This is a genomic window from Aequorivita capsosiphonis DSM 23843 (assembly GCF_000429125.1).
Lineage (GTDB): Bacteria > Bacteroidota > Bacteroidia > Flavobacteriales > Flavobacteriaceae > Aequorivita > Aequorivita capsosiphonis.
In genome coordinates this window covers 172858-288200 of record NZ_AUBG01000001.1, presented here as the reverse complement: position 1 = coordinate 288200, position 115343 = coordinate 172858, and the positions used below count along the sequence as shown (strand labels likewise).

104 protein-coding genes and 1 riboswitch (2 of these 105 only partly in view) are annotated in these 115343 nt (G+C 36.9%); of the genes, 55 read left to right on the top strand and 49 right to left on the bottom strand.

Going from position 1 to position 115343, the window contains the following annotated elements; all coding sequences use genetic code 11:
* A protein-coding gene (locus G440_RS0101500) for a helix-turn-helix domain-containing protein (RefSeq protein ID WP_026449673.1) crosses the window boundary here: on the bottom strand, positions 1-159 show its 5' portion. It extends 861 nt beyond the left edge of the window; only the first 159 of its 1020 coding nucleotides appear in the window; its start codon is at positions 157-159; the stop codon falls past the left edge of the window.
* Positions 160-406: 247 nt separating this feature from the next.
* Between G440_RS0101500 and G440_RS21145 the strand changes: the two genes are divergently transcribed.
* Positions 407-553 carry a hypothetical protein gene (locus G440_RS21145; RefSeq protein WP_157417808.1) on the top strand — a complete coding sequence of 49 codons (147 nt, stop codon included), beginning with the start codon at positions 407-409 and terminating at the stop codon, positions 551-553.
* Between the two features lie 478 nt (positions 554-1031).
* Here the strand turns inward: G440_RS21145 and G440_RS0101485 are convergent, their stop codons facing one another.
* From G440_RS0101485 to G440_RS0101445, 9 genes are all read right to left on the bottom strand, one after another.
* The gene (locus G440_RS0101485; protein WP_026449671.1) at positions 1032-1784 is read right to left on the bottom strand and encodes a DUF6503 family protein; all 753 of its coding nucleotides are present in this window, start codon (positions 1782-1784) and stop codon (positions 1032-1034) included.
* 157 nt (positions 1785-1941) lie between these two features.
* On the bottom strand, positions 1942-3846 hold the full coding sequence (gene acs, locus G440_RS0101480) for an acetate--CoA ligase (protein ID WP_026449670.1): 1905 nt from the start codon (positions 3844-3846) through the stop codon (positions 1942-1944).
* Between the two features lie 140 nt (positions 3847-3986).
* Positions 3987-4445, bottom strand: a complete 459-nt coding sequence (locus G440_RS19240; protein ID WP_245574811.1) for a flavin reductase — start codon at positions 4443-4445, stop codon at positions 3987-3989.
* 175 nt (positions 4446-4620) lie between these two features.
* Positions 4621-4905 (bottom strand): TIGR03643 family protein, encoded by a 285-nt coding sequence (locus G440_RS0101470; RefSeq protein WP_026449669.1) that lies wholly within the window; start codon positions 4903-4905, stop codon positions 4621-4623.
* 2 nt (positions 4906-4907) lie between these two features.
* Positions 4908-5312 carry a DUF2452 domain-containing protein gene (locus G440_RS0101465; RefSeq protein ID WP_026449668.1) on the bottom strand — a complete coding sequence of 135 codons (405 nt, stop codon included), beginning with the start codon at positions 5310-5312 and terminating at the stop codon, positions 4908-4910.
* 14 nt (positions 5313-5326) lie between these two features.
* Entirely contained in the window at positions 5327-5491 is a 165-nt protein-coding gene (locus tag G440_RS21140) for a Lacal_2735 family protein (RefSeq protein ID WP_034258756.1), read from the bottom strand.
* 220 nt (positions 5492-5711) lie between these two features.
* Positions 5712-7055 (bottom strand): MBL fold metallo-hydrolase, encoded by a 1344-nt coding sequence (locus G440_RS0101455; protein ID WP_026449667.1) that lies wholly within the window; start codon positions 7053-7055, stop codon positions 5712-5714.
* A gap of 79 nt (positions 7056-7134) precedes the next feature.
* Positions 7135-7797, bottom strand: a complete 663-nt coding sequence (locus G440_RS0101450; RefSeq protein ID WP_026449666.1) for a peroxiredoxin — start codon at positions 7795-7797, stop codon at positions 7135-7137.
* A gap of 128 nt (positions 7798-7925) precedes the next feature.
* On the bottom strand, positions 7926-8195 hold the full coding sequence (locus tag G440_RS0101445; RefSeq protein WP_026449665.1) for a heavy-metal-associated domain-containing protein: 270 nt from the start codon (positions 8193-8195) through the stop codon (positions 7926-7928).
* Between the two features lie 296 nt (positions 8196-8491).
* Between G440_RS0101445 and G440_RS0101440 the strand changes: the two genes are divergently transcribed.
* The 12 genes from G440_RS0101440 to G440_RS0101385 all read left to right on the top strand — a co-directional run bounded on the left by G440_RS0101440 (position 8492) and on the right by G440_RS0101385 (position 19625).
* On the top strand, positions 8492-9397 hold the full coding sequence (locus tag G440_RS0101440) for a cation diffusion facilitator family transporter (protein WP_026449664.1): 906 nt from the start codon (positions 8492-8494) through the stop codon (positions 9395-9397).
* Between the two features lie 283 nt (positions 9398-9680).
* Positions 9681-10664: a helix-turn-helix domain-containing protein gene (locus tag G440_RS20515; RefSeq protein WP_051285069.1), complete on the top strand. Its 984-nt coding sequence runs from the start codon at positions 9681-9683 to the stop codon at positions 10662-10664.
* Between the two features lie 102 nt (positions 10665-10766).
* Positions 10767-11189, top strand: coding sequence for a hypothetical protein (locus G440_RS0101430; RefSeq protein WP_026449663.1), 423 nt, complete (start codon positions 10767-10769; stop codon positions 11187-11189).
* Positions 11190-11700: 511 nt separating this feature from the next.
* Positions 11701-12627 carry a cytochrome c oxidase subunit II gene (gene coxB, locus G440_RS0101425; RefSeq protein WP_026449662.1) on the top strand — a complete coding sequence of 309 codons (927 nt, stop codon included), beginning with the start codon at positions 11701-11703 and terminating at the stop codon, positions 12625-12627.
* A complete protein-coding gene (ctaD, locus tag G440_RS0101420; protein WP_026449661.1) occupies positions 12624-14279 on the top strand; it encodes a cytochrome c oxidase subunit I in 1656 nt (551 codons plus the stop codon). The genes coxB and ctaD overlap by 4 nt, the downstream gene beginning before the upstream one ends.
* A 36-nt stretch (positions 14280-14315) precedes the next feature.
* The gene (locus tag G440_RS0101415) at positions 14316-14867 is read left to right on the top strand and encodes a cytochrome c oxidase subunit 3 (protein WP_034258754.1); all 552 of its coding nucleotides are present in this window, start codon (positions 14316-14318) and stop codon (positions 14865-14867) included.
* Positions 14864-15757, top strand: a complete 894-nt coding sequence (locus G440_RS0101410; protein ID WP_026449659.1) for a cytochrome c oxidase assembly protein — start codon at positions 14864-14866, stop codon at positions 15755-15757. The genes G440_RS0101415 and G440_RS0101410 overlap by 4 nt, the downstream gene beginning before the upstream one ends.
* The gene (locus tag G440_RS0101405; protein WP_026449658.1) at positions 15735-15953 is read left to right on the top strand and encodes a hypothetical protein; all 219 of its coding nucleotides are present in this window, start codon (positions 15735-15737) and stop codon (positions 15951-15953) included. Before G440_RS0101410 ends, G440_RS0101405 begins: the two co-directional genes overlap by 23 nt.
* A gap of 46 nt (positions 15954-15999) precedes the next feature.
* Entirely contained in the window at positions 16000-16467 is a 468-nt protein-coding gene (locus tag G440_RS0101400; RefSeq protein ID WP_211228186.1) for a QcrA and Rieske domain-containing protein, read from the top strand.
* A complete protein-coding gene (locus tag G440_RS0101395; protein WP_026449656.1) occupies positions 16464-17900 on the top strand; it encodes a cytochrome b N-terminal domain-containing protein in 1437 nt (478 codons plus the stop codon). The genes G440_RS0101400 and G440_RS0101395 overlap by 4 nt, the downstream gene beginning before the upstream one ends.
* Positions 17887-18252 (top strand): protease inhibitor I42 family protein, encoded by a 366-nt coding sequence (locus G440_RS0101390; RefSeq protein ID WP_026449655.1) that lies wholly within the window; start codon positions 17887-17889, stop codon positions 18250-18252. The genes G440_RS0101395 and G440_RS0101390 overlap by 14 nt, the downstream gene beginning before the upstream one ends.
* Positions 18253-18533: 281 nt before the next feature.
* Positions 18534-19625: a tellurite resistance/C4-dicarboxylate transporter family protein gene (locus tag G440_RS0101385; RefSeq protein WP_051285067.1), complete on the top strand. Its 1092-nt coding sequence runs from the start codon at positions 18534-18536 to the stop codon at positions 19623-19625.
* A gap of 373 nt (positions 19626-19998) precedes the next feature.
* Here the strand turns inward: G440_RS0101385 and G440_RS0101380 are convergent, their stop codons facing one another.
* The 4 genes from G440_RS0101380 to G440_RS0101365 form a co-directional block, all read right to left on the bottom strand.
* On the bottom strand, positions 19999-21276 hold the full coding sequence (locus G440_RS0101380) for a cation:proton antiporter (protein WP_026449653.1): 1278 nt from the start codon (positions 21274-21276) through the stop codon (positions 19999-20001).
* A gap of 112 nt (positions 21277-21388) precedes the next feature.
* Positions 21389-22597: a cyclopropane fatty acyl phospholipid synthase gene (gene cfa, locus G440_RS19225; protein ID WP_281170732.1), complete on the bottom strand. Its 1209-nt coding sequence runs from the start codon at positions 22595-22597 to the stop codon at positions 21389-21391.
* Positions 22598-22653: 56 nt separating this feature from the next.
* Positions 22654-22839 (bottom strand): hypothetical protein, encoded by a 186-nt coding sequence (locus G440_RS0101370; protein ID WP_026449652.1) that lies wholly within the window; start codon positions 22837-22839, stop codon positions 22654-22656.
* A gap of 82 nt (positions 22840-22921) precedes the next feature.
* Complete coding sequence (locus G440_RS0101365; protein ID WP_034258751.1) at positions 22922-23272, bottom strand: nuclear transport factor 2 family protein; 351 nt, start codon at positions 23270-23272, stop codon at positions 22922-22924.
* Positions 23273-24026: 754 nt separating this feature from the next.
* Between G440_RS0101365 and G440_RS0101350 the strand changes: the two genes are divergently transcribed.
* The gene (locus G440_RS0101350; protein WP_026449650.1) at positions 24027-25487 is read left to right on the top strand and encodes a glycoside hydrolase family 130 protein; all 1461 of its coding nucleotides are present in this window, start codon (positions 24027-24029) and stop codon (positions 25485-25487) included.
* A gap of 136 nt (positions 25488-25623) precedes the next feature.
* Here the strand turns inward: G440_RS0101350 and G440_RS19220 are convergent, their stop codons facing one another.
* From G440_RS19220 to G440_RS0101315, 7 genes are all read right to left on the bottom strand, one after another.
* Complete coding sequence (locus tag G440_RS19220) at positions 25624-27915, bottom strand: glycosyltransferase family 4 protein (RefSeq protein WP_051285065.1); 2292 nt, start codon at positions 27913-27915, stop codon at positions 25624-25626.
* 368 nt (positions 27916-28283) lie between these two features.
* Positions 28284-29459 carry a glycoside hydrolase 100 family protein gene (locus G440_RS0101340; RefSeq protein ID WP_026449649.1) on the bottom strand — a complete coding sequence of 392 codons (1176 nt, stop codon included), beginning with the start codon at positions 29457-29459 and terminating at the stop codon, positions 28284-28286.
* 19 nt (positions 29460-29478) lie between these two features.
* Positions 29479-30285, bottom strand: a complete 807-nt coding sequence (gene nagB, locus G440_RS0101335) for a glucosamine-6-phosphate deaminase (protein ID WP_026449648.1) — start codon at positions 30283-30285, stop codon at positions 29479-29481.
* Between the two features lie 178 nt (positions 30286-30463).
* Positions 30464-31606, bottom strand: a complete 1143-nt coding sequence (locus G440_RS0101330) for a glycosyltransferase family 4 protein (protein ID WP_026449647.1) — start codon at positions 31604-31606, stop codon at positions 30464-30466.
* Between the two features lie 9 nt (positions 31607-31615).
* Entirely contained in the window at positions 31616-32293 is a 678-nt protein-coding gene (locus tag G440_RS0101325; RefSeq protein ID WP_245574810.1) for a PIG-L deacetylase family protein, read from the bottom strand.
* A gap of 12 nt (positions 32294-32305) precedes the next feature.
* Positions 32306-32644, bottom strand: coding sequence for a cupin domain-containing protein (locus G440_RS0101320; protein ID WP_026449645.1), 339 nt, complete (start codon positions 32642-32644; stop codon positions 32306-32308).
* A 330-nt stretch (positions 32645-32974) separates the two neighbouring features.
* Positions 32975-33535, bottom strand: coding sequence for a helix-turn-helix domain-containing protein (locus tag G440_RS0101315; RefSeq protein ID WP_051285063.1), 561 nt, complete (start codon positions 33533-33535; stop codon positions 32975-32977).
* Between the two features lie 498 nt (positions 33536-34033).
* On the opposite strand from G440_RS0101315, the gene rpe reads away from it, so the two are divergent.
* The 12 genes from rpe (at position 34034) to pgi (ending at position 48160) form a co-directional block, all read left to right on the top strand.
* A complete protein-coding gene (gene rpe, locus G440_RS0101310) occupies positions 34034-34684 on the top strand; it encodes a ribulose-phosphate 3-epimerase (protein ID WP_026449643.1) in 651 nt (216 codons plus the stop codon).
* Between the two features lie 255 nt (positions 34685-34939).
* Complete coding sequence (locus G440_RS0101305; protein WP_026449642.1) at positions 34940-35959, top strand: class I fructose-bisphosphate aldolase; 1020 nt, start codon at positions 34940-34942, stop codon at positions 35957-35959.
* Between the two features lie 112 nt (positions 35960-36071).
* Positions 36072-36443, top strand: a complete 372-nt coding sequence (locus G440_RS0101300) for a hypothetical protein (RefSeq protein WP_211228185.1) — start codon at positions 36072-36074, stop codon at positions 36441-36443.
* Positions 36444-36707: 264 nt separating this feature from the next.
* Positions 36708-38006, top strand: a complete 1299-nt coding sequence (locus G440_RS0101295) for an NAD(P)/FAD-dependent oxidoreductase (RefSeq protein WP_026449640.1) — start codon at positions 36708-36710, stop codon at positions 38004-38006.
* A gap of 115 nt (positions 38007-38121) precedes the next feature.
* Entirely contained in the window at positions 38122-40131 is a 2010-nt protein-coding gene (gene tkt / locus G440_RS0101290; protein ID WP_026449639.1) for a transketolase, read from the top strand.
* 82 nt (positions 40132-40213) lie between these two features.
* Positions 40214-40687: an RpiB/LacA/LacB family sugar-phosphate isomerase gene (locus tag G440_RS0101285; RefSeq protein WP_026449638.1), complete on the top strand. Its 474-nt coding sequence runs from the start codon at positions 40214-40216 to the stop codon at positions 40685-40687.
* Positions 40688-40876: 189 nt separating this feature from the next.
* Positions 40877-41968 (top strand): transaldolase, encoded by a 1092-nt coding sequence (tal, locus tag G440_RS0101280; RefSeq protein WP_034258748.1) that lies wholly within the window; start codon positions 40877-40879, stop codon positions 41966-41968.
* Between the two features lie 4 nt (positions 41969-41972).
* On the top strand, positions 41973-42596 hold the full coding sequence (locus G440_RS0101275; RefSeq protein WP_026449636.1) for an HAD family hydrolase: 624 nt from the start codon (positions 41973-41975) through the stop codon (positions 42594-42596).
* 7 nt (positions 42597-42603) lie between these two features.
* Complete coding sequence (gndA, locus tag G440_RS0101270; RefSeq protein WP_026449635.1) at positions 42604-44028, top strand: NADP-dependent phosphogluconate dehydrogenase; 1425 nt, start codon at positions 42604-42606, stop codon at positions 44026-44028.
* 45 nt (positions 44029-44073) lie between these two features.
* Positions 44074-45597, top strand: coding sequence for a glucose-6-phosphate dehydrogenase (zwf, locus tag G440_RS0101265; protein ID WP_034258745.1), 1524 nt, complete (start codon positions 44074-44076; stop codon positions 45595-45597).
* Positions 45598-45599: 2 nt separating this feature from the next.
* Positions 45600-46322 (top strand): 6-phosphogluconolactonase, encoded by a 723-nt coding sequence (gene pgl, locus G440_RS0101260; RefSeq protein ID WP_026449633.1) that lies wholly within the window; start codon positions 45600-45602, stop codon positions 46320-46322.
* A gap of 185 nt (positions 46323-46507) precedes the next feature.
* A complete protein-coding gene (gene pgi, locus G440_RS0101255) occupies positions 46508-48160 on the top strand; it encodes a glucose-6-phosphate isomerase (RefSeq protein ID WP_026449632.1) in 1653 nt (550 codons plus the stop codon).
* A 182-nt stretch (positions 48161-48342) separates the two neighbouring features.
* On the opposite strand, the gene G440_RS0101250 is transcribed toward pgi, so the two are convergent.
* The 4 genes from G440_RS0101250 to G440_RS0101235 form a co-directional block, all read right to left on the bottom strand.
* On the bottom strand, positions 48343-49389 hold the full coding sequence (locus G440_RS0101250) for a glycoside hydrolase family 130 protein (RefSeq protein WP_211228184.1): 1047 nt from the start codon (positions 49387-49389) through the stop codon (positions 48343-48345).
* A 166-nt stretch (positions 49390-49555) separates the two neighbouring features.
* On the bottom strand, positions 49556-50302 hold the full coding sequence (locus G440_RS0101245; protein ID WP_026449630.1) for an HAD-IIB family hydrolase: 747 nt from the start codon (positions 50300-50302) through the stop codon (positions 49556-49558).
* 4 nt (positions 50303-50306) lie between these two features.
* Positions 50307-51302 carry a type I phosphomannose isomerase catalytic subunit gene (locus G440_RS0101240; RefSeq protein ID WP_026449629.1) on the bottom strand — a complete coding sequence of 332 codons (996 nt, stop codon included), beginning with the start codon at positions 51300-51302 and terminating at the stop codon, positions 50307-50309.
* A 331-nt stretch (positions 51303-51633) separates the two neighbouring features.
* Positions 51634-52059, bottom strand: a complete 426-nt coding sequence (locus tag G440_RS0101235; protein WP_026449628.1) for an Lrp/AsnC family transcriptional regulator — start codon at positions 52057-52059, stop codon at positions 51634-51636.
* A gap of 128 nt (positions 52060-52187) precedes the next feature.
* On the opposite strand from G440_RS0101235, the gene G440_RS0101230 reads away from it, so the two are divergent.
* The 3 genes from G440_RS0101230 to G440_RS19215 all read left to right on the top strand — a co-directional run bounded on the left by G440_RS0101230 (position 52188) and on the right by G440_RS19215 (position 53730).
* Positions 52188-52904, top strand: coding sequence for a sulfite exporter TauE/SafE family protein (locus G440_RS0101230; RefSeq protein WP_026449627.1), 717 nt, complete (start codon positions 52188-52190; stop codon positions 52902-52904).
* Positions 52905-53092: 188 nt separating this feature from the next.
* Entirely contained in the window at positions 53093-53368 is a 276-nt protein-coding gene (locus G440_RS0101225; RefSeq protein ID WP_026449626.1) for a hypothetical protein, read from the top strand.
* Between the two features lie 74 nt (positions 53369-53442).
* Entirely contained in the window at positions 53443-53730 is a 288-nt protein-coding gene (locus G440_RS19215) for a hypothetical protein (RefSeq protein ID WP_157417805.1), read from the top strand.
* 50 nt (positions 53731-53780) lie between these two features.
* Here the strand turns inward: G440_RS19215 and G440_RS0101215 are convergent, their stop codons facing one another.
* Positions 53781-54413: a 7-cyano-7-deazaguanine/7-aminomethyl-7-deazaguanine transporter gene (locus tag G440_RS0101215; protein WP_034258743.1), complete on the bottom strand. Its 633-nt coding sequence runs from the start codon at positions 54411-54413 to the stop codon at positions 53781-53783.
* 4 nt (positions 54414-54417) lie between these two features.
* Positions 54418-54462, bottom strand: a riboswitch (PreQ1 riboswitch).
* A 129-nt stretch (positions 54463-54591) separates the two neighbouring features.
* The gene (locus G440_RS0101210; protein ID WP_026449624.1) at positions 54592-54843 is read right to left on the bottom strand and encodes a hypothetical protein; all 252 of its coding nucleotides are present in this window, start codon (positions 54841-54843) and stop codon (positions 54592-54594) included.
* 263 nt (positions 54844-55106) lie between these two features.
* Between G440_RS0101210 and G440_RS0101200 the strand changes: the two genes are divergently transcribed.
* The gene (locus G440_RS0101200) at positions 55107-56546 is read left to right on the top strand and encodes a pyridoxal phosphate-dependent decarboxylase family protein (protein WP_026449623.1); all 1440 of its coding nucleotides are present in this window, start codon (positions 55107-55109) and stop codon (positions 56544-56546) included.
* A 196-nt stretch (positions 56547-56742) separates the two neighbouring features.
* A complete protein-coding gene (locus G440_RS0101195) occupies positions 56743-58512 on the top strand; it encodes an aminopeptidase P family protein (protein ID WP_026449622.1) in 1770 nt (589 codons plus the stop codon).
* A gap of 67 nt (positions 58513-58579) precedes the next feature.
* Here G440_RS0101195 and G440_RS0101190 read toward each other — a convergent pair whose 3' ends face one another.
* The 3 genes from G440_RS0101190 to G440_RS21440 all read right to left on the bottom strand — a co-directional run bounded on the left by G440_RS0101190 (position 58580) and on the right by G440_RS21440 (position 60836).
* Positions 58580-59026 carry a MotA/TolQ/ExbB proton channel family protein gene (locus G440_RS0101190; RefSeq protein ID WP_026449621.1) on the bottom strand — a complete coding sequence of 149 codons (447 nt, stop codon included), beginning with the start codon at positions 59024-59026 and terminating at the stop codon, positions 58580-58582.
* Positions 59027-59154: 128 nt separating this feature from the next.
* Positions 59155-60420, bottom strand: coding sequence for a serine hydrolase domain-containing protein (locus tag G440_RS0101185; RefSeq protein ID WP_026449620.1), 1266 nt, complete (start codon positions 60418-60420; stop codon positions 59155-59157).
* A gap of 254 nt (positions 60421-60674) precedes the next feature.
* Positions 60675-60836, bottom strand: coding sequence for a hypothetical protein (locus G440_RS21440; protein WP_245574809.1), 162 nt, complete (start codon positions 60834-60836; stop codon positions 60675-60677).
* Positions 60837-61017: 181 nt separating this feature from the next.
* On the opposite strand from G440_RS21440, the gene G440_RS0101180 reads away from it, so the two are divergent.
* From G440_RS0101180 to G440_RS0101160, 5 genes are all read left to right on the top strand, one after another.
* On the top strand, positions 61018-61734 hold the full coding sequence (locus tag G440_RS0101180; RefSeq protein WP_245574808.1) for a sensor histidine kinase: 717 nt from the start codon (positions 61018-61020) through the stop codon (positions 61732-61734).
* Positions 61724-62437 carry a LytR/AlgR family response regulator transcription factor gene (locus G440_RS0101175; protein WP_026449618.1) on the top strand — a complete coding sequence of 238 codons (714 nt, stop codon included), beginning with the start codon at positions 61724-61726 and terminating at the stop codon, positions 62435-62437. Before G440_RS0101180 ends, G440_RS0101175 begins: the two co-directional genes overlap by 11 nt.
* Positions 62438-62708: 271 nt before the next feature.
* Positions 62709-63314, top strand: a complete 606-nt coding sequence (pnuC, locus tag G440_RS0101170; protein ID WP_026449617.1) for a nicotinamide riboside transporter PnuC — start codon at positions 62709-62711, stop codon at positions 63312-63314.
* Positions 63292-64293 carry an acyl-CoA dehydrogenase family protein gene (locus G440_RS0101165; protein ID WP_026449616.1) on the top strand — a complete coding sequence of 334 codons (1002 nt, stop codon included), beginning with the start codon at positions 63292-63294 and terminating at the stop codon, positions 64291-64293. Before pnuC ends, G440_RS0101165 begins: the two co-directional genes overlap by 23 nt.
* A 169-nt stretch (positions 64294-64462) precedes the next feature.
* Positions 64463-64975, top strand: coding sequence for a plastocyanin/azurin family copper-binding protein (locus tag G440_RS0101160; RefSeq protein WP_026449615.1), 513 nt, complete (start codon positions 64463-64465; stop codon positions 64973-64975).
* 124 nt (positions 64976-65099) lie between these two features.
* On the opposite strand, the gene G440_RS0101155 is transcribed toward G440_RS0101160, so the two are convergent.
* The gene (locus G440_RS0101155) at positions 65100-67052 is read right to left on the bottom strand and encodes a cytochrome c/FTR1 family iron permease (RefSeq protein ID WP_034258738.1); all 1953 of its coding nucleotides are present in this window, start codon (positions 67050-67052) and stop codon (positions 65100-65102) included.
* Positions 67053-67411: 359 nt separating this feature from the next.
* Between G440_RS0101155 and G440_RS0101150 the strand changes: the two genes are divergently transcribed.
* The 3 genes from G440_RS0101150 (at position 67412) to G440_RS0101140 (ending at position 69570) form a co-directional block, all read left to right on the top strand.
* Positions 67412-67831 carry an antitoxin Xre/MbcA/ParS toxin-binding domain-containing protein gene (locus tag G440_RS0101150; RefSeq protein WP_034258735.1) on the top strand — a complete coding sequence of 140 codons (420 nt, stop codon included), beginning with the start codon at positions 67412-67414 and terminating at the stop codon, positions 67829-67831.
* Between the two features lie 2 nt (positions 67832-67833).
* Complete coding sequence (locus G440_RS0101145) at positions 67834-68289, top strand: RES family NAD+ phosphorylase (protein WP_026449612.1); 456 nt, start codon at positions 67834-67836, stop codon at positions 68287-68289.
* Between the two features lie 450 nt (positions 68290-68739).
* On the top strand, positions 68740-69570 hold the full coding sequence (locus G440_RS0101140; protein WP_051285088.1) for an RluA family pseudouridine synthase: 831 nt from the start codon (positions 68740-68742) through the stop codon (positions 69568-69570).
* A gap of 1 nt (position 69571) precedes the next feature.
* Here G440_RS0101140 and G440_RS0101135 read toward each other — a convergent pair whose 3' ends face one another.
* The 3 genes from G440_RS0101135 to G440_RS0101125 form a co-directional block, all read right to left on the bottom strand.
* Entirely contained in the window at positions 69572-70249 is a 678-nt protein-coding gene (locus G440_RS0101135) for a class I SAM-dependent methyltransferase (RefSeq protein WP_026449610.1), read from the bottom strand.
* 105 nt (positions 70250-70354) lie between these two features.
* Entirely contained in the window at positions 70355-71698 is a 1344-nt protein-coding gene (locus tag G440_RS0101130) for a sensor histidine kinase (RefSeq protein WP_026449609.1), read from the bottom strand.
* A complete protein-coding gene (locus G440_RS0101125; protein ID WP_026449608.1) occupies positions 71688-73031 on the bottom strand; it encodes a sigma-54-dependent transcriptional regulator in 1344 nt (447 codons plus the stop codon). The genes G440_RS0101130 and G440_RS0101125 overlap by 11 nt, the downstream gene beginning before the upstream one ends.
* Before the next feature lie 206 nt (positions 73032-73237).
* Here G440_RS0101125 and G440_RS0101120 point away from each other — a divergent pair, with 206 nt between their 5' ends.
* The 8 genes from G440_RS0101120 (at position 73238) to G440_RS0101085 (ending at position 88717) form a co-directional block, all read left to right on the top strand.
* On the top strand, positions 73238-74491 hold the full coding sequence (locus tag G440_RS0101120; protein WP_026449607.1) for an efflux RND transporter periplasmic adaptor subunit: 1254 nt from the start codon (positions 73238-73240) through the stop codon (positions 74489-74491).
* Positions 74492-74749: 258 nt separating this feature from the next.
* The gene (locus G440_RS0101115) at positions 74750-75442 is read left to right on the top strand and encodes an ABC transporter ATP-binding protein (protein WP_026449606.1); all 693 of its coding nucleotides are present in this window, start codon (positions 74750-74752) and stop codon (positions 75440-75442) included.
* 54 nt (positions 75443-75496) lie between these two features.
* Complete coding sequence (locus G440_RS0101110; RefSeq protein WP_026449605.1) at positions 75497-77857, top strand: ABC transporter permease; 2361 nt, start codon at positions 75497-75499, stop codon at positions 77855-77857.
* Positions 77858-77956: 99 nt separating this feature from the next.
* Positions 77957-80338 carry an ABC transporter permease gene (locus G440_RS0101105; RefSeq protein WP_026449604.1) on the top strand — a complete coding sequence of 794 codons (2382 nt, stop codon included), beginning with the start codon at positions 77957-77959 and terminating at the stop codon, positions 80336-80338.
* 57 nt (positions 80339-80395) lie between these two features.
* Complete coding sequence (locus G440_RS0101100) at positions 80396-82795, top strand: ABC transporter permease (RefSeq protein ID WP_026449603.1); 2400 nt, start codon at positions 80396-80398, stop codon at positions 82793-82795.
* Positions 82796-82896: 101 nt separating this feature from the next.
* A complete protein-coding gene (locus tag G440_RS0101095; RefSeq protein ID WP_026449602.1) occupies positions 82897-85275 on the top strand; it encodes an ABC transporter permease in 2379 nt (792 codons plus the stop codon).
* 67 nt (positions 85276-85342) lie between these two features.
* The gene (locus G440_RS0101090) at positions 85343-87763 is read left to right on the top strand and encodes an ABC transporter permease (RefSeq protein ID WP_026449601.1); all 2421 of its coding nucleotides are present in this window, start codon (positions 85343-85345) and stop codon (positions 87761-87763) included.
* 189 nt (positions 87764-87952) lie between these two features.
* A complete protein-coding gene (locus tag G440_RS0101085) occupies positions 87953-88717 on the top strand; it encodes a head GIN domain-containing protein (protein WP_026449600.1) in 765 nt (254 codons plus the stop codon).
* Between the two features lie 10 nt (positions 88718-88727).
* Here G440_RS0101085 and G440_RS0101080 read toward each other — a convergent pair whose 3' ends face one another.
* Complete coding sequence (locus tag G440_RS0101080) at positions 88728-89135, bottom strand: putative toxin-antitoxin system toxin component, PIN family (RefSeq protein WP_026449599.1); 408 nt, start codon at positions 89133-89135, stop codon at positions 88728-88730.
* Positions 89128-89358, bottom strand: a complete 231-nt coding sequence (locus G440_RS0101075; protein ID WP_026449598.1) for a hypothetical protein — start codon at positions 89356-89358, stop codon at positions 89128-89130. Before G440_RS0101075 ends, G440_RS0101080 begins: the two co-directional genes overlap by 8 nt.
* A 123-nt stretch (positions 89359-89481) precedes the next feature.
* On the opposite strand from G440_RS0101075, the gene G440_RS0101070 reads away from it, so the two are divergent.
* Entirely contained in the window at positions 89482-90150 is a 669-nt protein-coding gene (locus G440_RS0101070) for an ABC transporter ATP-binding protein (protein WP_026449597.1), read from the top strand.
* A 263-nt stretch (positions 90151-90413) separates the two neighbouring features.
* On the opposite strand, the gene G440_RS0101060 is transcribed toward G440_RS0101070, so the two are convergent.
* On the bottom strand, positions 90414-91889 hold the full coding sequence (locus G440_RS0101060; protein WP_026449595.1) for an aminotransferase-like domain-containing protein: 1476 nt from the start codon (positions 91887-91889) through the stop codon (positions 90414-90416).
* A gap of 88 nt (positions 91890-91977) precedes the next feature.
* Between G440_RS0101060 and G440_RS0101055 the strand changes: the two genes are divergently transcribed.
* The 3 genes from G440_RS0101055 to G440_RS0101045 all read left to right on the top strand — a co-directional run bounded on the left by G440_RS0101055 (position 91978) and on the right by G440_RS0101045 (position 97433).
* Positions 91978-93861 (top strand): TonB-dependent receptor plug domain-containing protein, encoded by a 1884-nt coding sequence (locus G440_RS0101055; protein ID WP_026449594.1) that lies wholly within the window; start codon positions 91978-91980, stop codon positions 93859-93861.
* A 130-nt stretch (positions 93862-93991) separates the two neighbouring features.
* Positions 93992-96085 (top strand): phosphate acetyltransferase, encoded by a 2094-nt coding sequence (pta, locus tag G440_RS0101050; RefSeq protein ID WP_026449593.1) that lies wholly within the window; start codon positions 93992-93994, stop codon positions 96083-96085.
* 163 nt (positions 96086-96248) lie between these two features.
* On the top strand, positions 96249-97433 hold the full coding sequence (locus G440_RS0101045; RefSeq protein ID WP_026449592.1) for an acetate/propionate family kinase: 1185 nt from the start codon (positions 96249-96251) through the stop codon (positions 97431-97433).
* Between the two features lie 243 nt (positions 97434-97676).
* Here G440_RS0101045 and G440_RS21670 read toward each other — a convergent pair whose 3' ends face one another.
* The 3 genes from G440_RS21670 to G440_RS0101030 form a co-directional block, all read right to left on the bottom strand.
* On the bottom strand, positions 97677-97781 hold the full coding sequence (locus tag G440_RS21670) for a DUF5053 domain-containing protein (RefSeq protein WP_425393612.1): 105 nt from the start codon (positions 97779-97781) through the stop codon (positions 97677-97679).
* Positions 97782-98122: 341 nt separating this feature from the next.
* A complete protein-coding gene (locus G440_RS0101035) occupies positions 98123-100450 on the bottom strand; it encodes a TonB-dependent receptor family protein (RefSeq protein ID WP_026449591.1) in 2328 nt (775 codons plus the stop codon).
* A 212-nt stretch (positions 100451-100662) separates the two neighbouring features.
* On the bottom strand, positions 100663-101946 hold the full coding sequence (locus G440_RS0101030; protein WP_026449590.1) for a PQQ-dependent sugar dehydrogenase: 1284 nt from the start codon (positions 101944-101946) through the stop codon (positions 100663-100665).
* A 270-nt stretch (positions 101947-102216) separates the two neighbouring features.
* On the opposite strand from G440_RS0101030, the gene G440_RS0101025 reads away from it, so the two are divergent.
* Complete coding sequence (locus G440_RS0101025) at positions 102217-103503, top strand: PQQ-dependent sugar dehydrogenase (protein WP_026449589.1); 1287 nt, start codon at positions 102217-102219, stop codon at positions 103501-103503.
* A 114-nt stretch (positions 103504-103617) separates the two neighbouring features.
* Entirely contained in the window at positions 103618-104118 is a 501-nt protein-coding gene (locus G440_RS0101020; protein ID WP_026449588.1) for a pyridoxamine 5'-phosphate oxidase family protein, read from the top strand.
* A 192-nt stretch (positions 104119-104310) separates the two neighbouring features.
* Here G440_RS0101020 and G440_RS0101015 read toward each other — a convergent pair whose 3' ends face one another.
* Positions 104311-104991, bottom strand: a complete 681-nt coding sequence (locus G440_RS0101015; protein ID WP_026449587.1) for a hypothetical protein — start codon at positions 104989-104991, stop codon at positions 104311-104313.
* A gap of 304 nt (positions 104992-105295) precedes the next feature.
* Entirely contained in the window at positions 105296-107842 is a 2547-nt protein-coding gene (gene uvrA, locus G440_RS0101010; RefSeq protein WP_026449586.1) for an excinuclease ABC subunit UvrA, read from the bottom strand.
* A 336-nt stretch (positions 107843-108178) separates the two neighbouring features.
* Here uvrA and G440_RS0101000 point away from each other — a divergent pair, with 336 nt between their 5' ends.
* A complete protein-coding gene (locus G440_RS0101000) occupies positions 108179-108652 on the top strand; it encodes a c-type cytochrome (protein ID WP_034258733.1) in 474 nt (157 codons plus the stop codon).
* 247 nt (positions 108653-108899) lie between these two features.
* Here G440_RS0101000 and G440_RS21385 read toward each other — a convergent pair whose 3' ends face one another.
* Genes G440_RS21385 through G440_RS20510 form a run of 3 tightly spaced genes read right to left on the bottom strand, consistent with a single transcriptional unit; the run spans position 108900 to position 110645 of the window.
* A complete protein-coding gene (locus G440_RS21385; protein WP_211228183.1) occupies positions 108900-109067 on the bottom strand; it encodes a LytTR family transcriptional regulator DNA-binding domain-containing protein in 168 nt (55 codons plus the stop codon).
* A gap of 1 nt (position 109068) precedes the next feature.
* A complete protein-coding gene (locus tag G440_RS19210; protein WP_211228182.1) occupies positions 109069-109596 on the bottom strand; it encodes a LytR/AlgR family response regulator transcription factor in 528 nt (175 codons plus the stop codon).
* Positions 109593-110645: a sensor histidine kinase gene (locus tag G440_RS20510; protein WP_051285059.1), complete on the bottom strand. Its 1053-nt coding sequence runs from the start codon at positions 110643-110645 to the stop codon at positions 109593-109595. Before G440_RS20510 ends, G440_RS19210 begins: the two co-directional genes overlap by 4 nt.
* Positions 110646-110858: 213 nt before the next feature.
* Here G440_RS20510 and G440_RS0100985 point away from each other — a divergent pair, with 213 nt between their 5' ends.
* The gene (locus G440_RS0100985; RefSeq protein ID WP_026449584.1) at positions 110859-112112 is read left to right on the top strand and encodes a tRNA wybutosine-synthesizing protein 4 beta-propeller domain-containing protein; all 1254 of its coding nucleotides are present in this window, start codon (positions 110859-110861) and stop codon (positions 112110-112112) included.
* Between the two features lie 462 nt (positions 112113-112574).
* On the opposite strand, the gene G440_RS0100980 is transcribed toward G440_RS0100985, so the two are convergent.
* The 4 genes from G440_RS0100980 to G440_RS0100965 all read right to left on the bottom strand — a co-directional run.
* A complete protein-coding gene (locus tag G440_RS0100980; RefSeq protein ID WP_026449583.1) occupies positions 112575-113099 on the bottom strand; it encodes a DUF6557 family protein in 525 nt (174 codons plus the stop codon).
* A gap of 323 nt (positions 113100-113422) precedes the next feature.
* Positions 113423-113863, bottom strand: a complete 441-nt coding sequence (locus G440_RS0100975) for a hypothetical protein (RefSeq protein ID WP_026449582.1) — start codon at positions 113861-113863, stop codon at positions 113423-113425.
* A 353-nt stretch (positions 113864-114216) separates the two neighbouring features.
* Positions 114217-115032 (bottom strand): 5' nucleotidase, NT5C type, encoded by an 816-nt coding sequence (locus G440_RS21435; RefSeq protein WP_245574807.1) that lies wholly within the window; start codon positions 115030-115032, stop codon positions 114217-114219.
* Between the two features lie 148 nt (positions 115033-115180).
* Positions 115181-115343, bottom strand: partial view of a hypothetical protein gene (locus tag G440_RS0100965; protein ID WP_026449580.1) — the 3' portion only. The gene runs 122 nt beyond the window's last position; only the last 163 of its 285 coding nucleotides appear in the window; the start codon falls outside the window, past its right edge; the stop codon is at positions 115181-115183.

Below are 115343 nucleotides of genomic sequence, written 5' to 3'. Positions count from 1 at the left end.
ACCTTCAAAATTAATTCCACGGATACTGCCTTTACCAACGGAGGGTGGTAGTTCTAAAAGATATTCTCCACAATTTTCAGTATATGTTATATTGAAAAGCTTAGCAATATCTCGAATCACATCTTTTAATGGAAGCGAATTAACTTCTATAGAGTTCATTGGACGGTTTTTTTAAATTACATCTGTGAAATTACTGATAATGGGATGAAGTTTGTTTAATTAGTTCAGTTTTTTGAGTTGTAACATTTACTATGGATTATCAATAATGCGACGAATTACGAAAATTTAAAGTTTAAGTATTTGTAAACAAGTCTAATAGCGTTAGATTTTGTTTGTTATGGGATAGAATATTATTATTTATTATACTAAATTTAACGAAGTAAATAATACTAATAAAAAAAACGCTATGAGTACTTCAGACAAAAACAAACCAGGGAATAAAAAGGATCAGCAGACAAGTAAAACAGGACAAAATCCTAAACAAGACCCTAAAAAGGATCCAAATTACGATCCAAAGAAAGATTCTAGCATGAATCCGAAAGCTACTAAATAATAGTAGAATCCTCACTAATGATCAGTTAGTTGATTGTTATTAAAGTGAAAGACCTATAGAGTTTCATTTCTATAGGTCTTTTTCAGTTTAGATTACCGAATTAATCTAAATAGTGTCTCGGTTTCTTGCGGCGTTCAATAAAAAAAGAGACCACTAGAAGGGCAGCCAAAACGTAAAAAATTATTTTGGCGGGTTCAATTGGACCGAATCCCAATCCTAAAAAACCCAGGATAGCGGTCACTACTGATAGGAATAGAAAAATAAATGTCCAAACCATAATGAAGAAATTGAGGGGTTTATAAAAAGCTCACGATCAGGACAATAAATGTAATGAAAAGTTAAAATTTTAACTAATCTAATACACATAATTTTTAACCCGTTTCCATCAGTATTTTAAATATTGAAAGATGGCTTTAGGTTTTAACATTCTTCCTAAAAAAAATGAATCTCAACACATTTCATCATATATTTGATGTTATTATTCCGCAGTTACGGAATTAACAGAAATATGCTCCGTTTTAATATCTGAAAGAAGTTCAAGTTTGCCTTCAGTAAACAAATCTCCCAATGTCTTTAGATCGACATTCCTCCACGGTTCTGCTTTATAGTTTTTATAATCTACAAATCGTATACCATCGATTGTTCTTGAGTTATAGGCTTCTCTAAAACGTATTCCTCCTTTTCCTGTGTAGAATTTATAAGCGAAATAATCGACTGTAAAATCCCCGTGATTTATCCAATACATATAGATGTCGTCGTAATCTGTTCCGCCTCCTTCTTGCTTAAAAGTGACCTTTATTTCGTAATATTTCTTTTCCTTTATAGTTGTTTCTCCAACCAACTCTTTTATAACTGCGGCAGAATTTAATCCATACGGCAATTGGACAAAGTAATGAACAGAGTTCACTGAATTCGCATATTTTGAAGCTGTAGAATCTGGTAAGTCAACTTTGTTTTCATTTAGTAGCTGTTGAAAACCGGTATTGGTCACCATATCCGTTTTTGTGCCCAAGGAATCGGAAGAACTGCGGGTTAGTTCAAATTTTCCATTTTGTCTCTTGCTGCTGTACTCTGTGTCTCGAAAAGTGAATTTAATTTTCGCATTTTCATATTTTTGCCCGCCGGCATTTTCAATTGTCTTGTCAATAATTTCCTGTGCGGTAAGTTGTTTTTCCTCCTCTTTGCAGGAATTAAACAGTACAAAAAGGATAATCAGTGGGAGATATTTCATAGAATTTTATTTTTTTCAAAGATACCAATGGTTGTTGAATAAGATAGCAAGCATTCCAATTAGTGACTGAAATATTTTCAGGCAAGAATCAGAAAAATCTGGTATTTAGAAGATATCAGTTTCTTTATTAAATAATTGTCAAACTTTATTTTCTGTTTTACAATGCTTCATCCATTATCTCTTGTACTATTTCAGGATTTAAAAGTGTAGAGATATCCCCTAGATTACTCGTTTCTTTTTCAGCGATTTTTCTCAGGATTCGGCGCATTATTTTCCCACTTCGTGTTTTGGGAAGACCAGTGGTAAACTGAATTTTATCCAGCTTCGCAATCGGCCCAATATGTTCTGTAATAATCTGATTAATTTCCTTGCGTAGATTATCGTGTAAACGACCTTCGCCTTTCTCCTTTAAAATCACGAAGCCATAGAGTGCATTTCCTTTTACGTTGTGCGGAAATCCTACGATTGCACTTTCTGAAACTGCCGGATGTTCGTTAACAGCGTCTTCAATGGGCGCGGTTCCTAAATTATGTCCAGAAACAATTATTACATCATCAACTCGGCCTGTAATTCGGTAATAGCCCGTGCTATCCCGAAGTGCGCCATCGCCGCAGAAATAATAGTTTTCAAAGGTTGAAAAATAGGTTTCCTTATAGCGTTGGTGGTTATTCCAAATGGTTCGCGCCATTCCGGGCCACGGAAACTTAATGCAAAGTCTACCGTTTACTGAATTTCCTTTTAACTCCTTGCCATTTTCATCCATTAACGCGGGTTGAACTCCTGGTAATGGTAGTGTGGCATATGTGGGAATGGTTGGCGTAGAATAGGGAATGGGTGAAATCATAATTCCACCGGTTTCTGTTTGCCACCACGTATCTACAATCGGACATTGTTTCTTGCCAATATTATCGTTATACCAATGCCAAGCCTCTTCGTTAATGGGTTCCCCAACGCTGCCTAAAATCTTCAGGGATGAAAGATCGTGGCTTTCCGAAAAATTCTGTTCTTTGGCTAAAGCACGTATGGCAGTAGGTGCCGTGTAAAATTGATTCACTTTATGTTTTTCGATGATTTCCCAAAAGCGACCAAAATCTGGATAAGAGGGAACCCCCTCAAATAGAACTGTGGTAGCGCCATTTGCCAAGGGACCGTACACAATATAGCTATGTCCCGTAACCCAACCAATATCCGCAGTACACCAAAACACATCATTTTCACGATACTGGAATACGTTTTTAAACGTATGTGCGGTAAAAACCATATACCCGGCAATGGTATGAACCATTCCTTTTGGTTTTCCTGTGGAGCCGGAAGTGTACAATATAAATAGCGGATCTTCGGCATCCATAATTTCGGGCTCACATTCATTGCTAGCAGCATCCAATAAAGGTTGTAGCCACTTATCCCGGTTTTCTACCATCTTTATTTCAGAATTAATCCTTTTTGCTACCAAGACCGTTTTTACACCTTCACAATTTTCCAAGGCTTCATCAACAATTCCTTTTAAATCTATTGTTTTATTTCCGCGGAAGGAACCGTCGCTGGTGATTACCAATTTACAATCAGAATCATTAATGCGCATGGAAAGGGCAGAGGCCGAAAACCCAGCAAAAACTACAGAATGAATAGCGCCAATTCGGGCGCATGCAAGCAATGAAACAGCCAACTCTGGAATCATTGGTAAATAAATACAAACGCGATCACCTTTTTGAACTCCGTGGTTTTGTAAAACATTTGCAAACCTACAAACCCGATCGTGCAGTTGGCGATAGCTAATATGTTCTGCCATTTCCGTAGGATCATTGGGTTCAAAAATAATCGCGGTTTTATCGGCGTGTGTATATAAATGCCGATCGATACAGTTTTCTGTTATATTTAACTGCGCTCCTTTATACCAAGCGAATTCAGCTTCTGAAAAATCATATTCCAATACTTTATCCCATCGTTTTCGCCATATAAAATTCTCTTCGGCTATCTCTTCCCAAAAACCTTCAGGATCGCGAACCGATTTACGATATACTTGAAAATATTCTTCTAAATTTTTTATGTGATAATTGCTCATAATAGTGGGATTTGAATGGGTAAGTAGGAATTTACTTCTTTAGATTCTGAAATCTACTCAAATATCAAGATTATTGGGCATATTTCAACAGATTTGAGCTGAAAATATAAATGAAAAGATTTCAACTGAAATATACGGTTCTATTTAAACTCAGGAACTTCGGGTAATCTAACAAAGGGATGTTGTTCTAATTTGGTGAGGGAATAATAAGTGTTTAATCCTGAAATTCCCACTGCATTTGTTTCTTGCAGATCAATATCTTCATCTAATGAATGCATTTTAGGAAGTACTAATTCCACTATTTCACCTATCACCAAAAATGTATCATTTAGAGCGATATCTATTTTTTCCCTAAAGCAAAGCCCCATTTTGAATTTTCTCTCTTTTACAAAAGGTGCTTTAAAGTCATCCAAATATTCTTCGGTAAGATCACATCGATTAAATTCAGAAATGTCTTTTCTAAATTTTCCAGAAGTATAATGTGCATTTTTTATAAATTCGGGATGAATGTGATTTATGGTATAATAACCAGTTTCTGATATATTGGTAAAAGTGTGGCCTACGTCTTCTGTTTTTGGACGCGAGATAAAGCCTACCAACGCGATTACTTCCCAAATGAATCACACTGCTGAAAATAGCAAGATTGGTTTTACCTTCTATGTCTATGGTGCCAATGAGATTGGCCGGTTTTACTCCAGTAACTGAATTTATTATTTTCAATCGGGTAATCCGATCTAAATTTTCAATATCCTTTTTTCTGAAATGCATAGGGAATTACCTTTTACTAATTTTATTTCCCGATATCGCTTTTTGTCTATAGCATTTAAAACGGGTGATTTCGGAGCTTCGCTTTTTTAGATGCTTTTTACTAACGTTGCTGTTTACGCGTTTTCTCCAAAGTTTGAAGCTGCTTTCTTTTAAATTGCCGCGCATTATTTTAATAACTTCTTTTTCAGGAAACCCAAATTGAAAATCAATGGCTTCAAAAGGAGTTCGGTCTTCCCAGGCCATTTCGATGATGCGGCCTAGTTGTCTTTCGGTCAATTCTTTTTCGGTCATTTTTAATTTATTTTCTCCCAAGTTTGACCTACATTTAAATAGAAACTGCCAAGAAAATTAAATTTGCAAGTCTCTGGCTCGATTAAAGAAAGAAAGGATTCTCCAGTTTCTCTTTTATAAAGATGATAAACCTGTCCGATTATTGGTTCAAAACTAAAGCGTGAATTGAAGATAAGCTGATTATATTCAAATTCAGCAATCATTTTTTCATATTCTGATTTTAACTCTGAATACTTAGTTTTTATCTTATGATTTACTTTATTAATACTTCTGTTTTTCCAGGCCGTTGTAACGGTAGCGGTAATAACTGGTGCTCCTAACGAAGTTGCATAGGGTTTTAGGGCAGCGTCATATTTTTGTTTTTCAATATTAAAAGCTACTTGATCTGGCTTTTTATCTTCTTTCATTTGCCTCAATTGATTTAATCAAGTTTTTCAATTTGCTTTAAAACTTCTGAAGCTTCAAAAGCTTTTTGATCGCTCATTTTTCTATTAGTGGTTGAAAGCGTATATGCTTCCTTAAGAAGCTTTTCATACTGCGTTTGTAATTTTTCCTTTTCCGATTTCTTCTTGAATATACTGAACATTGGGCTAGATTTTATTTTGTTGAAAAATACAAAATGTTTAATAAATTTGCTTATTTCTTAAACAAAAGTAAGGTTAAACAATAGCTAAACGCTAAATGGTTTTAATTTACGATTGAAAATATTAGCTAAAACCATAAAAAAAGCCCTTGATTTTCTGTTCAAGGGCTTTAATTTTTAACCTGCTAACTATCGCTGGCAAGCAATTTTATAATTGATCTAACTAAACTTTAAAATCATTCACTTTTTCACTTAAATCAAAAACCTTGATATCATCCATCAAATTATCGACAATACTACTTCCAGAAGCACTTCTATACCCTCCTGCGCAGTGAACAAGTATAGGTCTATCTGTTGGGATTGCTTCTTCAGAATCTCTCAATTCGTTAAGAGGAATATTTATCGCGTTTTCAAAAAACTTACCTTGGGCAACTTCACCTCGGTTTCTGATGTCGATAATGGTGTAGGCTTCGTTATTCTTTTTGAAATCTTCAAGATCAAACTTATCTGAATTAACAAAAGTCTTGTTTGAAAGTGTGACTACAGCTTCAATTTGGGTTTCGTAACCTATTTTAGCAATACGATCAAGAATTTCATCTTTATCGTTTATAGAATTTAAGACTAAATAGAACTTCTCATTAGGTTTAACAATAGCGCCGAGCCAAGTTTCTAACTTGTCACCTTCACTGCGAGCCATGATATTTATACTGCCTAAAAGATGGTTCTTTTTAAAATCTGCCTCATCTCTAACATCTATTATCAAAGCGTTTTCAGGAAGTTTGTCAATTCCAATTTTAAGAGAAACATCACCGATGTTCTTTTCGAAATTGTCTGCGCCACTTTTATTCATATCTACGTCAAATCCAAAATAGGAAGGGATAAATGGTTGGTCGCTTAAAATGTAATCAACGAATTGTTCTTCGGTTTGTTTTTTAAATGCCCAATTCCCAACGCGTTCATTTCCTAAAGTGCTAGAAGAATCTGTGCTCATGTTTTTACCACATAACGAACCTGCTCCGTGAGCTGGGTATAATATAGTATCATCCGGTAAATGATTAAATTTATTTTGAATAGTGTCGAACATACTTTTAGCGAGTTTTTCACGAGTAGCTCTCATGTTTCCAGCTTTTTCACGTAAATCTGGGCGTCCAACGTCGCCAATAAATAAAGTATCTCCCGAGAACATGACGTGATTTTCCTTGTCATCTTTTGCAATTATTGTAATCCCGTCTGGAGAATGCCCCGGCGTGTTGATTGCAGTAAAAATTGTTTTCCCCAATTTTAGCGTATCGCCATCATCAAAGGTTTGATGCGGATAATTTGCGCCTACCAATTTACTGACATAGATTGTTGCCCCGGTTTCTTGGTGTATTTGTAAGTGACTGCTCACAAAATCGGCATGTGGGTGAGTTTCAAATACAGCTACAATTTTTGCATTGTTTTCTTCGGCATATTTATAGTACGGCATAGGATTTCTGGCCGGATCTACCAAAGCCATTTCGCCTTCACTAATAATAGCATAAGAGTAATGCGCTAGTGGTTTATCTTGAAATTGTTTTATTGTCATTGTTTAAAGGGTTTTATCTGATTGAAAACTAATTAGATCAGCCTTGAATTTTACAAACGCAAGGCTGATCTAAGATAAATTAAATATTTTTCATAGCTAAATACCAATCTACTTTTTTCAGTGAATCATCCGCTAATCGGTTGTTAAGTTCGTCTAAGGTTTTTGGTGGGCCAACAATTACTTTATCTCCTTTTTTCCAATCTAATGGCATGGCAACTTTGTGTTCGTCAGAAATCTGAAGTGCTTCCAAAGCACGTAAAATCTCATCCATATTTCTACCTACGTTTAATGGATAATACATAATCAAACGTATTTTCTTGCTAGGATCTATAAAGAAGACGGCACGTACAGCAGCCGTTTCACTTTCATTGGGTTGTAGCATTCCATAAAGCTTTGCTACTTTCATGTCTATGTCTGCAATAATAGGGAAATCAAAGTAAACACCTGTGTTTTCCCTTACATTTTGAACCCATCCCAAATGTGCGTGAATACTGTCAATACTCAAGCCTAAAAGTTCTGTATTTAAAGCATCAAACTCGCCTTTTCGCTTTGCAAATCCGCTTAGTTCAGTGGTGCAAACTGGGGTGAAATCTGCAGGATGCGAAAACATAACTACCCATTTATCTTTGGCGAAGTCTGAAAATTTTATTTTTCCTTTTGTTGTATTTGCCTCAAAGTCTGGAGCCTTATCACCAATTCTTGGCATTGCGTTCACTTGTGGTATTTCTTGATTTGTTTCCATAATAATTAGTTTTTACCGTTGTAGTTTAAAAATTGAATAAAATTAAGCTTTACATAAATTCTAAACAGTGATATAAATCATCTATTGAGGATGATTCATGTTTATTTATGAGAATGTAATCCAATAATCTATTTTGAAAGTTTCCCGGTAGCGCAGCTTACGAAAGATTTTGCCTGTGAAGTGAGCGAATTTGAATCTTCTATGCATGGATAGCCTAAACTTTTCAATTTTTCTTTCACTTTTAAAGAATTATTTGGGGTTAAAGATTGAAAAGATACGGCGCTCTCAGACACATCGACTTTTACCTCAGAAATATTTTGAATGGACGATAGGTTATTAGTAATAGTATTTGCGCAACCTCTGCACTTTAGGTTATGTATTATAAATATAGTTTTCATCGCTTTATAAAATTTGGTTTTTCAAAAATACAAGCTCCATTAGCGATATGCTGTAACATAAGTTACACATCCATTCTATTCGAGTAAATTTTTCAATTCCTTTTAAGTTAGACTTTTTACGGGTTTTCTTAATTTGACTACTTTTATAAAGCTTGCGAGCTATTTTTTTATCTTTATAGAACATTCGATTTCCGATTGAATGATTAATTTTCGTAAACACCGTTCTGAAACTTAAAAGGCTAGGCTTTTATTTTATTCAGAATGATTTTAAGAATATTTGAAATGCCGAAACTAAAATGAAACATAAATCGAACATAGCTATATACGGCGCCATTACGGCGAATGTTCTGATTGCTATCAGTAAATTTATAGCGGCTTTTTTTACAGGGAGTTCCGCTATGTTTGCAGAAGGAATCCATTCCATTGTAGATACTGGGAATGGATTTTTGTTACTTTTTGGAATTAAAAAGGGAAAACGCGCTTCCGATAAAACCCATGTTTTCGGTTATGGAATGGAAACTTATTTCTGGAGTTTTATTGTGAGTCTTCTTATTTTTGCTTTTGGTGGAGGTTTCGCCATTTATGAAGGGGTACATTCCATACAAAACCCGGAAATAATTAAAGAACCCATTTGGAATTATTGTGTTCTTGGCGCTGCGGTATTATTTGAAGGTTCGTCACTTATTATTGCTATCCGCAGTTTTAAAAAACTGAACCCAAAGGGAAATCTTTTTAAAAACATGATAAAGAGTAAGGACCCTGCAAATTTTGTAATAATCTTAGAGGATTCGGCCGCCGTCACGGGTCTTATTATAGCTTTCTTAGGCGTTTTTATCTCTATCCATTTTCAATACGAATATGCAGATGGAGCGGCTTCCATTCTTATTGGGGTTGTATTATTGGTCGTGGCCATTTTCTTGGCAAGAGAAACTAAAGGCCTGCTATTAGGCGAAAGTGCAACGCCAGAGGTTTTAAACAAATTAGAAGCTATTTTAGACTCAGATCATGATATTTTGGACTATGGATATCCTAAAACAAATCATTTTGGTCCTGACGCCATTTTAGTAATTCTCGAGATCGTTTTTAGGGAAAATCTATTGCTAGAAGAGGCAGAAAACAAAATTGCGGCTTTAAGTAATGAAATTAAGGAAAAGTGTCCCAAGGTTTCTCAGGTATATATTCAAATAATTAGAAAAGCTTAAGGTTTTCCTCACTTAATATTTATTCTTTCATCTTAAAAAAAGACTTCAATAATGTCACGTATGTGAAGTTCCGTTTTTCTTTATTTAAATCCTTTGGAAATTATTAACAAACTCAAAGATCTGATTAGATAGAAGATAGGTTAAATCTGCTATTTATCCAATTTAAGGAGTATTCCTTTTTTTAACGTTATTTAATTTTTAAATTTATATTTCATACCTACATGTTTTCACTTTATATCGAAAATTTGCAAAAGCCTTGTAATTAACAAAAAACTTATTGGTTATGGAACAATCAAAGCCAGACTCAATTTCAAAACCACAACAATCTTTTCCTTTAAAAGAACATTATCTACTCTTAAAAGAGGAAGCTGAAAGAAATCAGAAACTGAACGAGTTTCCGAACGGATTCTGTTATCAGGAATATTCAATTAATACGAAACTACAGGAACATATTAAGATAAGTCAGATAAGCAAGGAAGGCTTCTACTTTATCTATTGTTGGAAAGGGGTTTTGTCAATAAAAGCAAATGCAACTGCTGAGGTGATTTTGCCGTTCCAAAGTGCTATTGTCTATAATAAATCTTCAGACGATGTTTTAATTGGTTTGGACCAGCATTCGGTGAATCAATTTTGTGTTATTTCTTTTGGGAAACCGAAAGAGAAGGCTTTAACTGCTAAAAATTTGTTCTATGATAAATTCAAGAACTCCTACTGTAGCCAGGTCACAAAATCTAACTATATATATATTGGTCGACCTTATTTAAAATTGCTTGAAAAGATAAATAGTTTATCCCGAATGTCTAAGGATGACGTAGCTTGTGAACTCATTATGCAAGGTTTGATTTTGCAAATTTTGGGACTTAAAATGGAGCAAGTATTAAATGCTTTTTCTAATGAGCATCAAGATTATGGAGTGCTTACCCAAACTGAAATTAATCGGGTGCAAACAGTTTCTGATTTCATTCGTGAAAATCCTTCATTAAATTATTCAATTGAATTTCTATGTAGCGAAACTCGACTTTCACCAGCAAAACTTCAGGAAGGCTTTAAGAAAATACACGATAGAACGGTCATTGATTATATTCGTAACGTTCGCTTAGAAAAAGCCATGGAACTAATTAAAACCACGGACCTAAATATCTCTGAGATTGTTTACAGTATTGGATTGACCAGTAGAAGCTATTTTTCAAAAATCTTCAAGAATAAATACAAATGTTGCCCGAAATCTTTTCAGGAACAAATCCGCGGAATAGCGGGGGAGAAATAATTTTTTTTTTGAGTTAATATTTTGTGTTATCGAAAACGCTTTCAATAGAAAATTTCTATAATTTGGTTTTATAAAATTTAGACCCAATAATTGAAAGAACCTATGAAAACTTTAAAAATCGCTTTTATGACCTTGGGAATCGTTGCCTTTGTTTCGTGTAACGACACTAGTAAAAAGAAGGTAGAAAGCAATACCTATGCTGCCGAAACCCCGGATAATAATATGGATAATCTGGCCGATGATAATTTGGTTGGTGATAATACCACTATCAATGATGAATATCTAACTCTAAATACCGAAACTATGCACGGTATGTACAAGTATTTAGATATGGACCAAGAGCAGATAATCAATTTTGAAAACGATTATAATAAGAAGATAAAGGATATGGGGAAGAACAACAATATTTCTCAAATAGATAATGAAAAATTGCAGCAGCAGCGAGGTTTAAGCTTAAAACCAGTGCTATCTCCAGAGCAGTATAAGAAATATGAACAATGGCAAAAAGAGTATCCAAGTTTTTAGTTTTACCATAATCTGATTTTAGAAAAGAGGCTCCGGCCTCTTTTTTTATGCGTATTTAGGTTTATTCCTTTTTGGGGTCTGATTTCCAGAAGCTTTGCCTCGAGGTAGTTTATATATGCTTTGGTACATTTCTTTAAAAGCGAAAAACTTAAGACAGAATTAAGTTAAAAGGCTAAAAATATATTTTAATGAACTAAAAGCTATTTCAGTCTTTTTTTAAATTAGTGAAGGCTTTTAATAGAAGGTATAAGCATTCAGAAAATTGGACAACTCATCATCTCCGCATTGAAGAACATTCATTTTGCGAAAGAGGGGCAAAACCCATTATTCTCAATATGGTCCAAATGCATGAAGCCGTTTGGGAACGAGGCAATCATTGCTATCTGGTGTCACATTTAGAGCTGACATCAAATTGATAGTTTTTCAAAATAAACATTCCTTATTAAACAGAGTACTTATCCTCCGTTCCCATTGGTTTTCTTAAGTGGATAAAAATTTAACTTAATAGATAATGACGCTCACTTTTTCTTTGGAAACAACCAATGTTGAATTGATCAATAATCTTTTCATCTATTTTCTTGTGGTGGCAGCCATTATTTTTTTTCTAGTAGTGTTTTATATCTTTTATTATTTATATAAATACAATTCAGAAAAAAGGCCTGATTTACCTGAGCAAAGGGAAGGAAGCGTCAAGGTTGAGATTTTTTTAACATCACTGGCCACGACCATTACAGCGGTTTTCGTTTATTTGACCATTTCTACAATGGGGAAAGTGCAGAACATTCCTGAAAATCCGGAGCCATTTCTACAGATTACGGGCCATCAATGGTGGTGGGAGGCTAAATATCCGAATAGTGGCGTAACTACCGCAAATCAAATCCATATTCCGGTAGGAAAAAAAGTCTTGTTGCAGCTTAACTCAGCAGATGTAATCCATAGTTGGTGGGTGCCAGAGTTAGGGCGAAAAATGGATATGATTCCCGGCAACACAAATTATATGTGGCTTTACGCCGATAAGGAAGGAGAGTACTTAGGCACTTGTAGTGAATTCTGCGGCCAAGCCCACGCCCGTATGCGCATTAGGGTTACCGCTCAAAATCCGAAAGATTTCGAGGCTTGGCAAACCCAACAATTGAAACCCGTGGCAACAAGTGAAAATTCGAATTTTATAGAAGGAAAAAGGCTATTTGAACAGAAAACCTGCACTAATTGTCACGCTATCAATGGAACTCCATATCAAGCCAACATCGGTCCAAATTTGACACATTTTGCTAGTAGAAAACGTTTTTTGGCCGATATGAAAATAAACAATAAAGAAAACTTAAAAGAATGGCTGGAGGATCCGCAAAAAGTAAAATCTGGAGCGCACATGCCTAATTTTATTTTCTCAAAAAAAGAACTGAATGCACTGGTTACCTATATCCACAACCTGAAATGAGCCTGTACATTAAAATGCCTGAAGAAAACGAACCGCTTCCAAGCTTAAAAAGAGCTAGGGGGAAGTTGCTTTGGATTTCCTCTGTAGATCACAAGCAGTTGGGGATCATGTATCTATGGCTGGCACTCTTTTTCTTTATTATTGGGGGGTTACAGGCCATGATTATTCGAGCACAATTGTCTTGGCCGGAGAATCATCTCGTTTCCCCTGAAATGTACAGCCAGATTTTTACTATGCATGGCACCACTATGATTTTTTTGGTGCTGATGCCTGCCTTGATCGGTTTGGGAACTTACTTGATTCCCTTGATGATTGGCGCCAACGATATGGCTTTTCCCCGATTGAATGCCTTTAGTTTTTGGATGACCTGTATGGGCGGTGTTTTGCTTTATTTCAGCTTTCTGGCCGGCGGAGGACCAAAGGCCGGATGGTTCAACTATCCTCCCTTGAGCGAGATGAATTATACATCCACGGCTGGAGTAGATTACTATTTGGTGGGCTTGATATTGACAGGGATTGGCAGTATTGGCGCAGCGCTTAATTTTGTAACTACGGTGCTTTGCATGCGTTCGCCAGAGATGAAACTGAACATGCTTCCACTGTTTGTGTGGATGATGTTTGTAAATGCCTTCTTAATGCTGGCAGCATTTCCATTATTGAATTCGGGGCTTTTCTTAAATTTATTGGACCGTCAGTTCGATGCCCATTTCTTTATACCGTCTTCAGGAGGTTCAGCCCTTTTATGGCAACACTTTTTTTGGGCGTTTGGACATCCCGAAGTATATATTTTGGCACTCCCAGCCTTTGGAATAATTTCTGAAGTAATCCCCGTTTTTTCCAGAAGGCCCATTTTTGGATATAAATTCGTAGCCGCATCAACGGTTGCCATTGCGCTGCTTTCGTATAGTGTTTGGGCGCACCATATGTTTACGGTCGGGCTTTCAAACGCGGTAAACAGTTTTTTCGCCATAAGCAGTATGTTGATAGGAATTCCAACGGGTCTAAAAGTAATCAATTGGATAGGAACCATGTACAAGGGAAGTATTCGATTAACAATTCCTATGTTTTTTGCAATAGCGTTTTTAATCGATTTTACGCTTGGAGGATTGAGCGGTATTTCCTTCGCCATTGTTCCTATTGATTGGCAATTAACCGATACGTATTATTTGGTTGCCCATATTCATTATGTGTTTTTAGGTGGAAGTCTCTTCGGAATTTTTGCAGGAATCTATTATTGGTTTCCGAAGATTAGTGGTAGAAAATTATCAAAAAGATTGGGCAAATGGCATTTTTGGCTGTTTGTAATTGGGTTTAATCTGACCTTCTTTTTACAACATATTTTAGGGATGATTGGTATGCCAAGACGTATTTATACCTACCCAGATTTGCCGTACTGGAAGGTGTTGAATCTATTCTCGTCAATTGGAGCCTTTTTTATGTTTACGGGAATGGCGGTTTTCTTTTGGAATATATACACCACTTTAAAGAAACCTAGAACAGTTACTTCCAATCCTTGGAATGCGTGGACTTTGGAGTGGGCGGTGCCCTCTCCACCAAACCTTAAAAATTTTGTTGAAATACCACCCGTGCACAGCCGAAGACCATTATGGGATTTGGATCATCCCGATAAGCCAGATAAAAGACTGAATTGAAATAGTTGGTAGTTGAATCGAAATCAATTGAAAGAAATGAAAAACAAAGGAAAAATAGTGATGTTGCTTTTGATTGCTTCTGAAGCGTTCTTTTTTATGGCGCTCATTATTGCTTATGTCTATTACAGAAATTTCACAAATGCCACAGATACCGTTGCAAAAAATCTTGATGTGGTAAAAACAGGAATTTTCACCTTGTTTTTGATTGCGAGTAGTTTCACTCTGATTTTCAGCAAGAAAGCTTTGCTAAACGAAAAATATGTGCTGTATAAAATCTTGATGGCAACTACCATTTTGTTTGGAATTGTATTCATCATTGGTCAGGTGAACGAATATATGGGGCTCTATAAAAAACAGATTACGCTGAGCCAGGATATTTTTGGTTCCAGCTTTTTTACACTAACCGGTTTTCACGGACTCCACGTGATTTTGGGCATTATCGCCTTGTCAATTTTGTTTGGTATTTCCTTTGGAAAGTTAAAAATCGTAAGCATTTCCGCGATTCAGGGTGTTGATATTTATTGGCATTTTGTGGACGTGGTCTGGTTGTTTGTGTTTTATTTCGTTTATATAAATCCTTTGTTATGAATGTTTTAAATTATTTTTTAGATGCCTCACATTGGTCACTTCCGTGGCTGATAGGGCTTGGTTTGGTATTTATAGGATACCTATTGTTACTTAGGACAGCAATACTTCAGAAGGTCTCCTTTTTTTCGGCCTTGCTGTTTATTTATATCACGATTGGTTCGCCCGTTTCCCAACTAAATAATTTTGGGCTGCACAGTGTAATCATGCTACAACAGTTTTTTATTTTGATGTTGGTTCCCGTACTTATACTTAAATCCTTGCCTTCCGAACTATTTAAAGAAACTCGGCTGGCTTCATTTAATTTTTCTAAAAACCCCAGTTATGCCATTGTAGCTTTTTGGATAATTGGCGCTATTGCGATGTGGGGCGGACATCTTTTAAGCGCGGCCATTCTTTCCTCAAAAACAGGAGTTGCAATATGTGGGATCGTAGTTAGCAAAGGAAGTTGGATAACCCACATTCCAGGTATCCTCATTATGGGCTTGGTTTTATGGGCTGGTTTAATTTTTTCATTTCCTATTTTTCATCCAGATTCTTCCAAACGCTTGGCACCTGTTGCAAGCGTCATTTACCTGTTTACGGCCTGTTTAAGTTGTTCTCTTTTGGGATTGTATGTGGCATTTTCGGCTTCGGCAGCTTCTGCGGCGGAGGCAGTTCCCTTTTTTACCACCCTGCGAAATCCCATTCCTTTATCTGTCCGTACCGATCAAGAAATTGCAGGAATGATAATGTGGGTTCCAGGCTGTATTTTCTACGTAGTGCTGTCAATGGGGATTTTGCTTCGATGGTATAACGATCCAATAACAGAAACTGAAAAGAATCCTGAAACCATAAAAACTTCAACAATTCCGAAAAAAACGATTCAATATGGAAACACAGAACAAATATAAAGCACAACCAGAGCGACTGCCCAAACCAACTTATTGGCCCTTCTTTTTGGCCTTCGGCTTGGTCTGCATCTTTTGGGGAATTTTAACCACCTGGATTATCACAGGAATGGGAATAGTAATTTTTGCCGTAGCCCTGAGCGGATGGATAATGGATATTTATAAAGAATTACTAAAGGACGATAAAGATGGGCTGTGAATGTGAGAAAAACGAAACAAAGGAAACCCTTAGCCGAAGAAATTTTTTGTCGAAATTTTCAGTTGGAATAGGTGCTTTAATAGGAGCTGTATTAGCGTTTCCTTTAATAATAGCTATGCTTGACCCAGTAACTAGAAACACTGGGAAAAAATGGAGGCAAATCGGTTTAGCTTCCAATTTTGAAGTGGGAAAAACCCAACTGGTAACCTTTAAGAATGCCTCGCCTTACAAATGGAGCGGTAAGATTGCACAATCTGCCGCATATATACGTAGAGTGGAAAATGACGAGTTTGTTGCCTTTTCGGTGAACTGTAGCCATTTGGGGTGTCCTGTGCGTTGGGAAGAGAAACCGGAATTATTTATGTGTCCGTGCCATGGCGGAGTTTATTATAAAGATGGGTCAAGAGCTGCAGGACCACCACCAAGAGGATTATATAAATATCCAGTCAGGATTTCTGGGGAACACTTGGAAATTCAAACGGATGCAATTCCAATAACGGATATAACAGCGTGAAAAAACAATTAATTAAAATATGGCAATGGATAGATGACAGAGGAGGAGTCAGTGATTTACTGAAACCCTTGAAAACCCATCTGGTGCCACCCAATGTAAAATGGAATTACGTTTGGGGAAGTGCTACGCTATTTTGTTTATTGGTACAGATAGTTACTGGGATCTCTTTGGGCTTTTTATACCAACCTTCAGCAGATGTTGCTTATCAATCCCTTCAATATATTGAAAATGATGCGGTTTTAGGAAGTTTTATTCGTGGGCTTCACAATTGGGGCGCCTCGGCAATGATTTTCTTAATGGGTTTGCACTTGATACGGGTTTATATAAATGCCGCCTATAAATATCCGAGGGAAATGAGTTGGATAACGGGGGTTTTATTAATGGGCCTAACTATCATTATGGCCTTTACAGGCCAACTATTGCGATGGGACAACAATGGAGTTTGGTCTGCAGTGGTTGCTGCCGAACAAATAGGCAGAATTCCGATTTTTGGAGATTCTATTTCCTATTTCCTTTTAGGTGGTAAAACCATAAACGGGGAAACGCTGAATCGCTTTTTTTCTATGCACGTTTTTCTTTTTCCGGCCATTCTTTTTATGATTGTGAGCTATCACGTGTACTTGGTGTTTAAAAACGGTATCTCCGAACCTCCAAAAGCTGGTAGGTTGTTAAATCCAAAAACATATAGAAAATGGTACCAAGATTTATTGGATAAAAAAGGAGTTCCATTTTTCCCAGATGCGATATGGAGGGATGCTATTTTTAGTTTATTTGTATTAGTGGTTTTATTGATCTTGGCCTTTTTTGTTGGAGCGCCGGCACTTACATCGCCGCCAGATCTTACCAATGTGCAAGCCAATCCTAAACCAGATTGGTATTTTACCTGGATCTTTGCAATATTTGCTTTAATGCCGCGTCAACTGGAGTCTTACGTTATGTTTTTAGCTCCTTTGATTGGTGGAATTTTCTTGTTTTCCATTCCATTTTTGTCCAATAAAGGGGAACGCAGCCCATTGCGACGACCGTGGGCGATTGCGGGAGTGGTTTTAGTGATTTTAGCGATCGGAAGTCTTTGGTATGTAGGTCACCAAGCGCCGTGGCATCCACGGTTTAACGCGAAGCCATTGTCTGAGTATAGTGCGGTGCCAAAAGCATCAGAAAAAGTAAAAAAGGGAATCGAGCTCTATAATACCGAGGGATGTCTGTATTGTCATAAAATTGGCGATCAGGGAGGCATCCGTGGACCCGAACTTACCGACGTACAAAATAGGCTTACTAAGGAAGAAATGATTATTCGAATTGTAAACGGCTCCGAAAATATGCCTGCTTATGGAGGTTCTTTAAGTAAGGAAGAATTGGAGAATATTGTAGCTTTTCTTCTTCAGGATTCAAAAAGTAAGAATTATAAATCTAAAAATAATGTCGAAAATTAGAAAGTACTTGGTATTGATTAGTTTCTTGGTTTTTACTGGCTGTGCAGGACCTTACACCTATAAAGACAGTGGCTCAAGTGTTGAATTGAGTGTGAATGATACTTTTGAAATTGTCTTAAAAGGCGAATCGGAATCTAAATACTCGTGGCAATTGGTCAAACCAAATTCCTTTGTAGAACTAGTATCGGCAGCTTTACAAAAAACCAAAGGAAACGAAATTGAATATACTTTCAAGTTTAGAGCCTCTGGGCAGGGAAAGGAAACTTTATCCCTCATATATTCCGACGGTATGGAAGTGGAAAACACCTTTGAACTTCTTGTGGTAATAGGAACTCTCGGGCCAATATTATGAGAGTCAAAATGCTCTTTTTGATCCTTTGCGCCAAAGCTACGATGCTGTTTTTTGAGTGCAGCGTTTCTTCCCATTAAGAAACTCAAAATTGACTTAGGACGGTAAGACGTAGGATATAAGACGAAATAGCGCTTAAATCTTTGTTCTTTAACAAAAATTAATTCTGTTATATGTCTTATGCCATCCTGCCGTAAGATGACGACTTTGCTCTAAGTCATATTAGAACATTAGCTGCTTTTGCCGATATGCATTAAATAATTCGAATTGATTTAAAATAAGTTATGAAATTTTCCTTTGCCAAAAATAAATCACAAACAACTCCGGATGACTCTCGCGTAAAGTCAAATCCTTTCCATGAGACGATTGCTTTTTTTCCGCCGGGTTATTTTTCTCTTGTTATGGCAACTGGGATTGTATCCATAGCAGCTCATTTTTTTGAATACCAAATATTTGCTAAAACCACATTATATATTAACCTTGTTTCATTTATTATACTTTCCGCAATATTGATAATTCGATTGTTGTTTTTCAAAAGAGAAGTTATCAATGACTTTTATAAAAATAACAGAAATATGGGGTTCCTCTCCATTCCCGCTGCTTGTTGCATTATGGGGTCTCAATTTGTACTGATCGTAACTAATGATTCTGTTGGAATCTTCTTTTTTGTGATAGGCTTGATATCTTGGGTATTTCTTATCTATACTTTGTTTGCAATTATTATTGAAGAAGCACATAAACCTTCATTAAAGGGTGTAAATGGCTCTTGGCTACTCATTATTGTATCCACACAATCCCTTTTTGTTTTAAGTGTACTTTTAGTAGACAACTTTCCCAAGGAAATCAATACAATCCTTTTTTTCTCCTTTATTCTCTTTTTGTGTGGTTGTATGTTTTATATCATTATTATAACCTTGGTTTTTTATAGACTTATTTTTTTAAAGGTCAAAGCAGATCAACTTAAGGCGAACTATTGGATCAGTATGGGGGCAGATGCTATATCGGTTCTGGCGGGTTCGATGCTTATTCAGAATGCCGAAAAATCATCTTTCTTGCCGGATGTGCTTTCATTTCTAAAGGGCTTCACTTCACTTTTTTGGGCCATCGGGACGTGGTGGATACCGTTGATAATTGTATTGGGTATTTGGCGGCATATAGTAAAAAAAATTCCCTTAAAATATACTTTCCAATATTGGACTCTGGTTTTTCCCTTGGGTATGTATGCTGTTTGTACATTAAAGTTATCCCAGATAATAGGACTGTCTTTATTAAATGGGATTGGTTCGGTGTTCGTGATTATTGCCATAGCATCTTGGACCATTGTTTTTCTGAGCATGTTGTATGCGATGATCAAATATTTTTTAAGGACTTTATAAGAAGTTCATTCTGCACTTCAGAATAATTTTGAAGATTACGAAAACAGAACCATCCCGCTATCAAGCTATAAAATGAATATGCCCTGAAAGCGCAACCTACCATAACATTACACAACTCCTTATGGGTTGCGTAACGAGTCTAAAACCAGCCCTGAAAGAGCGTCATAAACGGCAATGGCAGGCGTTCCATAATACAGTTTAGCTATTACGCCCTTTCAGGGCTTTAGATGTTTAAGGCTTCCCCATCATCGAGCGTTGCTCGATGTTAAGATATTACGCCCTTTCAGGGCGAACTTAATAAAAAGTTTCATTGGCACTTCAAAATAATTTTAAAGATTTTATTATTGTACGAAGTCTCAGAAAGGCTATTGACTCACTTGATTTTTCTTTTAGTTTCTTTTTCAACATTAGCATCAAATTTTTTCACTACTTTTTCCAAAGTTAAGCCTTGAACCAAGATGGAAAACACGACTATAATATATGTTATGCTTAGGAATAGATCTTTGGAGATTTCCTGAGACAAGATGATGGCCATGGCAATTGATATTCCTCCGCGCAATCCGCCCCAAGTCATAATAAATGATGCGCCTGGTTCAAAGAAAATCCAATTTTTCATGGTTAAGGTGAGCACTTTGAGGGAAATAAAGCGGCTCAATAAAACCAATAGGATACAGAATATCCCAATAATAAATATTTCTTTGTTGAATTGTACTTGTAAAACGGTCAGACCTAGTAATAAAAATAGAATTGCGTTGAGGAGCGCATCAATCAGTTCCCAAAATTTCCGAACGTAATCTTTTGTAATATCAGAAAGACCTTTCCCTTTAGTCAAACCTTTTCCTATCATTAAACCACCAACAACCATGGCAATTGGGCCGGAAACTCTGAGGATATCCGCTAACATATAACCGCCCATAACTAGGGCTAAGGTAAGAAGTACTTCAACTTCATAGTTGTTTATTTTTGATAGCGCATGAGTGGTCAACTTGCCTAATAAATAGCCTAAAATCAACGCGCCGCCAACCTCTTTTAAAAACAAAAGTGCAATGGGAAAGAAAGATAGCTGCGCATCTCCGATCTTTTGGGTAGCAATATGACATAATGTTACAAAAAGTACGTAGCCAACTCCATCGTTAAACAGGCTTTCTCCCTCTATCTTGATTTCCAAAGACTTTGCTATTGAAGTCTTGTTCAATATTCCAAGAATGGCTATGGGGTCTGTAGGTGAGATAAGTGCACCGAAGATTAGGGTGTGAATTAAGGGCACGGAGATTCCCATGAGCCCTAAAATATTGAAAAGAGCGATACCAATGATAAAGGTGGATATCAAAACCCCTAAGGTCGCAAAAATAAAAATGGGTATTCGCTGCGTTTTCATTTGTTCTAGATCCAATCTCAAGGCTCCAGCAAAAAGCATAAGCCCCAAAATACCTTTCATTAAAAAGTTTTGAAAGTCAATCTGATTGAGAATACTTTTTTCATAGGATAGTAAGGAAGGGAAGACATTACCAAGCAACAGAACCAGTAACGAGAATGCCATAGAAATTAAAAACAGTCCAATGATTGCGGGCAATTTCAGAAAGCGTTCATTTAGGTATCCAAAAGTTGCGGCAAATACAATTAGGATACTTATGAGATGGAACAAATTCATGGATTGGTGATTAGGTTCGTTGCCCGTTTTTCGAAGTCCTAACTATCATTGAATGAAATTATGGAAATGTCAAAATAATAGAAGGGATTGTGCTTGTATGCTAATTATTAATTCATGCGATTTCTGACTTTGGAATACGTTTATGGTTATTAAAACTATCAAGTTCACGAGTATTTAAGTGCTTTGGTCTTACAGATTGATAAATGGAGGAGAATTCTTTTTTGGTAACAACTAATTGCCATAATTGAAGTCTTTTTGCACGAAAGGAAGCGGCGGCGGAACAGAGGTAAAATTCCCACATTTTATAGAAAGATTCATCGTATGATTTCTCAAATTCTGGCCACGCATTTTTAAAGTTGTGGTACCAGGCCATGAGCGTTTTATCATAATAGGGCCCAAAATTATGTGCGTCCTGAAGAATCAGCTGGTTTTCCATTGCCATAGAAATTTGAGTCATAGACGGAACCAATCCTTCAGAAAAAATATATTTATTGATCCAAGGATCGGTTGTATATTCCGATTCATTATTGCCAATAAAATGAAGAAGGCAAATTCCCTCATCCTTTAAATTGTTTTTTACTATTTCCATATAAGGACTATAGTTTTTGTAACCTACGTGCTCCAGCATTCCTATAGAAACAATTCGGTCATATTTTTCGTTGAGGTCGCGGTAATCCTGTAAGCGGATTTCCACATTTAGACCCTTGCATCCCGCTTTGGCAAAATCGAATTGTTCTTTGGAAATGGTAATTCCGGTAACTTTTACTTTATAATTTTTAGCGCAATAATAAGCGAAGCCGCCCCAGCCACAGCCTATGTCCAATACGCTTTGGCCTTCTTGAAGTTTGAGCTTTCTACAAATTAGCTCTAGTTTGTTTTCTTGTGCTTGTTTGAGGTTTTCAGCTTCTTGCCAGTATCCGCAGGAATAAATCATCAATGGATCCAGCATTTTTTTAAACAATTTATTTCCTATGTCGTAATGACTGGCGATAGATTTTTCGGCTTTCGTTTTGGTTTGTCTATTGAAAAGCTTTGCCTTTAGAATAAGCCATTTCAATTTGAAATTTGTCTTGATACTTTTTTCAAGATCGGCTTTAAAAAGGCGATAGAAAAGTTCATCCAATTGATCACATTTCCACCAAGCTTCCATATAAGAATTACCTAAACCGAGGGAACCATTTTGAAGAACTCTTTTATAAAAATTTTCATTTTTAACCTGAATATCCCATGGCCGATTTCCATTGATTTTAATATCGGTTGTAACAAGAAGATCCTGAATAGCATTTTGATATTTATTCATCTCAACTGAATTTTTAAGCACAATTGGAGCAAACCCCAAGAAAAATTCTTGGAGAATCGATCCATTTCTACTTTTTTTTAGGAGTGTAGTTTTTTTATTAAAGCCTCAAGTTCTCTGGTCGCTTCTTCCAACTTTCTTTTCCTTTCTTCAATTATTTTTTTCTCGTCATTGCTGTTTATTCTATCAAAAACCTCCAAGGACAATCTTTTATGTCGATCGTGGAGCCTCCTCAATTGTTCGCGTTCTTCAATTCCGTGTATCATTACATTTTACTTATAGTTAATAAATATTTTCTTTGTTTAACAGCGCTAGGCACGACTCTATCAATCCCTCATTGGAATCGAGTCATTTAGCATTTTGCAAAACGGGTCGTGGATCATAAAAAACCTTTAAGGAACGAATCTTGCCATTTTTAAAAAGGTATAGGCCACAAGTAGTTATTTCATCTTTGCATCCCATCTCAATATCATATATTACTGAAACCTCATCGTCGTGAGCAAATATTTTTACAATGCTATACTTAAATTTGATTTTCCGCATCTGTTTCAGATATTCTTCGGCTCCCTGGGTTTTTCCCAGTGGTCCCTTAAACTTAAAGTCAGGAATGAGACATTCTTTGGCAGCTTCATAATCCTCATTATTTAAGGCATCTAAAAAGAATAAGACTTTTTCTTTTGATTCTTCTGAAGCGTTCATTTTTATTAGAGATTATTGATCACTCAGCTGAGTTTTCATTTTTTGAATCTTCCCCGTTTAAATCTGCCTGTAATTTTTCGTTTTTCACTTTAATTCAAAAGCCACTATATTAAAAGGGCGTAATTCACAGGGTTTTTAAGGGAATATTAAAGTTAACTGGTAAAGAATCTGGTTTTTAATTGTTTCAATAAAATTTTTGTCGCTAAAAAAATTTGATTGCTAAACTACTTAGCTTTGAGTATAGGATGATTGATAATGAGTTGATTAAAATAGAGGTTGTCCTGGCTTTTAAACAATTAGCATTCCTTGTTTGGCTTGTCTTTGTTGTGTGAGAATGAAGGCGAATCTTTAATTACTATTTTTAATAGCATAAGTCCATATAAATGCAGTTATGTTACTTCCGTAGGGATAATGTTTTCTGGTGGAAGTGCTAACGAAGCTTCTTATACCGAATTGCTAATGGAACGTCTTCTTTAATTACTTCCTCAGAAAGTATCTCAAACAATGGATAAGTGCCTCTTTTTCATCTATAGTCTCAAGGGCAAGCTTTGAGTTTGAGTTATATGCCAAATATCAATGATCTTTCAGAACCAAATAACGCGCAATAGGTATAGATTACGAAATAATTAATGCTTCGGTATTTACTTTTTAGGCTTTATCGCCTTTAACGTTAAAAAATTTAGCAAAACTATAGCATTACGATTTTTTGTGTGGTTATTATTAAGCGTACCTTACTTTTCTTAAATTGAATAAAATGAGAGTTCCTGTAACACGAAAACAGTTAAAATTTCTTCCCGATTCTAGTAGGGTAGTGGCCCGCTATTTTATGAATGGGGAATCGGCAACAAAAGATATGCTAGCATTGGTTTTTGCAATGAGTGAAAGCGATGTTCATATTGCCCTAGAACAAACCCTAAGAGAATTTGCATACCGGCATCGTAATATTACCCATCTCTTTAACAAGCATTATAACAATGCACTGAGCTTAATTGAGCAAATGGATGTTAATATTGATGATATATCTGGTGAGCGTAAACTGCTTATCGGATCCTACCTTACCATGGAGTACTCCCTAGAATCGACTGCGTTTTTTAACCCATCTATTATTCCCGATGTAGATCAGACTTATTTAGAGGAAGGGGAAAAGCGCGTTATTATTTCGTTTAGAGCTACTGGTGAGGGGCATATCTCTTCAATCGTATTCAGAAGAGCTATACTTGATAAAAATAACGATTTACACTTGATGAGCATAGGAAAATCGATGGATGTGGCAGAAATCTCTCAAAAAAAATCATACCACAAGGGAAGGTTTGTAAAAAAAATGAGAGAAATGAACATTCCTGAAAAGTACTTTAATATTATTGTAGATGATTTACCGGATCATTTTGAATATATCACCTTAAAAAAATCGGTAAATAATATTCTGAAGGATTCAGAAATAAGTGATGCAAAAAAACTTGCTCTTGAAGAAATTACTTGGTTGGTAGATTCTTATTATGATATTGAGTTTGAACATGACTCAGATATTAGTGAACGTGTAATTTATCCAATTTCAGAATCGGAAAGTAATGGAATAGAAGATGCCCGTTTTGTGCGTTTTGTAGATGACGATGGATGCATTAAGTTTTACGCCACCTATACTGCTTATAACGGTCACACTATTTTACCAAAACTTCTTTCCACGAGTGATTTTTGTACATTTAGAATTATGCCTTTGCACGGCAAAGGTGCTTTGGGTAAAAACTTGGCACTTTTTCCCAGAAAAATAAAAGGACAATATGCAATGCTCTCCAGATTAGACGGTGTTAATAATTATATCATGTTCTCTGATAGAAATACACTTTGGAATAATCCGATTCTGCTTCAGGAACCAAAGTACCCTTGGGAGTTTTCAAAGATAGGAAATTGTGGCTCGCCTTTATGGACTGAAAAAGGATGGTTGATAATCACGCACGGAGTTGGCCCCATGCGCCGCTACTGTATTGGTGCCTCACTTTTCGACTTAGATGACCCCACTAAAGAAATTGGGCGACTCGAAGAGCCTCTGCTTATGCCCATAGAAAACGAACGGGAAGGATACGTTCCAAATGTAGTATATTCTTGCGGCTCGATTATTCATAATAACAATCTAATTCTGCCTTATGCGGTTTCAGATTATTCTACCACGTATGCAGTGGTAGAAATGGATGCATTATTTGAAGGCCTGAAGAATTAGAAACTGCTTACTTTGTGTCCTCTTTGTCTTTGTGTTAGATAAATTACCGCTGGAAACGCAGAGGACGTAAAGTTTAAGTAAGTCTTTCATGCTACTTCTTGTTTTTACAAGAAGAGCCTGAACAAAATCTGATGGCTTATTTAGCAACCTCCAACCCGCTGTGTTTTGGTGTATGGTTGGTTGAATTGCTTAAATCGCTTAATTCCCGAAAATGATAAGATTCTTCATACGCCTGTAAAACAGTAAGGTGTGAAATGAGATACGCTAAAGAACTTTCGGCTCCCTGATTTCGGTTTACACCATAATCCTCAAAACCATCACAACATCCTTTTGTCTCGAAATCGTATAAATTCATCCGGAGATCATTTTCGCCCAAAAACCACATAAAGGAAGTAAACAGTTTATCTAAGTATTCTCTTTGTCCAGTTAAAACGAAAGCTTGGTGATACATAAGCACCATCGCCATAGCATCAATGGGTTGCTGCGCATAGATGGAGCGTTCCTTATCTTTTACAAACCACTGTCTGTTTCCAATTACTGACAGATAGCCATCTTTGAGGGTGTGCGTAGTAAGAAAACGCATTGCTTCGAAGGCGACGTCTTTTGCTTTTTTGTTCTCCAAAACCTGTGAAGCATGAAGTAAGGCAAGTGGTAAAATACCATTATCATAAGCCAAAAGCGATTCAAACCAGTTCCAGTTTTTCGATTGATTTTGTTCGAAATGAACCACTAAGATATCCGTCATTCTCAGTAAGCACATTTTCATGCCACCGTCATCTGGATTTGTTTTCAGATAGTAGCATATGCCAATCATTGTATTTGCTATTCCTCTGATAGATTTCATTTTCTCAAAATTGGGTGAAGCATCAAAGAAAACCAATTTTGCTGTTTGGTAATACGCATCATTCGGTGCGTGGCCCATAAGATAGCCTAGTACCCAAATCGTTCTTCCGAAGGAATCTTCAGAGCCCACTTCATCAAGAAAATTCCGGTTAAAGCTTAGAAAATTCCGGAAGGTGCCATCTTTATTTTGCATATAGTGGATGTAGCTGAGGTAAATGGGCATCAACTCTAAAGCGATTTCACTCTTCTTCTGCTTATAAGTCATACAAACCATAAGCAGTGCCCGAGAATTATCGTCAAGACAATAGCCTTCTTTCAAATTGGGAATTCCAAATTTGGCGTGTTGAATAATCCCCGTATCGTCGGTCATTCTTTTAATATGCGCTAATGAAAACGGTGGCAACAGCAGAAGGTCGATGTCCATTTCTTTTTTTGGTTCTGGTTTTGCAGGCTCAGAAACCAAGTGTTCAGCAAGTTCGAAGTATCGCTGTCCAATTTTTGGCCAGATGATGTCTTGTCCATATTCTTCCGCATTTTTCTGAATGGTCTTCATCATTTCAGGCTTATCCAGTAATTTATTCAAGATTTTGGCCAAGGCATTTTCATCTCTAAAATCAAAAAGACAGCCTTTGTTTTCAGTAAGTAATTCTGCTGCATGCCAATATGGTGTGGAAACAACAACGCAACCAGAACCCATGGCATACGTAAGGGTTCCACTGGTAATTTGAGCTTCATTAACATAAGGTGTAATATAAATATCTGATGCCGCCAAATATTTAAAAAGTTCCCTTTCTTCTATAAATTCATTAAGAAGAAGAACATGATCGCCAAGTTTTAATGTTTTTATAAGCACTTGAAGGTAATTTCGGTATTCTTCGCCCTCAGATCTGAGCACGTTCGGATGTGTTTTTCCCAAGACTACATAAAATACTTCAGGATGCTTTTCAATTATTTTTGGTAAGGCTTTAATAACTGTTTCAATTCCTTTGTTACGCCCGACGAAACCAAAGGTCAAAAGCAGTTTTTTATCGCTAAACTTCAATTCGGCTCTGGATTTCTCTTTATTAAAATGAATATTGGGAACTCCGTGTTCTATTCGAGCAATTTTTTCTGAAGGAACGTCGTAGATATTTTTAAGAAATTGAATGGCTTTGTAACTCATCACGACCAATTTATCAGACATTTTACAAATCTGTTTTAAAATGGCCTTTTCGGTGTATGAGGGAGTTTCAAGAATGGTGTGTAAAGTTGAAATCAATGGAATCTGCAACCTATGTAACAGTGGAAGAATATATACACCGCTTTGGCCTCCGAAAATACCAAATTCATGTTCAAGAATACAAACTTCTGCGCCACTACGATTTATAAAATCAGCAGCTTTCAAATAATCGGTTTGACGCTCTTGATGTATTGTTAGTTTTACTTCAGGAGGAAATGCATATTTTTCTTGATTATCGTGCATGGCGATAACAATAATTTCATTTTCATCATCATCCTTATTCTTTAGCGCATTTGCGAGACTTTGCGTAAATGTTCCTATTCCGCATTCTCGTGGGGGATATGTAGCTACAAAAGCAATTTTCATGTTTAGTTGGTTTAGAGGAGATTGGTGAAAATTGGCTTAATGATTCAATATTAGCGATTTTTTGATTTAAGCATATACTTTCTATATAAATACGCTAAGACTTAAAGAAATTCCAAGTAAAATTGAAGGTTTTACTTTTGGAAAAACCTATTTTCGATTCTCTTTTTCTTAATTTTTGCTGTGTCTTTTGCTTTTTAGATAGCATTAAACAACATATAAAGATATCGAATAATGTGTGAATAAAGTTGAAGATAAGGAGGTTAGAGTTACATAATTCACATATTGCTTTGAGTTAAGAATTTAATGAATAACGTTCATCATCTTAAACTAATATCAACGTTAATTGATTTTGCTAATGTTTTATACATTTATAATTTCGACCGAATCTCCTCAAAAAACGGGGTTCGTCTTTCTTGAACACAGGCTGTTGCGTACAAATAATTAGAGGCACTCCAAGTTTGCCAATCCTGCCCCATGGGTTTTCCAGTTTGGGCTTTATACCATTCGTTAAAGCTAAACTCTAATTTATCGTCCCCGCCTTTTTTGATGAGGTTTGTAAGTGCGAGCAGTTTTTTCTCTGCCAAATCATATTCTTTGGATGCCACGAGCGCTGCAATATAAAATCCGCTGATAAATGGCCAGATTCCACCGTTGTGATAATCTCCAGGATTATTATATTCGGAATACCTCGGTAACCAATCCGCATCTTCAGGTTGAATAAATGGAAAAAAATTGGGTGTAAGGTCGAGCGCTAATTCCTTTGTTTTATGCATTGATTCACATTCGCTTTCTATCCATTTCACCATTTTCTTAGCTTTTTCTGGCGAGGCCAAGCCAGAAAGAATTGCGAGGCTGTTTCCTAATAAGTCAAACCGCTCGCTGCTGTACACTTTGTAAGACCATAATGCGAAATAAGGTTTGTCTTTAATTGCAAGCCCTTCGTGCGCACAAGTATGCAGTTTATCCGAAGTATAAGTTAGTTGTTGAATTGCATTGCCAAGGTTTTTAGCTCGTTTTTCTTCTCCTAAAAGTTTGAGAGCGCTATATGTTGTAGTGTTTACGAAAAGACCATAACCCAGCACCCACTGTTCGTCACGCCAATCACTTGTTGGTTGTTGCGCTATTAAATAATGGCTGGTAGGGCATTGGTATTGCATCCAAACAAGCGCTTTATCTACTGCGGTTTTTAGAAAATTTGGATCATTGGTTAGGTTTCTGTAAACACCTACTGCCATCAAAAATAGTGGTGTGGTATCGCTAGAACCGCGGTTTTTCTTATCATTCACAAGTGACGGTGCTTGCCCGTTATCCGATTGATTTTCGGCAAGAGTAATTAGAACATTTTTTACGCTACTTATAAGTTCTGCATTTCCACTTGAGGCTATTCCCAATACTGATATTAATAAGTCTCTGGTATAGGGTTCGGGATATCCCCAGCCTGCTGTTCGGGGCAAATTTGCAACAGTTCCATGAGAATTGTGCAAAAGCACATCAATGGCAGCTTTCTTGGCTTCTTCAATCTGTTTGTCTTTTTCAAGTGGCATGGCGTTTCTTTTATCGGGTTTACTGAGGACTTCCATCCGTGGAAATACGTTCGATATCTTTAAAATATTTTACTGTTTTAACCTGGAACTCCAAGGTTGAGGGTTCATCGCAAACTAAGATGCATTTTGGATGCATTTGGAGCATAGAAGCAGGCCACATGTGGTTTACGGCGCCTTCTACTACCTCTTTTAATGCTCTTGCCTTCTTATAACCACTAACAATGACCAGCACTTCTCTTGCGTCCATAATGGTTCCAACACCAACGGTTAATGCTGCGGAAGGTACTTGGTGTGCATCATTTTCAAAAAACCTAGAATTGGCTTGAATGGTATCATAGCAAAGTATTTTTATACTGGTTCTGGAAGTCAGTGAAGACCCTGGTTCGTTAAAGGCGATATGTCCATCCATACCTATGCCTCCTAGAAAAATGTCAATGCCTCCATATTTTAATATCTTCTTCTCATATTCAATACATTCTTTTTCCAGATTGGATGCGTTACCTTTTAAAATATTTATGTTTTCACTAGGAATGTCAATGTGGTTGAAGAGCTTCTCATACATAAAGGAATGATAGCTCTGGGGATGATTTTCAGGAATGCCAATGTATTCGTCCATATTGAAAGTAATTATGTGCTTAAAGGATATATCTCCTATTTTATTCCTCCTAATTAGTTCCTTATAGGTAGCAATTGGCGACGAACCTGTTGGTAATCCAAGAACGAAGGGCTTTTTTATTGTTGGATTGAAATCATTTATCTTTTTAATTAAATAATTGGCTGTCCACTGAGCGATCTTATTTTCGTCTTGTTTTATTAGAACTCTCATGCTTACTTTATTTAAGTTGTTGACTCGATTTGTATTAAATGTTTATCCGTTTATCATCCTAACATAGACCTCGGACATAAGTCAAAATAGTAATGAATGTTTTTTTATGGAAATTAATAGAGTTATATGTCTTTTGTCATATAAACTTCTAAGAAACTCTATGGATAATCATCTTATATTAATTTATCCCCAGCTTATCTTGGATTATTTTTACAAACCTTTTGGTAACAACAGTATTGTCAAAATATTCTACTGCTCGCTCTCTTCCTGCTTTTCCCATTTTAACTCTAAGTTCCTCATCTTCCATAAGTCGGAGCATATAGGTGGCAATATTCTGGACGTTGGCACGGTAATCAACGATTCGAGGAGTATCGAATCGCACTTTTCGACTGCTTTCAAAACCCGATTCTTCACCTAAAACGACTTCATCTACAACAATTTTTTTGGCTACTTCTGCCAGAAAAGCAGTTTTGTTATGGATAAGTGTATCTAACATACCCATGGCTTTGATCCCAATGACAGGTTTGCCGCATGCGCCAGCTTCTACCTGTGGCATTCCAAAGCCTTCAAGGCGTGAAGGTGCGGCATAAATATCGCAGGCACCAATTAAATAAGGCATAAAGTTTCGTGAAACAGTGTTGGTGGCGTACGTAATATTCTTTTCGAGACCAAGAGACTCTGCCATTTTCAGGTCGAGCATATTTTGCACTTTGGTTCGTGGTTGCGGCCATACTTTACAAACGTATTTCCAGTCTGGTGCTTTGGTATCTATTATTGAGAGTGCTTGCATTACTTCCTGCGCTCCTTTTGAAGCGGCATCACCACCTACGGTCAAAATCATGAGCTGGTCTGGTGAAATCCCCAAGGATTCTCGAACTGATAAAATTTTTGGGTCATTTTTATCAAAAGGAATAAAAGCTGAAGTATCACAACCTACGGGAAGTACTTCAATATTATCGGGTTTGATGCCATCCCGGACATACATCTCTTTCACCCAATTTGAAGTTACCAAAATAAGGGGCAGTTCGTTTAAGACTTCCTGATAATTGGCAATATATCCATCGGCTACCAGCCAGGGCACTGCTCTAATACCATAGCGTTGAGGATGAAGAATAATATGAGGTGTATGGCCCCAATAGCCTACTCCCACCACAATATCAGGTTCAAACCAGCGGTAATACCATTCCTTTTCCTGAGCCGATTCAAAATGTGCTGCTTTGGCTTCCACACCAAGATTCATTAGCCCTTTGTAAAGCATATCGCCTTGAGTTGCAAGGCCGCCAGGAGAAGGAGGATAATCATAAAGCACCAAAACTTTCATATAATATAGTTATGTTTCTTTGTTTTCAATTTCTTTCTTATCTAGCCAGTTTAGAGCATCTTTCGGATTCTCGAATTCCCAAAAGGCTTCACTTTTAGGCGTTGTTTTGGCTTCGAAACCTGTTTTTTGAAAACCGTAAACCTCAGTAATTATTCTGTGTTTTTCTTCCCAGATATCTTGCGAAAGTGTTTGATAAATACTTGCGTCTTTAATAGCTTGAGAATAGTATTCTTTATTTCCATCTTCATAAGCAAAGGCCCATAGTTTTTTGGTTTTTATTTTTTTATCCTTCCAAAGTGCTATAACTGCTCTACCAATTTCTTCGTGACGTAAATGTCTGGTGTATTCACCAAAAGGACTGTGGGTTATAATCAGGTTGAAGCTCTGTTTTGGGAGTAATTCTAAAATTACTCGCTTTACGGCTTTCCTATCTAAACGTCTTTGTCTTGCGCCATCATCAAGATTTCCCATGATACCTTCCGCCTTTAATATTTCTAGTACTTTTTTAAATTTTGGAGCCCTATCAGCATCATTTTTTCTACATAAACAGGCAACGAACCAGTTACAGTCGGGATGTAATAGCATCGTTCCGCCGCACCAAAGGGTTTCATCATCGGGATGGGCTACGATGACGGCTATGTTTTTTTCTTTTGTTAAAACTTCAGAAGGGATCATGATTCCTTTCATTTTTTTGTCTAATTATTCATAACCACTTTTAATAACGGTAGAAATCATTTTAAAACGCTCGTTGGCTTTAATCGTGTTGTTGGAATGGGCTGGGATAATGATGGCCTGTCCGGTTTTTAAGCTATGCGAATCGCCGTTGATTACTATTTCGGCCTGCCCTTCGATTATTTGTATAAACTTATCGAACGGCAATACTTTTTCGATTAGGTCTTCACCAGAATCATTTGAAGTAGCAATTACACTTCCGGTCGTTTTCTTAATTATTGTTTTTATGACAACAGCATTGGGAACATATTCTATTATCTCCACCATGATTAAGGCTTTTGATTTTTCAATTTCTGTGTTTTCCATCGCTAAAATTTAATAGGATAAATCCAGATTGTGGTTTTCTGTACTATAAATCTAACCATAGTTTAAAGATGGTTTATTTTATTGAAAAATATATTACATAGGAAAGAAGAAGATTTATAGCATTCCCACATTGGTTTTATAAATTTAAGCGCATGAATAGTTTTATTTTTTTAAACATTAAGTATTTTTTGAGCCATTAAGGGATTAGGGAAATTTAGTTAGCGTAATTTCCACTAAAACCTCAATTCTACTTAACTACTTAATACCTTAATTGTTATCAGCAGGTAGGAAATAATATAATAAAAGAGTGGTTTTGAACGCAAAATTTTTTTACAAATCCTCGAGGTTTTTCAGACGTTTCTTTTTTAGTCCTTTAAAGTAGGTTGGTGTAAGCCCTGTAACTTTTTTAAACTGGTTGGATAAATGTGCCACGCTGCTATAATGAAGTTTATAGGATATTTCAGTAAGATTTAGCTCATCATACATTAAAAGTTCTTTTACCCGTTCAATTTTGTTTAGGATAATATATTGCTGAATGGTGATGCCTTTTACTTCGGAAAATGTGTTGGCTAGATATGTATAGTCATATTCCAATTTTTCACTTATGTAATCTGAATAGTTCACTTTTGGAAGTTCATCGGCATAGTGGACCATTTCGATGATTACGGCCTTGATTTTTTCAATAATGATGTTCCGCTTGTCGTCAAGCAGCTCCAAACCATATACCTTTAGGTTTTTACGAAGTTGTCTTTTTTGTGAAACGCTAAGGGTTTCTAATATTTCAATTGTTCCTAGTTCTACATTTACATAGTGTAATCCTAGTTTTTGCAGTTCTTGCTTTACTACCATTTTGCAGCGTAAACTAACCATGTATTTAATGTATATGAACATTTTGTCTTTTAGTTAATTGATATTAATCAAGCCGATAATCACACAATTACAATGTGATTTATATAATTCTTATTCCAAATCATGTAAAAAAATCTAGTAAATCCGTAGTTATCTTTATTGATCTTAATTGTGGAGGCCATGAAGGATGAAAATCGTTTTTATTTTCTTGTATTCATCATATAAAGATAACGAGTATAGCATTGGAAAACCGCTACTCAAGTAGCATTATAACAAGAATTTAAGATTGTTTTAAATTAATAATAAGAACCTTTAACATAGTTTTGTTTGCTAAAATCAAGCGATCTTTCTCCAACTTTATTTTGTTAGTATATAACAAGACTAAATTTACGATACTAACATCTGCTAACTGAACTCTAAAAATTTTTGTTTTAACGTTAAAGATTTTGTTTTATCAGATTCAAGTGGGCAATCAGCAATTCAGGAAGAAGAAATCAGTATAGACCTTTGAATAGTTTCCAAATAATCATTTAAAAATATATGTCACACCTAATAGCACCTTCTATTCTCTCTGGTGATTTTGCCAATCTTGCAACGGACATCGAAATGCTCAACCAAAGCGATGCCGATTGGATTCACGTTGATATTATGGATGGTGTTTTTGTTCCGAATATCTCTTTTGGTTTTCCGGTGATGGAGGCTATTAAAAAGTATACATCAAAACCGCTGGACGTACATTTGATGATAATAAAGCCAGAACGTTACATCAGTAGGTTTAAGGAAGCCGGTGCGAGTAATTTAATAGTTCATATAGAAGCTTGCGTTCATCTAAACAGTACTATTCAATCCATTAAGCAAGAAGGAATGCGAGCAAGTGTTGCGCTTAATCCACATACTGCTGTAAACAATCTGGAAGATATTATATTTGATATTGACCAAGTGCTAATTATGGCGGTTAATCCAGGTTTCGGAGGACAAAATTTTATAGAACATACCTATCGAAAAATTGATAAAGTCCGGAATTTAATAGAAAAAACGGGTTCAAAAACCCGAATAGAAGTAGATGGTGGTGTTGATCTATTGAATGCGTCAAAACTTATTAAGGTAGGTGCAGATATATTGGTCGCTGGGAGTGCGGTTTTTGGATCTAAGAACCCTTTTGAAACCATTGCGGCTCTGAAGAAAGCTTAAACATCAAGATAATTTAATTATTCTGAACCATTAAGGTATTAAGAGAGTAAGGTGCTCAGCCTATCCTTAATGTCTCTTAATTTGTTAATGATCAATGTCTTGGTAATGTTATCAGTAAAGAAGTTGATCAAAAGGTTCTGTGCTTTTTTTGCAGTATTGGGGTGGGAATTTTATAAACTATACTTCGGATAGTATAAGCTTTCTTAGTTAGATATATTTAATTTTAATGGTCACATCAAAAAAGAATAGAATCAAATGAATGAAGCCGAACTAATAAAAACTGCTAAGGCAATGGTGGCTGACAATAAGGGACTATTAGCTATGGATGAGAGTAACCCTACTTGTAACAAACGTTTTGCCGCTTTGGGAATCCCACAAACTGCAGAAATGCGCCGACGTTACCGTGAAATGATTGTGACGACTCCGAGACTCAAAGAAGGGGTCAACGGTGCAATTTTGTATGATGAAACTGTTAGACAGAAGCTTTCCGATGGAACTCCATTTGTAGAAGCTGTTATAGATGCCGGCATCATCCCCGGAATCAAAGTGGATATGGGAGCAAAGGAGTTGGCTGGTTTTCCTGGCGAAAAAATAACCGCGGGTCTAGATGGTTTACGTGAAAGACTATCTGAATACAGCGAAATGGGACTGCGTTTTGCCAAATGGAGAGCGGTACTAAAAATTGGAGACAGCATTCCAACACGTAGATGTATTGAGAATAACGCAATTGTGTTGGCGCGCTATGCGGCACTTTGTCAAGAAGCGGGGTTAGTGCCAATGGTAGAACCTGAGGTTTTGATGGAAGGAAAACACGATTTAAAAACATGCTTATCCGTCACCGAGCAAGTATTGCATATTGTTTTTGACCAGTTGCATAAACAACGCATTTTAGCTGAGGGGATGATCTTAAAACCAAATATGATTTTACCTGGATCTGATTGCTCCGAACAATCAAGCACAGATGAAATTGCCGAAACTACCGTAAAATGCTTATTGCGATGTGTGCCCGCTTCCGTTGTCGGCGTGGCATTTTTGTCGGGCGGTCAATCTTCGAAACTGGCAACAGAGCGTTTAAATGCGATGAATAAAAAATATAAACCTAAAATGCCTTGGGCTCTTGTCTTTTCATTTAGTAGAGCCTTGCAGCATCCCTCCATTGATATCTGGAATGGAAAGGAAGAAAATATAGAAAAAGCGCAACAGGCATTGCACCATCGCGTCAAGCTTAATGCAGCCGCATGTCGCGGTGAATACAAGCCTGATATGGAAAAATAGTGTATCCTGATTGAAGGAGTTCAGGTTGATTCTACAAAATAGATGAATATTGCCAAAATTCTAATAATTACATAGCAAAAAGCACAATGCTATTATCAAAATTTAAAAAAAAATGAAAAACGAAGAAAAAGATGTCCATAAGTCCAGTCAGATCAAGGATAAAATTCCAGTTCAAAAACAAGACAAAGCAGAAAAAAAAGGTTTTCCCGGTTATCCACACTATCCCGCTTCCGAGGATATTTATAACAACGAAAAAGAAACAGATTTAAATCCTGAAGATCCAAGTAAAACCAAAAAACCTCCCGTTGAATCTAATCAACGAAATGAAAAGGATTTTCCGGAAGATATGACTGCTGAAGACCTCGATGTTCCAGGTTCAAAAGATGACGAGGCCAAAGCAAACTCAGGGAAAGAAGATGAAGAAAATAATTATTATAGCCTTGGAGGAGACAATCACAATGATCTTGAAGAAGATAATGAATAACAAGAAAACAATATTCTAAGTCAATTAACCTATTGAAGTATAAAAAAAATTCGTGTTAAACCGGAAATATTCAAACCTTTTATTCGAGGTGGGAATATTGTAAATTATGAAATGGCTTGTGTAAATATTTACGAAAATTATAGATTACCTTTAGGTTCTTAATTTTATAATGATAAAAATTCATTTAAAATAATGCTTTTTAATGAAGTATTATTATAGCTTAAAAATCAAATTTGGAGTTTTAAAGTAGAATTGTAAATTTTAATGGCGAAAACACCTAAAATAGTAATAGTTGGCGCTGGGTTTGGCGGTGTGAAAATGGTTAGATCATTTCATAAAAAATCAGTAGAAGTGCTTCTTATTGATAGAAACAACTACCACAATTTTCAACCCTTGATGTATCAGGTGGCAACAGGTGGATTGGAACCCGGAAATATCGCTTATCCCGTTCGACGGATTTTTTGTAAATATAAAAACGTCAACTTTCGAATGGCGGAAGTGCTTTCGGTCAATATCGATAAAAATCAAATTTCAACTTCCATTGGTACAATAGATTATGATTACTTGATTGTTGCATCTGGAAGCGAAACAAACTTTTACAATTTCGAACCTGTTAAAAATAGACTCCTCACCTTAAAATCCTTGCCCGACGCACTGCAAATGCGCAATCGGATTTTTCAAAATCTGGAGCACGCTTTGGCCAATAATAGAAAAGAACCTATTGAGGAGATTATGAATATCGCCATAGTTGGAGGTGGCCCAGCAGGAATTGAACTCGCCGGAGCGCTGGCCGAGATGAGAAAGCATGTTATCCCGAAGGAATTTCCGGAACTTCCGCTTTCTAAAATGAGCGTCAATCTTTACCAATCTGGTCCTGATTTACTTGCCGGCATGTCACAAGAAGCTTCTGAAAAAAGCCTTGAATATTTAAAGGAATTGGGCGTGAATGTCTTCCTCAACACCCGCGTTAAAAAGTATGACGATAAGACTATCATGATGGAAGACGGAAGCAGCTTTACAACCGATACAGTAATATGGTCTGCAGGAGTAAAAGGATCACCAATAAAAGGCTTTCCCGACGAAGCTATCGTCAGTCATCGAATTTCGGTCAACGAATATAATAAAGTAAAAGGCACCAACAATATTTTTGCAATCGGAGATGTGGCTGCTTATATTACTTCTGAAAATCCCAAAGGATTACCTATGCTGGCGCCGGTTGCACAACAGCAAGGCGAGCATCTCGCCAAAAATATATTGAAAATTCTTGCAAACAAAGAGATGGAGCCTTTCGAGTATCACAATAAAGGAGTGATGGCCACAATTGGTAGGAAAAGGGCCGTGGTCGATCTGCCGAATTTCAAATTTCAAGGTGGCTTTGCCTGGTTCGTATGGATGTTTGTACACATTTTTTCCTTGCTTGGATTTCGTGATAAAACCGTCACTTTTATTGATTGGGCGGTGAGTTATTTCAGCTACGATCAACCCTTGGGAATGATATTAAAGCCGGCTGAATTTAATCCTGAGACAGAAAAAAAGGAAGTTAAAGAAAAAGAAGAAGCATAAAGTTATGAAATGAGCGCAGTCGAAAAATTTTTAGTTCATACTGAAAATGATGTGCGAATTACACCAGCCTGCAGGTAGGCAGGTATGACCATTAAAAAACAAATATAATCTACAGATGAAAAGTAAAAATATAGTTCAAGAAGGCATTGATACCGTAAGAGTTTTATCGGCTGATGCCGTACAAAGAGCAGACTCCGGACATCCCGGAACACCAATGGCGCTATCGCCCTTAGGTCACTTACTGTGGGCAGAAGTAATGCATTATAATCCTAAAAATCCAGATTGGGCAAATCGCGATCGTTTTGTTCTTTCTTGTGGGCACGCCTGTATGTTGCAATACAGTTATTTGTATTTAACCGGATATAAAATTACACTAAACGACCTTAAAAATTTCAGGGAACTCCACAGTATAACTGCTGGCCATCCAGAATACGGTCTTACTCCCGGAATTGAAGTCACCACTGGGCCTTTGGGACAGGGATTTGCCAATGGAGTGGGAATGGCTATTGCCCAAAAATATATTGCTGCGCGCTACAACCAACCGGATTTCAAAATTTTCGATTATACTATTTATGCTATTTGCAGTGATGGCGATCTTATGGAAGGAGTTTCTGCGGAAGCCGCTTCACTTGCCGGCCATCTGGAACTGGGAAATATTATCTATTTCTACGATAATAACGAGATTACAATTGAAGGAGATACCGACCTTGCTTTTGATGAAAATGTAGAAGAACGCTTCAAAGCTTATGGCTGGTATGTTCAAAAGTTACCTGATATAAATGATTTGGAAGCAGTATCGAAAGCCATTAAAAATGCTCAAAAAGAAACAAATCGGCCTTCGTTAATAATCATCCGAAGTCATATTGGTTATGGAAGTCCCAATAAGCACGATACCGCAGCCGCGCACGGTTCACCTTTGGGAAAGGATGAGGTGCGTTTGGTTAAGGAAAACTTCGGCTTTGATCCGGATAAAAATTTCGTTGTCCCCGATGAAGTTCTGGATTTTTATAGAAAAGCCGGAAAGAAATCTGCTAAATACGAGGAAGATTGGAACGAATTATATAAAAATTATAAGAAACGTCATCCAGATCTTGCCGAAGAATACGAGACAATCACTTCAGGAAAATGGCCTGATGATTGGGAGAAGAAACTACCCGTTTTTGAACCTGGAGACGAAATGGCTACACGTAAAGCTTCAGGAAAAACCTTGAATGCGATTGCGGAATATTTGCCACAAATGATTGGTGGATCAGCAGATCTTGCACCATCCACAGATACCAATCTCAATGATTATAAATCCTTTGAACCCAAACACCGCGATGGGCGTAACTTCCACTTCGGAATTCGCGAACACGCGATGGGAGCAATACTCAACGGAATGGCATTAAGCAAGTATCTAATTCCCTATGGTGCTACATTTTTAATATTTTCAGATTATATGCGGCCACCGCTTAGATTGGCTGCCATCATGAAAATCCGGACCATTATGGTTTATACACATGACAGTATTGCGCTAGGTCAAGACGGAACTACCCACCAGCCCGTTGAACAGTTGATTGGTTTGCGCACTGTTCCAAATATGATGGTAATTCGTCCCGCAGATGCCAATGAAACCGCACATGCTTGGCGTGTTGCAATTAATCATACCGATGGACCTGTGGCACTTTCCTTAACGCGTCAAAAACTTCCTATTATCGATCAGAATAAATACGCTAAAGCAAAAAACCTTGAGAAAGGGGCTTACATTCTTTCTGACTCTGATGGCGATCCAGATATTATTTTAATAGCCACCGGATCTGAAGTTCAATTGATTTTAGGCGCTCAGGAAAAATTGAAGAAAGATGCTATTGAGGCACGAGTTGTTAGCATGCCATGCTGGAGTTTATTTGATAAACAAAGTGACGCTTACCGAGAAAAAATATTTCCAAAGAAAATACGAAAACGACTGTCAGTAGAGGCTGGATCTCCTGTTGGTTGGCTAAAATATGTAACGGATGATGGTGATGTAATAGGAATTGATAAATACGGTGAATCAGCACCAGGACCTGAGGTTATGAAGGAATACGGCTTCACTGTAGAAAACGTTATAAAAAGAGCAAAGGCTTTGCTTTCCAAAAAAGAGTAGGCTTTCCCTGTGTCCCCTGCCTGCCGGCAGGCAGGTCTGTGCCTTTGTGGTAAAAAAAATCACGAAATTAAATTAAGAATCAATGTCAAAAGAACCACTTAAAAAAATAGGCATATGCGCAGACCACGGCGGTTTTGAACTCAAGGAGAAGATAAAATCCTTCTTAAAAAAAAACCACTTTGAACTTGTAGATTTTGGAGCAATGGAGTTGGATGAAACCGACGATTATCCTGATTTCGTGATTCCCTTAGCAAAAGCAGTGGCGGCAAATGAAGTATTTCGAGGCATTGCAATATGCGGGAGTGGAGTAGGAGCTTGCGTCGCAGCCAATAAAGTTTCAGGCATAAAAGCAGCTTTAATCACCGATTATTTCTCCGCTCATCAAGGTGTAGAAGATGACGATATGAATATAATTTGCCTCGGCGGAAGAGTTACAGGATATGCCGCTTCCGAAGAATATGTAGAAGTGTTCTTAAACGCAAAATTCATCGGAGCAGAAAGACATCTTAGACGATTGCGGAAAATTCAGAAATTGGAATTAAAGAATAGAGAATAAAGAACAAAGAATAGAGAAAAGCAGAATCAGGCTAAAGGCTTGCCCACCAGAGGAGGGGATTCAGGAAACAGGACTAAAGAGAAACAGGACGGTTTGCATTCCTAATTTAAATTATAACTCAATAAACAATGAAGCCAGACCTATAACTTGAAACCTGCAACTTGAAACATTAAACCAAAAACTTACATTATGAACCCATTAAATAAAATACGAAAACTAGACCAGAGTATCTGGCTTGATTTACTTGATCGCGAAATCATGAATTCAGGGAAATTGCAAAGCTTGATAGATGATGACGATCTACGCGGCCTCACTTCAAATCCATCAATTTTTGAAAAAGCCATCAGTGGCAGTTCGGATTACGATGATGATATAACCAAGCTTTCAAAAAATGAAGATGATAATGCAGTCATTTTTTTCGATATGGCTATTGACGATATTCAAAGGGCAGCAGATATTTTTAAGCCCGTTTATGAAGAAACCAAGGGTACGGACGGTTTTGTTAGTTTGGAAGTATCCCCGCTTCTGGCAAGAGATACGGAAGGAACGATTAAGCAGGCGCAGGATCTTTGGAAACGAGTGGATCGTAAAAACGTAATGATCAAAATTCCTGGAACGAAAGAAGGTTTGCCAGCAATCCGGAAATGTCTGAGCAAGGGCATTAATGTCAATGTAACTTTGCTCTTTGGATTACCACGCTATCGTGAAATAACCGAAGCTTTTATGAGCGGACTTGAAGACCGACTTAAAGCCGACAAGCCGATAGATAATTTGGCCTCGGTAGCCAGTTTTTTCTTGAGTAGAATTGATGTGATGGTGGATCCTATGCTGAAGAAAAACAATGCTGATGACTTGGTAGGGGAAATTGCTGTCGCTTCCGCAAAAAAAGCATATCAAATATACCTGGAGGTGATTGCGAGTGATCGTTTTAAAAAGCTTGAAGCTAAGGGAGCGCAAAGACAACGCGTACTTTGGGCGAGTACCAGTACCAAAGACCCTTCCTTTAGCGATGTGAAATATGTGGAAAACATAATAGGAAGAGAAACCATAAATACCTTGCCAATGGAGACTATTGATGCGTTTCGGGATCACGGGGAAGCCGCAAGAACCCTGACCAGAGGAATCGATCACGCCAATAAAGCAATGGATGACTTAAAGAATACCGGAATTGATATTGATGAGATCACCAAGAATCTGGTGGATGAAGGAATAGAAAAATTCAACAAAGCCTACGATAAATTGCTCAAAAGTATAGCAGATCAGAGACGTAACAAAAACTAAAGCAATGACTGATTTTGATCCATCGAAAATAAAAGTTGTGTTTATGGATATTGGCGGTGTATTGCTCACCAATGGCTGGGGCCATGAATCGCGTCAAAAGGCAGCAAAATTTTTTGACTTTGATTATGATGAAATGAACGTTCTGCACAATTTCATATATAACGTTTTTGAGATTGGAGGAATTTCACTTGACGAATACCTCGATACAACAATATTTAATTGTCCAAGGGATTTTACGAGAGCGGAATTTAAAGAATTTATGTATGCCCAATCAGTAGAATTACCCAAAATGCTTCCGTGGGTGAAATCATGGAAAAAACAAACAGATTTGCCCGTATTTGCACTCAGTAATGAAAGTTGGGATCTCAATGAGTATCGAATTCACACTTTTAAGTTGCACGAAGTGTTCGATGGATTCTTTTCATCTTGTTATATCGGGTATCGCAAACCAGATCCACGTATTTATGAAAAAGCATTGCAAATTACGCAGGTGGAACCTTCAGAATGTGTTTATTTTGACGACAGGCTGATGTTGGTCGATGCAGCTAAAAAACTGAAAATGAACGCTATTCATCATCAAGAATTTGAAACCAGTAAAAATATTCTTGAAAATTTTATACGAAAATAATACTATCATGAAAAAGGAAAATCAAAGTGAATTCGGACTGATCGGTTTAGGAACTATGGGTTCGAACCTGTTGCAAAATATTGCGGATCACGGGTATAACTGCTCTGGATATGACAACAATTATAAGAAAGTAGATGCACTCAATCAATTGGATCGAGGAAATATCCACGGTTTCGCTAATATCAAGGATTTTGTAATGAGCCTGAATGTCCCAAGGGTGGTTATGATGTCTGTACCTGCTGGGAAAGTTGTAGATATCGTTATTGAAGAATTGGTGGGAGTAATGGAGAAAGGCGATATCATTATTGATGGTGGAAATTCGCATTTCACTGAAACCGAACGTCGCTACAAAGATTTGGAGGAAAAAGGTTTTCTCTTTTTGGGTATGGGTATTTCCGGAGGGGCAGAAGGTGCCAGGAAAGGTCCGAGTATGATGCCCGGAGGCGATAAAAAGGCCTATGATACAGTGGCGACCCTTCTCGAAAAAATTGCAGCCCACGTCAACGGCGAACCAACTGTTGCCTATATGGGAGCTCGTTCGGCAGGGCATTTTGTAAAAATGGTGCATAATGGAATTGAATATGCGCTGATGCAGCTTATCTCTGAAACTTATGAAATCATGAAAGAAGGATTTCAGATGAATGATAATGAGATGCATGCGGTATATGAAAAATGGAACGAAGGTAGGTTGCAATCCTACCTGATTGAAATTACCCGGGATATTTTCGCTTATAAAAAGCCAGGCGAAAAGTTATTGTTGCTAAACGATATTAAAGACGAAGCCAAAGCAACGGGAACTGGAAAGTGGACTTCGCAAGCCGCAATGGATCTAGGATTACCTGTTCCGATTATTGATATTTCAGTGGCAATGCGCGACTTGTCAAAATATAAGGATTTACGTGTCAAGGCTTCCACAATGTACCCTGGTTCGCAAGACATAAAGTACGGTGGCAACGCAGATAAATATATCGCCAAAATGGAAGCGGCATATTATTTTGGAATGATGTCGGCATATGCACAAGGAATGCATTTGCTATACCATGCTAATGAAGAATACAAATATGGTCTGAATATGGATTTGATTGCAAAAATCTGGCGTGGAGGCTGTATTATCCGATCCGAATTTTTGGAAGATATTTTTGCCGCCTATAAAAAGGATTCGAAACTTAAGCATTTGTTTTTAGATAACTCTATTCATGATAACCTTATTATGAGCCTTGATGGAATTCGAGCTGTGGTTTCCGATGCCTCGAAACACGGTGTAGCGGTACCAGCTTTCTCGGCAGCTTTAAGTTATTTCGACAATTTCAGAAGTGCTGAGATGCCGGCAAACCTTATTATGGCGCAGCGTGATTATTTTGGGTCACATACCTACGAGCTCACTGGAAAAGAAGGTACATTTCATACGGAATGGGAAGACGCGAATAATTAGGAATAAACCGTATTATTAAATCAAAGATTTAAAAATTTTAAAATCATGGCACAGACATCAAGTAAAGAGTCAAATTCAGCTATTTTTATCATTTTCGGTGGAACTGGAGATCTTACCAAAAGGAAAATTATCCCAGCTCTGTACAATATATTTCTTGAAAGTCGGCTACCTGAAAAATTTGCCGTCATCGGCACTGGACGCAGCAAATTTACCGATGCTAAATACCAAAGTTCGCTATTGGATGCAGTAAATGAATTTTCGCGTAGGGGGAAAGCTAAAAAGGAAGAATGGTCAAAGTTCGCCTCGCATATCAGCTATCAGATAGCAAATATAAAAGATGCTTCTGAGTATAAAGAATTTGGAACGAGAATAGATGCCCTTAAAAAAGAGTGGAAAGAAGACCCTTCCATAGTTTATTACTGCGCGGTTTCACCAGAATTTTTTTGCACTATAGCCGAGAATTTACACAAAAGTAAATTAGAGAATAACGAGAAAACTACACGTATTGTAATAGAAAAACCCTTTGGTAGCGACCTGCAATCTGCAAAAGATCTAAACAATAAGTTGCTCACTATCTTTAATGAAAAACAGATTTATCGGATCGATCATTATTTAGGGAAAGAAGTAGTTCAAAATGTTATGGCCTTTCGTTTTGCCAATGCAATCATGGAACCTCTTTGGAACCGTAACCATATTGAACACGTACAAATTTCGGTAACCGAACAAATTGGAGTAGGATCCCGAGGAGATTATTTTGACAATGCAGGAATCTTGCGCGATATGGTTCAAAACCATTTGTTACAGCTGTTATGTATTATTGCTATGGAACCACCGATTAGTTTTGATGCTGACGTAGTCAGAGATCGTAAGGTAGAGGTATTGCAGGCCATGAGAAAAATAAACCCTGGAAAGGTAGACACAATTGCTGCTCGAGGACAATATGGTTCAGGATGGGTAGAAGGAAAAGAAGTGCCTGGTTATCGCGACGAGGAGGATGTAGATTCCAATTCCAATACCGAAACTTATGCAGCATTAAAATTTTATGTGGATAACTGGCGCTGGCAGGGAGTTCCTTTTTATTTACGTACCGGCAAGCGACTTTTTAAAACTGCTTCACTTATCACAATTCAATTTCGGGAAGTGCCACATAATATGTTCCATGGTGAAGAAGGGAATGTTCCGAAACAGAACAGACTTGTTATCAGTATACAACCCGATATGGGGATTAGATTTCAATTGGAAAGCAAAAAACCCGGCCTAGAAATGACGCTAAATACGGTTGATATGGTTTTTGACTATATGGGAAAAACTAAATCAGAATCGCCGGAAGCTTATGAAACGCTTTTACTGGATATCATTTCAGGAGATCAAACCTTATTTATGCGTGCAGATCAAGTAGAAGAAGCATGGGATATGATTATGCCCGTACTCGATTTTTGGGAAAAGAATAAATCAGCCAATTTTCCAAACTATCCAGCCGATTCTTGGGGGCCAGAAAACGCAGAAGCTCTTATCGCCAAAGATGGATATCACTGGTTTAATCTGCCGGAAAAAAATAAAAAAGACTAAAAATGGGATTAGACATTTATAAGGATTTGAATGATTTGTTAAACGCTTTGGCAAGAGCGATTTGCGATGCTTCAGAAGAGGCAATTAATGCTCGTGGACAATTCAATTTTGTGCTCTCCGGTGGGAATTCTCCCAGAAAATTGTACAAATTATTGGCCTCTAAAAAGTATAGAAATAAGATTGATTGGGATAAAACGTATTTTTTCTTTGGAGATGAACGCTTTGTTCCAAGGGCTGATTCACAAAGAAATTCTCTAATGGCAAAAGAAGCTTTGTTTGATCCGTTGGGCATTTCCGAATCTCATGTTTTTAATGTTATTACTAATGGTACTCCTGAGGAAGCAGCCCAGAGATATGCAGATTCCATAATGGCCCATTTTCAAGATAAATCAATTGAATTTGATTTTATACTTTTGGGACTTGGCGATAATGCACATACCGCTTCCCTTTTTCCAAATACTACCGTAGTGAAAGAAACGGAAGCCACTATTAAGTCGGTATTTGTTAAAGAACTAGATATGTATAGAATTACAATGACGGCACCGCTAATCAATCAGGCAAGAAATATTGCATTTTTGGTTTTTGGAAAAGATAAGTCTGAGGCGGTATATCAGGTTTTGGAAGATACAACGAGTTCGGTTAAGCAATATCCGGCTCGATTAATCAATTCAAATGATAAAAAAGTGGTGTGGTATTTAGATACCTTCGCAGCCTCTCGTTTATAAAAAAAAATAAATTAATATAATTTGAGTGATATTACTTAAAGACATCCTAAGGAAATGTAATAGGAAAGGCGTTAAGATCTCTTAATCTTTAACCAATGTTTAGTCCTACGTCTTCCGGCCTTAAGTCATAATTTTTATTCTAAAAGCACAACACTTTAAAAAATAATTCTCTAAAAATTTCAATTATGTTCCCAAAAATTAATCCCACAGAAACACCAGCTTGGAAAGCATTAATCGATCATCAGAACGATATGAAAAAGGTGCAGATGAAGGACCTTTTTGCAAAAGATTCCAAGAGGTTTGAAAAAATGTCTATTAAGTTTGATAACATCCTTTTTGATTATTCCAAAAACATCATCACGGACGAAACACTTGAGAAGCTTCTGCAACTTACAGCTGATTGTAAGGTGAAAACTGCGCGGGAAGCCATGTTTGCTGGTGAAAAAATAAATGAAACCGAAGATAGGGCAGTAATGCACACTGCGCTACGAAACTTCTCAGGGAAATCAGTTACCATTGACGGGAAAGATATTATGCCAGAAATTCGAGCAACGCGTCAGAAAATGAAGGCTTTTTGTGAAAAAATCCATAGTGGATCGTGGAAGGGATATACTGGGAAGAAAATAAAGAACATTGTTAATATAGGAATCGGTGGAAGCGATCTTGGTCCTGTAATGGTGACTGAAGCCTTAAAATCGTATTGGATTGAAGGAATTCACGCGCATTTTATTTCTAATGTAGATGGAACCGACATAGTGGAAACCTTAAAAGATTTAAACCCTGATGAAACACTTTTTACTATCGCTTCAAAAACTTTCACTACTCAGGAAACTATGACTAATGCGCACACTGCGCGTGAATGGTTTTTAAAATCGGCTAAAGACGAAAAATATATTGAAAAGCATTTTGTAGCCCTTTCCACTAACAAAGCTGGGGTTGAGAAATTTGGAATAGACCCTGAAAATATGTTCACGTTTTGGGATTGGGTAGGAGGTCGTTATAGCCTTTGGAGTAGTATAGGGCTTTCCATCGCACTTACGGTGGGGTATGATAATTTTGAACAATTATTAAAAGGTGCCGAGTCAACCGATAATCATTTCAGATCAACAGAGTTTAATAAGAATATTCCCGTTATTATGGCGCTGGTTGGTTTATGGTATACTAATTTCTTCGGTTCTGAAACTGAAGCTATTTTACCTTATGATCAATATATGCACCGTTTTCCGGCCTATTTTCAGCAGGGAAATATGGAGAGCAACGGGAAACATACCGATAGAAATGGAAATGACGTAACCTATAGCACCGGTCCCGTAGTTTGGGGTGAACCCGGTACTAACGGACAGCATGCATTCTATCAGTTAATTCATCAGGGAACGCATTTAATTCCTTGTGATTTTATAGTGCCTGCCATTAGCCATAACCCAATTGGAGAACATCATCCTATATTGGTTTCTAATTTTTTCGCCCAAACGGAAGCTTTAATGAATGGAAAAGACGCAGATCAAGTGGCCGCTGAACTTAAAGAAAGTGGGATGGATAAATCGAAAATGGAAAAGTTGATTCCATTTAAGGTTTTTACAGGAAATAAACCCACCAATTCATTCTTGCTTAAAGAGATTACGCCATTTTCATTAGGAGCACTTACAGCGCTTTATGAACATAAAATATTTGTACAGGGCGTTATCTGGAATATTTTCAGTTTTGATCAATGGGGCGTAGAACTCGGGAAACAATTAGCCAAGAAAGTACTTCCACAATTGAAAAATGATGATAAAATCACTTCACACGATACTTCTACAAATGGATTGATAAATGCTTATAAACACTGGAGAAGATAAGTTGAGTGACAGCTATAAGCATTAAAATGAAATATTAACCATTAAGGAATTAAGGAGTATCAAGAGTTTGGTTAAAACGCCATTAGTTAATTTTCTTAATCCCTTAATGGTTGAATTAATTAAAAATGGTGAAACGAGTTGAGAAAATAGAATCTACTAATTTTTCTAAGTTCAAAAGAAAACTACTGTTTTAAGGGTATGGTTTCAGGTATTTCCATTTTGGCTACACCTATTCTACTATCCGCCATTCCGTAATACACATCAATCCGGTTGGGTTGTCCAATATCATCACGACGATCTGTGCCGGTCGGAAAGACTACGTCACCTACTGTTCCTATTGTTTCATCACGTAATTCAGGAGTCAATATTGGTTCGTGGGAACGATACAGTATTTTTTGAGGTGCTTTTTCTGATAAGATCATTGCTCCAGCGGAATAGGTAAATTTAGACTCACCTTCGGCCGCATCTTTATGTTTTTGTACTCCATGATAGATCACCAACCATCCATGCTTTGTTAAGATAGGAGGTGCGCCACCTCCAATTTTTAAGTTTTCCCAAGGATAAACGGGGTGGGCCAGACAATGATGCGAAGTGAATTTTGCATTTTCCAAAGATGTTTGCTTTCCTTTTGTTAAGTTAAAATAAGAAATCCAAATACTTTCTTTGTGTTTATCTATTTCTCGATTGTCTTCTTTTTTAATTGTTTCTTCAGGAGTGGTTTCAGGGAATAATGGGCGATGTAACATAGCCATGGACTTATGCTTATGTGGACTGGGAAGGTCAATGGGGAAAAAGCTAGAATCCTTGTCATCTATGTTGGTAAAATCAACATCTTCATAAGGTGAAAATTGAACTAAACCCATTCGTTCCCAAGTAAAAAGATCTTTCGATCTGGCCATTGCAATACGAGGTCCATTTGGTCCAAAAGCTGTATAAGTCATTATGTAATGCTCCACACATTCCACATACGTTATTCGAGGATCTTCACAACCTCCTCCGCCATTTGGACGTTTTTCATAATCGGCATTTGGTTCTATTACAACCCCTAATCTTTCAACATCAATTGGATCGCCAGCTTCATTAAAAAGTACTCTTGCTATGCCAATTCGAGAATAGTTATCCTTGGCTACTAAACGCGGAAAGAGATATAGTTCTCCATCAGGACCTCGAGTAACGCCAGGATTGAGTACGCCTTCAACTTCAAATTCGTTTCCCTTTTCGGGTTTCATTATGGTGCAAATTCGGTGTAATTGGAAGGGAATCATAATTTTTTATGTTTATCCGTTTAGAGATTTTTTAATGCCGTATGTTGAAAAGTGGAAATTTGCTTAAAAAGCAAAAAGTTCATATTCTTTAGTCCTGCGCCTATTCTGCACAGACAATTATTTATATTTCTTAGTTTTTTGTACAAACTATAATCGTCTTGATAATAGTCTTGGTTTCCTCAGGATCTCGAACTTGAATACAGTCCACACCAGTTTTTCGTGCGGGATGATCATTGCCTCCGTCAAAAAGAGCATCACCAATAAAGAGCATTTCAGGTATATCAATTTCTAAAATCTCTTCAAGTTTCCTTATTCCGTAAGCTTTATCAATGCCCGGTTTTACAATATCAATGGAAGTTGTTCCTCCCATCCCGATAGAAAATTCTTTTAGCGTTTTTTTAAGTGGCTCAACAATTTTTTTTCGTTTTGCAAAATCCGGGTCCCAACCTTTTTTTTCCTCCAGGGGTGCTTTTTGCCCTAATGCCGAAAAAGTAATCTGGCTGCCACGATCTTCAATTTGATCTCCCCAAGTTTTTTTGATGTCCAGGTTGGCATTTTCTATTGCACTTTTCAGATTATCAAGGATTTGATTTCTTTCAGCTTCGGTAAAGTTTTCTTCATACAACTCATGCCAATCGTTTTTATATTGATAAAACTTAGTACCACAGGTGGGAAGAATCGTTAACTTTTTGAGCTTAGCATTTTTTGGCAAATGGCTTAGAACCTGTTTTTTAAATTGAGGCCAATCCCCACCAGAAATAATTGAAACAAGAGCCACATCTAGTAAATTGTTAAAGAGTTCGGCCATTTCCTTGTCAATAGCAGATTTGCTTTTGGCTAAGGTGCCGTCTAAATCGAATATGATAAGTTTTTTCATGATTTTATTTCTGTTTTTTATCTGGTATAGCAATTTGAAGTAAGCTAATCTCTTTTTCAGGCTTAAGTTCAAGCGGACCTATAATTGCAGGTAGGAGCATCACTTCACCTTTACTGATTTCGTATTCTTTATCGTTGTATTTCATGGTGCCTTTTCCGTCAATACAAACCAAAATTGTCGGTTCATCTTTTATACCAACGGTAAAATCTGATTTACTTATAATGCGCCAAAGCTTAAAGTGGTCATTATCGAAAAGTTTTTCAGCATTTTTAATTTCCTTGCTTTTTACAGGACTTACTGGCCCAATATCCACTTGATCGAAATCAATACAGGCAATGGCTTTATCCAACTGAAGATCGCGTTTCTCTCCTGTTTTTGGATCTGTTCTATCCCAATCATAAAGACGGAAAGTGACATCGCTGTTTTCCTGAACCTCAAAAACTACGGCGCCTTTTAAGGTATGCACCGTTCCCGAATGGATAAATACGGCATCGTCTTTTTTGGGCACAAAACTGTGGAGCCTATCTGCTACTGATTTGTTTTTAATGGATTCGAGTAGATTTTCTTTATTAGTTCCCTTTTTTAAACCCGCATAAATAAGGCTGTCGTCACTTGTTTCCAAAACTACCCAAGCTTCCGTTTTTCCCGTATCGCCTTTTGGAATATATTCTTTTTGATCGTCTGAAGGATGCACCTGTACCGACAATACTTCGTTGCAATCCAGAAATTTCAACAAGAGTGGAAAATGATCAAAGTCATTGCCAAGTTTTCCCATGATTTCGTATCGGAAATCTTTCATTAACTCCGCAATGGTAGTTCCCTCCAGTTTCCCTTCGTTTACCTTGCTCGCGTGATCTTTCCGGTCGCTCAATAACCATGCTTCTCCTATGGTGTCATCTTTGGGAAGCGGTTTTGAAAGCAGATGTTCCAATCTTCTTCCACCCCAAATACGATATTGATAAATAGGGTCGAATTTCAGTGGATAAATTTGAGTGCTCATCTTTATTTAATTTTAGTAGACCTATGATAATATTTTAACTGTTAAAATACCATTACACCGAACTTTTCCTTTTCAGATAAGATAAGGAGTTCAGCTAAAAAAGAAGTAGAATAAAAGTGCGAAAGAATCACCAAAATGCTGTTACATATTTACGGTGAGATTTACATATATTACAGATTTTTAAGCTTCTGAAATCTGCGAAAATTTAAGGCTACCGATTGAAGAGGGTATTATCTAAATATAGAACGTGTCTTTCTACATTCAAAACGGAAGCTTTAACAAAAAGATCTGGGATGACTCTATAATCTCGTAAAAAATAAACAAAGTTTTATCAGCTTTTATTTTTCTCGATTTCTGATAAAATCAGTAGGGTAGTGGGACTTCCATAACCAATCAGCTTATCTATAAACCGCTGGAGATGTAATTGATCGCGAAGTGCAACCCGAACGTGAATATTATAGGGACCAGTTATTCTAAATGCTTCCTGAACTTCAGGAAAGGTATTGATTTCTGATAAAATGCTTTTTAGTTTCCCGTCAAAGATTTTCAATAAAATAAATACTTCAAGGCCATTGCCTAAAAGTGCTTGGTTTAGCTGAATGTTATAGGATTTTATCACGCCCAAGTCTTCTAGTTTCTGAACACGTTCCCGAACAGAGGAAGGTGAGAGCGCTATTTTTCTGCCTATTTCAGCAAAGGAAGCTCTCGCGTTTTCTTTTAATAAGTTGATTATTTCCGTATCAATTTCATTAATCATTGATTCCATTGTTTTAATTAAAAAAGACTTCTTTTATATGTAAATATAGGCATATTTCCAATTAATCAATTTTAATAGGAAGTGAGTGTCTTGTAATTTTACTGGCAACAATACTTCAATCTTCTTATATGAACACAGAAATCTTTTTAATCCTCTCCATCGGAATATTTGTAGGATTTTATGTACAAACTGTTATTGGTTTTGCTGGCTCCTTAATGGCGCTTCCTATTTTGCTTTTTAAAATGGAGCTTCCGGATGCTATCGCTTATATCTCTATATTCTACATGCTTTCGAGTATTTTTCTCATTGCAAAAGAGTGGCGGAATATTGACAGAAAAATAATTATCCAGCTCGCGATCCCATCTATATTAGGAATAATCGTGGGAATCGCCGTTCTAACTTTTGCCAAACCAATCCTGCTGAAAAGAGGGCTTGGTGTATTTATTTTATTGTACGTGGCCTATGCTCTAATAGGTAAAAAGAAGATAAAACTCAATAAAATAGGAGTTACAAGTTTTGGAATTATGGCAGGATTTTTTTCTGGAATATTCTCCACAGGTGGCCCACTTTACGTTATATGCGTTGAAAACACCGTAAAGAATATTAAAGCTTTTAGAGCCACCATGATCGGTATATCTGGACTTATCTCTATAACTCGTGTTCCAGGTCTAGCAGTGAGCGGGATATTGAATTTTGATCATTTAAAAATGGCCATATTTATAGTTCCCATATTTCTTTTTGCACAATTCTTAGGAAAGCGAACGTTTATGAATATTGAAGAAAAAGTATTCAACAAATCCTTAATGCTACTCTTGTGTTTCTCTGGCATTATTATGATATTTTAAAGTACCAATAAATGTTTTTGAGAGCAGAAAACCAGCGTTTTGACTTACAAATGATGCGATTAAAAAACCGCTGTGCGTGTTATATGGAATGTATTTTTGTGATCTGATGGCTAAACCTTGCAAAACAACTATTCGATTCTTTATCATCATAAATAAGCTGTATTTTTGCTCGTTGAATTTTGTTTGATATGTCACAAAGGATAGACCAAGAGAATGTTCAACATAGTAGTTCTATTGTAGCGGATCAGGATCCGCCATTGATTTCTAAAGGCACTTCAATAGATCAAGAACCAGAACCGGTTTTAGAAAATAAAACAGTCGAAAAAAAATCCTTTTCTGAGCGTTGGCAAACAAATCGATTTTGGCTTGTTCGCGGTTCATACCATGTTTTGAGATCCGTTTGGATGGTTGCCATGTTTATAGGAGGCTTAATTGCGTGGTTGATTTCATTGCTATTTATATGAAATATAGACTTCCGTTAAGGCTATTGCATTTTTATATTCTTCTATCTTTAGTTGTATTTTTAGGTGTGCAAAGCTTGAAATACTTTTCAGTTTCTGGCCCCAATTGGATTTTTCATCACCTCAATGATTTCTTAGTAATTCCGATGGTGGCTACGGTGTGTTTGTACGGTGTCTGGATTATTAAAAAGGACAAGAGTATTCGCCTAAACATTTTTACAATCTTAAGTTTAGTTGCTCTTTTTTCGATTTTTTTTGAATACTACCTTCCGCTACAATCCTATCGATATACTGGAGATATTTGGGATGTGGTTTGCTATTTCTTGGGAGGAGTGGTGTTTTACTTCTTACAGAAAATAGCGTAGAACCTTCTCTTTCGTATTAAGCTTTTTCTTCAAATGAAAAGTTCAGCTTCTTATACTTTCCGTTGTAATTTTTTCGTAACCTGGTCTAGAATCACTTTATAAAGAGGAAGGAAAAACAGCGCGTTTATCACAATTTTAAAAATATAATCCACAGTTGCAATTTCCACTAGATTTTCTGCGAGGTAGGCGTCGGACGTTTTGTAAAATGCAACAGTGAAAAAGACAAAAGTGTCCATCAGATTTCCGAAGATACCCGAAGCCACGGGTGCGTGCCACCATTGTTTGTGCTGCCTCAATTTATTAAATACGAAAACATCTAAAATTTGGCCCACCACATAGGCAGAAAAACTGGCTATTGCAATGCGCGCCACAAAAAGATCGAAGCTGAAAAATGAGTTAAATCCCAACCAAATTCCGTGACGAAAGCCAACGGTAATTAAATAGGAAACAACCAAAGCTGGAAACATGGCATAAAAAATAATCCGCCTTCCCAATCGTGCGCCAAAAATACGCACCGTTAAATCTGTGGCTAAAAAGATAAACGGAAAAGTAAAAGCGCCCCAAGTAGCCTTAAACCCGAATACAGAGATAGGAAATTGTACTAAATAATTGCTTGAAGCAACGATAAGAATATGAAACGCGACTAGTAATAATGCGAGTTTCCGAATGTTTGTAGCGGACATAAATTGTTTCTTAGTTTTTTAACGTGGGAGAATTTCGAACCACGTGTCCATTTTTATTGCAAATATGGAGGCGCAAGGTAATTACTTTTTCATTGTTTAAAGAAGAACTGATAAAAAAGCCCAAGCTTTTTAAATTATCTTGACCTTAAAGGTTCTTGTATTGCTGATAGCATTTCTTTTAGTGTTGTGATAATCGCATCATTTCTTCCATTAATGCCTCGGGAGGTAATTCCTTGGTGAGTTGTTTTAAGGAGGTTTTTGAGTTCTCGCTCATTTTATAAACCTTACTTCCCGTGATTTGCAGTTCCTCTAAATTCTTTATTGTCGTTTCCATGGCAACTATATTGAGCAGTCTTCTTAACTGATCAGAATTTAAATGAGGCGTTCCTTTAACTTTTAAAAAAGTGCTAAAATATTTTATGTATTTCATAATCGGGATTTATTCCAAAATTATGGAATATTTCCAAATGACGAAAATAGAATCTAATATTTCTTTTAAAATTAATGCTGAGGTTTATTTGAAATCAAGGAAGCATTAAATTCTATTAATTTAATTTTGAAATACTCAAAAAATAGAAATTGAAATTCAACTGGCTAGTCATAGAATTTTTTGAATTCTCTAGAAGAATAGTTGCTATTATTGGTTGAAAGAGAATTTCATTTTACACTTTCGTCATTAAAGAAATCATGGTCATGAATACAGAAAATATAATTCAAAAATTAAATGAATTAAAAGGGGCTAGTCAAAAACTGGATATCCAAGAACCCGAACGTTTAGAAATGATGAAAAGTGTCATGGATTACGCTAATCAGTTTATCGGAAGTCTTAATACAGCCAAAGCTTTTAATGAGAAAGAGGCCACTTCATTAGAAATTACGAATCAAAAAAAATCACTGCCAGATCTTCTTGATTTATACCAAAAACAAGTAGCTGAAACTGGTATTAATGCTGCATCGGGAAAGCATTTAGGCTATATTCCGGGTGGCGGAGTTTTTACTGCTGCTTTGGCCGATTTTATCGCCGCGGTTACCAATCCTTATGCAAGTGTACATTATGCATCCCCTGGCGCCGCGACAATTGAAAATGAAGTTGTCAATTGGTTAAAAACGGTCTTTTCATTTCCGGAAAACTCGGTTGGTTGTTTATCTTCGGGAGGTTCAATATCTACTCTTATTGCCTTCACCGCTGCAAGAGATAAGCATAAGGTTAAGAATGAATTTATCACTAAAAACGTTGTGTATTTAAGTGAGCAGGTGCATCATTCAACCCAAAAAGCCTTGCGGATTATTGGGCTGGAAGATGTGATAATTCGATATGTACCTTTAGATGAGAATCATAAAATTAAAACAGATTCCTTAGAAGAACTTATTCAAAAAGACATCGCTGCTGGGCTTCAGCCTTTTCTAGTTGTAGCGACTGCGGGAACAACGGATACTGGAGCTGTAGATCCATTAAATGAAATTGCGGCAATAGCAAAAAAGTATAAAACATGGTTTCATGTGGATGCCGCGTATGGCGGATTTTTTATAATGACTTCGAAAAAAGAGCTTTTTAAAGGAATAGAAAATGCTGATTCTATAATAATCGATCCACATAAAGGTCTTTTCCTTCCTTATGGCGTTGGCGCGGTATTGATAAAAGATAGCACTGCTGTTTTACAATCAAATTATTATACGGCAAATTATATGCAAGACGGAGCCAGTGAGGAAATGCTAAAAAGTCCTGCCAATATTTCGCCCGAACTGACCAAACACTTTAGAGGATTTCGGGTCTGGCTACCTTTGCAAATACACGGCATCGAACCTTTTATTGCGTGTTTAGAAGAAAAACTATTGTTAGTACATTATTTTAGAAGTAAACTTGCCGAGCTTGGTTTTTGTCTCGGACCAGAGCCTGATTTGTCCGTTAGTTATTTTTGGTACCCTTTTGATTCATATTCCGATAAAAAAAACAGACGGCTAATGGATGAAATACACGCGGATGGTTCTGTTTTTTTAAGCTCATCAATTATCAATAAAAGCTTTGTAATCCGGATTGCAATTTTAGCTTTTAGAACAAAAAAGGAAATAATTGATGAAGCAATAGAGATGATTACAACTTGTTTGAAAAAGGTGAATAGTGAAATAGAATAACTTATCGCAGTCGAAAAGAAGTGTGGATTTCAATATGGTATAACAATAATTTATTGTGAACTATATAAAAAGCCAATAGGAATAAAGTGCTACAGTTTTTAAGTGCCAAAATTGGATACAAATAATTGTTAAACATGGAATATCTTTTTCAGTACAATAGACTTTCAGTAACTTTCGGCTTTAAAAAATATATTTTATGACAGCCCAAGAAAAAGTAGCCTCTCTGAGAGAGGAAATGAAGAAAAATAGCATTGATGCCTTTATCGTGTATTCCGCCGATCCGCATATGGGCGAGTACCTCCCAGCCGAATGGCAAGAACGAACCTGGCTTTCGGGATTTACCGGTTCCGCAGGATTTGTGGTTGTCACTGCAGATAAAGCCGGACTTTGGACGGACGGACGTTACTTTACCCAAGCCCCAAAAGAATTAAAAGGCTCTGGTATCGACTTGTTTAAAGATGGGGTAGAAGACACTCCAAATTATATAGATTGGATTATATCAGAAACTTCTGAAGGTGCAACGATCGCTGTAAATGGCTTGGCTACTTCCCACGCAAATTGGGTGGATTTAGAAACTAAATTGACCAAGAAAAAACGAAGCATAAAAGATTTGCCCTTGCTAAAAAACGTGTGGACTAAACGTCCTACGCCTAGTAAAAATGCTGTTTTTGTACAGCCTATGGAACTTGCTGGACAATCGGTCCCCGATAAACTTGCTGCCATTCGTGAAAAAATGAAATCAGAAGATGCCACCGCACATGTTATTTCCAGTTTGGATGATGTGGCATGGACTCTTAACCTTCGTGGAAGCGATGTCAGTTCCAATCCCGTGTTTTTAGGTTATGTCCTGTTGACCTTGGACGAGTGTTTCCTTTTTGTGGATTTGTTTAAACTGGATGATAAGACCCAGGATCTCATGAAGAAATTGGGAGTGGACTTAAAGCCTTACCACAGCTTCTTCGATCATCTTGGGATGCTGAAAAAAGAATCCATTCTTATAGCTCCAAACAGTAATCAATCTATTTTTGAGGCTGTTAAAAGTGAAAATACAATAATCGAAAAGCCTGTTCCTGGCCATTTGATGAAAGCTGTTAAAAACGAAACAGAGCAGAACGGTTTTAGAACGGTAATGGTTCGCGATGGTGTGGCTATGGTGAAATTCCTCCATTGGCTTACCCATACGGTAGGGAAGGAAGAATTAGACGAATATGGAATCGGTAAAAAATTACACGGATTTCGCGCGGAAGGAAAGAATTTTATAGGTGCCAGTTTTAGCAGTATTGTTGGGTATAAAGGCAATGGCGCAATAATTCATTATTCAGCCAAATCTGAAGGAAGTGCTAAAGTAACTAATGATGCTAGTATTCTGGTTGATTCCGGCGGGCAGTATTTGGAAGGTACCACGGATATCACCCGTACTTTCCCTTTAGGTGAAGTTTCTGACGAGTTTAAAGAAGACACCACTAGGGTTCTTCAAGGCTTGATTCAATTATCGCTGGCAAAATTCCCTAAAGGCACTAAAGGCGTTCAGCTTGATGCTTTGGCGAGAATGCCTCTGTGGCAAGAAGGAAAAGATTTTAATCACGGTACTGGTCACGGAGTGGGCAGTTTTTTGAATGTTCACGAAGGACCACAGAGTATTCGTAAAGATCTTAACCCGGTTGAATTAGAAGCTGGGATGGTACTTTCCAATGAACCTGGATATTATGTAGAAGGAAAATACGGGATCCGTCATGAAAACCTGATCCTGGTCAAAACTTGGAAGAAAACCGAATGGAATACCTTTTATGAATTGGAAACTTTGACTTTATGTCCTTTCTTTAAAAGTACGATTGTTAAAGAAATGCTTTCTCAAGAGGAAATCGATTGGATTAATACCTATCACAAATTGGTTCAAGAAAAACTTGCTCCACATTTGGAAGGAGAGGTGAAAGAGTGGTTTATGGAATTGGTTTCACCATTGTAAGCATAAGCACATTTTTATTATACAAAATTGCCCTGGGATTTATCCCAGGGTATTTTTTTTGAAATAATTATCGAGTTGTAGATTGCATTGTCATATCGTCCATTTCAGGATTTCTCAGCCAGCTTAGAATAAAGCTTGCAAGTCTGCCAACAATAAAGGTAAATCCACCAAAGACTGGCGACAATAATGTTACTTTTAATCCACCGGCAAACAGTTCAGGATTTACATTGTTCAAAGACTGAAAAGCATCAAAAACCTGTATCAGTCCCAGAAGCTGACTGAACAAGCCAATAACCAATGCTAAAAGAGCGATTTGATTAATTAAGGAGATAGATTTTCTAAATATATTATTTGAAGATTTTAATTTCAAGATTGCGCTTACAATTAAAATTAACATTAGTAAGAAACATAAAATGATAAGCGTCATCCAAAAAGGACCTCCTTCCTGAACACGCATATATAATTCTGAAAAAAAACCATTGTTTTGAGCTACGGAAATTAATAGAGTTTTCATATTTAAGGTTTTTTGATAATAGTTGAATATAAGTGCAATAGTAGGATTTACATATAGACTTTTTGATTTTTGACTAACTTTAAATTTCAACAATTACTTTTGTTGAAGGACTAAATTAGCTATTTGGTTTAGACATTATTGTTCAAAGATATTGGTCGTTTGACCTTTTTTCGGATAATTATAATTGACAAGAAAATTATAATTAAATAGCCAATTATCAATAGAGTTAATACATATGGTTTGTTACGTTGCATTACAACATAATCACCAATTCCTGCTTTCCAAAAAACCCATTCATCGGATAATCCAGAAGCAATATCCCAATTGCCTGTTTCCAAAATTATGATTCCATCTTTTGATTGAAGGTCAATTCTTGCTGCTGTATTGATCGCGTTATTTCCGCTCCCATCGTGTCCAACGATATTAGATTTTTGGTCATTCTGACTATAAAGATGAGGGCCTAAACCATACACACCGATTTTATTTATAAATGTTTCAGGTTTACTCATGGCTGCAATATTTTCTTTTGAAAGAACTGGGTTGTCCGAAATATTTGCTTGTAAAAATTTGGATAAGTCAGCTGTAGAAGTAAATAATGAAGCCGCTGCAAGTGCAGTAAATTTGTTCATTTGTCTAGTTGTTCCATCATCTTTATAAGTTTCAGCTAACTGAAGATTTGGTTTTTCAGATAATACGAAGGTAGAATTTTCCATTTTCAAAGGCTCAAAAACCACTCTTGTCATATATTCTTGAAATGATTGACCGCTAATTTCCTCAATTAGTAATTGCAATATGGTATATGCAGCTCCCGAATACCGATACTCGCTACCAGGTTCATAACCAACTATTGCAACGCCATCAGAGCCTTCTGCGTCTGAAGCCTTAGTTAATGATTCTTCAATTGTCTGAACTGTTACATTTGGTGCAAAACCGTTATATCCAAGATCATCAACTAAACCTGATGAATGCGAAAGCAACTTTCTGACTGTTACTTTTTTATTGTCAAATTCACTTTTGGGTAGGTGCCATCTTGTAAGATAATCGTCAACAGGTTTATCCAAATCCAATTTCCCTTGTTCTACCAACTTTAAAACGCCAAAAGATGTAATCCATTTGCTGATGGAAGCAACTGGAAAAACAGTATTTTCATTTATGGGCTTATCAATAGAATAGAAGAAATTCTTTGAGATTTTTCCGTTTTCAATTAGTGTCATTGCGAAATTTCCAACGAATTCGTTCTCTATTTTTTCTTTGGAAGCTTCTATAAATGCTTCCGAAGTGTTTTCGGAAGTTATTGGTTTTAATAAAAAACCGTTTATAAATCCGTATCCGATAAAGGCTGTCCAGATTAGAATTGCAAGAGTTATAAAAGCGATATATTTAAAAGTTCTCATTCGGTTTGTATTTGGTTAGTATTTCTCCTTCAATTTTGGACAACTAGACCAAATATATTCTTAATAAAACTAGCCTTATTATTTTTGCGACGAAACGCCCTTTTTCAGCCTTATTCAACAAGTTATTAATATAAAGCCACGAAATCTTTAGCTGGATGTTATTTACCCTTCAAAAAGAGTAATCTATCGCAAAACCTTTTTCATGAAATCTTTTTTGTGCAACTTTATTGATTAATGAATCCGTCAAAGGCATTTCAAAAGTTGGTTGGTAAGATTATGATCCATATTTTATTCTGGATCTGCGTTCTTTTGTTCTTCAGTTTCTTTTTTAGGGTTGAAGGGATCTCCTTTGGAAGTGTGTTTCGTTTTTCGGCATTTCTACTTCCAGTAACCATTGGAACCACGTACAGTTTCATATATCATTTAATCCCCAAGTATTTACTTCCAAAGAAATATCTCAGGTTTGCACTGTTTACTGGGTATGCCTTAATTATTTCGACGGTCTTTATTATCATTTCATCATTTTACGGGTTAATTATTTCTCTTAATCTAAATTGGACCGATAGTTTCCCCACCTCAAAAAGTCTATTTTATATTATGATAACCGTTTACTTGGTGGTTGTAATTGCTTCGGCATTTAGCTTGTTGAAATATAACTATTCGGCTTCAGCGAAAAACGAAGAGCTTAAAAACAGAATTTTAGAGGCTCAGTTAAAGTTAAAAGAACAGGAATTGGAATATTTAAAAATTCAGATCCATCCGCATTTTTTATTCAACACCCTTAATACTATTTATGGGTTAAGCCTTTCCAACAGTGAAAAGACGCCTGAAATGATACTCCAACTTTCTGAACTTCTGGATTATATTTTGTATCAAACAAGAAAGCCTTTGGTACAATTAAAAGATGAAATAAATCATATTAAAAACTATATTAATCTCGAAAAAAAGCGTTTTCAGGATAATCTAACCATAGATTTTAATTGTTCTGAAATACCTTCAAACATTGAGATTGCTCCCATGCTGCTACTTCCGTTTGTAGAGAATAGTTTTAAACATGGAAAAAATTCTGATGGAAAATTAAAGATTTCAATTCGACTAAATCTAAAAAATGAGTTTATGGAATTTGAGGTAATGAATTCAAAAGATCCAGCCAAACTTCCTTCAGAAACAAAAGGAATTGGCCTTGAAAACATTCAACGAAGACTCGATATTTTATATGGAAGAAGTTCGGAATTGATTGTTCAGAATAACAGAGATTCTTATAAAGTATTTTTAAAAATAAATACAGCTAAAACCCCAAACGATGTCTTATAAAATCAAGTGTATTATTGTTGATGATGAGCCAGTAGCTTTAGATATCCTTGAAAATCATTTGCGAAAAATAGATACCATGGAATTGGTTGGAAGATGCAATAATGCTACCGAAGCTTTTAATCTTATCAATTCACAAAAAACTGATCTTATATTCTTAGATATCAATATGCCTGGGGTTTCGGGAATTTCATTTGCTAAATCCATTAGTAAAGACATCAAGATTATTTTTACCACTGCCTACCGTGAATACGCTATTGATGGCTTCGATCTTCACGCGGTAGATTATCTTTTAAAACCCATTTCTTTCAATCGTTTTCTCGATGCGATTGGCAATTTTCAACGGACGTATATAAACCCTGATTCTTCCATAATTATAGAGCAAGAAACGGCTGACTTTATCTTTGTGAAAATAGATCGAAAAATGCACAAAATCAATTTCAGCAGTATGCTATGGATAGAAAGTTTAAGTGATTATCTAAAAATTGAAACTTCGGAAGGAACTAAAGTTATAAGAGAGAATATTTCTGCAATAGAAAAGAAATTACCGGATTCAAAATTTCTTAGAATCCATCGTTCTTATATCGTTTCACTTGATAAAATTGATTCTTATTCTAATGAAGAAGTAATTATCGGGAATAAATCACTTCCCATCAGTAGAAGTTATAGGGAGCAAGTGATTAAAAAACTTGGAAAATTTCAGTAATATTTCTAGTTTATTAACCTGCTAGATTTTGAGATAAACGGAGATCGATTCGAACTTATTCTCACTTTACATTTTTAAAGTTCAGTCTTCTTACATATTGCAAATAATTATTATAGATTTGCCTTTTATAATGGGGTGCTTGCTATTTATATAGCGGGCTGAGAAGATACCCAAGTGCGCTTTGCACGGAACCTGATCCAGATAATGCTGGCGTAGGGAACGATAGTAATACACTACTTGGTTATTGGCCTCATTTCATTTAAAAACTACAATGATCGAGGATTACTTATTTCATCTTACTCTCTTACAAATAATAGGAACTGCCTTTGGCGTGGTTCAGGTTCTTTTGGCAAGAAAGAATAACCCCAACAATTATCTGTTCGGCATTATTTCTATTCTCATAAGTATGTGGGTGCTGTATCGCTCCCAACTTTATGGAGATATTATATTGAATCTCTATTATTTTGTGATGAGTGTTTATGGTTGGTTCTTTTGGAAATTTGGAAAACAAAAGAAGGAAAGTCCTATTTCCTATTCCAGCAAGCAAGAGCATATAAAAGCATTGGGGATTGCTGTTGTGTGTTTTTCAATTATGGTTTATTGGCTTCAATATCATACCAATACCGACGTTCCAATTTGGGATGCTTTTGTGAGTGCTTTCGCTTGGGCAGGGATGTGGCTGATGGCCAAAAGGAAAATGGAGAACTGGATTTATCTTAATATCAGTAATATCATCGCGATCCCACTACTTTTTCACAAGGGATTATACATATATGCCGGCCTAACGATCTTTTTGTTTATCGTGGCGGTTTCAGGTTATATAAAATGGCGAAATATTATTAAAAATGAAAGAAATGAACAATATACAACAGCTTAGAAAACAATGTTTTGGCGTACGTGTTTTCTCTCCGGAAATATTAGCTTGGGTTGAAAAAGAGAAGCTCTGGAATCTATGGGTGCCTAAAAGTTATGGCGGTTTAGAAGCATCTTTAAGTGAAGGTTTACAGAAGCTAAAAACTTTGGCGTTTACAGATGGAAGCCTTGGCTGGACGGTTACCTTGTGTAGTGGCGCAAATTACTTTATCGGGAATTTAGATAAAGAGGTTGCAGATAGAATCTTTTTAAATTCCAAAACTCCAATCCTTGGTGGAAGTGGAGGGGTGTTTGGAACTGCAGAAAAAGTTGAAAATGGCTATAAAATATCCGGTAATTGGCGTTATGCCACCGGAGCTCCATACTTATCACATTTCACATTAAGTGCAAAAATAATGAGTAATGGAAAAGAGGTAATGGATACTGATGGATCCGCAAAGATTCGTTCTTTTGTTATTCCGAAGGAAGCCGTACAGATTACCCCAGATTGGAATACGATGGGCCTTATTGCTACTGCTACCCATTCTTTTGAAGTAGATACAGTAATAGATAAAAAGTATTCTTTTAAATATAACCACTTTATCCTTCCCCAACCAATTTTTAAAATTCCATTTTCACTTTTTGCAGATGTAACGCTATGGGTGAATTATTTGGGAATGGCGGAACACTTTCTGGAGGAAGCGCAGACCATTCTTCCGAAGGAAACGCTAAACGATCTAACAAATATTGTTTTAAAGACGAATAAGGATATTTTTGAAATTTCAGACGAAATTGAAAGTGAAATTCAAAAGGGAAATGATTTTACTGAAGAATATATGCAAAAGGTACATAAAACAGCAGCCGATTCTGTAAGAGATATGTCCCGTTTAATAATTGAAGTTTATCCCCGGTTAGGGATTAAGGCGAGTAGTAAAGATTATCAACTAAACCAGATTTTTCGAGATTATTTTACTGGAACCCAGCATCATAATTTTGTAAAGTGAAAGTAAATTTTTCTCCTTCATCCGCAATAAAATAGGTCACTTCTTTACATTAGCTCATCTAGCTATATTCCTTATTTAATACGTCAAAAATTAATTTTTTAAAGTTATGATTTTTAGTGAATAGCCATTAATTTTATTATCACTTAAATTTAATCTAAATGATAAAATGATGAAAAAATTAATTTTGATTTTTGCAGCCGCTCTTGTGATCAGTTGCGGTAATAATAAAAAAGATGAAAAACCTGAGATGCAAATCGGGACACAGACTCAGGAAAAAGCGACACCTACGGAATCATCAGATGATGCCGTCGCAAATATAACTATTACGGGTAATGATGAGATGAAATTCAACAAAAGTGAAATTCACGTTAAAGCAGGACAGAAGGTAAAACTCACCCTTAAACACATAGGTAAGCTCGATAAAAATGTAATGGGTCACGATTGGGCATTGCTAAAGAAAGATGCTGATATGGACGCCGTAGGAAAGGCAGCAGCACTAGATGGAGACAAAGAGGGTGTTCCAGACGATATCAAGGATAAATTTATAGTGTATACCAAGATGCTCGGTGGAGGTGAAAGCGACACTATAGAATTTGATGCCCCGCCCGCAGGAACTTATACTTTTATATGTACTTTCCCAGCACATTACATGACAATGAATGGAAAGTTTATTGTGGATTAAACGAAGTGTGAATTATAAAATTTCTTAGAGTTATAGAAAAGGAGCTGCAATTTAAATTGTAGCTTTTTTTATTTCTTTTTACCCATTTTGAAATAGTGTTATCTGAGATTTACGGGTTTCAGCATCATGATTCTTTCAGTATCATTTTTTTAACCCGTTGATTGTGGACTTGATACGTAATAAGTATAATGATTATAAGTACAATCTGTGCTAAAATCGTTTCTAGAGTAGGGTAGAAGCCTAGCCAATCTATTCGGAATAGAGAAGGGAAACCAGTTACCGAAATCCATCCACTTTCCTGAAGCGAATGGAAACCTTTTCCTATCAGGATGATAGCTAAGAGAACGATAATCCAAGACGAATATCGAAAAAGTTGTCTTACGGGAATTTTTTTAGAATATTTTAGAAACAGAAAAACCATCACTGCAATACCGGCAATTGCTGCTAAAACGCCCAAACCTATGGCCGACTTATTCTCTGGTTGCGCCTCCAAATTGATGGCTTGCAAGAAAAGAATAACTTCAAAGGCCTCACGAAAAACCACCATAAAGGAAAATGCGGCTAACCCAAACATCTTGTCTTTTTGTAGGTAGCGCCCAATTTTATTTTCAATGAATTCCTGCCATTTTTTGGCATGGGAGTGGTTGTGAAGCCAAAACCCAACAAATAACAATACTAGTACGGCAAAAAGTGAGATCAAGCCCTCCATGATTTCTCTGTTTTTCCCGCCAAACTGAATGATATAGTCTGAAAGATACCAACCTGCAAGACCTAAAATTACAGCGGTAATCCAACCTCCATGAAGCCAAGGAAGTGCTTTTTTTACACCAGAAGTTCGAATCAATGCTAACACAACAGCCAGTATTAAAAACGCTTCCAAACCTTCTCGCAACATAATGGAGGCAGCCAAAATAAACGTCAACCAATAATTCAATTTATGATCTTTCATCAGCTGATCTGCTTGGTCAATCATTGCAAGTGCTTTATCAGTTTCTACTTTAAGTGCCGGCACTCCTTGATCTTGTTCAATGGCTTGCCGAACATTAAGCATTTGCTGCTCAATTTCTATGGTAAACCCGGGGTCGTTTGTGGTCAAGCGAGCTTCAACGGGTTCAATTCCTTCTAAGTAGGCACTTAACGCATTGGTTCGTGCCAAAGATTTATTGCCTGCTGTATAATTTTTAAGAGCCGCATTGAGATTCTCTTTTGCGATAGCTAAACTGTTATTTGATTCTGTCCCTGTGGGTGCTAATAATCGCAAGGATTTTAATTGTATGTTAGCCTTATCGCCAGTTTTTGCAAGATTTGCCAATATTTCTTCATCAGAATGTGTAGCCACATTTTTTAGTGTGAAATTTGGAAATACAGTTTCAAATTGCGCTCTTAAAGCAGTAGTATCAATTTTATCTTTCTGAAATCGTAAGCTTTTAACGTAAAACGCCAGATCCCATAGTTCCTCTTCATTGAGTTCTGAAAACGGCCGCATGCTAGTGCCATTTACTCCTAATTTTATTGTGTTATAGGCTTGAAAAGGTGAAACTTGGCGCATTAATTGGGCTTCGTGAAAGTCAGTAGGAGCTGGATCGAGACCTTTTCCCAAGGCTCCGTTGCCTTTTCCGTTGATGCCGTGACAAGAAGCACAATTATTGGCGAATAGGGCTTTGCCTCGTTTGGAATTTGGCCATAGCGCAGGTGCAGTTTGGATTCCAGTTATTTCAAGAAGCTTGTTTCTTATTTCTCGTGCTAGGTCACTAATTTCCTGTTCAGGTTTTTTTTCTTGAATAAAATCTTTCAGTTTCGCTAAGTCATCCAGTAATTGCCGCTCTTTTTTTGGAAGAAAGGAACCTTGTTCGGTCAGGGCAAAAGCTTGTCCTGAAAACTCCTGCATCTCGCCGTATTCCTGCTTATTTATGATTTCTCCGTTTTGAACCCCTTCTGGATAATCCCTTGCAATGTAGTCCAATAAATGAATTACAGTTTCAGCATTCTTATCATTTGTTTGGGCAATTATTGCTGGAGAAATTGCGAATATTAATAAAACGGCCATCAAAAATCTGATGACGAAAACCTTACTCATTTTTATTCTTATTTAGATTAATTCTAAATACAAATATATGCCTTATACAGCAAAGTTTCCTGTTTTATATTGGTTTTATCATTTTGTTAGAAGTTAAGGTAAGTGCGATCTAATAATTAATTTTTTTGAGGTTTACTATTTCGTATTGGTGCCTGCCATAGCTTTTGCTACGAAATAAAATTTAGAGAAATCCGGTATATGGAGAGAAGGAGGATTTTGAGACAAATTAATAGGCGAATGTTGAGATGGTTTTTCAAGAGGTCAGCTTATTTATATACCTATTTATGAACTGTAATTATAAACAGTAATTTTACGTTATATGATAAGAAAATTTACGTATATTTAATAAAATTATAGAAATGGAAACAACAAAAGATTTAATCAGAGATATCCCTTCGAATATTTCAGATAGTCAGGTAATCAACTACCTACATTCAGAAAAGTTAGGCACTAAACAAGTTAAACTTTTTAAGGCCTTAACGCATTCATCAGACAAGGTTATCTCTGAATGGTTTGATGTTAGCGAAAAAACTTTTCAAACCTATCGAAGTTCTAATGCGAAAATGAATATAAATTTTAAAGAGAAATTACTTTTACTTATCTCCTTATATAAACAAGGAGAACGGGTTTTTGGCTCGAAAAAAGAGTTTAATGATTGGTTAGAAAAACCAAATTTTCATTTTAACAATGAACGCCCTGTTGACTTTTTTAAAACAATTTCTGGAATTAGATATATTGAAGATAGATTAACAGGAATTGAATATGGTGATAATGTCTAAATATGGAAGTATATAGAATTTCACATAAAACTTATTCAAAAGCATTATCAAGCTCAGGAGCATCGAATCCTTGGAATTTAGATAGAGAATTTGTTATTTATACTGGCTCAACTAGATCATTATCAACTTTAGAGTTAGTAGTTCATCGTAATTCAATAATGAAACTTCCTGATTATGAAGTCATGATTATTTCAATTGCTGATGAAGAGGACTTATATGAGCAAGTTCCAATCAAAAAGTTGCCAAAAAATTGGCGTTCGTTTGAGTCTTACTATAAATTGCAGTTGATAGGTTCGGAATGGTATAGAGAACAGCGTTCACTATTACTGCGAGTGCCTTCAGCAGTTATTTCAAAGGAGTATAATTATATAGTAAATACCATTCACCCCTTATTTACGGAAAAAGTTTCATTAGTAAGAAATGAAGATTATTTTTTTGATGCACGATTGTTTGTGTAAAAATATTGTCTACACACTGTATAGTTCCAGTTTTTATATTGGTTTTAACGTTTTTTAGAAGTAAAGGGAAGCACTATCTAGTTATTGAATTTTTTAGAGTTTATCTTTACGTATTATGGCCTATTATTGCTTTTGTTACGAAAAAAAATTAAGACAAATCTACCAATAGGATGAGGTGTTTTAAGGCATATTTAGAAGCTAAATATTGAGCGGGTTTATCAATAAATTAAATCTAATCTTAGATAAGCTTTAGGAAATAGAATACGAGTAGCACCGACTAAAAGTCAAACATCTTATAAAGAGAATGAATTATCATTGGACTTTACAGAAAATAAAAAACTTTCCGAAGAGATAAAGAAAGAAAAAGAACAAGCCGAAAGCGAATGGACGAAATATCAAAATAAAACAAACACCATCATACTAACCGAAACCCATATTGTTCCCAAACTACTGATCCCAATTCGGCTTCAAGAGTATGGAGTAGGTATTTTTCAAGCAGCTTTAACAAAATCTGCATTAAAGAAAGCGTTAAAGAAACAGTATGTCACTGTCAATGGTGAAATTGCTACTTCGGCAACTTTTATAAATGGAGGAGAATGTATTCGTTTATCTATTTTAGAAGAAGTCAGCCCAAAGAAAAAACTCATCTTTCCACTTAAAGTTTTATTTGAAGATGAATATTTAGCTGTTATTCATAAACCTGCTGGGATTATGGTAAGCGGTAATAGTTTTAAAACCATTGCTAATGCCTTAGATCAAAACCTAAAAAGAAGTAATCTGCCAGATGCAACAGCTCCAAAACCTGTTCACCGATTAGATTTTGCCACAACTGGTATTTTATTGGTTGGGAAAACGAGTAGTAGTATTCGTGTTTTAAATAAAATGTTTGAAAATAAGGAAATCAAGAAAATCTACTACGCCATCACTATTGGTGAAATGAACTCGCAAGGAGAAATTATTTCAGATATAGATGGCAAGGATTCTAAATCTACTTATACACTATGTGAATCCGTTCTTTCAGAAAGATTCGGCAAACTCAACTTAGTACAATTAGAACCTGAAACTGGAAGAAGACATCAATTGCGTAAACATCTCTCAAATATTGGAAATCCGATATTAGGAGATAAAGAATACGGAATTGAAAATCTAATTTTAAACGGGAAAGGATTGTATTTACACGCCTATTCTTTAAGGTTTAATCATCCTTTTACACAGGACGAAGTTTACATAAAAGATGAACTTCCTAAAAGCTTTAAAAAGATATTTATTCAAATAGAATAATCTAAAACAGTGTGTAAAGTCTAGTTATTATAACTCCTTCAAACTTATTCAGAGTTATAGCCAATAATTCTTTTTCCTCTTTCACCTTCAAATTAAACGGTGGCGCAAACAAGTCTATACCGCTGTGTTTTTTTAATCTAATTCCTTGTCCTGAAATAATATCTTTATTGGGTGTGAAATCTCCTGTGGGTAGATGTTCCGTTAAAATGACATATTTATAATTGACTAACTTACCCAGTATATTTTGCACTTCAGCGTTCGATACATGTTGAAGTACTTGTCTCAATAAAGCCCAATCCCCAGAAGGCAAATCATCAACGGCAAGATTCAAACAATGAAATTCTAGGTTTTCTTTTTTAAACCTTTCTTTATTGTGTTCTATAAGTTCCGCTACTATATCTACAGCTATATACTTCTCAGTATATTTTACTAGTTTTTTTCCTACATTAAAATCTCCACAACCTAAATCGCATACTGTAAGCGAACTTTCAAAGGAAGTTAAAAAAGAAGTTACGACTTCTATATAAGGATTTACTATTTCGGGATGATGTGATCCTACCCCTGAATAAAAATCGGAGTTGTAATCACCCCAAAGCTTCATTTTATAAACCTGTTCCATGACATCCTTGGTTGGCCAAGGTTTCTTTATTCTTCGAGTTCCAATTTCGTTCTTCTTCATTGACAGTTTAATATATAAGTTGTAATTCCATAGAACGCAATATACCTATCTACTCTTTATAAGAAGAGAATCAAACCCACAGCAGTATTTCAAACATAAAAACATTTAAAAAATTAGACTGACCATAGCTCCAGAATCTTTATTACTCTGAATCTGAATTTTTCCACCGTGGAGCAACATAATCTGTTTACAAAGACTTAATCCAATCCCACTTCCGGTTTTTTTGGTGCTGAAAAAAGGTACAAAAATACTGTCTATTATTTCCTCTGCAATGCCCGTGCCATTGTCTTTTACTCTTAGTTGAGCTTTTCCGTTATGACCAATATTCGCAGAAACAATGACTTTTGGATTAGCAACTTGTTCGGTAGCATCAAGCGCATTCAGTATCAAATTAATAAGCACTTGTTCGATGAGGTAGGAATCAATTTCCAATAACAAGTTTGGATCCTTTAAATCAAAAATGAGTTCAACATTCTTGTTTTCCAATGAAGGTTTCATTAGCTCGCTGATGTTTTCAAAAAGATCAGACGCTTTAATTGTCGTCTTATTAACGTGGGTAACTTTATTTAGACTTCGGTAGGTTTTAGCAAACTTCATCAAGCCTTGGCTTCGCTTTTTTATGCTGTTTAAGCCGGCGTTCATATCTTCCAATTCCAACTTTTCAGTAGCGGGATTGTCCAATGATTTCTGAATATCGGTTTGAAGGGTTTCCGCCAAGGAAGTAATAGGGGCGATGCTGTTCATTATTTCGTGGGTCATTACACTCAACAACTTTTTCCAGGCTTCGCTTTCATTTCGGTTTAAGGTTTCTTCAATATTCTGAAGTACGATAAGCTTGAAGGAATGTTCCTCCATTTCAAAAACCGTATCGGAAATCAGTACTTTTAGTGTTTCCTGCCGCATTTCCAAAGTAACGGATGCGGTATTGGAATGATAGGTTTCAAACAATTCATCATAGATTTTCGGTCTTCTTTTTTCAACAAAACTTATATTTTTAAACGAAGGAAAATCAAGGGTTTTTAAAAGGGAATCGTTTGCCCAGAGTACATCGCCACTTTCCACATTATAAGCGATGATACCAATATTGACCATTTCAAGGATTTTTTGGAGGTACACAAATTGCGCCTGTCGTTCGCTGTCTATAGCTTTGATGGTTTTGTTCACCAAGTTGAAACCTTTGTGAAGTTCCCGAACGTCCTGTGGTCCTTTATTCTCGACAAACCATCTTGAAAAATCGCGATATTTTACAGATTCGAAGAAATCGTCCATTTCCACAAAACGTTTTAATACAAAGCGATATAGATTATAAATTGCAATCAGAGAAAAAATAGAACCACCTATAAGCGCATACGTATTGGGTAAGGCTATACCAAAAGCCAGCACTATCAAGGAAATAAGCAAGCCTAAAACCCGAAGTGTAAGAGAGAAGAAGTAACTTTTATAAGTCATATTTATTAAGTCGGCGGTAAAGGGCCGCACGTGTTATACCCAACTCTTTTGCCGATTTTGATATGTTGCCGTCATTTTTTTCAATCACGCTCAAAATGGTGTTCCGTTCAATAGCATCCAGATTGGTTTCCTTTTGGGTAATTGGCGCATGTGGTTGCTCAATGGCCGAAAAAGTCAAATCGGTTGCTTCAAGGTGCTGCTGTTCCGCCATAATAATCGCGCGTTCCAAAGCGTATTGCAACTCGCGTACGTTTCCGCTAAAGTGATGTTTCTTCAGCTTATTTATAAAATCTGAAGTTAATGTGAAAGCTCCTTTTCCATATTTTTCAGCATAAAAGTCCATAAAATAGTTTGCCAGAAGTGTAATATCAGATCCACGATCGCGTAATGGTGGAATGGTAATATCCACAGTGTTGATGCGGTAAATAAGGTCTTTTCTAAAACGTTCCTCATCCGCCAGCTCGCTTATTGGAACATTGGTAGCACAAATCAACCGGATATCAATAGGTATCGATTGGTTGGAACCTAATGGTGTAACCTGTCTATTTTGAAGAATCGTTAACAAACGTGCTTGTTGCCTTAAAGTAATATTTCCTATTTCATCCAAAAACAAGGTGCCGCCATTGGCAGTTTCAAAACGGCCTTTTCGGTCTTCGCGGGCATCAGTAAAAGCGCCTTTTTTATATCCGAAGAGTTCACTTTCAAAGAGTGTTTCAGTTAAAGCGCCTACATCCACTTTTACAAACGGCATATTTTTCCGAAGGGAATTATCGTGAATTGCTTTTGCAATCAAATCCTTTCCAGTTCCATTTTCGCCTAAAATAAGAATGTTGGCATCGGTGGGCGCAACTTTTTTAAGCTTTACAAACACATCTTGCATCGGTTCACTTTCACCTATAATCTTGGTCTCAGAATCCAGATTTAGTTTTAATGGCTGCTGCTTTTTCTTTTTTTCGAGCAGTTCCTTTACCGTTCCCAATATTTTTTCGTTCTGCCAAGGCTTTACTATAAAATCGGAAGCGCCTTCTTTTAGGGAACGTATTGCCAAATCAATATCGCCATAAGCGGTTATCAAAATAACATCCACATTTGGGTTTTGCTTTTTAATTTTATTCAGCCAAAAAATCCCTTCGTTTCCTGTATTTACGAGGCCGTTGAAATTCATATCAAGAATAACCACATCAAAGTTGTAGGCCTGCATTAAGCTTTGGATGGTATTGGGGTTTTTATTGACGATAACCTCCTTTACTTTAGATTTAAGTAAAAGCCGAAGTGCAACGAGCACATCCTCATCGTCGTCTATAACCAATATGTTGGCGTTGTGGAGAAGCATGGTTACAATATTACCAAATTCTGTGCTGTTAATTCTTAATTCCGAATCCTTAATTCAGAAATAAGAAAAGTGTATCGGCAGCGAACAGGAAGTGTATTAAAAGCGGACACATTTTTCGACGCGAAATATGTTAAGTAGTTGATAGTTAGTTTTTTAATGTTTTGGCATCATATTGACACGATAATTTATGAAAACAAAAGATACTTATGGATATCCCTTTAGAAAAAAAACGATTTACTACCAAAAGAATCCTACTTTTAGCCGGAATAGTTCTGTTAGTAGCTCTAATTATATTTGTTGTAATTTCTTCCTTTGGCGGTTCTAAACTGAATGTGGAAAAGGAACGCATCAGCATAAATACTGTTGAAAAAGGAGTGTTTCAGGAGAATATTCCCGTAAACGGGATCGTACTTCCCATTACAACTATTTATTTGGATGCGCTTGAAGGCGGGCGTGTAGAGGAAAAATTTGTGGAAGATGGCGCTGTTCTAAAAGCGGGAGATCCAATTTTAAGACTTTCGAATACCGATCTTGAATTGAGTTTGGTAAACCAAGAAACTCAAGTATATAATTTGTTGACGCAGATGCAGATTTCACAGAATGCTGCCCGTCAAAACACGATCAACAAACTCAATCAATACACCGATGTGGAAAGTGGTTTAATTGAAGCTAGGCGAGTTTATGAGCTTAACAAGCAACTATTTGATAAAGACGTTATTGCCCGTCAGGAGTTTGTTAAGGCCGAAAATGAGTACGATTATCAAAAGGAGCGGATGAAGCTTTCAAAACAAATCTTAAATCAGGATTCTATAGCCGTAAAACAGGAAAAAGGACAAGTGCAAAGCAGTTATGCCCGAACGCAAAACGCTTTGGAGCTAATGCGCAGAAAAGTGGCAGATCTTGTGGTGAAAGCACCAGTTGACGGGCAGCTAACATCACTGGATGCCGAAATTGGCCAATCAAAAAACAAAGGCGAGCGATTAGGACAAATTGATGTTCTCAGTGGGTTTAAGGTTCGTGCTGATATTGATGAACATTACATTTCCAGAATTTATAATGGGCAAACTGGAAGTTTCAGTTTTGATGCTAAGACTTATAAACTAACTATTAAAAAGGTTTATACACAAGTTACAAACGGAAGATTTCAAGTTGATATGCAATTTGAAGAAGAGGTACCAGAAGGAATCCGCCGTGGACAAACATTACAAATTCGTTTGGCGTTAAGCGATGAAAAACAGGCGATAATGATTCCAAAGGGAGGGTTTTTCCAACAAACAGGAGGTAATTGGATTTTTAAAGTAAGTGAAGATGGCAACGCCGCCTATAAAACCGAAATAATCTTGGGCAGCCAAAACACTGAGAACTATGAAGTTTTAGGAGGACTCGAACCGGGCGATAAAGTAATTACCAGCAGTTATGATAACTATGGAGATGTGGAGGAATTAGTTTTGAAGGATTAAAAGCTCCCCTCCTTTTTTCAAGGAGGGGACGCTGCACCGCAGGTGCAGCAGGGGTGGTTTTCTAAATACACCGGCCATTTATAAACTAGGCAAGAACCAAGCAGTATAAAATTGAGAAGCAATGTCCTTGTAGGTCTAAATGAAGAAGGATTATGAATATTTAAACGCTTTAGATTACATCGCGAAAATTCATTTACCAAAATAAATCTATAATTATAATAACAATAGATAATAGCAATAAACAATAAAAAATATAAAATGATAACAATCACCGATCTAGAAAAATATTACGCTACCGAAGAGGTGCGAACCATTGCCTTAAACAAATTATCTTTTAAGGTAAAGGAAGGCGAATTTGTGGCGGTTATGGGGCCTTCGGGGTGTGGGAAATCCACTTTGTTGAATATCCTTGGATTACTGGACGATCCAGATGGCGGCAGTTTTGTGTTCAACGGAATAGAAGTAGCTGGCTTTAACGAACGTAAACGTGCCGATCTGCGAAAGCATAACATTGGGTTTGTATTTCAAAGTTTTAATCTAATCGATGAACTGACCGTTTTCGAAAACGTAGAACTTCCCTTAATATATACAGGTGTAAAACCTGCGGAGCGTAAGGTTAGGGTAGATGCCGTCCTCGAAAAAATGCAAATTATGCACCGTAGAAAACACTTTCCACAACAATTATCTGGTGGACAACAGCAACGTGTGGCGGTAGCTCGAGCAGTCGTAAACAACCCAAAACTTATTCTTGCGGATGAGCCTACTGGAAACTTGGACAGCAGCAATGGAAACGAGGTTATGGATTTATTGACGGAACTAAATGAAGCGGGAACTACAATAATTATGGTTACACACAGCGAACACGATGCAAAATACAGTCACCGCATTATTAGAATGCTGGATGGGCAGAAGGTAACGGAGAATGTGTTGGCGGAGTTTAAAAGTGTCTAGTGGTCCGCAGATGGTAGTTTGTAGAAAATAGGTTTAACAATTAATGATCTCAAAATGATAAGGAATTATTTCAAAATAGCGTTTAGAAATCTTTTAAAGTATAAAGGCTATACTTTTATCAATGTCTTTGGTCTGGCAATCGGTATTACGTGCGCAAGCCTAATACTTCTGTGGATTGAAGATGAAGTGAATTTTGACCAATCTATTCCCGATAAAGAACTGGTTTTTGCTGTCCCAACCAATCAAGAATATGATGGAGATATTCGAACTTTTTTTCAAGCTACGCCAGGACCTTTGGCAGAAGTTTTAAAAACCGAAATACCCGAAATCAGAAAATCGGCCAGAAAGCGCGATTTAAATTTATTGCTTAGTGTGGGTGAAAATTCTGTGAGCAGTAGCGGTAGTTATGCAGATAAAGATCTCTTTGATATTTTTAGTCTTCAATTTATTTCTGGTACTAAAACAGAGGCTTTCAAAAATCAAAAATCGATTGTTATTACTGAAAAAACGGCTTCAATTTTATTTAATAATAGCAATGAGGCGATTGGTAAAAATATTCAACTTGATAAAAGTGAAAGTTATGTTGTAACTGGTGTTATAAAAGATTTTCCGAAAAATACCAGCTTTCAATTTTCTTGGCTCATACCATTTAAAAATTTTACGGATGGAAAAGAATGGACCAAAGGCTACGGCTCAAATTTCACAGACACTTTTGTAAAATTAAAAGCTGGTGCAGATGTTGAAAAAGTAAACGAAAAGGTAAAAGCAGTACTTCCAGCCAAAACTGGTGATAAGGATACAGAAGCCATTTTATTTTCTGCCAAGGATTGGCATCTAAGAAGCACTTTTGAAAATGGCGAAATAGTTGGTGGCCGTATAGATTATGTAAGGTTATTTAGCTTTATCGCCCTTATAATTTTACTGATTGCCTGTATTAATTTTATGAACCTTGCAACCGCACGAAGTGAAAAACGCGCTAGCGAAGTAGGTATGCGCAAAGCCTTAGGCTCAGGTAAAAAACAGCTTATTTTTCAATTTATGACTGAAGCTGTATTAACCGCTTTCTTTAGCGGAATTCTAAGTATTATCTTTCTAATTATATTAATTCCACAGTTTAATGCTTTAATAGGAAAGGACTTAAGTCTTGGGCTTACCAACCCTATTCATATACTTCCAATATTCGCAATAACGTTAATATGTGGTTTACTGTCAGGTGTTTATCCAGCTTTCTACCTTTCTTCATTCAAACCCATTGAAGTTTTAAAAGGATCTAGAAAACAAACCGGTAACGCTTCTTTTACTAGAAAAAGTTTAGTGGTTATGCAATTTTCAGTTTCAATAGTATTTATAATTTGTACCATACTCGTTTACCAACAAGTTCAACATGTAAAAAATAGAAGCTTAGGGTTGAACAAAGAAAATTTGATAGAAATACCGGCAGCAAATGGAACAATTATTCAGAATTTCAATGCTATAGAAAATGAATTAAAGTCGGAGGGATTGATTGAAAATGCTGGGCTTTATAATTCACATATTTTATCTGCTGGCAATAATACTTCGGGCGTGCAATGGCAAGGAAAACCTGAAGATCAAGATATTTTAATTTCCTATAGAACCACCACTCCCAATTTTTTCGAAACCACTGGAATGAAAATTAAAGAGGGAATTGGTTTTAGCAGTTCGCAGGCCGCCGATAGTACCAAAGTTTTAGTTTCGGAATCTTTTGCCAAACTAATGAATACCGATAATGTTATAGGCAAAAAGATTAGCTGGAATGAGTCAGTTTACACAATTAGCGGTGTTGTAAATAATTATTTATACGGCGATATGTATGGCAGTAGCGATCCTGTTATGTTTTTTCATCAAGCTGAAGGTGCAGATTATATGTACCTAAAACCAACGGCTGGCGGAAGCATAAGTGAAAAACTTACAGCAATTGAAGCCGTGTTTAAAAAGGAAAATGCAGGTTTTCCATTTACATACAGATTTGTAGATGAAGCATTTAATGAAAGCTTTAAAAACGAACAACTGGTTGAAGATTTATCCCAAATATTCGCCGTGTTGGCAATCATCATTTCTTGCTTAGGTCTATTCGGACTCTCAGCTTATATGGCAGAACAACGTCGAAAAGAAATTGGAGTAAGAAAAGTATTAGGCTCCAGTGTTTTGGGGATTATGAAACTGCTTTCAAAAGATTACATAAAGTTGGTGCTACTTGCCATAGTAATTTCAATTCCTATTGCTTGGTATGTTATGAACAGCTGGCTTCAGGGCTATGCATATAGAATTGAAATAAACTGGATGGTATTCGCAATTGCTGGAATATTAGCTATTTGCATTGCGGTGATTACAGTAAGTTTTCAAGCTGTTAAAGCGGCGGTGGCGAATCCTATTCAGAGTTTAAGAACGGAATGATAAAAAAGTAGGCAGTTGCAGTGGCAGTTGGCAGTACTTCGGCAGGCTCAGTAACCTCTGTGTCGTTGGACTTATTAAACAAATGGAAATTTTTAAATTATGATAAAAAATTATTTTAAAATAGCAATTAGAAACCTTTGGCGGCACCGTGGTTACTCCGTCTTGAATATCGGTGGTCTTGCCATTGGGATGACTGCTGGATTCCTGGTGCTTCTATATGTAGGTTTTGAAATGAGCTATGACAGCTTTCACAGTAAAGCCGATCGTCTTTATCGTTTATCAACAGATATTAAAACGCCTTCAGATAAATACGAAACTCCCGTTGTGGACTGGAATATTTTAAGTGAATTAGAATCAGAATTCCCTGAAATCGAAATGAGCACTTTGGTTATGGGAACGGATATCGATGTAAAGGTTGGCAACGAAAATTATACCGAAAATCGATCTCTTGCCGCGGGAGCCGCATTGTTTCAAATGTTTGATTTTAAACTCCTTGAAGGACATTCAAAAACGGCACTTTCTGCTCCATTAAGTATTGTTTTGGATAAAACTACAGCGGCTAAATATTTTGGCGATGGAAATGCAATGGGTAAAACCCTAAAAATTATGGACGGCAAATATTCGGTCACGGTTACTGGCGTAATGGATGATATGCCGAATAATTCTATGGTAAAGGGAAATATTATACTATCTATTTCTACTTACACGGAAGTGATTGATCCCACACTAAAGGATTCTTGGGCGAATTTTGAAAATTTAGGCTTCGTGCTATTGAATCCTGAAACCGATGCAAACGTGCTTGAAGCAAAATTTAAACCCTATGTTGAAAAAATACACGGGGAGCAAATGAAATCTTCAAATATGCAGCTTGCTTATTTTTTAGAACCCATTCAAGATATTTATTTGTATTCCGATCGTGGTTCTACTCCTCAAATTACCAATATTTATATTTTTAGTATCGTAGGCTTATTTATTCTGCTAATCGCGGCCATTAACTTTATAAACCTTACTACGGCGAGATCTGTGGAACGGGCAAAAGAGGTTGGAATTCGCAAAGTTATAGGAGCTCAAAAAGGGCAACTCGCTTTTCAGTTTCTTGGTGAATCTTTAATTATTTGTCTGTTTGCTTTCTTGATCGCTGTTGGTCTTTCGATGTTAGCCTTACCATATTTCAACGAGTTGGCAGGAAAAGTAGTTGCTACTAGTATTTTTGCAAAACCGCTTTATATATTAAGTCTTTTGGCCATTTCAGTTTTTATAGCAATTGTAGCAGGAGCCTATCCCGCGCTAGTTTTATCTTCCTTTAAAGCGGTGAAAGTTCTAAAAGGTAAATTCTCAAGAAGTTCAAAAGGGATTTTATTAAGAAAGGGCCTGGTCGTTTTGCAGTTTTCAATCTCTGTAATATTGATTATAGGAACGTTTGTTATTTATAGCCAGACCTATTTTATGCAGCACCAGGATTTAGGTTTTTCTAAGGAACAACTTCTTATTCTTCCTACCAACAATCAAAATGGCCAAGAAGAAATGCAAAAAGCCTTGGCATCCAATCCTGATATTTTATCGATGAGTACTTCATCTTCCGTTCCAGGAGGCGGAGGTGAATGGCAGACTGCACTTAGCGTTCTGGAAAATAATATGGGACAGGATCAGTCATTAACGCTTAATAGATTCAATATTGATGAAAATTACATTCCGCAATTTGATATTAAACTGTTGGCAGGAAGAAATTTTTCAAAACAATTTGCTAGTGACAGCACAGAGGCAATGATTCTGAATGAAAAGGCCATCAAGTTATTGGGCTTTGCAGATCCTGCAGATGCTATAGGAAAAAGCTTTGAGCAATGGGATAAGAAAGGGACTGTTATTGGAGTCATAAAAGATTTCCACATCCAATCACTACAAGAGGAAATTATGCCGCTAAGTATGGTTATGGGGAGTGGAGATAATAAATTGCTTAATCTAAAAGTGTCAACACAGAACCTCGGTAAAACTTTGGGCTTTATAAAAAAATACTGGCAAGAATATTTTCCAAACAAGTCCTTTGATTATTTCTTTATGGATGCGTTTTTTAATCAGCAATATAAAAGCGAAGAGCGTTTTGCAAGCCTGTTCTTAAACTTTGCATTGTTGGCCATTTTTATTTCCTGTCTGGGGCTTTTGGGACTTGCTTCGTATAGCACACTTCAACGCCGTCGGGAAATAGGAATACGGAAAATCCTTGGTTCATCCGCCTTTGGGATTGTCCATCTGCTTTCTGCGGATTTTCTAAAACTTGTGGCCATTGCTATTCTTATTGCCTCACCAATTGCTTGGTATGGGATGCATAGTTGGTTACAGGATTTTGCGTATCGTATTGATATTCCCTGGTGGATCTTTTTAGTAGCTGGAATTTTGGCAATAGGAATTGCCTTGGTTACCATAAGTTTTCAGGCTATTAAAGCAGCGATTGCGAATCCTGTAAAAAGTTTAAGAACGGAATGAAATTAACCAAACCTGACAGGTTTTAAAAACCTGTCAGGTTTAAAAAAAAATTCAAAGATGATTAGGAATTATTTTAAAATAGCCTGGCGGAATATACGCGCCAATATACTCTTCACCGTGCTCAATATTGCTGGTTTGGCAATTGGGTTGTGCGTATGTATTATCCTGTTTTCTTTTGTAAATACGGAACTCAGTTTCGATAAAATGTATTCCAATGCAGAAGATATCTATCGGGTTAATATGGAGACTTCGGAAGAATATGATTTTGAAACCTGGGCTGAATTGCCAAACGCTGTGGGTCCGGCAATGGCACAGGATATTCCGCAGGTAAAAAGAATGACTCGCCTGATTAAAGACGATTTTGGAACAACTGCTTCCCTGAAGATCGGAGATAAGAATTTCACCGAAAATAGACTTTATCTCGCGGATTCCACAATCTTTAAGATGTTCGATTTTAAGTTTTTGGAAGGAAATAGTGAGAATGCCTTTTCAAAACCTAAATCCATTGTGCTTTCTCAATCTGCAAAAGAACGCTTGTTTGCTGGCCGAGAAGCGATGGGGCAGCTCATTACCGTAAACAATAGAGATACGTTGCAGGTTTCCGGTATTTATGCCGATTTGCCCGAAAACAGCGTGATGGATGCAACTATGGTCTATAACATTTTGGATTCGTGGATGGGTACAAATGTATATTGGGGCAACGCCAGTTATGAAACCTATGTGCAACTTCAGCCCAATACAAACGTTGCAGAAATACAAGAACAAGCAACCGGATTAATAGATAAATATGTTGAAAAGGACAATCAATATTTTACAAGATTCCTTTTTCAGCCCTTAACGAAAATACATCTTTATTCAGCCGATATTAGGGATGGCTACTCCTCTAAACTCGGTAATATAACTACTATAAAAAGTCTTTTGTTTTTATCCTTATTGGTGTTGTTTATTGCGTGTATCAATTATATGAACCTCGCCACGGCCAATTCCCAGAAACGTGCAAAAGGTATTGGTATGAACAAAGTCTTGGGCGCGAACAGGCGGCAAATGCTTTCCCTTTTTTATGTGGAAACGGGGATTATGGTGTTTTTATCCATTGTAATCGGCTATGCTGTTTCGTTTTTGGCATTGCCGTTATTTAAGAGTATTACGGGGAATGAAATCAGTTATCAAGATTTATTGGCTACTCCAATCTTAATAGGATTATCGATTATTTGGATTTTGGTCACTCTTATTGCCGGCAGTTATCCTGCAATTTCTATGTCGGGAATTTCACCCCTTGTTTTGGTGAATAAATCCAAGAAAAAAGGTTCGGCTTCTGAATTTGTTCGTAAAGGTTTGGTTGTCTTTCAGTTTGCGGCCTCCATTGTTTTGATAATTGCTGTTACCATAATCCTTCAGCAGATGTCGTTTATCAAAAATAAAAATTTGGGTTACGATCCGAGTGGAATAGTAGCGGTTTCGATAAAATCTGCTGAAAACAATCAGCAAGTACAAAGTTTAATTCAAGGATTGGAAAGACAGTCCAACATTGAAAGTGTTTCGGCAGTGCAGACAATTCCAGGTTCCAATGAAAGTGGCCGCTCCGTAAGCAAGTTGGCAACCGATAACATTGGAATGCCAATTGCCAGCTGCCGAACCAATGGCGATATTGTTAAAACACTTAAGCTAAAATTACTGGCGGGCACTGAACTTCCTCAAAATATTGTTGCAGGAGACTCTTTAATTTACACCTTGATAAATGAGAAAATCCTAAACTTTCTGGATTATAAAACTCCCGAAGATGCAATCGGAAAAACCATCAATACGGAACTTGGATCGAGAGCGATAATTACCGGTATTGTTGAGAATTTTAATTTCAATTCGCTTAAGGAAGACATTGGCGGCTATATGTATTATAAATCGCATAAAGCACCCGAAGGCATTCGCACTGTTTTGGTACGTTATAACACTCAGGATCTTTCAAAGTTTATAGATCTGGTGCAGCAAACTTTTACTGCATCGCTCCCAAATACAGCATTTGATTATCAGTTTCTCGATAGGCACGTTGCACAGCTATATGCTTCCGAAGAAAAAACAGCGAGTACGGCAACCATCTTTTCAGCTTTGGCAATTTTTATCGCCTGTCTCGGTCTTTTTGGCTTGGCAGCTTTTACAGCAGAACAACGCACCAAAGAAATTGGCGTACGGAAGGTTTTGGGTGCGACTGTTACAGGAATAACCAGACTGTTATCTAAGGACTTTTTAAAGTTGGTGCTGGTCGCTTTTGTAATTGCAGTGCCAGTGGCTTATTGGTTAATGCACAAATGGTTATTGAATTTTGCGTATAGAACAGAAATTAATTGGTGGGTATTTGTGTTTGCGGGATTGGCAGCTATCCTTATTGCATTGCTTACAGTGAGTTTTCAAGCGATAAAAGCGGCAATTGCGAATCCGGTAAAAAGTTTGCGGACGGAATAAGCCCTCCCGAAATAAATTCGGGACAGGCTCTAACCCCCAAAGGGGGAATGAGTGGGCGATTTTTAAATAGACAATAAATAAGAACAATAAATAATTCAAAGATGATTAGGAACTATTTCAAAATCGCTTGGCGCAGTCTTTTCGCCGATAAAAAATACGCTTTTATGAATATTGCAGGGCTTGCCGTGGGTATGGCCGCAGCGGTTTTAATAGCGTTATGGATAGTGGACGAACTTAGTTTTGATAGATCATATTCCACTACAGATAGACTCTATCAAGTATATAGTAAGGACAGCTTTGATGGAAAATCCAATATTTGGGGCAGAACTCCAGGCCCATTGGTTTCCGCCTTAAAATCTGATTTCCCCGAAGTGGAAGATGCCGTAAGGTTTGCAGAAGATACTGAACTTCTGTCAGTTGGCGATAAACGCCTAAATACCAAAGGAGCTATTACTGATTCCGGATTTTTGAAAGTTTTTGGTGTTGCAAGTATTTCAGGTAATGCTGCAACTGCACTCACAAATCCGAGTGGTATTGTTATTACCCAAAGTCTTTCCAAAAAGATATTCGGTAATACCGATGCACTCGGAAAAACAATTCGCATAAATAATAAATTTGATAGAGAGATAACGGCTATAATCCCAGACTTTCCTTCGAATAGTAGATTTCACAAAACTGAATTCTTACTACCTTTTGAATATTGGTTGCAAGCTTGGGGAAGCGGAATGACAGAATCGTGGACAGCGAACAACTTTATAACTTATGTGCTTTTAAAACCGAATATGGATTTGGAAATGCTAAACAATAAAATACAAAACACCATTAGAAGCCATACCTCTAGTTCTTCAGATCCTGTCCAAACCCAGATTATGCTGCATCCCGCTTCAAAATGGCGGTTATATTCTAAAAGTGAAAATGGACAATTAATCGGGGGCGAGATTACCAATGTTTGGAGAATGGGCAGGATTGCAATTTTTATATTGCTTATTGCCTGTATCAACTTTATGAATTTAAGTACGGCGAGAAGTGGCAAAAGAGCTAAGGAAGTCGGAATACGAAAGGTAGTAGGTGGGTCGCGTAAATCCCTGGTTTTTCAATTTCTTGGGGAATCTGTATTGTTATCCTTTATTTCTGGAGCAATAGCTTTTGCATTAGCCTTTATTTTTCTTCCGTCATTTAATTTGTTGGTAGGTAAATCCTTATACTTCAGTTATGATAATCCTTCTTTCTGGCTTATCGCATTTTCTTTTATCCTTTTAACAGGACTTTTGGCAGGCAGTTATCCAGCCTTTTTTCTTTCGTCTTTTAAGCCAATAAAGGTTTTAAAAAGCGGTTTCAAACTTTCAAAAAATGCTTTTAATCCTAGAAAACTATTGGTTGTTTCACAGTTCGCCATTGCTATTTTATTGATAATATGTACCGTTATCATAAAGCAACAAACTCTATTTGCCAAAGAACGAGATTTGGGCTTTGATGAAAATAATTTGCTCTATGTTACATTGAATGATGAGTTAAAGGGAAATTATGAAATTATTAAAAAAGAATTGATTGCGAAAAATTTAGCAACCTCAGTTACAAAAACATTAAGTCCTATTTCCAAAATACAAAGTGATCGTTGGGGTTTTTCGTGGGAAGGAAGTTCAGAGAGCGATAAAAAGCAAGATTTCATTTATTTAAGTTCGGATGCAGATTTTATTAAAACCTCTGGTGTAAAATTAGTTGACGGAAGGGATATTGATATTTATAACTACAAATCAGATTCTACAGCTTTATTATTGAATGAAAAAGCAGTAAAAGTTATGGGATTGAAAAACCCTATTGGAGCAATCATTCGAGATGATGATAAGCAAATGCACGTGGTGGGCGTTGTAAAGGATTTTATTATGGGATCGCCATACGAACCTGTTCAACCATTAATGATTGAAGGACCTTCGGCTTGGTTTGGATATGTGAATATGAGATTAAATCCGTTAAATGCTACAGCTGACAACTTGAAGCAGATTGAAGCTATATTTAAAGAACACAATCCGCTTTTCCCATTTGAATATTCATTTACGGATCAACAATATGAATTAAAATTTAAGGGAGAACAAACTATGGGTGCATTGGCGAGTATTTTTTCAGGTCTTACCATTTTTATAGCTTGTTTGGGTCTCTTTGCGCTAGCGGCTTATACTACGGAAACCCGACGAAAGGAAATTGGAATCCGCAAAGTTCTGGGCGCCCCGGTTTTATTGATTGCCACACTACTCTCCAAAGACTTTTTAAAACTGGTAGGCATTGCCTTTGTGATTGCCGCTCCAATTGCTTATTTCGTAATGAATAATTGGCTTGAAAATTATCAATATCGTATTTCAATAGAGTGGTGGGTGTTTGCAGTTGTAGGGCTATCCGCAATTTTAATAGCGTTGATAACCGTGAGTTTTCAAGCGATAAAAGCGGCGATTGCGAACCCAGTAAAAAGCTTGAGAACGGAATAATCCCCCTAACCCCCAAAGGGGGAATTCTTACTCGTAGGGTAATATGAATAAAAAATTATAATAAATTATGATACAGAACTATATAAAAATCGCATTTAGAAACCTTTGGAAGGATAGAACTTTCACTGTTCTGAATATTATTGGTCTAACCGCCGCCTTTGGAGTTGCATTTCTGTTGAGTATGTATGCTTTGTTCGAGCTTTCGTACGATAAATTCCACGAGAATATCGGTTCTATTTATAAAGTCTATACCGATGAACAAACCAGTAAGGGCGCAGAATCTGATGATACAAATCCGATTCCATTTGCTGAAGCTTTAAAGGAAGAAGTGCCGGGTGTGGAAATGATAACGAGATATGTAACAGGAGGCCCGCTTCTTTCCTACAATGGGAATACTATCGGGGTTGGCTCCGCTTGGGCTGATCCAGCATTTTTTGAAATATTTTCATTTCCTATCTCAGAAGGTGACAAGGTCAATCCATTTTCAAATAAATCTTCCATCGTCCTGTCCAGTAAAACTGCTTCTTCCATTTTTGGTAAAGAACCTGCCATTGGCAAAACCATAAGTATTCAAAGCAATGGTGAGGAGGTTCCTGTTACCGTTACCGCAATCTTAGAGGATATCCCAGCAGCTAGCAGTATGAATTTTGGTGCCATCTTAAACTTTAAAAACCTACCCGATAGTTATTATGCCGATAATCTGGATAATTGGGATGCTCATAACCATGCCGTCTATATGAAATTGGCAAAAGACGTAAGTATTTCCCAATTCGAAAAGGGTACCAAAGATTTTTCCTCCCTACATTATGCAGAGAATATTGCCAATGCAAAACGCGATGGAGCCCAACCTAATGCTGAAGGAAATTTCAGACAAATAAAACTGCTTCCCTTTGCCGATCAAAGCTTTGTAAGCATCAAAGACGGACTAATCTCGGTAAGCAAAACACTTCAGTATATTGTTCTCGGCATTTCTTTTCTAATCCTCTTTATCGCCAGCGTCAATTTTATTAATATGAGCCTTGCCAAAAGTTCGCAACGCTTACGCGAAATTGGAATGCGCAAAACTTTGGGAGCAGGAAAAGCACAATTATTCTTTCAGTTTTGGGGCGAAAGCATCTTGGTGTTTGTTATATCTGTAGTTCTTGGAGGGATGTTGGGTTTCGCATTGTTAAAACCTTTTCAAGCGCTTTTCGATACGAGGGCTTCATTTATTTCTATTTCAAATCCGATGATGATTTTTGGAGCTATCCTTGGGGTATTACTAATTACATTGATAGCAGGTGGCTATCCGGCTCTAATAATGAGTAGAATGGGCACCTTACAAGCATTAAAAGGCAAGTTGGGTGTAAGTGGAAAAAATCAACTCAGAAATGTGTTGATGGTCGTCCAGTTCAGTATTGCCATTATTTTAATTAGTGGTACCCTCGTGCTTTGGCAACAATTGGATTTTCTTCGGAACAAAGACCTGGGTTTTAATAAAGAACAAGTGATTTCCTTTCCGTTAAATACAAAACAGGACCAGAGCAATGTCCTTCAGCTTTTACGAAATGAGTTTGCCAAAAACCCGAATATTATAAGCGTTACAGCTGCCGATAATAATTTAGGCCTTGGCCGCGATGGAACCCAAATGAGAAGCGTTTTAGGTTTTGACTATAAAAATAGGGAAGTCTCTACGAGTATGATTTCTGTAGATTTCGATTATCCTAAAACCTTGGATATTGAATTGCTGCTTGGTCGGACTTTCAATAGAAATTATCCCAGCGACAGTCTTTCAGTTGTAATCAATGAAGCCATGGTCAAGGAATTGGGAGAGGAAGATCCATTGAATGCTCATTTCATCTTAGGCGATTCCATTAAATACACTGTAATTGGGGTGGTAAAGAACTTTAATTTCGAGAAATTAAACAAAGGTGTGCAACCGCTTACTTTCTTTATGGATGGGGAATCTCCAATGGGTTATGCCTACGTAAAAGTTGCGCCCGCTAATCTTTCGCAAACCTACGAAACCGTTAAGCAGAGCTGGAATAAAATTGAACCGAACACCCAGTTTTTAGGTTCGTTTTTAGATGAAAATATCGATAGAACCTTAAAGAAGGAGCGCACGATGACCACAATGATTTCCAGCGGTTCCATTTTGGCAATTATTTTAAGTTGTATCGGTCTTTTTGCCATTTCATTATTGGTTGTTTCCCAACGACAAAAAGAGATTGGCATTCGGAAAGTGGTTGGCGCCAGCGTATCAACCATCACCGTTTTATTGACCAAGGATTTCTTGAAATTGGTAGGAATTGCTTTTGTTATCGCAACTCCGATTGCTTGGTATGCAACATCGCAATGGCTTCAAAATTATGTGTATCGAATTGATCTGAATTTCTGGATTTTCTTGGCAGCTGGATTGATCGCATTGATAATCGCGGTGGTGACAATAAGTTTTCGGACGATACAGGCAGCGTTGAGAAATCCGGTGGAGAGTTTGAAAACGGAGTAGACACCTAGCCCCTTCCTCCAGCAGACAAGCCCAAAGGAGGAATGCTCACTCGGATGTAAAGAAGTGTTCAGTTTTCAGTTGGCAGTAGCAGTAGCCAGTTGCAGTCGAGATATTGGGATCAGTTGCGGTGGGCAGTAAAAAAAATATAAAACAATAACCAAAACATAAAGAACAACTAAAACAAAACTTATGGTACGAATAATCGTCTTTTTAACAACCCTCACATTTTTATGTATTGAAACCGTTTTCGGGCAAAATATTCGACCGGTCGAACATTTTGATAAGGTCATTATAAGCCCTCATATACAGGTGACTCTGGTCCAAGGGTCTAAAGAAACCGTAACGATTGAAGATAACAAAGTAAGTAATGATAAACTCAATATTGAGGTAAACGGCAAAACCCTTCGTATCTATCTGAAGGACGCTAAAGAAGTTACAAAAGATACAACGCTTACTGAAAATGGGATGAAAATGAAACGTTCTATTTATAAGGGAACCATTGTAACTGCTACGATGACTTATAAAACATTGAACGATATTTCGGTTCGAGGAGAAGAAACCTTGGTTTGCAATAGTCTTTTAAAAGGAAACAATTTCAACCTTAAAATATATGGGGAATCACATATTTATCTAAATGAAGTGAATCTCAAGAAGCTACAGGCAACTATCTACGGAGAAAGTGTTTTGGAAATTAAATCCGGAACTATTCAAAATCAAAAATTTACCGCTTACGATGAAAGTAAAGTCGAGGCCTTAGCCATTGACAGCGAAGAAACCAAAATCACAGCCTATGGGGAAGCGGAATTTAAAATTAATGCTTCAAAAAAAATAAGGATAACCTCCTATGGCGAAGCTTCTCTTCAATATTCAGGAGATGCAGAAATAAATAAAGGTTTGAATGTAGGTGGATTGAAGATTAGAAAAATCCCCCTAACCCCAAAAGGGGGAAAATGAGGCCGGAACTTTAAAAATGATTCAAAAAATCAGAAGGATTTAAAATGGAGATACTGCGAAAAGGATTTAAAACGAGAAGATCATTATCACCTGTGATGAGGCAAGATGCTTTTGCGGCTACTGCAAGTTCGAGGAATTTATCGTCCTTGGAATCGTGGCAGGCGGTGATTGATTCAGTGATGTCTACAAATATAATTCTTTCAATAATTTCGGAATACGCTTCACCACGTAAACCCGGCTTAAGATATTTATCAAATTTAGAGCGAAATAAAACATCTTTAAATTCTGAAATAGTTTCTAAACTGGCGAAAAAATCACCAATATTAGTGACTCTTATAAATGCTTTTCTGGGAACGGAATCTTTAAATAAGAAACTGCTAATTAAGGTGTTTGTATCGAAAACAAAGCGCTCATTCATCTTCCTTCAGGATTTCCTGAAGAATTTCTTCGGTAAGGCCATTGGCTTGAGCTTCATCACTCATTTGATCCATCAACATATCGAGCTTTTCAAACTTGATTCGCTTTATCAATCTTTCAATTTTCTCCTCAAGAACTTTCTCAACGCGCAATCGGACTTTTGGAGAAGTCTTTTCCCATTCTCTAGCAGTTTTTTCACCGACGTTTATTGTAATACTTTCCATAACCCAAATAATTTAATACTACTAAAATACGAAATATTATTTCCTAAACGTAAAAACCTGGTCAGTAGGATATAATTTTTCACTTAATAATAAAAAATACAAATAAGTAATAAAAATAAAGATATGCTACTAGAACTAAACAACATCTTTAAATGGGTTACCCAAGGCGGAAATCGGATTTTTCTTTTGAAAGACATAAATCTAAAAGTAGAAGAAGGCGAATTTATTTCCATAATGGGGCCTTCAGGTTCGGGGAAATCTACTTTGCTGAATGTAATCGGGATGCTCGATAACTTTCAGGAAGGCGAATACAATTTTCTGGGGGAATCTGTTCACGCTATGAAAGAGAAAAATCGCTCCAAATTGTATAAGGTATATATCGGATTTGTATTTCAGGCCTATCACTTGATTGACGAGCTTACGGTTTATGAAAACATAGAAACTCCTTTGCTTTACAAAAATGTAAAATCGGCTGAAAGAAAAGCCTTGGTGGCAGATATGTTGGACCGGTTTAATATTGTTGGCAAGAAAGATCTTTTTCCAAGTCAGCTAAGCGGTGGACAACAGCAATTGGTGGGCGTTGCGCGTGCCTTGATCGCAAAACCAAAATTGCTTCTGGCCGATGAACCTACTGGGAACCTCAACTCAAAACAAAGCGAGGAGATTATGGAACTTTTTAAAGAACTCAATCAGGAAGGGGTTACGATAATTCAAGCTACACATTCAGAATCCAATGCAGCGTATGGTTCAAGAGTTTTACATCTTTTGGATGGGGGTCGAAATCATATATAATTTCGAAATCGAAATCGAAACTAAAACCGAAAAAGGTGGATATGGTCTAAGCGCAGTCGAAAGGTCATTTAGTATTGTCATCTTGAATGCAGTCGAAGTATTTAAATATACTTTGCTAAGGTTTGACAACACAACTTTAACACGAATCTGCTTAATAGGTGGTTTGAAAGATACTCATCCATTTTAATCTTTTAAAATTATGAAATATATAAAATATTACTATTTGGCCCAAACGATTTAGGAAAAAATAGACCACCCATTTGTTAGTCCATTATTTCGCAGTAAACCTCATTAAGTAATTGAACGGCCTCTTCCATCTCTTGCTGGTCCAGGTGCGCAAAGCCAAGTCTTAAAGCGGATACCTTTTTATTTTGATAGAGACATATACTAGGAATAAAAAGCCCTTTCTCCTTTGCTTTTTTTTGAAGATCGGTCAATGAGAAAAAGTCTTTAAACTGGATCCAAAACGCCAATCCCGAGAGTGGGATTGTATAGGTAATTTTGTTTTTAAAGTGGATGTTAAGCAATCGCGCAAACATTTCTTTCCGCTCTGCAATTACCTTTTTAGATTTTCTTTGATATCTATGAATGTCTCCTTGGTAGATCAGTTCGCCTAGCGCCTTTTCCATCATTAAATCTGGTTTGCCAAAGATATTCAGGTATTTCGCACCTTCTTGCAGCAAATCTTTCGGCGCAATCAAAAAGTTCATCTGAAAATCGGTATTTAAAAACCTTCCGAAAGCACCGACATATATTACGCGATTTCCACCGTTTTTTCTGAATAGCGACTCCTTTTTGTTTTTCACCGTTGAAAATTCAAAATCCGTGTCGTCCTCAATAACAATAAAATCATACTGTTCTGCCAAACTGAGCAATTGTGTTTTTCGAGTTTCGGAAAGACTAGCGGTGGTGGGGTATTGGCAATTGGTGTTTATATATAACAATCGTATTTCGCCCGGTTTAAAATGATTCTTAATATAATCGATATCCATCCCTTTCTCATCAACTGGAATCGTTTTCATTTTGGCTCCCGCTTGATTAAAAATCATATTGGGTAGAAAATAGCTCAGCTCTTCCACCAAAACAATGTCGCCTGTGTTTATCAATAAGCGCGAGAGAATAGAAAGCACTTTCTCTAATCCTGCTATTGACAAGAGAAAATTTCTGGAAAGGTGAAAACCTCTGGTTAAATTTAAATAATAGCTCAATTGGTCGCTAAAAAACAAGCTCCCTTCAATAGTATTTGGGAGTGCTTCAGATTGTTTTTTTCTCCGCAGTACCGAGGTGTAAAAACGAACTAGTTCGGCTGCTTTTATAATTCGATAATCCGGTGTGCCATCAGTGAAATATAATTCCTCTAGGTTTTCTTCTAAAGGTGAATCCAAAATAAATTCTTTCCTAAAGTGAAATTTGGCAATTTCTGGAGGAGGCTGAAAAGCTTTGTTTTTTTGCACTTGTTCCGGAGAGAGCTCGGGATTTTTTACAAAGACACCAATGTTGGGAAGGGTTTTTACCCATCCTTGTTCCTGTAATTCCTCTAAAGCGGCAACAATTGTTTTTCGATGAACTTGAAGCTCCTTGGCGATTTTCCTACTGCCGGGAAGTTGGTCGCCGTCTTCTAAAAGATTGCTTTTTACAGCGTTAATAAACTGATATACAATTTGTAGGTAGATTGCATCTTTCTTACGACGATCAATTTTTATAAAGGAATGAAAAGGAATTTTAACCGGACTACCCATTATTTACATTTCGGACTACCAAAACTACTGTTTTTATCCAAATATTTGCACCGAATTTTAAAAGCGTACCGTTTAAAAAATAATATTTATGAAAAAAGCACTTGTCTTTTTAGGACTATTAACTGCTATCCCCAATTTTGCACAACAAAAAGAGATACTTCCTGATTCGTTAATTAATAAAAACCAATTAGAAGAAGTAATTATTCAAGGAAACCGACTGCAAATTCCTTTTAATGAGTCTTCTCGCGATATTCAGGTTATTACACAAGCGCAAATTGAGGCGCTCCCAGCAAAATCGATCAATGAGGTTTTGTCCTATATCGGTGGTGTGGATGTTCGGCAGCGAGGTCCGTTTGGTACCCAAACCGATATTTCCATTGACGGTGGAACTTCCGAACAAACTTTGGTTTTAATTAATGGCGTAAAGATGCTCGATGCTCAAACTGCCCATAATATGATGAATATTCCTGTTCCCTTGACGGCCATAGATCATATAGAAGTGTTAAGAGGTGCCGCGGCAAGGGTTTATGGAATCAACGCCCTTACAGGCGCGATTAATATTGTTACGAAAAAAGGAAATCATTCTTCCGTATCCGCAGATATCCAGGCGGGAAGTTCTTTTAAAGCTAAGGAAGAAGGTGACGGTTCTGGAATTTATGGAGGAGGCTCGGCCGAGGTTACGGGAATTTTCGGTTCCGAAAACCAAAGTCAACTTTTTTCAATTGCACAAAGTAATTACAACGGACAGCGTTATAATTCGGCATCAAAAAATACGCGTCTTTTTTATAACGGAAATTACGATTTCAATAACAACAACAGCATTCAGGCAATGGCTGGATATGCCCGAAGTCAATTTGGGGCAAACGGTTTTTACGCCGCTCCTGGCGACATCAATTCCGAAGAAATTGTAGAATCTTCTGTATTCAGTCTTTCCTCAAAACATAAGTGGGGGAATTTTACAATTTCGCCAAGAATCAGTGATCGTTATGGAGAAGATGATTATCGCTATTACAAAGATGATTTGAGTAAAGGGCGATCAATACATTACACCAACGCGCTGATGCTTGAATTGAATAGCAGCCTAAAAACGGGGATAGGAACCTTTGGTTTTGGCTGGGAATCGCGATTGGAAAAAATTAATAGTTCGAATATTGGAGAGCATAAACGCGATAACCACGGAGCCTATGCAGAACTAAGGAGCAATATAGGAGAAAAATTACAAGGAACCGTCGGTCTTTATGCCAACTACAATACGGATTTTGGCTGGCAAATGTATCCAGGAATAGATTTGGCCTACCGCATCAATGCCCATTGGAAAGTTTCAACTAGCATTGGTTCAGGGCAGCGAATTCCTTCTTTTTCAGATTTATACCTCGATCAACGCCCAGGAAATGTTGGGAATGAATCCCTTCAACCTGAAAATGCCTGGAGCTACGAAGGCAATCTTCAGTACAAGAAAGGAAATCTGCAGTTTAAAACGGGCTATTTTTATCGTACTATTTCAGACTTTATAGATTGGGTGAGAGATGATTCTTCCGAGCCTTATTCCCCAGCTAATTTAGGAAAAAACAATACGCAGGGCATTTATGGAAGATTGCAACAGAATTTTGATTTAGGCGGCCACCAATCCATTGGTTATAATTTGAGTTATAATTATTTGCAGCCTTCCCTTGAATCTTCATCGGGAACCCAGTCTAAATATGTATTAGAATCCTTAAAACATCAGTTTGTGGCGGGAGTCCATTACCGAATCAAGGATTTTTCTTTTCAAATAAAAAACAGATGGTTAAAACGTGAACTTGCCAGTGCGTATGACGTTGCCGATATCCGTGTAAATTACGAGTGGCAGAATTTCCTTTTGTACACAGAGGTCACCAACCTGTTTGATGCTACTTACACAGAAGCAGGCGCCGTACCAATGCCAACACGTTGGTTTGGGTTGGGAATGAAATATCAATGGAATCAGCATTAAAAGGTAGCCTTAGATAAGTCTTAAAGTCAAAATTCAACCGCTACGAGCAAAGTCGGCCTAAACTGTCTTTATTTCAAGTTTGTGCAAACTTGCTGTAAAATGTTGCTTATTTTTGAAGAAAATTTTAAAAATGAACAAAGCTATCTACATTGCCACTGCTGAACCCAATAGTGGCAAGTCTATTGTCTCACTAGGATTGATGCAATCTTTATTAGGGAAGGCAGCCAAAGTAGGGTATTTCAGGCCTATTATAGACGACTTTAAATTAGGAGAAATAGATAACCACATCAACACAGTTTCAACTTATTTTAATTTAGATATAAAATTTGAAGATGCTTATGCTTTTAGAAGAAGTGAAGTGATTCGGAAGAAAAACGAAAATAAGGAAGATGAGATCATCGGCAAGATTATTGAAAAGTACAAAGCTCTTGAAGATCGGTTTGATTTTATTTTAGTAGAAGGTACTAGTTTTACTGGGGAAAGTTCCATTATGGAATTCGATATTAATGTATTGATCGCCAAAAACCTTGGGGTGCCAGCCATTATTTTGGCTAGCGGTATTGGTAAAACATTAGATGAATTTGTTGGGAACTTACAAATGGCTTTCGATTCTTTTAAAGATAAAGGTGTTGAAGTCTTGGCAGTTATTGCTAATAAAGTAGAAGTGAGGAATCAGGAATTAGTGGTTTCTGAATTGAAAAAATATTTACCTTCTGAAGTGATTGTAAATGCAATTCCGCTAAACCCTCTTTTATCACATCCTTCCATTAAGGAAATTGTCAACACTTTAAACGCAAAGATTCTTTTTGGGGAAGCCTATGTTAATAATCAGGCGGGTAATTTTAGTGTGGGGGCAATGCAACTCCACAACTATCTTCTTCATCTAAAAGAGAATGCTTTGGTTATAACGCCTGGAGACAGAGCGGACATTATTCTAGGGGCTTTACAAGCAAATATTTCTGACAACTACCCTTCCATATCCGGGATCGTGCTAACAGGTGGTTTAGTTCCCGAAGATTCAATTATTAAACTTATTAAGGGACTTTCAGATATTGTTCCTATCATTTCAGCACAAGGCGGAACATTTTCTGTTACCAATAGTCTTGGAAATATAAAATCACAAATTTATGCTCAGAACACTGAAAAGATAACAATTTCCATAAACGACTTTGATAAGTACGTAGATGTGGATGCCCTTATAGAACGTCTCAGTACGTTTAAAACAAGTGGAATTACGCCAAGAATGTTTCAATATAACCTTCTTAAAAAGGCAAAGTCCAACAAAAAGCATATCGTATTACCCGAAGGTCTTGACGAACGAATTTTAAGAGCTACCAAACAACTAATTGATTTGGATGCGGTGCATATCACATTACTGGGAGATAGAAAACTAATAGAAGAAAGAATAACTATTCTCGATATTGCATTGGATTTGAGTAAAATCAACATCATAAACCCGAGAGAATCTGTGAAATTTGAATCTTATGCAGAAAGCCTTTTTGAACTCCGGAAACATAAGAATGTAAATCTTGCAATGGCTAAAGATTTAATGGAAGACGTATCCTATTTTGGTACTATGATGGTTTATAAAGGCGATGCCGATGGAATGGTTTCTGGCGCGGCACATACTACGCAACACACCATTGTTCCGGCACTTCAATTTATAAAAACTAAACCTGAAGCTTCCATTGTTTCTTCCGTATTCTTTATGCTTTTGGAAGATCGCGTTTCTGTTTATGGGGATTGTGCAATAAATCCGAATCCAACAGCTGAGCAATTGGCCGAAATTGCCATTTCTTCTGCAGCAACCAGTTTAGCTTTTGGGATTGAACCTAAAATTGCGATGTTGTCCTACTCATCAGGAGCATCTGGCGTTGGAGAAGATGTAGAAAGAGTGCGAACAGCAACAGCCATTGTCAGAAAAAAGAGGCCCGATCTAAAGGTGGAAGGCCCAATTCAATATGATGCCGCAGTTGACATTGCGGTTGGTAAATCTAAAATGCCAGACTCTGAAGTTGCAGGTCAAGCAAACGTATTTATTTTTCCTGACCTGAATACTGGAAACAACACCTATAAAGCAGTACAGCGAGAAACCAAAGCCTTGGCCATTGGCCCCATAATTCAAGGGCTTAATAAACCAGTAAACGATTTAAGCCGAGGCTGTACCACGGATGATATTTTTAATACCGTTGTTGTTACCGCAATTCAAGCACAAGATTCTTAAACCGAAATAAGTTAAAAGCATATTTGCTAAATGACATAAAACGTGGAGCTGAGTTAATTCTAACGAAAGAAACAATAGCCACAATCCCATTAGCCCCTATGTCTTACGTCTTATCGTCTTAAGTCTTTTCAAAAAAAGCTGTTCAAAATAATAAAACAATAAAATGAATATATTAATAATCAATTCCGGAAGCTCATCTATAAAATTTCAGTTAATCGAAATGCCTTCCGAAGCATTGATTTGTAGTGGATTGGTTGAGCGGATTGGTAATAAAGATGCTGTTCTAAATTATAAAACAAACGCTACTTCCCTCCAACAAACAGCTGAAATAGACAATCACAAGCAAGGCTTGCTCAAAATTGTGGAGTTATTGCTGGACCCAGAAAAAGGCGTTATAAAAAGTACAAATGAAATTGAGATTGTTGGACATCGCGTTGTTCACGGAGGAAATTCCTTTTCTAACACTACTTTAATCACTGCTGAAGTAAAGCAGGATATTCAAAAATATGCCGCCTTGGCACCTTTGCATAATCCTGGTAATCTTCAAGGAATTCTTGTTGCTGAAGAATTTTTTCCATTGGCAAAACAAGTTGCAGTTTTCGACACTGCTTTTCATCAATCTATTCCGGAAAAAGCTAAAAAGTATGCAATTCCGAATAATCTTTATGAAGAACAGGGAATTCAGGTGTATGGCTTCCACGGAACAAGCCACCAATATGTTTCTGAAAAAGCGATTGACTATTTAGGGCTTAAAACATCCAAAATCATTTCCATCCATTTGGGTAATGGTTGCAGTATAACCGCAATTGTGGATGGCAAAAGTATAGACCATAGTTTAGGATTTACCCCTTCCAATGGTTTGATTATGGGAACGCGAAGTGGCGATATAGACCACGGTATTATTTATCACTTAGTCGATAATTTAGGCTACAGTGTTGCCGAAGTTAAAGATCTGCTCACAAATAAAAGTGGAATGTTGGGCTTAACGGGATATAATGATTTAAGAGATATTGAGGCTGAAGCTGAAAAAGGAAATAAGAATTGCATCTTAGCTTTAACAATGAATGCTTATAGAATTAAAAAGTATATAGGATCTTATGTCGCCGCGATGAACGGCTTGGATGCCATTATTTTTACCGCCGGAATCGGTGAGAATTCAAGTGTGATAAGACAACTTGTGTGTATGGATATGGATTACTTCGGCATTGATTTGGATAAAGCTAAAAACGAATTAAAATCTAAAAATTTACGAGAAATAAATACAGCAACTTCCAAAGTAAAAATATTGGTGATTCCCACAAATGAAGAACTGGAAATTGCAAAACAAGCCTTTCAGTTGCTTAATTAATTTCGTTCGGAATTTCGAAAGTTTTAATGGCTTTTGAAAGAGGAAAGCCTGCTAGCGAACCAGAGGATTTTCTTATAGGATTTATCATAGATTCAAAGAAAGATGAAATATAAGGAAGACCCCTCTTGGCGTGGGCGTCTCGCTCGTGTTCTTCACAATCGTGAGCCAATCATAATCGTCACGAGCGGGGTTTCCTGTTAATATACCAACAATCTGCATTCTTATCCTTTGCGTGAGAAAATCCTAAATCTTAGCTGCACAATTTCGAATGCGTTCGGATAAATCATAAAGGGAATCTCTCAATAGTTCCTTTTCATCTTCATAAATCCAACATTTCTTATAATTTATATCATTAATGTCTGATTTAAATATTAAACGTATGCTTACTCAATTTAACCTAATTACCAACCCGTTAAGAAGTACGTCTATCATCTAACTGCTTTTTCGATGTCCTGATAATTAGTAGGTTATATTCAAAGATAAGATGTGACTAAATCATTCTGCATTAAAGTTACAAGGCAGTCAAAACAGACTGAAAGTCTGTTAAATTCGTGAAATTCAAAACCGCGCTGATCGCGCATCTGTTTTCAACAATTGAGAGAATTTGTGCATATTCGTGCCATTCGTGGCAGTACTTTGGTCCCAAGTTAGAAAAAGTTCGTGATCTCTGGCGGGCCCGAGTGAAGGACTTATGTCTTACGTTTTAGTCGGACACGATTAAATTTATATATCACTTTTACGCCTCCAAACCAATTTCTCGGCATTCCTGGGTAATAAAAACGCGGTTCGGAATTGCCAAAACCGGTCGCGTTTATCAATACTGAAGAGGCATATTTTTCATCCGTAAAATTATTGATACCCGCGTTTACTTCCAATGAAAGCGCTTTAGAAAGTTCTTTTTTATAAGAAGCCTTTGCATTGAAAACACTATATTTTTCCGAATATAATTGATTGGCATCGTTCAAAGGAATTTCTCCAATATGAAAAAAATTAGTGTTCAGAATCAAATTTTTAAATCCTAAATTGACTCCTCCATTTATTTTTTTGTCAGGAACCCCAGTGAGTTGGTTTCCCGAAAAATCAGAGTCACCATCTACAAAGTCAATGAATTTATGGTCGGTAATTTCAGCATTTATATAAGGTGAAATAAATCCAAAATTCTTTATGGGCTGGAAATACGAAAGTTGTAGTTCAATTCCTTTATGCTCAGTTTTTCCTGCATTCCTGCCAATGTACTGGTCGTCTCCTACGCGATCAGCAACCAACAAATCGTCAATATCCAATAGATAGGCGTTTACTTGAAGCTGCAGTTTTCTTTTGAAGAGAAAAAGCTCGCTTCCCACTTCATAGTTAAATCCGTTTTCTGGACCGAGCTCAGGATTTATAATGCCTTCAGGAGTCAAAGTTTCTTCAATGGAAGGATAATTAAAGCCACGGCTAAAGTTGAAAAAGACATTCATGTTTTTTTTGAATTGATAGAGCAGGTTTACATTCGGCGCAAAAATCGGGTCGAAGTTGCGATTTGCACTTTTGTTCCCGTCGTCTTGATTAAATTCATCAATAAAATGGTAATTGGTTTTATTAAAGTTTAAGCCAAATTGTCCTTTAAACTTTTCAGTAAAAGGAATTGTTAGCGTTGCAAATACGTTTAGATTATCCCGTTTCTCAACATTTTCACTGAGCAACTTACCTTCCAGACTACCGTTCCCATTATTCTCCTCGTAAAGATTTGCAATGGTTTTCCAGTTGTATTGGTCTTTGTAAAATTCACCTCCAAAGCTGAGAATCGCTTTGTTTTTCAGAAATAGAAATTCTTTATTAAATACGGTCCGCGCGCCATAACCATTGGTAAATTCATCTAAAATATTAAATGGTCGCGGTTCGTAATGATCTAAATAAGTGTAAAAAATACTACTGGTATTGCTGAAGTTTTCGGAAAAACGATGGGTAAAACTTAGTCCGGTTAAAACTTGTTTATTGTCTTCAAAACCTTGAGCTTTTTTCCAGGTAAAGGCAGCTTGGGACGGATCCTCGTCAAAAGCTGTTTTACCAATAGAACTGGGAATTTGTGCAAAATAATCTATATAATTTATCAAAAGTGAGACCTCATTTGTTGAATTGAATTTATAGGTAGAAGTGAGCAACAAGGTTTTTCGGTCATAATTATTATTCTCCCGAAAACCATCGGTTTCCAAATGATCGTAGTTGAGATTCAGTGAAAGTTTTTCTGTGGATGTTGCCGCGGAAACTGTATTTTTTATCATTCCAAAGGAGCCAATTGTTAGGTTGCTTTTTAAATATGATTCTCCAATTGCTACCTGTTTTGAGTTGAGCAAAAGCGTTCCGCCCAAATTGGTGCCGTATTGCGTGGCTTTTGGACCTTTTATAATTTCAAGGGATTGCAAATCCTCTGGATCAAAAATATCAATCGCTGTTTCGCCGATACCGTTTGTAATTGGAATCCCGTTAAAGTAAGCACGGATTTTATTGGTGCCGTATAGCGTACGTGAACCTACGCCGCGAATGGTAATTCGATTGGTGTTAATAGCGCCACTTTGAATATAAACGCCGGGCGTTTCATTGATTGCCGAAACAAGATCGATGGGGCTGTAGGTATCAAATTTTACCGCTGTTATTTTTTCTATGGGAATTATTAATTTGGATTCAGAAATATCCTTTTGAAGTTTTGAAGTAATCAATATTTCATCCAGATGTTCCGATTTTGAAAGCGGTACTAATTGAAAAGTTGAATTATTCTGTTTCATTTCAACTTTGCTTATAAAATAATCAGGATGTTCCAACCTTAAATTAATTGGAAGTTTAAAAGCTTCGGAAAGAACAAAAACCCCTTCTTTATTTGTTTCAGAAATCTTTTCAGAATTGAGAAATACAGAAACCCCGCTAATAGGTTTTTGAGAATTGGTATAAACAAATCCCTCAATATTTTGGGCATTCAAAGTATTAAAAAAGACGATAAAAAATAGCACCACCAATAGTCTGGGGAATATGTATGTCATTCTATTGCCGTTAAATGTGGGTGAGGAGTTGATGAGTTTAAGAGTTGAGAAGTTTATAAGTTGATGAATTTAACAGCTTGAGCGCCAAACTTCGGCTGGTAAAACGGAGGACGGTTTACAAGTCGATAAGTTTATGGGTTTAGAAGTTTAGAGGTTTAATTTTGAAATTTTTGAATACCAATTAACAAATCATGAATCCCAAATCCCGCATTTTATTTTTTGTAACTCACTTTCCAAATAACATTTCCTGCATCGTCATTTACAAGTAAATTTCCTTTTGGGGTTACAGTTACACCAACGGGCCGACCGTAAACATCACTTTTATCTTGATTGGCTATAAATCCTGTTAGGAAGTCTTCGGGTTGTGATTTAGGTTTTCCATTTTCGAAGGGAATGAAAACAACGCGATATCCAGATAGTGTCGAACGGTTCCAAGACCCGTGCTGCCCAACAAAAATTCCATTCTTATACTTTGCGGGAAACGTATCTGCATCATAAAAAGTGAGACCTAGAGATGCTGTATGCGGTCCAACGGAAACGTCTGGCACTATTGCTTTAGTCACTAAATCTGCTCCTTCACCATCCATTCTTGGATCTTTTAACTGCCCAAAGTAACTATAAGGCCACCCGTAAAAACCACCTTCCTTAACGCTGGTTACATAGTCTGGTACCAAGTTGTCGCCGAGCTTGTCACGCTCATTAACAGCAGTCCAAAGTTCACCAGTTATCGGGTTCCAGTCCATGCCCACGGGATTTCGCAAGCCGCTTGCGTATATTTTTTCATTCTGTCCATTTAAATCGACTTCCAAAATATTCGCGCGGCGAACTTCCTCGTCCATTCCGTGATCCGCGATATTACTAGCAGATCCTACGGAAATGTATATTTTGTCTTTTGCCTTATTGGTTATAATGTTTCGCGTCCAATGATTGTTGTAACCACCAGCTGGAAGTTCTACAATTTTAGTTCCTTTAACGTCTTTTAATGAAGTCTGTCCTTCTTTATAAGGATATTTATAGAGTCCGTCCGTATTGGCTACATAAAAGTAATTTCCTATAACCAACATTCCGAAAGGTTGTTTTAAATCTTCAAGAAAAGTTTCCCTCAACTCTGCTTTTCCGTCGCCATCCTTGTCGCGAAGCAAGGTTATAAGACCTGCGCTTCCGCGTGTGTTCGCTTCACAAACAAACATATCGCCATTGGGCGCAATGTAGGTCCAGCGTGGATTTTTAAAGCCATCCGCGAATTTTGTAACAGTAAATCCCTTAGGCGCAGTGGGCATTTTCCCTTCAGGCCATTCCTCCATACTGTTTTGGTTCACTACAGATTTTGTAGCAAAAGGTTTCGGGAGAATTAGTGGTCCAAGAGCGGTCTCAACCGTGTCGGCTTGTTGGGTTGACTGATTTGATGCCATTTCATCAGAATCAGTTTTCTGATTCGATTTACAGGAATAAAATGCGAAGGAGAAAAGGAAGAGTAGAAGTAGATAATTTTTCATAAGTGGAATATTTTATATTTTAAAAATACGTAATAACTGGTGGATGGAATTGTATGATGGCAAAGTTTACATAATTATTAACTGAATTGTAAGCTGTAAGGCCACGACCAATATTGGAATGAAGGTTTCATTATGAATAAACTTCGAAAGCCATACATATCACATTTTGAAAGTATAACAGTTTCTTAGGATAGATTTATTCACCAAAAGAATATTTTTAGTGATAATAGAAACCTATCAATAGATCAAGGAATCCAAAAACCATCAAATATGAAAACTCAATTCTCGCTTTTAATTTTACTAGCAGTTTCATTTTCACTTTTCTCTCAAGTAGAGGATGAAAAACAATTGCCCGAGCCTTTTGCTACGAAGTCCGTTTCAAATTACTCCAATGTTATAGGGTGGAAAGATGGAGCAACCCCCAAAGCGCCCGAAGGATTTAAAGTGAATAAATATGCCGATGGTTTCCAAAATCCTCGGTGGATGTATGTCACTCCTAATGGCGATGTTTTGGTGGCGGAAAGCAATAGCAATTACAGTATTCCCAAACAAATTGGCGCCACCATTATAGGTGCTGGAGGTTCGAATAATTTAAAACACAGTGCAGATGTAATTACGCTTCTGCGTGATACGAATAATGATGGCCTGCCAGATTTGCGTGAAACCTTATTAACCAAAAAAGAAGGTCTTAATCAACCTTTCGGAATGCTTGTTATTGGCGATTGGTTATATGTGGCAAATACCAATGCCGTTTTGCGCTTTCCATATAAAGCCGGACAGACTAAAATTAGCACCGTGGGTGAAAAAGTTGTCGATCTTCCCGCAGGGAAAGTCAACAGACATTGGACGCGTAATTTAATAGCTAATGAAGATAATTCCAAAATTTATATTGCCGTAGGTAGCGGCGATAACGCTGGCGAAAAGGGAATGGAGCACGAAGTGATGAAAGCCAATATCTTGGTGATGAATCCAGATGGAAGCGATTTGAAAGTTTTTGCTTCGGGAATTAGAAATCCAGTTGGGATGGATTGGGAACCTACTACAAAAACATTATGGACCGCCGTAAACGAGCGGGATGAATTGGGTGATAATCTGGTGCCGGACTATTTAACTTCCGTAAAGGAAGGCGGGTATTACGGCTGGCCTTATTCTTATTGGGGTAATCATTTTGATCCGCGAATGCCAATCCCACCAAATGTAAAATTGAAAGAAGCCATTGTTCCAGATGTGGATCTCGGCTCACATACCGCTTCCTTAGGATTAGTGTTTTATACGGCTAATGCTTTTCCAAAGAAATACAAAAACGGAGCCTTCGTGGTTCAGCATGGTTCTTGGAATCGAGATATGCTGTCAGGGTATCGGGTGGTTTTTGTTCCTTTTGAAAACGGAAAACCTGCTGGTAAACCCGAAGATTTCCTAACGGGATTTATTGTAGATCCAAACAAAGATGAAGTGCGCGGAAGACCCGTTGGCGCAGTTATATTGCCAGACGGATCTATGCTTATAACAGACGATACTACACACCATATTTGGCGGGTTGCTTATCTGGAGAAGTAGATTCTAGAATAAATCAATAATATTTTGTTCACTCTTTTTTTTAAAAGGATAAACTTTTATGATTTCCTTAAAACCTCGGTAGAATAAACTTCAATATCTTTAAAAGAAAAAATTATGGGCACAAAAAACCTTTATAGTACCGAAGCAAAAGAGAAAATTAAGGAACTGGCAGAATCAATTGATTTCGCTATGCTCGTTACAGATTTAAAGTCTGAGCCATTCCATACCGTACCAATGAGTACCAAGGAAGTTGATGATGACGGAAATATCTGGTTTCTGAGCAATAAAACAAGCACCCACAATAAAAATATTGAACGCGAAAAAAGAGCCCATTTAATTTATGGGGACAAGGGAAGCTTTGAGTTTTTGAGTATTTATGGCCGGGCTTCTATCCACAGCGATCGCGACAGAATAAAGGAACTTTACGGAAGCGGCGATGATGCTTGGTTTGATGGAGTAGGTGACCCCAATATTACGGCGCTTAAAATAGAACCAGATGATGCCCATTATTGGGATACAAAAAATGGAAAAGTAATTTCGCTTTTAAAAATGGTAGGTGGCGCCATTTCGGGAAACGAACCCGATTTGGGCGAAGAGGGAAAGCTGAAGGTATAAACTATTGACTGAATTTAATTAGAAGTCCTTTCTTAGTACGATCTGGGAAAGGATTTTTATTTTACAATTATTCTTGTTTTTGTCACATCCAAAATTTAAAGGATTCAACAAGAAAATTCTTCCAAGTTGAAGCAATTCTAAAGTATGGCTCTTAAAACCAAGCGGTTTAAATATAAGTTTAAAAACTTACTCCTAGTCTTCTTTTAACTTCCTTAATTCGTTCTGTAAACTATCAACTTTGCGCTGCAGAATTTCAGACTTTGCTTTCAAAGCTTGAGCCTTATGGTCTGACAATTCCCGGTTGTTGCGATTTTCTGAACGCTCTGCCTTGCGTCGCAGCTTATCGGAAACTTTCTGTAAGCGATCTGCCTTTCGTTGTAGTCCTTCCGATTGTTCAATATAATCTTCAGAAATCAGCTCTTTAATTTCTTCTCCGGCATCTACAAATTTTTCAGTTAAGGAATTTGAAGCCTGTGACTTATCCAATTCCATTTTTAGTGATCCAGAAGAAAATTTGATGACATAAACTTCATTCTTACCGCTTTCCAATTTCCATTTCCAATTACTCCCATCTTTCTTCAAGTTTTCTTCTCCAAATTTATCGAGTAAAAATTCTTTAAGAGCCGAGTCATTTTTCGAATTAAATTTCGCCCGTAGCTTATATGTGTTGTCCGTTTCGCTAATAGCGACGTTGAGATTATTCACACCACCATCTTTATCATCTAATACTGTTTTCACGTAATTGCTGCTACTACTCGTTGAGGTGCTTACCGTGGTAGAAGTGGTTGGTGTTTTTGGAGGAATTGGCGTTTCTTGAGCAAAACTTAAAGCGCCCAAACCCAATACTAAAAAGGTTAAAAAAGTAGTTTTCATAGATTTTAATTTTATATGCTTTAAATTAATTATTTAATGTTAGTTGATGACTTTTTTAAGGTGATTTTAAGTCTTCTTTTCCCTGGAAATTATCATCAACATCAAACCCGAACCCTTCCTTTTATAATTTTTTGAACCCCGCAAAAAATTTGTAAGTGATTGTATTTAAATAACTCTAATTAAATCAGTTGCTACTTTCAGCTATCATTTAATTAATTAATTAAACCTATAGGCATAACGATATGACTCAACCAATCTGTACCAATGCTAGGAGGTATTTAAAACAGACTTTCTTCTTACAATTTTAAGAATGTCCGTTTAATGTCCTTGCTAAATAAACCGCTGTTTTACTTTCTTTATTTTTTGCAACCTTTTCAGGTGTTCCTGCTACTACTATTTTTCCGCCTTCTTCTCCTGCACCAGGACCAATGTCGATAACCCAATCGCTTGCGGCAATAACTTGCATATCGTGCTCTACCACAATTACCGTATTGCCAGCATCAACTAATCTTGCCAGTTGAAGTTGTAGTTTTTCAACATCTGTTGGATGCAAGCCTGTTGTAGGTTCATCTAAAATATAAAGCGTATTCCCTCGGCTCAATCGCTGAAGTTCTTTTGCGAGCTTTATACGTTGTGCTTCCCCACCGGAAAGTTCCGTTGCTGGCTGCCCTAATCGTAAATAGCCCAAACCAACTTCTTGCAATACCTTTAATGGCCGAATTACCCGATCTTCTTGCTCAAAAAATTCAGCTGCTTCATTTACGGTCATCCCAAGAACTTGGGCAATATTTTTATCGTGATAGGTAATTTCCAAGGTTTCTGGATTATAACGCGTTCCTTCACAAACAGGGCAAGGCGCATAAACACTTGGTAGAAATAATAGTTCAACCATTACAAATCCTTCCCCTTCACAATTAGGGCAACGCCCATTTCCTACATTAAATGAAAACCGACCTGCCTTATAGTGACGCGATTTAGCCAATTTTGTTGAAGCGAATAATTTCCGTACCACATCAAACAAGCCCGTGTATGTTGCCAAGTTGGAGCGTGGCGTTCTACCAATGGGTTTCTGATTGACCACAACCATACGTTTTATGTTTTCTGAACCTGCGGTAATTTCACCCCCTAAAGTTTCTACAACGTCCTGTTGCAAAAGATCTTCTTCCTCTTCCTCTTTTTCAGAAGAACGGCTGTTTCCAAGTTGGGTGGACATCAATTCTACCAGCACCTGACTCACCAAACTGCTTTTCCCCGAGCCGGATATACCAGTAACACTCGTCAATACACCTAAAGGAAAAGAAACTTCCAGGTTGCTTAAATTATTTTTGGTAACTCCGCTTATGCTGAGCCATCCAGCGGGTTTCCGCGGTTCGGGTTTTTCAAAAGGGAGATCGTTAAAAAGATGTCCCCTGGTTTTAGACCTTGAAATATCCTTTAAACCAGCGGGTGGGCCACTGTATAAAATTTCTCCACCCCCTTCACCAGCATCTGGGCCTACATCTACTAACCAATCGGCGTGACGAATCACATCCAATTCATGCTCCACGACAAAAAGTGAATTTCCACTAGCTTTCAATCTATCTAAAGTTTTAAGCAATGCTTCGGTATCAGCGGGGTGCAATCCTGCCGATGGCTCGTCTAATACATACACAACCCCAAATAAATTACTGCGCACTTGAGTTGCCAATCTCAATCGCTGATGTTCGCCAGGAGATAGGGTAGGAGTGCTACGTTCCAAGGATAAATAACCCAGACCTAATTCCAATAGAACGTCAACTCTCGCAACAAGATCTTCGGCAATACGTTGTGCCACTATGGCTTTCTCTTTATGATTTTCTGCCAATTTGGTCAGTACTGGAGCCGATCCATCGCTATAAGGGGCGAAAATATCAAGAAGTTTTTTCAAAGGTAATCTTGAAATATCGGCAATGTCATAACCTGCAAAAGTCACCGATAGCGATTCTGGACGTAAACGTTTCCCGTGGCAGGTAGGACATTCGCTGCTCAGCATATATTTTGACACGCGTTTTTTCATCATAGCACTTTGCGTATTTGCAAAAGTGTGCAATACCAGTTTTTTGGCACCCGTATAGGTTCCCATATAACTTGGTTCCCGCTTCTCTTTGATGGCAACTTGCACTTCATCCTTATCTAGATTTCGATAGACAGGAACCTTTGGTTTTTCGTCTGTAAATAAAATCCAGTCACGGTCTTTTTTTGGAAGCTCTTTCCAAGGCACATCAACATCATATTGTAAAGTGACTAAAATGTCACGAAGGTTTTTTCCTTGCCATGCTTTAGGCCAAGAATCTACCGCTCCTTCCCGAATAGTGAGGCTATCATCGAGAACCATACTTTTTTCTGTGACTTCGTAAATTCTACCGAGCCCATGGCAGGTAGGGCAAACGCCTTCTGGGGTGTTGGTTGAAAATGAATCGGCATATAACAGCGGTTGATTCGGTGGATAATCGCCAGCGCGGGAATACAGCATCCGCAACAAGTTGGACAATGTGGTCACGGAGCCTACTGAAGATCGGGTAGTTCCCGAACCGCGTTGCTGCTGAAGAGCAACCGCGGGAGGCAGGCCTTCAATCTCGTCCACTTCAGGGATTGGCATCTGATGAAAAAGTCGTCTTGCATAAGGCGACACAGATTCAAGATACCTCCGTTGTGCTTCAGCATATAAAGTTCCAAAGGCAAGGGAAGACTTCCCAGATCCAGAAATCCCGGTAAAAACTACCAAAGCATCACGCGGAATTTCTAGGGAAATATTGTTAAGGTTATGTTGTCGTGCGCCTCGAACAGAAACGAAGCCTTCATTTTGTGTCTTATTCTCAATTGGTGGATTCATGCGCACGATTTACTCAAAAATTACACCAAGAACCACCGATAGCACTTTTAAAATTAAAGTTTTCGTAAATATCAATTTCAATGGATTTGCTTTACGTTCAAACCTTGCGCTACAAACTTTAATTATGGGGGGAAATTAAAAGGTCTTTCTTTAGATAAGAAGGTTTTTATAGTCTGTTCCTTAACGCACTTGTTTCTTCTATGCATATCCAATCTCTGATAATTAATGTTAATATTTTAGCAATATGAGTGTGATTCTCGGGAAGTTATTATAAATTAATGAGTTATTTGAAAGGATAACTTTAGATAATAAGAGAGTAACCTTAAAATTTTAGTTATGAAAATGATAAGAAGAATATTATTTATTTTACCATTGCTATTCTTAGTGGCCTGTAACTGGGGTCATAAAGAAACGGACAAGGAAACAACAACGAAAGATCAAGATTCATCCAAAATCATGAATAATGACATGCCTTCTAAGGCCAAAACTGGCGTAGGTCCCATTAAGGATGAGGTAGTACTTGGTTTGAAGATTGATGACAAAATGGCTGAAAAAGGTGAGAAATTATTTAATAATAAATGTGCTACATGCCACATGATTCATGAAAGTAAAAGAGGTCCAGCCCTCGGTGGTGTTTTAGATAAGCGTTCGCCTCAATTTGTCATGAATATGATTTTAGATCCCGATGCCATGATCGAAAACGATCCGCAGATTAAGGCATTGAAATCCGTCTATGAAATTAGGATGAATGATTTAGGACTTACCGAGGAGGAAGCAAGGGAAATTGTAGAATATTTGAGGGAATATTAATTAAGGAGCTGATCCAATTTATTTCGGGCATAAAAATGGATAAAAATTTAATCTTAATAAATTCCGTCGTTATAAGTATTCCGTCGCGATCGTCGCAATTAGGTCAGTTTTAAATTATGCCAACTATCAAATATGGCTTTAAGAAATACTATAAATAATAATCTGTTTTCATAATCCGGTCAGCATAGTATCACTTCCACCTCTTGTTTTGAAAAATGAAAGCTATAAAATTTTAAACCGAATTGTTTTATTTGATGCCCAAAGCGGTGTGAACACTATTTTTGTAACTGCGTCCTATGGGTAGATACTTTCCGTTTATCTCAACTTCATGGGCGTTTACAAAATCAATTTTGGATTTTGATACTATATAGGAGCGATGGATTCTAAGAAAGCTATCAGGCAGTTGTTTTTCCATTTCACTGATGGCAATACGGGTATGAAAAACTGTTCGTTTCGGTTACAATTTTCACTTGCTCCCTTTGGCTTTCTATGTAAAGGATTGCATGGAAAGCAATGCGGGCTTTCTTTTTGTTTACGGTGAAAAATAATCCTTCGTTACTAATTTCTTCCGCCCCAAAAACCTCTTTATTAAGGTGGTTTGCGGCCTTTTGTACCGCAATCATAAAACGATTAAATGCAATTGGTTTTAAGAGATAATCCATCACGTTATAATCATAACTCTTCAAGGCGAATTCGTGGTAAGCCGTGGTAATAATGACCATTGGTGGGTTTTTTAAGGTATTTAAAAAATCCAAACCTTTTAGTTTTGGCAACTGAATATCGAGAAATATTAGATCTATTTTCTTTTCATTCAAAACCTTCATTGCGGCAATGGCATCACTACAGGTTTTTTCCAATATTAGAAAAGGAACTTGGCTAATAAAATCAACCATTACCTCTGTTGCCAAAGGTTCGTCCTCTATTATGATACATTTAATCATCATCCTTTTTGATTTAAATGGAGTGACAATTCAGCAATAAATTTTTGACCTTCCTTTTTTGTATCAATATTAAAATCTTGATACATCAACTCCAATTGACGAATTAAATTTTTTAGTCCAATTCCTTCTTCTTCATCATTAGTGTTGTTGCGCTCAAAAGAATTCTCCACCTTAAAATACAATTCATTTTTAGCAAGTTTTAACTCAATACTTATAAAAGAAAGCATGATTGACTGGCTCGCTCCATGTTTAAAAGCATTTTCAACAAAGGGCGTCAAAATATGTGGCATTATTGGCGTATCCAAATCGTCCAAATCATACTTAAAATCAATTCTAAGTCTGTCATCATAACGTATTTTGTGCAACTCAATATAATCCTTTAAAAAGTCCAGCTCTTTTGCAATGGGTATATATTGATGTTTTGTTTCATACATCACAAAACGCAGCAATTTGGAGAGCTTAAGAACAACATCAGGTGTTTTGTCCGATTTTTTTCGCGCTAATGAATAGATGTTATTTAATGTATTGAACAAAAAGTGAGGATTGATTTGTGATTTTAGCAGGGTTAATTCGGTGTTCAATTTCTCTTTTATTAAGAGCCCTTCTCTTTCGCGAAGCCTTTGGCTGTTGGACATTTGTTTTAGGGCAATGGCCAAGCAGGCAATAAAAACCTTGTCCATAAAAGAATTAATGACTCCTTGATAGCCAAATATTTCTACAATATCAATTTCTTTATATATAGTTGGTAAAAACAAATACACAATAATGAGCTGCGCCAATATACTGAACAAAATAAGCACTACGCTAAGCGAAAAGACCAGTTTCCATCGGTTTGGTTTTTCCACGGTATATTTTGAGAGAAAATGAAACATGATATAAACCATGGGCAGCTTGACGGCCAAAAGTATTATAGTTTCAGCGATAAAGGATATTCTAAAAGCCTCCCAAACGGATAAATTATATTGGTTCAGCATCCATAAAAAGTCTGTATAGATTTCAAAGGAATGATACGCTAACCAAAAGAAAACGTGTTTTGTCCATCTTTTTTGCATCCTATAAAAATAGCGTTTTACCTCTAATTATTCAGAAATTGATACAAACAACCTGTTTTTATACACCAATGACGCTTTTCTCCGGTTATTTGAAAGAAAATGCTGTTCGTAAACGAAAAAACACTTTCCATTAACAATTAGCCGACATCTGTAGCTGTTAAAAAAAGGGATGTCTAAATGAATTAAATTTAAGTGAATTCTAAATCGATCATTATGAAAAACCTTTTCTTTTACATCGTATTCATTTCACTTGTAACTCCTAATGCAATAGCACAGTGGACCGCAGCGGCCGATATTCCTGAACCAATCCGGGCAGGACAAACAATTGGTTACAGCAAAGATGGTGATGGGTATCTATTTATGGTTTCGGGAAGAAATCAGGATGGTATTATCACCCCAATTACCCAGCGCTACCAATTAAGTTCGGACACTTGGACAAATGTAGCACCTCCTCCCACGCAGCTTTTAGGCGGATCAATAGCTATATTAAAAGACACGATTTATACCATTGGCGGCCTGTTGACCACCCCTGGAAATGCCATTAAAAAAGTGCGTAAATACAACATCGTGTCCAATACCTGGTCTGATGCCGCAGATTTTCCTAGACCTATTGTTGACGCTAGAGCAGTGAGCTATCAAGACAGTTTAATTTATGTGGTTGGTGGCTACCAGCACAAAACCTATGTGTATAATAGCAATTATAATAGATGGAGGGAAGCAACGCCAATGTTGGCACCAGGCAGTAGTATAAGCTGGGGAGGTTTTGCAATTCACGGTAATAAGCTTGTCTATATGTGTGGAAGTGATGCCTTTATGTCCAATAATTTCTGGAACACCGTGCGGGTAGGAACAATTGATCCCAACGACCGCGCTGTAATTACCTGGGAAGAAAAAACTCCTTTTCCGGGAGCGACTCGAAGCTTTTTTGAAGCACAGACTTGGCGTGATGGCATAATTATGACAGGCGGAAGCACCGACAATACTTTTGAGACCTTCTCTGATGAAACCTATTTCTATAATCCTGAGACGGATGTTTGGCGCCAACTAGCACCGAAACCAACGGCTTGGGTAACAGGAAATAGCGGTTCTGTTTTTATGGGTGATGTTTCAAAACTGATATGTGCGTCAGGATTTCAGACCGATTACCTCTCTGAAACAGAAATTTTCACGCAGGAAGGCAGCCTTTCAGTAAATGATTATTCGGAAAAGCATTGTGGTATTGAGAATTTTAAAATTGTAAGCGGCAAGATAATAAAACTAAATTTTTGCCTTGCCGATGATGCTCCAGTGAAAGTAATAATAAGGGATGAACAAGGAAGAAACATAACAACAATAGAACCTTCAATTATGGCTATTGGTCTTAACACCATTTCATTAGATGAACTTCATGTTTCTAGCGGATTATATTTTTGCACCATTTTACAGAATGGGCAATCCAAAACAAAGAAAATGTTGGTTTTCAATTAGTAATTTTTCTTGGGCTAGAGCGCTAAATTTTTAGCGCTCTATGTTTTATTCGGAACGCAAGATATCCGATGTATTTCGGTACTGATGGATGTTATTTTGAAATTTAGAACAAAACTGCCGTGTTCATTCGAGGAACAATTATAAAAATCAGCTTCTTAAGTCTTGATTCAAAAGATTTGATAACACTATTCTATTTCGACCGTTCCCCAGCATTCCTGTGAAAAGAATCATTTACGGGACAGAGCTTTTAAAGGACTTTAGCCACGAACCTCGACTTGTAGGTTATATTTAAAAAATCCTACGGGCGCTGCTGAAGAGTGTACTTTTTTATTGACATAAAGCGGGTAAGACATACTTTGGTCACCCTTTTTATCAATTCTTTGGAAAGATAGAGAACCCAGATACTGCTAAATATAACGAAGTTTCTTTCAATACTATAAGGGCTAAAAGTAGGAAATATGTTTAAACTTCATCTTCATCTAAATCCCACTCCTTTAAAAATTCTTCTACAGAAATTGTGTTTTTGCACTTCTCTTCCTCACTCATTGCTTTGTAGTCTTCCATATTCTTTTGCGTTCTATTGATTACTTTTTGGATGTCTCCTTCCTTAAAGCCCACAAATGTCATTTCATAAAGACAATGAACGATGATTTCTTGTTCTGAAAAAATGCTCAAACTCTTTTCGCTAATATCCATCCCCAACCATTCGCGCCAAGGCGTGAATTCTATGCCTTGTGAATAATGTTCTTCCTCGTTTTTCGGGTTGTTATAAAGGCCGGAAATATCAATGTATGCTTCAGCGTCGAAGTCATCTTTTTCGTTAGTGATAACAATCGACATATCTATTTCTTCGGGATCCATCATCGCCAACTTTTCGAAAACCATTTTATATCCCTCCAGGTCTTTTTCTGCTTCGGGATAGGTTTCTATAAATATACTTGAAATGTTTGTCCAAAAATGGGATAGTATAAGTTGTTTAAAGGTCATGATAAGTTGTTTTTAAGAGTGGTTTTATTGGTGTCCGATTATAATATTTCAAGACTCTGTAAAGTCAGATTTAATAAGCCTGAAGCATTTTTATTAAGTGTTTATAAAAATAAATATATAAAAAAAACGGGGTTGTACTAATATGCCAATGCACTCAAAACAGACTAAAAGTCTATTAAATTCTTGAAAAACAGAGATATTTGTGATACTTTTTTGACCATAAGTTAAATAAAGTTCGCGGTCTCAGACGGCCTTAGCGAAGAGTTTACACCCTAAAAACTATCTCTTTTCCACTCAAAAATAGTTTTGTTTTATTCCAAACTTCAGTCTATTATCTCTAAAAATGCTTCTGGGTTTTGTAAATAATACTCCATGGGCATTAATAAATCTGTCTTACTTTTTAACCGGATAAGTTCATTGTAGAATTTATTACGACTTCGTAGCATACCAAAACTCATATAGACTACCGCGTTCAGAGCATCTTTATTAAAGTTTGATATATACGCATTGTTTTTATTGATTTCATCGATAAAGAAATCAATAGAAGTCTCATTAAATAATTCTCTAATCTTTTCGTAATCATTAGTCAATGACAATAAGCTTTTCCTATAAGAATCGACTCCTTTTTTAAAATACCATGATTGATTATCGGAGTTTTCGAGCTTTTGTTTTATAATTGCGTACTCCAACAAAATAGAAGCAAGGCTTGATTCAGTTTTCTCTTGTACCAATAAGTTTTCAACTTTTTTTAGATTTAATGCCATTTTAATTCAATTTAAAATATTATTTTCCATTGTGAATCCCCATTTGTGAGTAAGCCTACGACGATGCAATTGAAGTTATTTTAGAAAATCTTTCAGCAACATTTAAGAAGTAAAAACCTCCGTGTCCTCTGTATATACGTGGTGAAAAAAGTTATTACACATAGGCCACAAAGAAGCACAAAGGCCCACAAAGAAACCCAAAACTCTCTGCGCAACTCTGTGTAATAACAATCGAAAGTCGAATAACGAAAACCTTCGCCACCCGCTTACCTATCATTACCCTTAATTTCCTTAATACCTTAATGGTTCAAACTCCTCCGTGCTCTCTGTGCCTCTGTGGTTCATTTTCACCCTTAAGCAAGCTTTTTCATATACGCAATCACCGTTTTCCAATCCTCAAAACCTTTCCCTTTTTCTTTAAAGTGAATATGTTTCCCAGAAAATTCTCCAGCTCCGTTTGCCGTACGGTCATCGATAAGGAAATCGCCGTGGGCCAAATGCTTGTTATGGCTTAAAATCAGTCTCTTATATGCTACTTCGGGTAAATGTTTTTTTACCCATAACAATTTATCTGTCCAAGCCGAAGGATTATCCCAAGGTGCAGTAGATAAAATATAGGTGTCAAAGTTTTTAGCTAGCCATATATAGCCTTCAATAGCACCTTCATAGGGTTCCATTAAAGAGAATATTCCAGGCACCTCGTCCAAATCACCTCTATACTTTACTTTATCTTCATCTGAAATCTTATCGATTCCCGATTGAAAATTTACCAAGACATTATCCATATCCACAAAAACGATTTGCTTGGTTTTTTTTCTTTTATGTTCCAAGATCTCTTTGTAGTTTTTGGTTTGCCGCACCACTTCTTCACAAAAGAGATTAGAAGTTTTATCGGTAGCAAATCCAGCGTCATCTATCGGACTTACCCCAAAAGCTTCTCTTTTTTTGTTCACGCGGTCCGTGTATTCTTGCGACATAGGATTCCCGGAATCTGAGATCTCCCTTGTCATAAAATCCCATTCTTCCGCGAATAGGGCTAGTTGTAATGCTTTCACTTGCGTAGAAAAGTCTGTTTTTTCTTTTTGGACTATTCTTAGCTCGTTAATTTCATATTCAGTTAGATAATTTTGATAGTCGTGTAAAATTTTTCCGATGGTCAATGTTTTCATAAGTGTTTGTTTAATTTTTTAGATTAGTTTTAGTTTTTAAATGCCTCGTGCAAAAAGGACTTAAGGTCCCGATAGCAATCGGGACTATAGGAAATAGGACGTAGGACATCTTGAGTTCAAAATAGCAATGCTTTAGTTAGTGCTATTTTTAAGAAGTAATAAAATTGAAATTCACAAAAGTGTAGGTGTCCAGCTTTTTAAAAGTTATTTGCGATCCTTCTTTTATCAAACCAGGACAACGTTCAACTTCATTGATAATTTGGTCTTTTGTCAATTGGGCAACATCGTCATTATGAAAAATGATGCTTTCG

Bases quoted from the DNA above. Each gene is read 5' to 3' on its own strand.
- coxB (WP_026449662.1), top strand. From the start codon at position 11,701: ATGACGCTCACTTTTTCTTTGGAAACAACCAATGTTGAATTGATCAAT.
- G440_RS0101165 (WP_026449616.1), top strand. From the start codon at position 63,292: ATGAACAATATACAACAGCTTAGAAAACAATGTTTTGGCGTACGTGTT.
- G440_RS0101105 (WP_026449604.1), top strand. From the start codon at position 77,957: ATGATAAAAAATTATTTTAAAATAGCAATTAGAAACCTTTGGCGGCAC.
- G440_RS0101410 (WP_026449659.1), top strand. From the start codon at position 14,864: ATGAATGTTTTAAATTATTTTTTAGATGCCTCACATTGGTCACTTCCG.
- gndA (WP_026449635.1), top strand. From the start codon at position 42,604: ATGAAAAAGGAAAATCAAAGTGAATTCGGACTGATCGGTTTAGGAACT.
- G440_RS0101185 (WP_026449620.1), bottom strand. From the start codon at position 60,420: ATGAGAACTTTTAAATATATCGCTTTTATAACTCTTGCAATTCTAATC.
- G440_RS0101180 (WP_245574808.1), top strand. From the start codon at position 61,018: ATGATAACCGTTTACTTGGTGGTTGTAATTGCTTCGGCATTTAGCTTG.
- G440_RS0100985 (WP_026449584.1), top strand. From the start codon at position 110,859: ATGAAAAACCTTTTCTTTTACATCGTATTCATTTCACTTGTAACTCCT.
- acs (WP_026449670.1), bottom strand. From the start codon at position 3,846: ATGAGCAATTATCACATAAAAAATTTAGAAGAATATTTTCAAGTATAT.
- G440_RS0101380 (WP_026449653.1), bottom strand. From the start codon at position 21,276: ATGAATTTGTTCCATCTCATAAGTATCCTAATTGTATTTGCCGCAACT.
- G440_RS0101235 (WP_026449628.1), bottom strand. From the start codon at position 52,059: ATGATTAATGAAATTGATACGGAAATAATCAACTTATTAAAAGAAAAC.
- rpe (WP_026449643.1), top strand. From the start codon at position 34,034: ATGTCACACCTAATAGCACCTTCTATTCTCTCTGGTGATTTTGCCAAT.
- G440_RS0101440 (WP_026449664.1), top strand. From the start codon at position 8,492: ATGAAACATAAATCGAACATAGCTATATACGGCGCCATTACGGCGAAT.
- tal (WP_034258748.1), top strand. From the start codon at position 40,877: ATGAACCCATTAAATAAAATACGAAAACTAGACCAGAGTATCTGGCTT.
- G440_RS21435 (WP_245574807.1), bottom strand. From the start codon at position 115,032: ATGAAAACATTGACCATCGGAAAAATTTTACACGACTATCAAAATTAT.
- G440_RS19220 (WP_051285065.1), bottom strand. From the start codon at position 27,915: ATGAAAATTGCTTTTGTAGCTACATATCCCCCACGAGAATGCGGAATA.
- G440_RS0101070 (WP_026449597.1), top strand. From the start codon at position 89,482: ATGCTACTAGAACTAAACAACATCTTTAAATGGGTTACCCAAGGCGGA.
- G440_RS0101175 (WP_026449618.1), top strand. From the start codon at position 61,724: ATGTCTTATAAAATCAAGTGTATTATTGTTGATGATGAGCCAGTAGCT.
- G440_RS0101085 (WP_026449600.1), top strand. From the start codon at position 87,953: ATGGTACGAATAATCGTCTTTTTAACAACCCTCACATTTTTATGTATT.
- G440_RS0101145 (WP_026449612.1), top strand. From the start codon at position 67,834: ATGGAAGTATATAGAATTTCACATAAAACTTATTCAAAAGCATTATCA.
- G440_RS0101015 (WP_026449587.1), bottom strand. From the start codon at position 104,991: ATGAAAACTACTTTTTTAACCTTTTTAGTATTGGGTTTGGGCGCTTTA.
- pgl (WP_026449633.1), top strand. From the start codon at position 45,600: ATGGGATTAGACATTTATAAGGATTTGAATGATTTGTTAAACGCTTTG.
- G440_RS0101135 (WP_026449610.1), bottom strand. From the start codon at position 70,249: ATGAAGAAGAACGAAATTGGAACTCGAAGAATAAAGAAACCTTGGCCA.
- G440_RS0101450 (WP_026449666.1), bottom strand. From the start codon at position 7,797: ATGGAAACAAATCAAGAAATACCACAAGTGAACGCAATGCCAAGAATT.
- G440_RS0101390 (WP_026449655.1), top strand. From the start codon at position 17,887: ATGTCGAAAATTAGAAAGTACTTGGTATTGATTAGTTTCTTGGTTTTT.
- G440_RS0101350 (WP_026449650.1), top strand. From the start codon at position 24,027: ATGAGAGTTCCTGTAACACGAAAACAGTTAAAATTTCTTCCCGATTCT.
- G440_RS0101155 (WP_034258738.1), bottom strand. From the start codon at position 67,052: ATGAGTAAGGTTTTCGTCATCAGATTTTTGATGGCCGTTTTATTAATA.
- G440_RS0101115 (WP_026449606.1), top strand. From the start codon at position 74,750: ATGATAACAATCACCGATCTAGAAAAATATTACGCTACCGAAGAGGTG.
- G440_RS0101200 (WP_026449623.1), top strand. From the start codon at position 55,107: ATGAATACAGAAAATATAATTCAAAAATTAAATGAATTAAAAGGGGCT.
- G440_RS20515 (WP_051285069.1), top strand. From the start codon at position 9,681: ATGGAACAATCAAAGCCAGACTCAATTTCAAAACCACAACAATCTTTT.
- G440_RS0101240 (WP_026449629.1), bottom strand. From the start codon at position 51,302: ATGAGCACTCAAATTTATCCACTGAAATTCGACCCTATTTATCAATAT.
- G440_RS0101100 (WP_026449603.1), top strand. From the start codon at position 80,396: ATGATTAGGAATTATTTTAAAATAGCCTGGCGGAATATACGCGCCAAT.
- G440_RS0101025 (WP_026449589.1), top strand. From the start codon at position 102,217: ATGAAAACTCAATTCTCGCTTTTAATTTTACTAGCAGTTTCATTTTCA.
- G440_RS0100975 (WP_026449582.1), bottom strand. From the start codon at position 113,863: ATGGCATTAAATCTAAAAAAAGTTGAAAACTTATTGGTACAAGAGAAA.
- G440_RS0101320 (WP_026449645.1), bottom strand. From the start codon at position 32,644: ATGGAAAACACAGAAATTGAAAAATCAAAAGCCTTAATCATGGTGGAG.
- pnuC (WP_026449617.1), top strand. From the start codon at position 62,709: ATGATCGAGGATTACTTATTTCATCTTACTCTCTTACAAATAATAGGA.
- G440_RS0101455 (WP_026449667.1), bottom strand. From the start codon at position 7,055: ATGACAATAAAACAATTTCAAGATAAACCACTAGCGCATTACTCTTAT.
- G440_RS0101415 (WP_034258754.1), top strand. From the start codon at position 14,316: ATGAAAAACAAAGGAAAAATAGTGATGTTGCTTTTGATTGCTTCTGAA.
- G440_RS0101035 (WP_026449591.1), bottom strand. From the start codon at position 100,450: ATGACATACATATTCCCCAGACTATTGGTGGTGCTATTTTTTATCGTC.
- G440_RS0101055 (WP_026449594.1), top strand. From the start codon at position 91,978: ATGAAAAAAGCACTTGTCTTTTTAGGACTATTAACTGCTATCCCCAAT.
- G440_RS0101295 (WP_026449640.1), top strand. From the start codon at position 36,708: ATGGCGAAAACACCTAAAATAGTAATAGTTGGCGCTGGGTTTGGCGGT.
- G440_RS0101215 (WP_034258743.1), bottom strand. From the start codon at position 54,413: ATGTCCGCTACAAACATTCGGAAACTCGCATTATTACTAGTCGCGTTT.
- G440_RS0101020 (WP_026449588.1), top strand. From the start codon at position 103,618: ATGGGCACAAAAAACCTTTATAGTACCGAAGCAAAAGAGAAAATTAAG.
- G440_RS0101285 (WP_026449638.1), top strand. From the start codon at position 40,214: ATGTCAAAAGAACCACTTAAAAAAATAGGCATATGCGCAGACCACGGC.
- G440_RS0101120 (WP_026449607.1), top strand. From the start codon at position 73,238: ATGGATATCCCTTTAGAAAAAAAACGATTTACTACCAAAAGAATCCTA.
- uvrA (WP_026449586.1), bottom strand. From the start codon at position 107,842: ATGAATCCACCAATTGAGAATAAGACACAAAATGAAGGCTTCGTTTCT.
- pta (WP_026449593.1), top strand. From the start codon at position 93,992: ATGAACAAAGCTATCTACATTGCCACTGCTGAACCCAATAGTGGCAAG.
- G440_RS0101195 (WP_026449622.1), top strand. From the start codon at position 56,743: ATGACAGCCCAAGAAAAAGTAGCCTCTCTGAGAGAGGAAATGAAGAAA.
- G440_RS0101190 (WP_026449621.1), bottom strand. From the start codon at position 59,026: ATGAAAACTCTATTAATTTCCGTAGCTCAAAACAATGGTTTTTTTTCA.
- G440_RS0101405 (WP_026449658.1), top strand. From the start codon at position 15,735: ATGGAAACACAGAACAAATATAAAGCACAACCAGAGCGACTGCCCAAA.
- G440_RS0101080 (WP_026449599.1), bottom strand. From the start codon at position 89,135: ATGAATGAGCGCTTTGTTTTCGATACAAACACCTTAATTAGCAGTTTC.
- G440_RS0101230 (WP_026449627.1), top strand. From the start codon at position 52,188: ATGAACACAGAAATCTTTTTAATCCTCTCCATCGGAATATTTGTAGGA.
- G440_RS0101315 (WP_051285063.1), bottom strand. From the start codon at position 33,535: ATGTTCATATACATTAAATACATGGTTAGTTTACGCTGCAAAATGGTA.
- G440_RS0101095 (WP_026449602.1), top strand. From the start codon at position 82,897: ATGATTAGGAACTATTTCAAAATCGCTTGGCGCAGTCTTTTCGCCGAT.
- G440_RS0101275 (WP_026449636.1), top strand. From the start codon at position 41,973: ATGACTGATTTTGATCCATCGAAAATAAAAGTTGTGTTTATGGATATT.
- G440_RS0101370 (WP_026449652.1), bottom strand. From the start codon at position 22,839: ATGATACACGGAATTGAAGAACGCGAACAATTGAGGAGGCTCCACGAT.
- G440_RS0101090 (WP_026449601.1), top strand. From the start codon at position 85,343: ATGATACAGAACTATATAAAAATCGCATTTAGAAACCTTTGGAAGGAT.
- G440_RS0101210 (WP_026449624.1), bottom strand. From the start codon at position 54,843: ATGAAATACATAAAATATTTTAGCACTTTTTTAAAAGTTAAAGGAACG.
- G440_RS0101075 (WP_026449598.1), bottom strand. From the start codon at position 89,358: ATGGAAAGTATTACAATAAACGTCGGTGAAAAAACTGCTAGAGAATGG.
- G440_RS0101150 (WP_034258735.1), top strand. From the start codon at position 67,412: ATGGAAACAACAAAAGATTTAATCAGAGATATCCCTTCGAATATTTCA.
- G440_RS0100980 (WP_026449583.1), bottom strand. From the start codon at position 113,099: ATGACCTTTAAACAACTTATACTATCCCATTTTTGGACAAACATTTCA.
- G440_RS0101470 (WP_026449669.1), bottom strand. From the start codon at position 4,905: ATGACCGAAAAAGAATTGACCGAAAGACAACTAGGCCGCATCATCGAA.
- G440_RS0101045 (WP_026449592.1), top strand. From the start codon at position 96,249: ATGAATATATTAATAATCAATTCCGGAAGCTCATCTATAAAATTTCAG.
- G440_RS21140 (WP_034258756.1), bottom strand. From the start codon at position 5,491: ATGTTCAGTATATTCAAGAAGAAATCGGAAAAGGAAAAATTACAAACG.
- G440_RS0101330 (WP_026449647.1), bottom strand. From the start codon at position 31,606: ATGAAAGTTTTGGTGCTTTATGATTATCCTCCTTCTCCTGGCGGCCTT.
- G440_RS0101445 (WP_026449665.1), bottom strand. From the start codon at position 8,195: ATGAAAACTATATTTATAATACATAACCTAAAGTGCAGAGGTTGCGCA.
- G440_RS0101000 (WP_034258733.1), top strand. From the start codon at position 108,179: ATGAAAATGATAAGAAGAATATTATTTATTTTACCATTGCTATTCTTA.
- G440_RS0101225 (WP_026449626.1), top strand. From the start codon at position 53,093: ATGTCACAAAGGATAGACCAAGAGAATGTTCAACATAGTAGTTCTATT.
- G440_RS0101130 (WP_026449609.1), bottom strand. From the start codon at position 71,698: ATGACTTATAAAAGTTACTTCTTCTCTCTTACACTTCGGGTTTTAGGC.
- G440_RS0101340 (WP_026449649.1), bottom strand. From the start codon at position 29,459: ATGCCACTTGAAAAAGACAAACAGATTGAAGAAGCCAAGAAAGCTGCC.
- G440_RS0101305 (WP_026449642.1), top strand. From the start codon at position 34,940: ATGAATGAAGCCGAACTAATAAAAACTGCTAAGGCAATGGTGGCTGAC.
- pgi (WP_026449632.1), top strand. From the start codon at position 46,508: ATGTTCCCAAAAATTAATCCCACAGAAACACCAGCTTGGAAAGCATTA.
- G440_RS20510 (WP_051285059.1), bottom strand. From the start codon at position 110,645: ATGCAAAAAAGATGGACAAAACACGTTTTCTTTTGGTTAGCGTATCAT.
- G440_RS0101300 (WP_211228185.1), top strand. From the start codon at position 36,072: ATGAAAAACGAAGAAAAAGATGTCCATAAGTCCAGTCAGATCAAGGAT.
- G440_RS0101125 (WP_026449608.1), bottom strand. From the start codon at position 73,031: ATGCTTCTCCACAACGCCAACATATTGGTTATAGACGACGATGAGGAT.
- G440_RS21385 (WP_211228183.1), bottom strand. From the start codon at position 109,067: ATGGAAAAACAACTGCCTGATAGCTTTCTTAGAATCCATCGCTCCTAT.
- zwf (WP_034258745.1), top strand. From the start codon at position 44,074: ATGGCACAGACATCAAGTAAAGAGTCAAATTCAGCTATTTTTATCATT.
- ctaD (WP_026449661.1), top strand. From the start codon at position 12,624: ATGAGCCTGTACATTAAAATGCCTGAAGAAAACGAACCGCTTCCAAGC.
- G440_RS0101385 (WP_051285067.1), top strand. From the start codon at position 18,534: ATGAAATTTTCCTTTGCCAAAAATAAATCACAAACAACTCCGGATGAC.
- G440_RS0101110 (WP_026449605.1), top strand. From the start codon at position 75,497: ATGATAAGGAATTATTTCAAAATAGCGTTTAGAAATCTTTTAAAGTAT.
- G440_RS19210 (WP_211228182.1), bottom strand. From the start codon at position 109,596: ATGATGATTAAATGTATCATAATAGAGGACGAACCTTTGGCAACAGAG.
- G440_RS0101465 (WP_026449668.1), bottom strand. From the start codon at position 5,312: ATGAAAGAAGATAAAAAGCCAGATCAAGTAGCTTTTAATATTGAAAAA.
- G440_RS21440 (WP_245574809.1), bottom strand. From the start codon at position 60,836: ATGAAACTGTACGTGGTTCCAATGGTTACTGGAAGTAGAAATGCCGAA.
- G440_RS21145 (WP_157417808.1), top strand. From the start codon at position 407: ATGAGTACTTCAGACAAAAACAAACCAGGGAATAAAAAGGATCAGCAG.
- G440_RS0101160 (WP_026449615.1), top strand. From the start codon at position 64,463: ATGAAAAAATTAATTTTGATTTTTGCAGCCGCTCTTGTGATCAGTTGC.
- G440_RS0101365 (WP_034258751.1), bottom strand. From the start codon at position 23,272: ATGAACGCTTCAGAAGAATCAAAAGAAAAAGTCTTATTCTTTTTAGAT.
- G440_RS0101325 (WP_245574810.1), bottom strand. From the start codon at position 32,293: ATGAAAGGAATCATGATCCCTTCTGAAGTTTTAACAAAAGAAAAAAAC.
- nagB (WP_026449648.1), bottom strand. From the start codon at position 30,285: ATGAGAGTTCTAATAAAACAAGACGAAAATAAGATCGCTCAGTGGACA.
- G440_RS0101060 (WP_026449595.1), bottom strand. From the start codon at position 91,889: ATGGGTAGTCCGGTTAAAATTCCTTTTCATTCCTTTATAAAAATTGAT.
- tkt (WP_026449639.1), top strand. From the start codon at position 38,122: ATGAAAAGTAAAAATATAGTTCAAGAAGGCATTGATACCGTAAGAGTT.
- G440_RS0101250 (WP_211228184.1), bottom strand. From the start codon at position 49,389: ATGAAACCCGAAAAGGGAAACGAATTTGAAGTTGAAGGCGTACTCAAT.
- G440_RS0101030 (WP_026449590.1), bottom strand. From the start codon at position 101,946: ATGAAAAATTATCTACTTCTACTCTTCCTTTTCTCCTTCGCATTTTAT.
- G440_RS0101485 (WP_026449671.1), bottom strand. From the start codon at position 1,784: ATGAAATATCTCCCACTGATTATCCTTTTTGTACTGTTTAATTCCTGC.
- G440_RS0101245 (WP_026449630.1), bottom strand. From the start codon at position 50,302: ATGAAAAAACTTATCATATTCGATTTAGACGGCACCTTAGCCAAAAGC.
- G440_RS0101430 (WP_026449663.1), top strand. From the start codon at position 10,767: ATGAAAACTTTAAAAATCGCTTTTATGACCTTGGGAATCGTTGCCTTT.